A 115,343-nucleotide genomic window follows, 5' to 3' on the forward strand; every position below is an offset into this window, starting at 1 on the left:
ACCATGAATCAAGTTAAACACGCCTTTCGGGATGCCCACTTGGTCCATCACTTCGGCCAATAAAGTGGCCGATGATGGCGTTTCTTCTGACGGTTTACACACCACGGTATTGCCCATGGACAAGGCTGGGCCCAGTTTCCATGTCATCAACAACAAAGGCAGGTTCCACGGCGCAATCACCGCAATCACACCCAAAGGTTTGCGCACGGTGTAGTTAATCAATTGGCTGCCATCGGCGTTGTAAGTGATGCAGCTGGTGCTGACATTGGTTTTGGACATGTCGGCAAAGGTACGGAAGTTGGCAATGGCGCGAGGAATGTCCAAGCTGCGTGCCACCGACAAAGGGCGACCTGTGTCTTGCACTTCGGCAGCCACAAAGTCTTCAAAACGCGCTTCAATCGCATCGGCCAATTTGTTTAACAAAGCCGAACGCTGTTCTGGCGTCATCTCACCCCAAGGACCGTCCAAAGCGGCACGGGCAGCGGCCACAGCATTGTCGACATCGGCACGGTCGGCATAAGTGACTTTGCTCACCAATTGGCCATTCACAGGGCTGATGTTGTCGAATTGAGGGGATTTACGAATGAACTCGCCGTTGATGTATAACGGTAATACTGTGGTTTCCATACCTTTATCCTTTGTTATCAAGCGATTTTTATGTGGTAAGGACTAATCTAATGGCAGACAAACATAACATCAACTGAATTGTAATTATTTTTAAATTACCAAAAGTAATAGATAAGCACCTATTTACACCACACGCACAAAAACCATGAATACAAAGGCTGTTAGCGCAAAAATTGGCGGCAAATGAAGCGATTACGCTCAATATCAAGCGGACTGTTTAGAGTGTTTTTTTGATGAATGTACAAGCATGCGGCCTGTAAACCTTTTAAGGCTTACAGGCCGCATCTTTATGGCTACAAAATGCTTGTTTGTCTTTAATCTGCGCTGATAGACAAAGGCTCAACCAGCTCTATCAAATTGTCATCAGGGTCTAGCACAAACGCGATGGTGCGTGTGCCATGTGCCATTTGCTTGGGTGGGGTTTTGATGCGCACACCTGCTTGCTCCAAAGCCGCAACCGCCGCGTGCACATCGTCTACCATCAAGGCCAAATGCCCAAACACCCGCCCTGCCTCATACGCCTCGGTTTGTTGCCAATTGTAAGTCAGCTCCAAACTGGATTCGCTCTCAGGATTAAAACTTAAAAACACATTGGTAAATTGTCCGGTTTCATATTCGGTATAACGGGTCACTTGCATGCCCAAGGTATCGCGGTAAAACGCCAGCGAGCGCTGTAAATCCAACACCCGCAACATCACATGGTCGAAACGGTAATGGATGGCGGATGTCACAGTATCGGTTTTCATATCAATGCGGCCTGTAAATGCAAAACAAGGCTTAATGTAGCAAATCTGCCGCCAGCCGCAGTTGATGCTTGTTTCACGATGTGTGAAAAATCCTCACACCACCGCCTCAGGATGGGGCAAATTGTTGATGAACAAAGGCACGCACGGATTGGAATTGCTCGGCTGCCACATGATGCTGATGTAAGACTGCGGATAATTGGCAGGCGTGTCCAAATCTATGGCGACCAAATCGGCATGCACGTATTTGCGCAGTGATTGCGACAAGATGGCGATGCCCATGTTCGCCGCCACCAAACTCATGATGCCGGTCATGGTACTGGCTTCTTGCACCGTGTTCGGATAAAAACCGGCTTGGCGACAGAGCAAATAAAAATAGCGCCGCCACACCTGCCAATGGTTTTTGGAACCGACCACAAAGCGTTCATTGGCCAAGTCAGGCAAAGCAATGCGCGTTTGCTGTGCCAACGGATGACCTTTTGGCAGCAACACCACCGGATCGTCTTGAAACACCGGTTGCCATGCCACGCCCAATTCTTCTGAGTCCTCAGAAAACGCAAAACCAAAGCCCAAATCCAAACTGCCATGTTGCAAGCCCAAAATCTGCTCTTGTGTCGGCATGTAAATCAAATCGGTGCTGATGTGTGGGTATTGCTGCTTGAAATGCTCCAGCGTCTTGGGCAACACGTCTTGGATGGCGTAATCGTTGTAAGCGATGACCAAATGGCCGATGTCGCCATTTTTGGCTTGCTGCGCCAAATCTATGCCACGGCTTAAGTGGGCAAACACTTGCCGACTTTCTTGCAAAAACAAAAACCCCGCCGCGGTTAATTTTACCTGTCGGGTGGAACGCTCAAACAATTCCACTTGCAGCGCTTCTTCCAAAGCTTTGATCAGGCGGGTGAGACCGGGTTGGGTCATGTGCAACAGCTCAGCCGATTTCTTAAAATGCAGCTGCTCCGCCACCATCACAAACGCCCGCAAATGCTGCAAATCAAAACGAAGTGGGTTCATAGTGCCAACTCTAAAGCCAAGATTAATAACAATTTTGGTAATAATGTGATGCGAATATTGATTAGACAAAGCCTGACGACAGGCTTAGTTTAACCACCATGGCACGGATAACTGCCAGCGACCAGCAATAAAACGGGTTAATTTAATCGAAAAGGAGCGATGCATGTCAATTCAAACAGTTAGACCTTTCTAACTAAACCCGCCACCAAGGTATAGTTGCAAATAAACACAATAATAACAAGCTAAGCGAATTTGAGAGGTTTATCTCAAACACAAAGGATACGTCCGTCGAAGAAACAGAGGAGTACATCAACATGAAACAAGCAGCATCTACAGCAGCAGAACAGCACGATACCAGTCACATCAAAAAAGTGATGCTCGGTTCGGCCGCGGGCACGGTGGTAGAGTGGTTCGACTTTGCCTTATTTGGCTATATGGCCATGTACATTGCGCAAAACTTTTTCCCTTCCGAAGACAAAATGGCCGGCTTATTGGCCACGTTTGCGGTGTTTTTGGTGTCGTTTATCTTGCGTCCCATCGGCGGCATATACTTCGGTAAGCTCGGCGACAAATTGGGCCGCAAAAAAATCTTGGCCTTAACCGTGTTGCTGATGTCAGGCTCAACCGCCGCCATCGGCTTGATTCCCACGTATGAGCACATCGGCATTTGGGCACCGATATTGTTGATTTTAATCCGCTGCGTGCAAGGCATTTCTGCTGGCGGTGAGTACACCGGTGCGACCATTTACACCGTGGAACACAGCCCGCAAAACAAACGCAATTCCTATTCTTGGGCCATGTCTGCCGCCACCTATTTTGCCTTTGCCTTGGCCGCCGGCGTGAGCGCAGGTTTGATTGCCTTAATCGGCCCTGAAGCAATGGGCGACTGGGGCTGGCGCTTGATTTTCTTGTTGGCTGTACCGATGGGCATTGTGGCCTTCTTTATTCGTGACCATTTGTCTGAATCACCTGAGTTCCAACAAATGCGCGCCGAGAAAAAAGGCCAAACCAGCTATTCCGCCAAACAAGTGTTCCAAGCTGAAAAAAGCAACATCATCAAATTGGGTGGTTTTGTGGTGTTGTATGCCTTGTCGTTCTACATTTTCTCGACTTACATGCACTCGTTCTTGAGCACGGTCATCGGTTTGTCGTCTGAACAATCGTTGCTCGCCAGCGTAGTGGCCTTGTTGTTCGTAACCGTATTAACCCCGTTTGCCGGCCGTTTGTCTGACAAAATTGGCCGCCGCAAAATGATGCAATTCGCAGCGATTTGGCATGCGTTGTTGACCATCCCTGCTTACATGATTGTCAGCCACGGTGCGTCTTTACAGGCCGCTATTGCCGGCATGATGATCATCGGTATCGGCCAAGTGGCTGCGAGCGTGGTGGCATCGACTTTGTTGTCAGAAATGTTCCCAACCGACATGCGCTATACCGCTTCTGGCATGTGTTACAACATCACTTTCGCGATTTTCGGTGGTACGGCGCCTTATGTGGCGATTTGGTTGACCGCGCAAACTGGCAGCTATTTGGCTCCGGCCGTGTATGTGACCATCATCGCCGCGCTGTGCTTCTTCTGGGTGACTTTCTTGATGCCAGAAACCGCCAACAAGCCGCTGCGTCGCTACCATACCGAGCCGCAATACGATAATAAATTCGCACCAGAAAACAAAGTCAACGCAGGTTAATACCCCAGTTTCACCTTGTTATCAGCCCCTCGGGGCTGATTTTTTGCGCCATCGCAAACTGAATGCACAAACATTGTTTATCGCCAGAGTCATGGGCACAGACTTGCGCCAACACATTGCCAGGACAAGACAGATGCACTAAATTAACCAACAGCTTGAGATGGACACTCTTTCTACACCTTAGGACAGCCAAATGACCACCCTGTACGTCACCGATGTTGCCGTCAGCAGCCATTACGCCTTGCGCGGCGATGGTTGGATGAATGTCTACCTCAACGACGGCCACATCCTCACCGTGCATTGCCCACAAATCAACGACAACTGGGCGCAAGACACCAAGCGTGTGTGCAACCATGCCTTGGGCAAAGACGAGCAGGTGTTTCAAATGAAATCGCTGTTATTGCAACCGAGCAGCGATGGCGGCTATGTGATGTTGCAAGGGGAAATACAGGCCGCATCCGGCCAAGGGACTTACATCTTTGACATACCCGCCGCCGAAATCCAACACATGTTGGCGCAAGCGCAGCCGCAGCGCATCTTAGGCAGCGAATTTGTGATGGTGGTGTTTGTCATCGGCGCGGCGCTGTTTGGCCTGAAATGGCTGTTGGAAAAATACCTGTTGCCGCGCTTTTCAGATTGAATGGCTGGCAACTTATCTGTGCACAATATTGATAATGCGGCCTGTAAATATTGATGTGATGCCGACACAGCATCACTTGTCCATTATTCAAACTGACAGTTTCAATCCCCAAACTTTGATGCAAAATATACCTACACACTGATGCGGCCTGTAAACCAGTTTTGACCTGTTTTATGCCTATCAAAGCCAATCCTCAATATTACCAATACAGTCTGAAAAACGTCTGCGTATGAATGATTTGTGTGCAAACACGAAGCACCATGCGGCCTGTAAGGCAGTTTCAGCATTGTCCGCACTTATCTATTCCATGAATCAATGCCATAAATTAAGCCTGTGCTTCATCCAAGTTTGAAATGTTGTGTGTCTGCTCATGCGCTCAGCCTAAAATGCGGCCTGTAAGCATTGATGACATTACACCTGCCTCGCAACAGCCATCGTAGTGTACAGACACCAACCTTGCGCCAACAAGATGCACCTATCTTCTTCAGTCTCTCCACCCTAAACCAACTCATACCACATGCGGCCTGTAAACCTACCCATGCATCACAGCGGCGCATAAAAAAACATCCTGACGAACAGGATGTTATCAAAACAACCACGCAAGATTCAGGATGCGTTTGCCACCGCGGCGGTCGCAAACAGCTGTTGTAAGTAAGCGGCTTGCTGCAATAAGGTATCATCGCGGTGCGGCGCGGCGATGAATTGCAAGCCCAGTGGCATTTTGTGATGGTAGGCCAAGGGCAAGCTCACTGTTGGCAAGCCCAACACCTGCCACGCACGGCTCATAAACGGTGCGCCGGTGCCGGTGTCTTTAAGTGGCGCGATGCCAGAAGCAGCTGGCGCCAAGATGGCATCAACGTGCTGCTCCTCCAGCCAATTTAAGAGTTTCTGTTTCAGCACATCGACGCGCGTCAAAGCGGCGATGTAATCGACGTAAGGCAAGTCCAAACCCGTGCGCATCAAGGCTTGCATGTGCGCACTCAAGTCGGCACTGTGTTGTTCAAACACCAGATTGCGCGCCACTTCAAACGCCATGATTTGGCTGTGCAATGCGGTCAATTCCGCCACTTCGGCGGCAAATGGCAAGGGCACAATATGATGGCCGTGTTGTTGCAATTCTTGCTGACATTGCGCCAGTGCCGACAACATGGCAGCGTCCATCTCGCCCAAGTTCTGCCCATCAAACAGCGCCAGTTTCAAACCTTGCTTCGGCGCCACAGAGGCGGCCTGTAAAGACTTGTGCAACAACACATCGCGGATTAATTGCGTGTCTAGCGCATGGTTGCTGAGGATGCCGAGTGAGTCTAGCGACTGCGCCAAAGGCTGAATGTTGCGCAGCGAAAATTCACCACGGCTGCCAACATAGCCAACACAACCGCAATACGACGCCGGCCGTATCACCGAGGCAGCGGTTTGGGTGCCAAACGCAATCGGTACCATATAATCGGCCACCGCCGCGGCCGAGCCGCTGGATGAGCCGCCAGGCGTGCGCTCGGCGTCATGCGGGTTGTTGGTTTTGCCGGCCTGAAAATAGGCAAACTCGGTGGTGACGGTTTTGCCGATTAAGATGCCACCGGCGGCTTTCATCGCCGTCACACACGAAGCGTCCATGCTCGGTACGCGCTCGCTGTGGATGACCGAACCCATGCTGGTGGGGATGTCGGCGGTGTCGATGACGTCTTTCACCGCAAACGGCAAACCACGCAACGGCGAAGCATCGTAAAATTCGCGCTTACCTTCGTATTCGGCCAAATAATCGTCTTGTTCGATTAAGTATTGCCACGCCTGCACTTGCGGCTCGCGCACGGCAATGCGCTGATAAAACGAGGCCACGATGTCGGGCAATGTCGCTTCACCCGCGTGCAAGGCGTGCAGCAAGCGGTGTAACGGTTGTTTAAACCACTGTGGTTTCATCTTGCCATGCCTCCAATTGTTGCAATAAGTGCGCATCTACCGTTGCCACACCACCGCCGATGCGACCACGTGCGCCGGCCGCGTCTATCATGCCCAATAACACCAAGGGGCCAGTACCATTTTGCAAGATGGCATCGTAAGCACTGATGCCCAAGCGCCCTGCCAAAAATGGCAAACGCTGGCTTAAAAATTGGCTGTGACGGCTCAGATAATCAACAGGCAAAAACGCCTGTAGGTTTTTGGCACTCAGACTGGCCAAATCCAAACACTGCCCACCCAAGCCGACAAAATCCACCACCGCGCTGTCACCAATTGTGCCCAAGGCTTGCGCGGCCTCATTGCCGGCGTCTTTGTTGCCCACTATCGCCGGCGCATCCACCACCAACCAGGTGCCGGCTTGTTCGGCCAGTTGCAACCCAAAGCGCAAACCGTTGCCACCGACTTTGACAATGCCATGCGCCTCGGTTTGTGCGGCCAAAATCAGCGCACTGGCGGCCATCCAATAATTCAGCGCCCATGCCATCGCGCTGTATAAGAATGTCGTGCTGGTCTCATCGTCTATGCCCCACGACACAATGATGTCGGCCAACAAACGTGAGCCATACATGGTGCGGGCATGGCCGTCGTCGCCATTCAATAAGGCGGCCTGTAAGATGGGTGCCAAATCCACATTGCCACCAAATTGCGCCGCCATGCGCGCACCCAAGTCTTGGTGCAACCAGCTCAGGTGCGGCACAATTTCATCCGCATCAATACCCAAACGCGTGCACCATTGCATGCCCTCGTTCAACACCGAGTATTTACGGTTTACAGGCCGCTTGTTATCGCTTACTTCCAACACATACATTGATGGTGTCGCCACGCCAGCCAAAGGCACGACCACATCATGGTCTTGCGCTGGCGCGAGCTTCACATCACCTGCGTCTAACAAGGCCTCTGCTGCAGATTTGTCCGCCGCCCAACCTTCATACACAATGCCAATTAACACCGAATTGCGCACCGCTGGCGGCAATTCGCTGGCCGAGCGAAACGGTGGCCCCGCATGCAAAACCCAGCGCTCGCCCGTTGGCAATACCGCCGCCAACGGTTTCACACCCGTCCAAACCGGCACCACTTGTTGTGCAGGCGTCCATGCGCTTGCTTGTCCATGCTGAACCATCTCCACCATTTCCTCGTCCCCTTCCTTACGCCACGCGCACCCAAGTTTCACTGTTGGCCAAGCTCGCCGATTGCGCGCGCGTGCCATTGAAATCGCGTTCTATGGTGCTGCCTTGCAAGGCCACGCCGTTGACCAATACTTGCGCGCTTTGCGCTGGATGGAACACGCACATCATCTCGTGTTTTTGGGTTTGGGTTTGGCTTTGTGGCAAGTCCACGCAAATTGCTTGCTGTTGCATGTCGTGCCATTGCATGTCGATTTTCAGGCCGGCCTGTACAGAACTGACCGACTCAATCACCACATCAGGAAAACGATTGGTGGTAGTGAACACGCCATCAGCGACGATTTGTAAGTGATCCAAAGCCACGGCCTTGCGGAACAAACCGAAATGGCGCACAAATTCCGCAACCAAATACTCGGCCAACGGTTGATTGTCGGTAATCATCACCCGCGTTTCTGCGCCTGTGCCTTGTTCATACGGATTGTCCAATACCAAGATGGCTTGGCCGCTGCCAAAATCGGAGCTGGCGATGCGAAAATACAAAGACAAAGACGACCAATCTTGCTCGGCATCGGTTTTCAAATAAATAAACGGATTGTCGCCTGTCCAGTCCAAAGTGCCGGTTTTAATGCCTGTCATGATGTGTTCCTTATGAGTAATGGTTTATTCGCTGATGGCTGCGGATGCGTATTGCGCCCGCAATTGCTCAAAATCGGTGCTCGGCTGCCAACCCAAAATGTCTTTGGCGGCGGCGCTGCTGAAGATGGACGCGCGCGGATTGTGTTGATACCAAAGCGGACGCTTGATTTCTGGCACACTGCCGATGATGCGCTGATACCATTCTTGCGTTGGCTGTGGGTGCGAACTGTCATCGGCGCTGATGTAAAACACACCATAGCGCAAACCTTGGATGTTCACTGCCGCTTCAAACGCCTTGGCCAAGTCGGCCGCCCAAATGTAATAGAACAGCCACTGGCGGTTTTCGGCATCCACAAAGTCGATGTATTCGTTTATGGTTTCTGGCAACACCACCGCCAATGGGCGCAAGCAAATGATTTCCATATCGGTGGCGTCACTGAAGCTTTTCGCCATTTGTTCCATCATGATTTTGCTGACGCTGTAAGCCTGATACGGCTTGTTGTCGTGCGCTTCGTCGACAGGCAGGTATTGCGGCGTCCATTCAGGCCGCATTTCTGACAAACCGCTGGCAGAAATGCTCGAGCACAACACCACTTTTTTCACGCCATTGTCACGACAGGCTTGCAACACATGCCAAGTGCCACGCACATTGACATTGATGTATTGTTCTTCCGCCGCTTTCCAGTCGAAATCGATGGCTGCCAAATGAATCACCGCATCCGCGCCTTGAGTAGCCGCACGCACTGCATCCAAATCCATCACATCGGTGGCGACAAATTCCACTTGGTGTTGACTGGGTTTCAAATCGGCCACCACCACCTGCATACTTTGCATCAATTGCTGCACCACATACGAACCGACGCGGCCTGAACCGCCGGTAACAACCACTTTCTTCATGATGTTTATCCTTTGTCTGTTTGTTGTTATAAGTCCAAAACCAATTCGTCCGACAAGGCGCGCGACACGCACACCATCATCGTTTCATTCAATTCGCGCTCTTCTGGCGACAGCACAAAATCACGGTGTTCAGGCCGGCCTGAAATCACCACGGTCTCACAAGTGCCGCAAGTGCCGTTTTGACACGAGCATTTGACGCGAACACCCTCGCGTTTGAGCGCTGCCAAGATGGTTTCATCGCTGCCCACTTGGATGTGTTTGCCCGATTTGTGCAAGGTCACGGTAAAGGTATTGCCGGTGAGCGTTTGCTCGTCCACCGCCACGGCAAAACGCTCCACTACCAATTGCCAACCAATGTGGCTTTGCTGACTTTGGTATTGCTCCAATGCATCGAGCAAGCCTTGTGGGCCACAGGAATACACCGTGGTGTGCGCATCCAAAGCAGCTAGAGCGGCCTGTAAATCGTATGGCCCATCGTCATCGGAAGCATGCACATGAATGCGCTCGGCATCGCGTGCTTGCAAATCGGCCAAAAAGATAAAATCAGCCGGCGAACGCGCCAAATACAATAACTGCCAATCCAAACCCGCCGCTGCCGCTGCTTCTACCATGGGCACGATGGGCGTGATGCCTATGCCACCGGCGATGAAATAACATTTGTTTTGCGCCGCAAACGGAAAGTGATTTTTGGGCACACTGACGGGCAGCACATCACCCTCTTGCAACACCTCATGGATGTAAGCCGAACCGCCACGACTGGCCTCGTCTTTCAATACCGCAATCTGCCAGTGTTGCGTGTCGGCTTGGGTGCCACACAGCGAGTATTGGCGGTACAAAGGTTCGCTTGCACCCAATTCCAATTCGATGTGTGCCCCCGGTTCCCAAGCGGGCAAGACACCACCGCCATCCAGTCCCAAGGTCAAACCCACCACCCGCTCTGACAATTGGGTTTTCTTCAAAACGCGGGCATTCAGTGTTTGTGTTGGCATGTCGCTCTCCTGCGCTGGCTATCAAGCGATGGCTTCAATGGGCAATACCGCTTGCTGTTTGGCAGCACGGGCATCTTCGGCGCGATATTGTTCAATCAACCAGTTTTGCAAACGCTTGATCACCAGCTCTTGGTTGGTCAAACGACCGCGCGATGAAAACTGCGATTTCATGCCCATGTGCGAACGGCGCCATGCAAACAAGTCCTCTATCATCACCGGATACAAATCGTCGTGCTCGGTGTGGAATTTTTCCAAATGGTCATCGCGTTCCAAGGTCGATTGTGGGTATAACCACGACACGCCATACGTCGATTGGTTGGCGCTCTTAGGCAGCCACATGAAGTATTTGACCTTGTCTGGCATCGCCACCAACAGCAGATTCGGTGCGATGGTCACATACGACAATTGCGTGCGCTCTTGCTCGGTCAAGCCGTCCATAGGCGGTTGCAAAATTGAACCGGTATTGGTGGGCGCCGCGTCCATGTGCGGTGAAATCAAATTGTAAGAAACGATGCCATTGGGCAAATCATTGAAGGCGACGTGTTCATCGACGGTATCAGGACGGGTGTCGTACATCGCCCCCCAAGACGAGGCGTGCAAGAAGCTGCAGTGGTAACACTCGTCATTGAAAATCTTCCAGTTCCAATCGAAGCTTTCCATTTTTAATGGTTCAGACGCGTACAAATCTCTCATGCGGTAATTGGACAATTGCGTGGCCAAATGCCCCAAACGGCTGCTCAAGCTCGGCGCCAAAGCGTCGTAAGTGATGAACACAAAACCTTCCCACACCTCGGTGCGGATTTTCGGCAAACACACGCTTTTCGGGTCGAAATCGGCACCTGAGTCGGTCAATCCGGGGGCAGACACCAATTCGCCTTCCATGTTGTACACCCATGCATGCAAAGGGCAGCTGATGCGGCGCACATTGCCCGCGCCTTCGAGCAACAGCATATTGCGGTGGCGGCACACATTCGATAACACATTGACGTGACCTTCACGGGTGCGTATTGCCAACAAGGCATCGTCGCCCACTTCAAACGTGAAGTAATCGCCGGCTTTGGGAATGTCGTTGGCACGGCCAACACAAAACCACTGTTTCTTCCACACCGCATTCAATTCAAATTGGAAAAAGGCCTCATCGGTAAAACATGCTGGCGGCAAGGCATACACTTCGTCGGTTTCTTGGGCAAAGAAACTGCTGTCAAATTCTTCAATCGCTATCGGTGAGCGCAATACGGTATTCATGTCGGTTTCTCCTCTGAGGCAGTATTCGGGTGCCGCTTGGGGCTGTTGTTTTCTGTGTAGCCATCATGCGACAGAAGCCCCGTCTTGAAAATTGAGGAAATTTGATGGATGGATGAGTTTTTTTGAAGGCAAAAAAACCGCTTGCATGTCTGCAAGCGGCCTGTAACTGTCTGAATGCGTCGCTAAAGCCTTAAGTCAAGGCAATGGAAGCCACCCAAGCTATGAAATCCTGCTCTTGGCGGCTGAGATTGGCCTCTTTTGGATAAGCCAGAAAATACGCGTATTCGTCCAAGCACACGTCAAACAAACGCACCATCTCGCCTTGCTCGAGCAAAGGCTGTAACAAAGCCGGACAACCAAGCATCACCCCTTGCCCATTCAACACCGCATTCATGCGCACATTGGTGTCGTCGATGTGAAAGCCTTTGCTCGCCTGCATGTCTTGACCTGTGGCCAGATACAGCCATTGTTGCCAGCCCAAATGGTTTTCTTCATGTATCAAAATGTGTTGGTTCAAATCGCTGGGCTGGGCAATCGGGCCGTATTGCTGCAAATACGCCGGCGAACACACGGGCGTGAGGTTGCCGGGGATGATGGGCAAGGTGTGTAAGTGCGGCCAATCACCTTGCTTGCCCCAGACGATGGCGAAATTGATGTTGTCGCGAAAAAAATCCGGTGCTTGCAAGCTGTGGATCAAATTGATTTCTATGCCCGGATGCTGGCGCCACAAATCGCCCAATTGCTTGGTAAACCACATGCTCGATACAAACGGCCGCAGCGACAGATTGATGCGGCTTTTGCCATGCGGCATGCGCAATTCGCTCAGCGCTTGGTTGATTTCGTAAAACGGCCGCTGCAAACGGTTGAACAAAAACAAACCTTGCTCAGTGAGCTCGAGCGAACGGTTTTTGCGCAAAAACAATTTGCAGCCCAAATACTCTTCCAAAATCTTGATTTGGTGGCTGATGGCCGACGGCGACACCAACAAGTCTTCCGAAGCCTTGGTGAAATTCAAGCGCTGCGCCGACACGGTAAAGGTTTTTAAGGCATTTAAAAGAGGGACTTGCATAAGCATCCTGATTCAAAACACAACACGCAATAGGCATCGCGCCGACACAGCGCTGCCAGATGTGGGCCAGTCTAAGCCGTAAGCCGCCATCAAGACAAGGGATAAGCGGCCTGTAAATGCATTGCTGCTGTTTACAGGCCGCTTATCATGCTGTCTCCACCTCAAAGTGCTGTTTATTCCCTGCCAAGAACGTGTTTTTCCACACTTTAAGCCCTTGTTTTCACTTTTACACCACACCTATTGCACCCATCAAGCCGCATGCAGCTTGGCTTACACGCTCAATATATTTTTTAGATATATAAAAATTAATTAATATTCTTTTTTAAGCAAAATCATCACTGCTAGCATGGTTTCATCTTCTGAACCAAGCCAAACGGGGTGCGACATGTCGCCAGTATTGCAGTTAAAAAACAAAGATTTCTTGGAGCACCACAGCAACGCTTTGCCAGCAAACGGCGGCGAAATCCATCCACTCACCGCATGGCAGTGGTTGAGCGACAAACAAGCAATATTGGTCGATGTGCGCAGCGCCGAAGAGCGGGTGTTTGTCGGCCATGTGCCAGGCAGTTTGCATGTGGCTTGGGCCAATGGCACCAAACTCAATCGCAATCCGCGCTTTGTGCGCGAATTGGCCGCCAAAGCCGATGTGAACAGCGTGGTGTTTTTGTTGTGCCGCAGTGGCAAACGCTCGGCTTTGGCGGCAGAAGAAGCCGTGAAGGCCGGTTTTACACAGGTATACAGCATCGCCGAAGGTTTTGAAGGCGATTTGGATGCCAGCGAACAGCGCGGCCGTTTCAATGGTTGGCGTTTTCACAAACTGCCTTGGGTACAAGCCTAAACCCCCTATTGCGAGGAAATCCCATGTCTCAAACCAAAACCACCACCGCCGCACACGCGGCTACCCCACACCTGAATCTGGATTTGGACTTGGCTGTAGCCGATTTGAAAGCCATACGCCAACAATGGAGCAGCATCCAAGGCCGCGGCGAATTCAATCACGTTGCCTTGCCCGTGCCTGAAACGATTATTGCCGCCATAGACAATTTGAAACTGGCGCTGTTTCCACAGCGTTTGGGGCGCATCAACCCCAGTACCGTCAATGAAGACCATTTTGTGCGCAAACATTTGCTCACAGCCAGCTTGGATTTGCAACAGCAAATCGGTTTGGAATTGCACCACCGCGCCACACTTAATGGCGGCTTAATCGACTTTACCGAAACCCAGCAACACATCGCCCACATCTTGTCGCAATTGCTGCAAGCCTTGCCGCAGATACGCAGCACGTTGGAAGAGGATTTACTGGCCGCTTTACGCGGCGACCCTGCCGCCAAAAGCACCGATGAAATCATCTTAAGCTACCCCGGTTGGAATGCCATCGTGCACTACCGTTTGGCGCATTTCTTTTATCAGCAAAACCTGCCCATCGTCTCACGCATCATCGCTGAACATGCCCACAGCAAAACCGGCATAGACATACACCCCGGTGCGCAAATTGGCTCTGGTTTGTTCATCGACCATGGCACCGGCGTGGTCATCGGTGAAACCGCCATCATTGGCAACAATGTGCGCATTTATCAAGCAGTGACTTTGGGTGCAAAACGCTTTACCGAGGGCGAAAACGGCTATTTGCACAAAGGCCAAGCGCGCCATCCGATCATCGAAGACGAGGTGGTGATTTATGCCGGTGCCACCATACTCGGTCGCATCACCATAGGCAAAGCCTCGGTCATCGGTGGCAATGTGTGGCTCACCCACAGCACCCCACCGGGCAGCCAAATTTCCCAAGCCATTACCCGCAACGCTAGCCCAGATGAAGTGTTCATCAACGGCGCCGGCATTTAAACCTACTGTACAGGAGCACTACCCATGTCTGAAACGTCTGATCCACAATTGGCGCTGGGCGACAGCGCAGCAAGACAGCTTGCCAACGCCACCAAAACCGCGCCCATACTGGAAACCATCTCACCACGTTGGCTGACCTTATTGCTGCAATGGATACCTGTTGAAGCCGGCATTTACCGCTTAAACAAGGTCAGCAATGCTGAAGAATTGGATGTGAAATGCTCCAAACGCGATCAGTCAGAATTGCCAACGATTTATGCCGATTACGATGCGGCGCCGCGCGAGTATTTTTTGAACTCGGTCAGCACCATCGTCGACATCCATACCCGCATCAGCGATTTGTACAGCAGCCCATTTGACCAAATCAAAGAGCAATTGCGGGTCAGCATCGAAACGGTCAAAGAAACCCAAGAAGCTCAGCTGATCAACAATGCCGATTATGGTTTGCTCGCCAATGTCCATCCCGATCAAGTGGTGTATCCGCTCACTGGCGCACCGACGCCTGATGATTTGGATGAATTGTTGACCAAGGTATGGAAAGAGCCGGCTTTTTTCTTGACCCATCCGTTGGCGATTGCCGCGTTTGGTCGCGAGTGCACGCGTCGCGGCGTACCGCCTCCTACCGTGAGCTTGTTTGGTTCGCAATTTCTCACTTGGCGCGGCATTCCGCTGATACCAAGCGACAAAGTGCCGCTGGCCGATGGCAAAACCAAAATTCTGCTGTTGCGTGTGGGAGAGAAACGCCAAGGCGTGGTCGGCTTGTTCCAACCGAATTTGCCCGGTGAGCAATCGCCCGGTTTGTCGGTGCGCTTTATGGGCATAGACCGCAATGCGATTTCGTCTTACCTGATTTCGCTGTATTGCTCATTGGCGGTGCAATCCAAAGATGCGTTGGCGGTATTGGAAGACGTCGAAATCGACAAATACTACGAATACAAGCACGAATACAAATAAACAAGGGGCTTAGGTCATGACGACTTTGACACACTTGACGTCAGGCAAGCCCTTGCCTGACGCCAGTTCACCACCATTGGCTTTAATCGAACAACTGGCCAACAGCTTGTTCAAAGCCGCGCCCAACCAAGATGCAGCGGACACGGCGAACACCAACACCGCAACACAATATGCCAATGCGCCGCAACATGTATGGCACAATCATGCCGCCAACGCTGGACACAACACGCCTGAACACTGGCCACTGCACAGCAATGCGGCCCAACAATACACCGCTCCTGCTGCTTTACAGGCCGCATCGGTAAGCGGCTACACACCGCAATTGAGTCCACAAGCTGCCAACACCGATTTGCAGCCATTCAGCACACCACACACGTCCCAAAACACCGATTTCACCCACAGCATTCCGCTCATCCCCAGCCGCAACTTGCTGAGCGACAATACCCAACAATTCGGCTTTTTGGCCGATACGCCGCTGGGTCAAGGTCGCCCCGCGCCGGAGGTGTCTGTCCCCAATCAACACGCTTCTGATGTGCTTACAGGCCGCATCTTAAGCCCTGCACACACCACCCATAGTGACAACTCATCCGGCTTTTACTTTGCCCCCAACGAGCTGGTCTTGGCCACGTCCAAAACCTATGGCGGCAGTGCGTTTCCGATTGAACGCATCCGCAATGACTTTCCCATCCTCAAAGAACGGGTCAATGGTCATCCATTGGTGTGGTTAGACAATGCTGCCACCACCCACAAGCCCCAAGTGGTCATAGACCGCTTGGCCTATTTTTATGCACATGAAAATTCCAACATCCACCGCGCCGCCCATGAATTGGCCGCCCGCGCCACCGATGCTTACGAACATGCCCGCGAAACCGTGCGCCGTTTCATCGGCGCGGCCTCGACCGAAGAAATCATCTTTGTGCGCGGCACCACCGAAGCAATCAATTTGGTTGCCAACACTTGGGGCAGTGAAAACATCCATGCCGGCGATGAGATTGTGATTTCGCATCTGGAACACCATGCCAACATCGTGCCATGGCAAATGCTGGCACAGCGCAGCGGCGCCAAAATCAAAGTCATCCCCGTTGATGACGATGGTCAAATCCTGCTGGCTGAATACCAAAAATTGCTCAGTCCTAAAACCAAATTGGTGGCGATTACCCAAGTATCGAATGCCTTAGGCACGGTTACCCCGACCCAAGCCATCATTGATTTGGCTCACCAAGTCGGCGCCAAAGTATTGGTCGATGCGGCGCAATCCATCGCCCACATCAAAACCCAAGTGCAAGTCCTCGATGCGGATTTTCTGGTGTTTTCCGGCCACAAAGTGTTCGGCCCCACCGGCATAGGCGTGGTGTATGGTAAGAAACAGATATTGGAAGCCACTGGCCCGTGGCAAGGCGGCAATATGATTGCCGATGTCACGTTTGAGCACACGCAATACCACTTGCCACCGACACGTTTTGAAGCCGGTACCGGCAACATCGCCGATGCCGTCGGTTTGGCCAGTGCTTTGGAATACATCGAAAACATCGGCTTGGACGCCATCAACCAATACGAGCATGATTTGCTTGGGTATGCGACCAATCATTTGCGCAGCATCCATGGCTTGCGTTTAATTGGCACCGCCGCCGACAAAGCCAGCGTCTTGTCTTTCACCTTACAAGGCTTTAGCACCGATGAAGTGGGGCTATACCTGAATCGCCGCGGTATTGCCGTGCGCACTGGCCACCACTGCGCGCAGCCGATATTGCGCCGTTTTGGCGTCGAACAAACCGTGCGCCCATCGCTGGCGTTTTACAACACCCATGCAGAAATTGATTTATTGCTGGACAGCATACGCAGCCTGCAGCGCCAACGCCATTGATGTTGCCATGAACTCTGCTCTTCAGTTTTCTTCTCTGTTCGCTGCCCAGAAGTTTGGGCAGTTTTTTTATGCGTCTGATGCTGTGATGCATGCGGCACTGCAGCCGTCAGCAAAGAAGCACGGAAAACGGGGATATGAAAACAGACAGAACTTGTAAGAAACCGTACAAACCCGCACGGTAAGCCATCACAGACACCCATTGGGACAAATAAGCGTCAACAACACGCATGAAAAAAGCCTGACTGTAAAGTCAGGCTTTTTAGAATCTTGGTGGAGGTAAGCGGGATCGAACCGCTGACCTCTTGCATGCCATGCAAGCGCTCTACCAACTGAGCTATACCCCCGTAAGAGATGTGCATATTATCAGCATTTTTTAAAATTGCAAACACTTGCAACCGCAAAATCACCCGATTTTTTGCAGCACAACAATAAAGCCATGATGTGACTGCATATTTTCTTTGCCTTGATTTCATCTTTTTTCTTACCAAGCTTCGCCAAGCCGCTCTCAACCGTGATTTACAGATTAGCGTTTTCCCAGTTCATGGCTGCAAAAGCTTATTAGGCGTTCAATCAACACACTCTCAGTGTACTGTCCAATGGTCTAAGTTGGCTGTAGTTAGTTTACAGGCCGCCTTGCGCTTAACTCGCGGCAAAGTCCAGCCTCTTATTTCAGTGCAGTCCAAGAAAGAATACGGGTGAATACCGAGTCAGATAGCGCTTGCTTTGAAGCTCGGTATCCAAATCAAGCGGCCTGTAAACATCTGTTAGCTGTTTACAGGCCGCTTTCATTGGCTGTTTGGGGTGTTATGCGTCTTTGCCCACAAACGTCATAGCCAAAGAATTGATGCAATAACGCTCACCTGTGGGCGGTGGGCCATCGGGGAACACATGGCCTAAATGCGCATCGCAACGGCTGCAGCGCACTTCTTCGCGCACCATGCCGTGGCTGCGGTCGACGATGCGGTAAGTGGCATCAGGCTCGGCTTCGGCAAAAAACGCCGGCCAGCCGCAATGGCTGTCGAATTTGCTTTGGTCGGTAAACAATAAGGCATCGCAACAAGCGCAGCGATAGTCGCCACTTTCGTAAAATTCATTGTAGCGGCCTGTATATGGGCGTTCAGTCCCAGCCTCTCGCGTTATATAATACACGTCGTCTGGTAGCAGCTCGCGCCATTCGGCATTGGTTTTGTGGATTTTTTCCATGGTGATAATCCTTTCTATCGCCCGTCTGCCAATCGTTACACTCGTATTGCAAGCAACTCGATAAGAGGTTGGCAATGGTTTTAGATACTTAGTTTTAGATTACAGAATGAGTCATTATGGCTAAAAAATGGATGGTGGTGGTAGCAGCAACGGTTGCCACCATGGTAGCAATTTTCGCATTATTGTTGTTTTTGCCCAAAAGCAACAGTGGTACTGAACGCATCTTGGTGAAAAAAGGCGATTCAATTTCCAGCTTAAGCCGCCAATTGGATGAAAAAGGCTTGATTTACAGCCGCCCATTCTTGGTGTTAAGCAGCACTTTATTGGGTCGCAGTCAGGTGCGTCCGGGGCAATACCGTTTGCCGGAAAGCATTTCCACTTGGAGCATTTTGCAAAAATTGGCGGGCAATCCCGACAGCTTGTTTGTGCGCATTCCTGAGGGCAGCACGTTTGGCGACATGCGCGCCATCATCAGCCAATTACCGCATTTGGAACACGATGCCAAAGGCCTGTCTGCGCAAGCCATCATCAAGCGCTTAGACCCTAAGCAAACAGCCGAACATCCTGAAGGCTTGTTCTTCCCAGACACCTATGAATACACACCCGGCATGAGCGATATGGATTTGTACAAAACCGCTTATGACAAAATGCAAGGCCAATTGCAAGACGCATGGGACGACAGACAAGGCGATTTGCCATACAAAACGCCGTATGAATTGTTAATCATGGCCAGCATCATTGAAAAAGAAACCGCCCATCCTGACGACAGGGCCAATGTGTCGGCGGTGTTTGTCAACCGTTTGCGCACTGGTATGCGCTTGCAAACCGACCCTACCGTGATTTATGGCATGGGCGACGCTTACAATGGCCGCATCCGCCGTTCGGATTTGCGCCGCCCTACCCCTTACAATACCTATGTGATTGATGGTTTGCCACCAACACCGATTTCCTTGCCCAGCACCGCGGCCTTGGAAGCAGCAGCCCACCCATCCTCAGAAAAATACCTGTATTTTGTGTCGAAAATGGACAGCACAGGTGAGAGTTATTTCAGCCACGATTTAAAGGAACACAATGAAGCCGTCAACAAATACATCCGCAAACGCTAAGCGAGGCTTGTTCATCAGCTTGGATGGGATAGACGGCGCCGGCAAAACCACGCATTTGCAAGCCATACAAGCGTGGTTTGAACAGCAAGATTTGCCTTTTGTGATGACGCGTGAACCGGGTGGCACGCCCTTGGGTGAATCCTTGCGTGCCTTATTGCTCGACCCAGCCACCGACATCAGCAATGAAACCGAGTGTCTGCTGATGTTTGCCGCGCGTCAGCAACACCTGCAAGACGTGATTTTGCCTGCCTTGGCGCAAGGCACACACGTCATCAGCGACCGCTTTACCGATGCGACCTTTGCCTATCAAGGTGGTGGTCGTGGTCTGCCGTGGCACCAAATTGAAGCCTTGGAAACATGGGTACAGGCCGGCTTACAACCCGATTTGACCTTGTTATTGGATGTGCCGTTGGAAGTGTCTATGGGGCGCATCGAAAAATCGCGCGAAAAAGACCGCTTTGAGCAAGAACAAGCCGATTTTTTTACGCGTGTGCGCAGTGCTTACCAACAACGCGCTTTGGCCGCACCCGCGCGCTATGCCCTCATTGATGCCCACCGCGACAAAGCCGTGGTCAGCGCCGATGTGGTCGCAGCGGTGGCGCAATTATTCGACCACGCACGCACGGATGCACAAGCATGATTTACCCATGGCAACAAATGGTTTGGCAACAAGTGCAACAGCGTTGGCACGCTTTGCCGCATGCCATCTTGCTCAGCGGCCAACAAGGCACGGGCAAATGGGCGTTTGCCGAACACTTGGCACAAGCCTTGTTATGTGAGCACGTCGATGCGCACAAAAACGCTTGTGGCATGTGTTCTGCTTGTCATCTGTTCGGCCAACACAGCCACCCCGATTGCATGGTGATGCGTCCTGAAAGCGAAGACGGCAATGCGCGCAAGCTGTTGCAAATCAAAGTGGATGCGGTGCGTGAGGTGTTGGCGTTTGCACAATTGAGCAGCCACCAAGGCGGTCGCCGGGTCATCATCATTGAGCCAGCCGAAGCCTTGAATTTACAGGCCGCCAATGCCTTGTTGAAAATACTGGAAGAGCCGCCTGCCAATGTGGTGTTCATCTTGGTTTCGCACCACAGCGAGCGCTTGCTGCCGACCATTTTAAGCCGTTTGCAAGTGTGGCATCTGCCCACGCCGCCCGCATCTGTGGCGCTGGCATATGTGCAAGAGCAAGGCTTAAGCCTCAGCACCGCACAATTGGCGTTTCAAGCCGGTGCGCCTTTATTGCAAGAAGACGCCAGTTTGCAAGACTTGCGCGCGCAGTGGTTGGCGGTCTTGGCCAAGCCGCGCTTATTGGCCTTATTGGATTTTGCCGCCGAATTTGATAAACACAAACGCCCACTGGGCGAGGCTTTGGATTGGTTGTACAAATGGTTGGTCGACTTGGGGCTTAGCCGCCAAGGTTTGCCGGCATTGTATTATCCTGAGCAACAAAGTGGCCTGTCGGCCTTGGCGACACATTCGCCGTATTTGTGGCAACAATTGGTCGACAAATTGCACAAATTGATGCCATTTGGCCAACACACTTTGAATGTTAAGCTACAATTGGAAGACATCAGCATCGATTACCTAAACCTGATTACGCATAAAGAGGCGAATTAACATGTCACAACCGCAAGTTCCCGGCAAGATGGTGCAAGTCGCTTTATCAGACCGTACCAGCATTTACAATTCTTACATGAGCTTCCTCAACCATGGAGGCATCTTTATTCCCTCTGATGATGATTTCAAGATGGGCGATGAAGTGTTATTGGTATTGGAAGTGGGCGAAGCAGCCGACCGCTTCCCGCTCAAAACCACGGTGTGCTGGATCAATCCCGTGCGCGGCAGCACCACCCGTCCTCGCGGTGTGGGATTGGCCTTTGACAACAGCGATACCGCCAAACAAGCACGCCATTACATTGAAAACAGCCTCGCCGGCTTATTGGATTTACCCCGCCCCACTTACACGATTTAGACACCATGTTAATAGATTCACATTGCCACCTCAATTTCCCCGATTTGGTGGCGCGTTTGCCTGAAGTATTGGCAAACATGCACGACAACAACATCCGCCAAGCCTTGGCCATCAGCGTCAGCCGCGACACTTATGCGCAAGTCCAAGCCTTGGCCGACGCCCATGCCAACATTTATTGCACCATAGGCGTGCATCCCGATGAAGAAAGCGCGGCCGAATTCAGCTTGGAAGAAATGATACAGGCCGCCTCCCTCCCCAAAGTGGTGGGCATAGGCGAAACCGGTTTGGATTACCATTGGTGCCAAGGCGATTTGACTTGGCAACACCAACGCTTTCGCACCCACATTCAAGCGAGCAATGCCACCAAACTGCCATTGGTGGTGCACACGCGCGATGCCGGCGCAGACACCTTGCGCTTGTTGCGCGAAGAACGGGCCGAGGCCGGCGTGATTCACTGCTTCACCGAAGACGTGGACTTTGCGCGAGAGGCTCTGGATTTGGGCTTTTACATCTCTTTCTCCGGCATTTTGACCTTTAAAAATGCCCAGCAAATCCAAGCAGCCGCCCAATTCGTGCCGCAAGACCGCATCTTAGTGGAAACCGATGCGCCGTATTTGGCGCCGGTGCCCAAACGTGGCAAACCCAACGAACCTGCTTATGTGCGCTATACCGCCGATTTTTTGGCGCAGTTGCGCGGCGACAGCGTGGCCGAAGTGGAACGCTATACTTGCGACAATTTCTACCGCTTGTTCAATAAAGTACCGCGCATCGATGAGGCAGCAGCATGAGCACACTCACGCTGACCGTGCTCGGCTGTGGCAGCTCTTCCGGCTGCCCAGTCATCAATTGCGATTGCGACACTTGCTTAAGCACTGCACCTGAAAACAAGCGCAGCCGCTGTTCGGCTTGGCTGAGCAGCGATGATGGCGCTTCCATCGTCATCGACACCGGCACCGATTTTCGTGCCCAAGCCTTGCGCGCACGCATCCCCCACATCGATGCGGTGTTGTACACCCATCCGCATGCCGACCACTTAAACGGCGTCGATGATTTGCGCGCGTTTTGCTACAAGCAAAAAGCCGCCATCCCAGTGTATGGAAATGGTTTCACGCTGGCGAACATGCAAAGCCGCTTCGATTATGCGTTTTTAGAGCCGCGTGAATTTTGGGACAAGCCGGTACTGAAAGCGCAAGGCTTACAGGCCGCTCAAACCATTGCGGGATTGCCGGTGCAAGCGTTTAATGTGCCGCATGGGCGCTGGACGATTTCAGCGTTTCGCATCGGCAACATCGCCTGGCTCACCGATTTGAACGACATCAGCGACGAAGTAATAGACCAATTACAAGGTTTGGATTATTTGTTTTTGGATTGTTTGATGGACCATGCCTACCCCAGCCATTTGAGCGTGGAGCAAGCATTTGCGTTTGCCCAGCGCATCAATGCCCAACAAACCTACCTCATCCACATGACCCACCGCTTGGAATACCACGAATTGATGGCACGCTGCCCTGAGCGCGTCGCCGTCGCTTACGACGGTCTTACCGTCACAAGCGGCCTGTAAACATGAACAGCCGGCGTTTACTGAGTTTTATGCGCAAATGCTGGCTGTTTTTGGCTTACGCCAGTTTGGCTGCGCTGTTACTCGGTGAATTGGGCCGCCATTATTGGCTATTGGAATTGTTCAGCCATTTTGTGCCTGTCTACGCAGTGCTGCTGGTATTCGGTGCCCTATCGAGTCGCCAACATGTGCAACGGCTGTTGTTTGGTTTGACAGCAGCGGCGTTGGCTGTCTGGATGTTCACACCGACCGCGGCCAACAAGCCCTCCTCACCCGCCGCACAACGCTTTATCAGCTACAACCTCTATATCAATAATCCGCAGACCGAAGCCGATTTCAACTGGCTGTTGCAGCAACAAGCCGATGTGGTGTTTCTCACCGAAGCCACGCCGTTGATGGGCATCACCCAACATTTACAGGCCGCTTATCCCTATGGTTGTGAGCGTTTGGATGACAGCCCTTTTGGCTTAATCCTATTGTCCAAACAGCCATTAAGCTCTTGCGAGGTCTTGCAATACGGCAGCCTGTACCGCTTCCCCGCCATACGCGCGCAATTGGGCAATGGCCGCGTGGTGTATGCCATGCACCCACCGCCACCGATTTCTGCCTTTTTGGCCAAGGAGCGCGACCGTGTGTTGCAAGACATAGCCGCGCAAGTGGCACAAGAATCAGGCGAGGTTTTGGTGATGGGCGACATGAACAACAGCGCGTTTGCACCCTCGTTCCGCCAATTCATCCAAGACAGCGGCCTGAATTTACAAGCCCCACGCGCCATGCCCACTTGGCGCCCCGGCTTAATCGGCATAGACCACATCTTGCGGCGCTCCAAACACACCGCTACAGTAACGTATGGTCCGTGGCTGGGCTCAGACCACCGACCTGTCATCGCACGCTGGTAAACTCAATCCACCACCGGATAATACGGTTTGCCCCACAAGCCCTCATTGGGCTTGCTCAACATCACCTGCAAAAACAATGGCAACATGTCGCTTAAGATGCGATTGGCATCTTTCAATTGCGCCCGATTGACCTTGCTCGCATGGGTGGCACCACCATGAAAAATCTGATTGCGCAAGGTATACAAACGCTCAAACACCACCAGCAACACGCTTGAAGTGTCTTGCTCTTGCAAGGCTTTATGGCTTTTGCGCCGCGCCGCCGCAAATTGCTCTTGCCACGCCTCCTCGCTCAGCAAACCATTGTGATGGTTCCAAAATGGCTGAAACACGTATTTGGAATCCAATAAAGTGCGGATGCTGGCCGAATAGGTTTGCCACACCAATTGGTAAATGTGCTGATTGTTCACGCTGCAAATGCGCTGTAAGAAATCGCGAAAACCGATTTTATCCGCGGCAGGCAAATGATTTTGGGCATCAATGGCGTAAGCGGCATTGAAAGCCACCCACAAACACATGAATTTCATGTCCAAATCGTCGCTGTGCTCAGCCTGTTTTAACCAACTCAAACTGCGGTGTAAACGCAGCCGTACCGGCTCACTTAACGCCGTTTTAACTTGATGGTATTGTTCTTCTACCGTGTTTAATGAATGATTTGCATGCTGTTGCACCAACATAGAGACTCTCCAAAGCGTGATCAAAGCGAGGGGATGAATATTCAATACTCATAACATACGCAAGATTGTTGGCGGCTTCAAGCGCGGCGCCAGACCCGCATCATTTAAACAACACGAGCACCCAGCCAATCACAATAAACACAGCTCATCTCTTACTTGTTGTAGACATAAAAAAGCGGCCTGTAAAACACTTACAGGCCGCTTATCACATGTTCAAGCTATTATGCGTGTGCCGCAATCAACAATTGGTTCATGCGTTTCACAAAGCTGGCTGGGTCTTCCAGTTTGCCGCCTTCAGCGAGCAAAGCTTGGTCGTACAGCAATTGTGACAATTCTGCTTGCACCACGCCATTGGCTTCACTGGCCAAGCGTTGCACCAACACGTGCTCAGGATTGATTTCCAACACCGGTTTCGCGCCTGGCAATTGGTCGGCCGCACCGGCCGCTGCCAACATGCGTTGCAGGTTTTGGCTCATGTCGTGTTCACCCACCACCAAACACGCAGGGCTTTCGGTCAAACGGGTGGTGGCGCGCACATCGGCCACTTTGTCGCCCAAATCGGCCTTGATTTTGGCCACCACATCTTTGGCTGCTTCTTGGGCTTTTTCTTGTTCGGCCTTGTCGACTTCGTTTTCCAAGCTGCCCAAGTCCAATTCGCCTTTGGACACGCTGGCGAGTTTTTTGCCCTCAAATTCAAACAAGCTGCCCACCACCCACTCGTCAATGCGGTCGGTCAACAGCAACACTTCTATGCCTTTTTTGCGGTAGATTTCCAAGTGTGGGCTGTTTTTCGCCGCCGCATACGTCTCAGCAGTGATGTAGTAAATCTTGTCTTGGCCTTCTTTCATGCGCGCAATGTAATCTGCCAACGACACGGTTTGGGCGGCATCATCGTTGTGCGTGGAGGCAAAACGGCTCAAAGCGGCAATCTTGTCTTTATTGGCCGCATCTTCGCCTATGCCTTCTTTCAACACGCTACCGAAGGTATTCCAGAATTGGCTGTAGTCTTCAGCACGGTTTTTGGCGATGTCTTCCAACATGGACAGGATTTTTTTCACAGCGCCGGCGCGAATTTGATCCAAATCGCGGCTTTGTTGCAAGATTTCACGCGACACATTCAAAGGCAAATCATTGGTATCAATAATGCCTTTGATGAAACGCAAATACATCGGCATCAATTTTTGCACATCGTCCATGATGAACACGCGCTTCACATACAGCTTCACGCCGCCTTTTGGCTCGCGATCGTACATGTCAAACGGCGCATTTTTCGGTACATACATCAAACCGGTGTATTCGTGTTTGCCTTCGACACGGAAATGCGTCCATGCCAAAGCATCGTTGAAATCGTGTGAAATGTGTTTGTAAAACTCTTGGTATTGCTCGTCGCTGATGTCATTTTTGCTGCGTGTCCACAAGGCTTGCGCTTGGTTCACGGCTTCCAATTCATCCGAATGGGTGATGTTGCCTTCGTCGTCGTAAGACGGGGCTTTTTTCATCAAAATCGGCACAGAAATGTGGTCGCTGTAAGTGGTAACGATGCGGCGCAGCGTCCAATCGCTGAGCAAATCGGCATCTTCTTCTTTGATGTGCAAGGTAATCACCGTACCGCGCTGTGCCAGCTCGATGTTTTCGATAGAAAATTCGCCATCGCCTTTGCTGATCCAACGCACGGCTGTATCGGCGGTTGTACCGGCGCGACGCGTTTCAACTGTCACCTCATCGGCCACGATAAATGCTGAATAAAAGCCCACACCAAACTGACCAATCAAATTGGCGTCTTTTTTGGCATCGCCAGACAGTTGTTCAAAAAAGGCTTTGGTGCCTGATTTGGCGATGGTACCCAAGTTTTCAATCACCTCATCACGGCTCATGCCTATGCCATTGTCGGTGATGGTGATGGTTTTTGCCGCGGTATCGCAAGTAACGGTAATGTGCAAATCACCATCATCTTCCAATAAAGCCGCATTGTTCAATGCTTCAAAGCGCAATTTGTCGGTCGCATCAGCGGCATTGGAAATCAATTCGCGCAAGAATATCTCTTTGTTAGAATACAAAGAGTGAATCATCAACTGCAATAATTGTTTGACTTCGGTTTGAAAACTTAAGGTTTCTTTCATCGTGTTCCTCGTATGCTGACAACAAGTATTATTCAAGATGAAAGTTAGATAAGGTGGATTTGGGGAATTTCAAGATGGGCAGCAAAAGTCAGTCATGGGCGGCCTGTAAATACCCAACGCAACACAGCCATACGAGATGGCTGTGCTTGGAAACTGAATCTACACATAACAAAACAGCCTTTTACAGGACGCTTTGCTATGACGTATGGCTCAATGGATGCTGTAAACCGGCATATTGGTAAACGCAGCCAAGTGAGCCACAGTAAACGAATAACTTTCTTCGTAATACTTCACCTCACCACTTTCGGTAAACACCAAAAAACCCGCACCGATTTCACGCTGACGCAGCGCAATTTTAGCAGCAAACAATTGCACCAAATGCGCTTGGCGGTTGCCCATGCTGCGCAAATTAGGCATGGGTTTGAGCAGCGGTGTGCTGATGGCGGTAGGGTGAAACGGTTGAACCAGAGTCATTCTGGCAATTTTCATGGCAGCATTCATGGGCGTGCTCTTTAAATGTTAAAATTTAATGACAATCTGTGTGTAAGGCACAGATTATAGTCTTTCCGGCGCAACTAGGTAATATGTTTGTGTGAATGATATCTTGATTTCATTCACAATATTATTAATACTCAAACTTAGTTTATATCTATTTAAAAAAATAAACCTCACCAACAAACGCCACCCTCGTGCGACCTTAAGCTCAGCCCTTCAAGATGGCACCACTTTACATGTTCAAATGGGTTTCCACTTTAATATAAGCTGTGTGTTGTTCCGTGGCTTGGGCGCCAGCGGCACAACGTTCTAAGGTCAACACATCCTCAACTTCCACCGCCGTTTCATGCTCAAACACCTGTTCAGCTGGGCAATCGCCAGTTCCAATTGATGCTTGCGTTGGCGCAGTTCTTCGACACTCAACATCACATCCTCCTGCCGCGGCTTAAAATGAAAGATTGCTGATAGGAGCGATTTGTGTACAAAGAAGTTCGGCAATCATAGCATTTTTACGAAAAAATTATAGTGTTTAGGCACTTACATCAACACAAAATGGCAGACTGTGTTGCAGCTTGCACAAACCCGCTCAAATGCGGCCTGAAATCGTTGTTTTAAAACAACAAGTTCAGGCCGCATATTAAAAAATCAATAGGTCTTTACGCGCGCACCTCACCACTTGCATACACCTCCAATTGATGTGCCTCCAATGCACTGGGCACTTCCCAGTGCTTGAGCATTTGCAGCAATTTGCCATTGCTCAAACTGCTGTCGCGGGCGTGATTGCGTTGCAGCAAAGTTGCCTTATCCGCCTCCACATACACCACGCGCACATGCGCATCGTAGGCCAAACACACATCGAGGTTTTTCTGGCGCATTTGCGTCGACAAATGGGTGGCATTCCAAACAAAATCCTGCCGCTTGCGCAAATAAGCTTTGGCTTGATTGAGCACGGTTTGCGCCACCAAACCTTCATTCGCGCCGTATTTCAATCCCAAGTGCTGGCGGGTGTCATCGTAAGACAATACCGGTAAACCCGCAGCATGCGCGGCCACCCACGTGTTTTTGCCACTGGCAGGCAAGCCGCACATCAGCATCACCCGACTGCCTTGCGGCAGTTGTAAGGCAAACTCGGGATAGACTTCATGGCCTTGGAAATAGCGCAAACGCGTGTGGACATTGGCAAAGACTTTGGGCGTGCGGTAACAGCCCTCTTCTTGCGCCAACTCCTTTAATAAAGCGATGTTGTCCAAGGCACGACTTTTGTCCGCACACACACGCCCACGCATGTCGGCCGTGGCCAACATATTGAGCAAATGCATGTCGGTCAGCCACGACAATTGATGGCACAACCACAGCGGGGTGCGGCCATGGCGGTTGACTTCAAATGCAAAAAACGGCACTTGGTGCACGGCAATCATGCGGCAAATGGCTTCGCGCTCAAGCATGGGCAAACCCAATTCCCACAATAAAATGCGCGCATCCAAAGCGCCTTTTTTCGAGTGACCCGGCTGGCTGATGCGTCCGTGCTCATCCACCACAGTGGTGCGGTATTTGGCCACATCGTGCAGCAAAGCCGCCAAAAATACCTGTCGCTGCTGCGCTGCCGTCAATGCGGCAAAATCCACATCTGCTAACAAGGCGTTGACCACCATTTGCGTGTGCGTCCACACATCGCCTTCACCATGGTACAGCGGCTCTTGCGGCGTGGTTTTGGCTTGCTCCAATACAGGGAAGAGATTTAAACAGGCGGCAAAATCGACCGTGTCGCCTTGAAACAAGGCATGAATGCGTGCAGTCATATCATTTTTCATGCGCTCTCTCCACCGGTCTCTCCACTGGCGGCCTGTAACCAATCTTTCGGCAATTCTGGCGCGTAAATATCCACGCCAGCGCGCAAACCATTGACCACAATGGGCCGTTCGCTGTGGTGCGAGCCAGAATCCAACAGCGTTTGCACGAAATCGGCGCGCACCAATTTATAGCGCTCCAGCACTTGGCCGTGCTCCTCCACTTTGATGTACAAACCTTCTGCGGCATCGGCATGGTCAGTTTGTTGCCAGCACAAGGCCTCATCCAAATCTGCGCGCGCACAAGCGGCCGCAAACTGGTGTTTCCATGTAGCGGTTTTCGCCAGCGAAGGCTGTATCAACGCTTGCAAGGACACCAAGGATTTGGGCGCGATGCCTTGGTATAACACCGGCACCGATAGTACTGGCAACGGTTGTAGCAATTGTTGCCGCATTGGCGTGTCCAAAAACACATGTCGCTCGCGGTCGTAGACATCAAATTCGCACAGCCAATGCGGCAAGGCATCGTAAAACACCGAGTGTTTGGCGTACAGCCATTCGGCGTAGACGATGTAGCGATGACCCAATGCGGCCTGTAAGGCTGTTTCATGGGTTTTTGCCCACAATTTAAAATAATTGAACTGGCGCTCGCGCCCGCCCACTTGGTGCAGATTCAAATAATGGCCACGCGATTGCAAATGCAACACCTCTTGCTCAAAACTGATGCCGACATTGGCGCCATCGAGTTTTTCTTCCACCACAATGTGCCGGCCTGTAAGGTGTTTATAAGGAATGGTTTCTTTGTCGCCGGCAGCGAGACCTGAGCCTTGCAAATGCGGCGTGCGCGGGTATTTCAATAAAGTCATGATTTGGTTCTTTCGTAAGACCGAACCAAGAGCGATAAAGTGGCTGCTGCGGGGAGAGGATGGTGCAGAACACACACGCATCCTAAAAGAATGCGTCGTTTAATTCGGTTGAATGTGTAAACGTGGCATAGAGAAATCTATCCAAATAAAAGGGTTGGAGTAATGGGAGCGCAGTATAGAGGCTCTAGAGGCGGCCTGTAAAATCCACAGGCATATCACAGGCCGTAGGTGTGGGCGATGTGCAACAGCGAGGGTGCTGATGTATGCCTGAAAACAACCATTTCAGCACTATCTCTTAAGCAGGGTTTTACAGACTGCATGATGCGGCCTGTAAACATTGATAGACCGCTTATCCGTGCCTGTATCTTGTATGCATCAAGAGTATGTCTGTTCGGATAAAACCAGATGGCTACGTCTTAAAATAATTGTTATCAGCTCTGAATGCGGCCTGTAAGTGCTTACAGGTCGCTTATCCTACCTATGGCTTGAATGTAAAACGAGAATGTCTGCCCTGATAAAACCAGACCGTAATACTCAAAATAATGGTTACAAAACACTTGAGGCGGCCTGTAAACCCTTACAGGCCGCTGTTGCATTATGCCGACGCAGACGGATGATTACCGCCATCATGATGGTTAAAGCGGCGTATGGTTTTGTGTATCCAGCTGCGGGTATTGTCCAAATACACATACACAATCGGCACCACAATCAGCGTCAACACCGTCGACGTAATCAGGCCGCCGATGATGGCATAAGCCATCGCTTGGCGCGTTTCCGAACCTTCGCCGTTACCCAAAGCCAACGGCAACATGCCGAATATCATCGCCAAACTGGTCATCACAATCGGGCGCAAACGCACTTTGCCCGCTTCAACAATCGCTTCCAATCTGTCCATGCCCACATTCAAACGCGCATGGTTGATGAAATCGACCAGCAAAATGCCGTTTTTGGCCGACAAACCCATCAACATCACGATGCCAATGATGGAGAACATATTGAGCGTGTTGCTCGTGAGCCACAGCGCCACAAACACACCAATGAAAATCAGTGGCAAGGACATCATGATGGTAATCGGCAAGGTGAAGCTGCGGAACTGCGCCACCAAAATCAGATAGATGAAAATAATGCCCAAGGCCAAGGCTTGCAGCGCATACATGCCCGATTCTTGCATGTCGCGGCTCGCGCCTTCTTGCACCAAGGTCACGCTGCTGGGCAATTGCAATTCGGATTTGAAGGCGTCGATTTGGCTGAATACCTCGCTGTTGTTATAACCCGCGCCAATATTGGCAGTGAGGCTGATTTCGCGCTGCAAATTGATGCGGTTAATCTGGCGCGGACTCACACCCGGCTTGATGGTGGCGATGGTGTCCAAACTGACCATGTGCACTTGGCCATCGCTGCCGGTGGTGGGGATGGTGGTTTGTTTGAGCAAATCGGCGCTGCGCGTGCCTTGTGGGATGCGCAATTGCACATCGTAGCTGTTGCCATCGGGCGCTTCCCAGCTCGAGGCTTTGCTGCCGGCGTACAGGGTTTTCAAGGTGTCGCCCAAAGTCGCCAAATTAATGCCCAAGGCCGCCGCCGCATCGCGATCGATCAACACGTCTAACGATGGGTCAGCATCGGATTCGCTGTTTTCAATGTCGGTAACGCCGGGGATTTTCGCCAGCGCCGCTTCCACTTGTTTGGCCGCTGCGGTCAAATCCTCGCTGTTGCTGCCGCGCAAACCGACATTGACCACTTTACCGCCTGGGCCAGCCTGCCCCATCGCTTCAATTGAGGTGATTTCTATGCCAGCGATTTTGTCCAATTCCACGCGCATGTCGCGCATCAATTGGTGCACATCGCGCTCACGCTGGTTTTTATCGCCGACATCTATGCTGAGCGAACTGTTGGTCTTGCCATTGCCAAAACCTGCCGCACCAATGTCGGCGGCCACGCTTTTGACCTCGGGGAAATGGCCAATGGCATTGCGCACTTCGGTGGTTTTTTGGGTGGTGTATTCCAAGGTCGAGCCGGTGGCGGTTTTGAACGCCACCTTAATTTTGCCTCGGTCTTGTTGCGGCATGAACTCACCACCAACCATGCCCGAGCCGACCAAGGCAAAACTCGCCAACATCATCACCGTTACCACCGCCAATACCTTAATCGGATGGTGCAAACACCAGCGCACCCAACCGGTATAGCGCTCGGCCACATCGTCTATCCAGCGGTCAAAACGGTCAACCGCACGGCCGATGAAGCCGCGCTTGCCATGTTTCGGGTCGTGCCATATGCTCGACAGCATCGGGTCCAGACTCAAAGACACCACCGTCGAAATCACCACCGCCGCTGCCACCGTCAAACCAAATTGGTGGAAGAATTTGCCGATGATGCCATCCATATAACCGATGGGCAAAAACACCGCCACGATACAAAACGTGGTCGCCAATACCGCCAAACCGATTTCTTGGGTACCGTCCAAAGCGGCCTGATAATGGCTTTTGCCCAATTGCACATGGCGCACGATGTTTTCCCGCACCACAATCGCATCGTCAATGAGCAAACCAATGGCCAGCGACAGCGCCATCAGCGTCATCAAATTGATGGTGAAACCCATTAAAGAAATTGCCCACATCGCGCCGATGAGCGACACCGGCAAGGTCAAGCCGGTAATCACAGTCGAGCGCCATGTGCCCAAGAACAAAAACACGATTAACACCGTCAGCAACACGCCTTCGATTAAGGTATCGCGCACCTCATTGACCGAGTTGCGGATGTCGTCAGATTGGTCGTAGGTATACACCACTTTCAAATCCGGCGGCCCGCGCTTGATTTCCTCATCTAGCATCGCTTTCACGCCATCGGCCACCTCGACCACATTGGCGCCACGGGTGGCACGGATGTTCAGCGACACCGCCGGTTTGCCATTCAAAGTGGCGATACTGGTGGCTTCGGCGATGCCATCGCTGACCTCGGCCACATCGCGCACCCGGATTAAGCTGCCATCGCGGTTGGCCACCACAATATTGGCAAAGCTTTCCGGTTTTTTAATCTTGCCGGTCACGCGGATGGCGATTTCATTGCCTTGCTGGCGCACCGTGCCCGATGGGTAATCGCGATTGGCAGCGGCGATGGCCGCATTCACATCGGCGATGTTCACATTCAGGCTGCGCAATTGTTCAGGTTTTACCGCCACGGTGATTTGCCGCTCGGTGCCACCGACGATTTCCACCTCGCCCACACCCATTACGGTTTGTAAGCGTTTTTTCAAGGTATTGTCGGTCCAGTCGGTCAATTCGCGCAGGCTGACTTGGTCTGTGCCCAAGGCCACGCTGAGCATGGATTCGTCCATGGGATTGAATTCCGACACCACCGGCGTGTCGATATCTCGGTCAAACGAGCCACCGACCGCGCCGACTTTGTCGCGCACGTCTTGCACCGATTTGGCCGTGTCCACATCCAATTCAAATTCGGCAATGACCACCGATGAGCCTTCAAACGAGTAAGAGCGGATGTTTTTGATGCCGTTAATCGTGTTCAAAGCCTCTTCTATCGGCTTGGACACATCGCTTTCCACCACCTCAGGCGACGCGCCTTCGTAAGTGGTCGACACCATCGCCACCGGAAAACGCACATCGGGAAAGGCTTCTACCGGCAATTTGAAGATGGAAAAAATGCCCAAGACCACGGTTGCCAACACCAATACCGCAGCAAAATACGGATTGTTCACACTGAGGCGGGTTAGCCACATATCATTTCTCCGCCACAGGCAGTTTCACGGTATCGCCCACTTTGATGCCCAACAACTCCGTTCGCAATACCGCGTCGCCGGCCTGTAAACCCTCTACTGCCACGCGCGCAGTGGTGGCATCTTTCAATACCGATGTTACAGGCCGCTTATTTAACTTGCCTTGGCTCACCACATACACAAATTCTTTGCCATCGGCTTGATGTATCGCCGTTTCAGGCACCACCAAGGCTTGCGCCACGCGGTTTAACACAATATTGCCTTGAGCGAATTGGCCGGCTTTTAAATCGCCATTGGCGTTGGGCACATGGATAAACACTGTGAATTGGCGTGTGCTGGCATCGGCCACCGGATTGATGCGCACGATGTGACCAGTTTGCACAGGTGCACCCGTGGCAACGGTAAAACTCACTTCTTGACCAACTTTGACGAACGTCACTTGCTCAGCCGACACCGTGGCGGCAATTTCCAATACCTTGGTTTGGGCGATTTTCAAGATTTGCCCGCCCGCATTCACCAGCTCGCCGTTATTGACCAATTTGTCGTAAACCACGCCACTGATGGGCGCACGCACTTGGGCATCGGCCTGATTCTTGTTCAATTTGGCCAATTCCGCTTGCTGCGCTTTGTGGCTACCCAAAGCCACTTTGTATTCGTTTTGCGCCTGCTCCAGTGCCAATTTCGACACAAAGCCTTTGCCAAACAACACTTGCTGTTGCTTGAGTTTGGTGGCGGCCAAATCCAAATTGGCTTGGCTGTTTTGCACTTGCGCGCGCTGCGCTTGCAGGCTTTCGCGCACCGATTGGTTGTCCAATACCGCCACCACTTGCCCAGCTTCAACCGCGTTGCCCTCGTCCACCAACACATTGCTCACCGTCCCGCCCGATTCGGCGCTGACTGTGGCTTCTTTGATGGGCTTTAAAGAGCCGGTAAAGGCCACCACTTGGGCAAAGTCTTGCGCTTGCACCGTCAACACATCGGCGGCCGACAATTGTTTGCTCACCACTTGTGGTGATTTCGCCGCATTGTCATTTTTGCCACACGCCGCCAATACCAGCAACAATGCGCACATCCAGATTCGTCTTTTACTTTGCATCACATCCATCACTCTGAAGAGGTAAGCGGCCTGTAAGTACAAGTGATATCGGTTTACAGGCCGCATCAATCACATTTTGAAAGCAGATTCTACCTTGAAATGAATCCACCGCAGCGGACTATTGCACATTCCAAGCACCAGTGCGCTGCTTGGTCTGCACCATCATCCACTGCAGATGCAGCAGTCGGCTGTGATAAAATGGAGACTCTAGCCAAGGAAACCGTATGAATGCCTCTGTGACTTTTTCTTTAGACACGCAAGACCAATTGACCCTGCAACGCTTATCAGGGCCGTTGGGTGCCAATTTCGATGCCTTAAGCAAAAGTTTGAATCTGGAAATCCGCCGCGCCGCTGATGCCTTGCTCATCCGCGGTGAAGATGCGTCGGTGGGGCTGGCGTGTTTACAACAATTATTGAGTTTGGCCGAACAGCGCGACTTGACCGACACCGACATACAGTTGGCGGTGGTGGCGGCCAAGGCCCAGCAAGTGAATGAACAAGTGCAGCACGAGTTTCGCGAGCGCGAACGCGAGCAGCCTTATGATGAGAAACAGCAATACAGCTTCCGCACCCGTCGTGGCAATCTTACAGGCCGCACCCCGCGTCAAAATGGCTACATCAAAGCCTTGCACAACCACGATGTGGTGTTTGGCTTGGGCCCTGCCGGTACCGGCAAAACCTATTTGGCTGTGGCCGCCGCTGTCGATGCGATGGAGCGCCATTTGGTTGACCGTATCGTATTGGTGCGACCAGCGGTAGAAGCCGGCGAAAAACTCGGTTTCTTGCCCGGCGATTTGGCACAAAAAGTCGACCCGTATTTGCGCCCACTGTACGATGCTTTGTACGATTTAATGGGTTTCGACCGCGTCAGCAAACTATTGGAAAAAGGCTTGATTGAAATTGCGCCACTGGCCTATATGCGCGGTCGCACCTTGAATTCGGCGTATGTGATTTTGGACGAGGCGCAAAACACCACCCCCGAACAAATGAAAATGTTCTTAACCCGCATCGGCTTTGGTGCCAAAGCGGTGATTACTGGTGACTTAAGCCAAGTGGATTTGCCGCGCCACATCAAATCGGGCTTGCGCGATGCGCGTGAAAAATTATCCGAAGTTAAAGGCCTGTATTTCCATGTGTTCACCAGTGAAGACGTGGTACGCCACCCGTTGGTGCAAAAAATCGTTGAGGCTTACGACGCGGCCGATGGCAATGATTCATCCAACTAATTAAAGAATTAAAGCGAACGCAAAGGAAGACAGCATGGAAAGCTTGATCAGCATTGCTTTGGGCATAGGCTTGGCCGCGGCGGCCGGCTTTCGGGTGTTTGTGCCTTTGTTTGCCCTCAGTCTGGCCTCGTATTTCCAAGTCTGGCCTTTGAACGAGCAATGGCAATGGCTGGCCTCACCGTTTGCCTTGATGATTTTGGCAGCGGCCTGTATCGCTGAAGCCTTGGCCTATTTGATCCCTTGGTTCGACAATTTGCTCGATCCCCTCGCCGTGCCGTTGGCGGGCGTGGCCGGCACCGCCGTCATGGCTTCCACCATGGCTGATTTGAATCCTGCGGTGACATGGGCTCTGGCCATCATCGGTGGTGGCGGTGCGGCGGCCGTGATTAAAGGCGTTAACGCTGGCGGCCGCGCGGTCTCGACTGCCACCACCGGCGGCGTGGCCAATCCGATTTTCTCGATTTGGGAAACCGTCAGCGCGGCGTTTATGTCGTTTTTGGCGATATTTTTCCCCGTATTGGCGGTCATCGCCGTCATCATCCTTGCATTTATTATGTACAAAATATGGCGTTCGGTGCAGCACTTCCGTGCCGTAGGGCGCCCTGAAACCACGACTTTATGAAACAAGCAAAATCATTCCCATTCTTAAAAATACAACACCAACGTCTGCAATTTAACGTGGACAACGCCTCCAGCGCCGAAGTACCCAGCGATGCCGATTTTTTTCGCTGGGCATGGCAGGCGATGAAGCCGTTTTACCGCAAAGCCGAAATCAGCTTGGTCTTGCTCGATGCCGATGAAGCGCAAGCGTATAACCGCGATTACCGCGGCCGCGACTATGCCACCAATGTGTTGAGCTTTGCCCAAGACGAGTTAGATGAATTTGCCTTACAGGCCGCTGATACCTTGTACGGCGACTTAATCATCTGCCCACAAGTGGTGGAAAAAGAAGCCGCAGAACAAGGCAAAACCGTGCAAGAACATTATGCACACTTAACCGTACATGGTATGTTGCACTTAATTGGCTTCGATCACATCGAAGACGATGAAGCTGAAGAGATGGAAGCGCTTGAAATTCGCATCTTGCATCAGTTAGGATATGACAACCCTTATTCACAGGATGAACAATAATGGACGATGGTTCGGCGAAGAAACCGAATTTTTTTGAACGGGTGTTGAGCCGCTTGAGCAATGACACACCGGAAAATGCAGATGAAATTTTAGAAGTGTTGCGCGCTGCTGCCGAAAATGAGGCCGTAGACAGCGATACTTTGCAATTGTTGGAAAATGTGCTCGATTTTGGTGACATGGAGGTGCGCGATGTGATGGTGACACGCAGCCAAATGGACGTCATCAAAGCCAGCGACAGCATAGAGCGCATCATCGCTTACATCCAAGAAACCGCGCACTCGCGCTTTCCTGTGATCGGTGAGGACAAAGACGAAATCTTGGGCATCTTGCATGCCAAAGACTTGTTGCGTTATTTTGGCCAACCCGAACAATTCCAACTCAAACAAGTGCTGCGTCCTGCCTTGTTTGTGCCCGAGAGCAAAGCCTTAAACAATGTGATCAAAGACTTCCGTACCGAGCGCAATCACATGGCCATCGTCATCGACGAATACGGTGGTGTATCGGGCTTGATCACCTTAGAAGACGTGTCTGAACAAATCATGGGCGACATTGAAGACGAATTCGACTTGGACGACAGCGAAGACCAAATCTTTGCCATCAATCCTGAGCGTTTCCGCGTCAATGCCACCACTGAGATTGAAGACTTCAACGACTATTTCAAAACCGATTACTCCGATGAAGAAGCCGACACCATAGGCGGCTTGGTCATCCAAGAATTTGGGCGCTTGCCACAGCGCGGTGAAAAAATCGCCATCGGCAAATGGTTGTTCACCATCGCCCGTGCAGATGCACGCCGCTTGCATGTGCTATTGGTTACCCCTAACCCAGTTTAAATTGTAGACAGAGAGAGTGTATGGCAGGATCTTTATTGCTGTTATTGGACGACATAGCCACTGTTTTAGACGATGTATCGGTCATGACCAAAGTGGCGGCCAAAAAAACCGCTGGGGTATTGGGCGATGATTTGGCTTTGAATGCCGAGCAAGTAGCTGGCTCGGCCGCCCACCGTGAATTGCCCATTGTGTGGGCGGTGGCCAAAGGGTCTTTTTGGAACAAAGTCATTTTGGTGCCTTTGTTCTTGGCCTTGTCTTACTTTCTGCCTTTTTTGATTGGCCCTGTGTTAATCGTCGGCGGTGCTTTTTTGGCTTTTGAGGGAGTGGAAAAAGTCTTGCACAGCATCCACAAGATGCGCCACAAGCACGATGCCACCCACAGTGCCGATACGGTGGCCGATGTTGCTTTTGACGAAAAAGGCAAAATCAAAGGTGCCATTCGCACCGACTTTATTTTGTCGGCTGAGATCATTGCCATCAGCTTGGGTTCCATGGCCGATAAGCCGATTTTGCAACAGGCGGTGGCCTTGGCAGTCATCAGCATTGTGTTCACGATTGGTGTGTATGGCTTGGTGGCGGGCATCGTCAAAATGGACGATGTCGGTTTTTGGTTGAAACACAAACCTTCTGCTGTGGCCAAAAAATTCGGAGCCTTCCTCATCAATGCCACCCCGTATTTGATGCGTTTCTTGACCATCGCCGGCACCGCAGCGATGTTCTTGGTCGGTGGCTCCATCATCGTGCACAACCTCCCTTTCTTGGCACACATTTCCCATGATTTGGATGCACAATTTTCAGGCGTGGTGAAATTTTTGGTGGTACACGGCTTGGATGTGTTGGTCGGTGCCATTGTTGGCGGCATCATCGTGTGGGTGGTGAATTTGATTAACAGTTTACGTGGTGCAAAGGCAGCTCATTAATGGTGTCTACCCAAGGTTTATTTGCTCGCACCAGCCCCGTTTGGGGCTGGTTTGTTATGGTGGTAACGGCATTGTTGACGCCGTTTGCCTATGCGCCGTATCGCTTGTATTGGCTGATGCCCATCTTGATGGCGGCCATGCTGGTGGTGGCGGTGAAATACCAGCCATACCGTTTGCGCATGGTGTATGTGTGGGCCTTGCTGGCGTATTTTGTGCAGTGTTATTGGATCAATACCGCCTTGCACGACATCGCCGGCTTGCCCTTATACATCTCAATTCCGCTCACGGCTTTGCTGCCCGCTTATTTGGCGCTCTACCCGACTTTGACGATTTGGTTGTGTGAAAAAATCCGCTTACCGGTGGTGTGGCGCTTGCTGTTGGTGTTTCCCTTGGCATGGACGCTGACCGAATTCATCCGTGAGCGTGCCTTAACCGGCTTTGGCTGGGGCGCCATCGGTTACAGCCAAATTGCCGCTTCACCGCTGGCCGCTTACGCTCCCATCAGTGGCATCGCTCTGGTCACTTGGGCCACTGCCTTGGTCAGCGCCGCCGTAGCAGCGTTGATTCTGTGCAAACCGTGGTGGCAAAAAGCCGTGCACATTGCTGTCGCAGTATTGGTCATCGCCGTCGGTTGGGGTTTGGGACAACAACAATGGACACACGCCGACGGCAGCACTGCTAAAGTGGCTTTGTTACAAGGCAATATCGAACAAAGCATGAAGTGGGACCCAGAAGCGTTTCAACACACCATCCAAACCTATTACGACATGGTGGCGAAAACCCAAGCCGACATCGTGATTTTGCCGGAAACCGCCATACCAGTGATGCGCCAAGACTTGCCCGATGGCTTGTTAGAACAGTTTGCCAGCACCGCCAAACGCAATAATGCCGCTTTGGCGATGGGCATCCCGCAATACACGCCTACAGGCCGCCAATACTTGAATTCGGTCATCAATCTGAGTGACTTCGATCCAGAGCAAGCCGATAAACCTTTGCCTTCATACAGCAAAGACCATTTGGTGCCATTTGGCGAATTCAAACCGGTGTTCACAGATTGGCTGTATGGCTTGATGCACATGCCTTTGGCCGACTTTAGCGAAGGCGGCAATGGCCAAGCGCCGCTACAATTGGCCAACCAACGCATTGCATTTAATATTTGCTACGAAGACAGTTTTGGTGATGATTTGGTCGCCTCGGCCAAAGACTCAACCTTGCTGTCCAACATCAGCAATATGGCGTGGTATGGCAGCTCGCATGCCATGGATTTGCAATTGCAGCAATCGCAAGCACGGGCGCTGGAATTGGGTCGCTACATGGTGCGCTCTACCAATACTGGCTTAACCGCCGTGGTAGACCCACAAGGCCACATCACCGCTTTGGCGCCGCGCGATACTGAGCAAGTGTTGATGGTTGAGGTCCAAGGGTATCAAGGCTTAACACCGTATATGCACTTAGGCAGTACTTGGCCATTGGCCATCGTCTTTAGCGTCTTATTGCTGTTATTGTATGCATGGGCACGCCGCTTGCAATACCGCCATTGACTGCAAGCGGCCTGTAAACCCAATACGGTGTTTACAGGCCGCTTTAAAACCCACCTTCTACTACACAGGATGCACATCATGGGCTCATCACGTTTAAACACCTTTGTCACGCCCCAACCCAACGCGGGTTTGATACGCGCCCTGATACCGTTTAACCGCTTGGTCAATCTCAAAGGCATCCCGCTGCTGCGCGATATTCCGTATCTGAGCCGTTTGCCCATTGTGCGCGGGTTGTGCGACATCCGCCAAATCGACTTAGACGATGCCTCCAAAGCCTTATTGGCGTTTGCCATGAATGGCGACAATGCCAGCTTCATCACCCCCAACCATCCCGAATTCTTTACCGATTGGATGTTGGACAAAGAAATTGCCAGCCGCTATGCCCCACTGACCGCCAATTGGGCCACCCACAGCATCGTCAACGGCATGGGCAAATGGGGGCAGAAATTCTGGCTGGCCAACCATTTGATTGCCCAAGTTCCGGGCGACACTGAAGCCGCGCTGAGCTATTCCAAACACGCCGCCGCCACTGGCACGCCAGTATTGCTGCATCCAGAGGGACAAGTATTGTGGCAAAGCGATTACATCAATCCCTTGTTTCATGGCGCCGCGCAAATGGCACTGGAATTGGCACAAGAGCGGCCTGAAAAAACCGTGCTCATCCAACCCATCGTATGGAAGCTGCGCTTTACTCGCAATGTCAGCCGCGAACTGATGCAAGAGCTCGCTTATGTAGAACAGCAATTGGGTTTGCCCGCACAGCCACATCTGGCCTTGCCGCTGCGTTTGGCCAAGCTGCACCGCGATGTGCTCAAACAAACCCACACCTATTTGGGCTACATCGCCCCCACTGGGCTGAATTATTTTGATTTACGCGATGCCTTATTAAGCCGCATCAACCAAGATTTGCAACACCGTTTTGGCACGTTCGCTGGTGACACCGAAGAGCAAAGCCGCCAATTATTGCGCGCCATCCGCCGCGATGAAAAACAAGGCAAACCGCTGGACACGATGACGGTGCGCAAACGCCGTGAATTGCAACGCTTGCTGCGCACGCCCAAAGCCGCTTATTCTGCCGAACGTTGGAGCCAAGAAAACATCGCCGAGTGCATCAAGCGTTTGCGCAATGATTATTTGAAAAAAGGCTGGCGCAACACCTTACACCATTTTGTGCCGCGCCCTGTCGCCGGCCGCATCGCCCACATCCGCGCCTGCGAGCCAATCGATGTGCAAGCTATGCTCAAGCAGCATCCTGATATCAGTGCCGATACCATCATGGACGAAATGCGCCAGCGCATGCAAGCCGCGCTGGATAGCTTAAGATTACAGTTTCCTGCCACACAAACTTACGCCAACCCATTTAAACTCTAAACCATTGAATTTTATTGAAATAAAATATACTTAAGATTTTACTTAATTTAATGAAACTATTAAACTTGCTAAGTGTCTTAATAAAAGTTAAATTTATGTGACAGCGCCGAGAGTTGGCGTGTTTTATGCTAAACTTTGAAAGTTGTGTTTGTCACACTATTAAGATAAGGACAAAAATTGATGAATCAAGCTTTTGCTTTGCCTGTACCAAGCGGTCATGCCACTTTGGAGCAGTACATTCACACTGTGAACAGCATCCCTTTGCTGAGTGCTGAGGAAGAGCATGATTTGGCTCAACGCCACGCCTTAGAAGACGACTTGGAAGCTGCCAAAAAATTGATTTTGGCGCACTTGCGCGTGGTGGTATCGATTGCCCGTGGTTATGATGGCTATGGTTTGAACCAAGCCGATTTAATTCAAGAAGGCAATATCGGCCTGATGAAAGCCGTAAAACGCTTTGAGCCAAACCGTGGCGTGCGTTTGTTTTCTTTTGCAGTACACTGGATTAAAGCTGAAATCCACGAATTCATTTTGCGCAACTGGCGTTTGGTGCGTGTTGCCACCACCAAACCACAACGCAAATTGTTCTTCAACTTGCGCAGCATGCGTAAAAACATGAATGCTTTGAGCGATGTTGAAGCACAGCAAATTGCCGACGATTTGGGCGTGAAACTCTCGGAAGTATTCGAGATGGAACAACGCATGACCGGTAAAGACGTGGCTTTGTTGGCGGAAAACGATGACGATGAAAACAGCTTCGCGCCCATTGATTGGTTGACCGACAACGACAGCGAACCAACCCAAATGTTGGCGCAACAAGCGCATCACCAGTTGCAAACCGAAGGCTTGCAAGGCGCGTTGTCACAATTGGATGACCGTTCACGCCACATCGTCGAATCACGTTGGTTGCAAGACGATGGTGGTTTGACTTTGCACGATTTGGCCGCCACTTATGGCGTGTCTGCTGAGCGCATTCGTCAAATTGAAGCCAAAGCCTTGCAAAAATTGCGCGGTTTCTTAGGCGATGCGGTTGCAGCTTAAACCATGATTTTTAATGAGGCGTCCTGTTTTCAGGACGCCTTTTTCTGTTAGGAACACACACATGCAATGGATGTTTTTGGGCATGGCGTTTATCGCTGGCTCTTTGTTATCTACCCAAGCGGCGGTCAACAGCCAGCTGGGCAAATCGCTGAACGGCCAGCCTTTGATGGCGGCTTTCGTGTCTTTCTTGGTCGGGACGGTATTGCTGTTTGCCATTACCGTGGCCAAAGGCCAATTCGGCAGCATCAGCATCATGCCACAGCAAGTGTGGTGGAAGTGGACCGGCGGCATCATGGGCGCGTTTTTGGTCTGCTCCAGCATCATTGTGGCGCCGAAAGTGGGCGTGGCCAATATGCTGTTGTTCATCATCATCGGCCAATTGTTGGCAGGTTTGCTCATCGACAACTACGGCTTCTTGGGCATGCCCATCAAGCCGATAGACTTGAGCAAAGTCTTGGGTTTGGTCATCGTCATGCTCGGCATGGTGGTGTTCTTCTTTGGCCACAAAGTCTTGAAGTCTTAATCCATTCACTTTAAACACCGTATAAAAGCGGCCTGTAAATGTTCCAAACACATTTACAGGCCGCTTGTTTTTTATCCTAATCTATTTCAGTCTTACTTCAGCTTCACCAACATACCAGTTAAACGTTTCACCAACGGCAAGGCCAACAGCAATACTGGAAACGCCACAACCCACGAAGTCAGCCACGCGCTGAGCCACAGCATCATCGAGAAACCATCAAAGCCAACGCCGCGCAAAGTGCTCACCAACGACACCACGCACGTCATGATGATGGACAATAAAAACGGCATCACCAAGGCGCCATATTTCGCTGGCACCACGCGCAAACTGAATTTCGACTCACCCATATTACTTTCCTCTCGGCATTTCTGTGCCATATTCAATATGAAGCGGCCTGTAAAAAGGCTTACAGGCCGCTTGTTTCTCATTATTAGAGACTTTATACCATAATCTACCTAAGGCGTCATGTGCTCAGCCTCGAAAACCGCATTAGCTCAATAGCAACGCATCATCCGACAGTTTTTCGCCGCTGGTTTGGTGGAACAAACTGATTAAACCGGCTTCGTCCATGCTGGCGCGTTTTTCACCAGCCACATCGAAAATCACCCGCCCTTGGTGCAACATCACGGTGCGATGACCATGGTCCAAGGCTTGGCGCATCGAATGCGTCACCATCATCGCCGTCAATTTGTTTTCGGTGATGATTTTATCGGTCAATTCCAACACAAACGCGGCAGTCTTCGGGTCGAGTGCGGCGGTGTGTTCGTCCAATAACAGGATTTTCGACGGCTGCATCGCCGCCATCAACAGGCTCACCGCTTGGCGTTGACCGCCAGAGAGCAAACCCATGCGGTCAGGCAAGCGGTTTTCCAAGCCCAATTGCAAGATGGACAGTTTTTCACGGAATAACTCGCGCTTGTCTTTGTCCAAAGCCAGTTTCAGGCCGCGTTTGCTGCCACGGTTTAAGGCCAAAGCCATGTTTTCTTCGATGGTGAGCGCTTCGCAAGTGCCCGCCATCGGGTCTTGGAACACACGCGCCACCAAATGCGCACGCTTGTAAGCTGGCAAACGGGTCACGTCTTGGCCATCAATGGTGATGCTGCCGGTATCGACCAACAAGTCGCCAGAGATGGAATTCAAAAACGTCGATTTGCCTGCGCCATTCGAGCCGATAACGGTAACGAATTCGCCCTCGTTAATGCTCAAACTCATGCCGCGCAAAGCGGGATTTTCAACCGGTGTACCGGGATTAAAAGTCAGACGTAAGTCTTTGGCCTGCATCATGATGCTTTCCCCATTTTCTTAAAGAAGGATTTGATTTGCGGAAAGCGCAAGGCCAATACCACCAATAAGGCAGTCACCAAGTTCAAGTCTTGCGGACCAAAACCGATGTTGCGCAAGGTTTCGCTGCCCAAAGCCAAGGCGATGAACAAACGGTATAACACCGCACCGACCACCACCGACAAGGTGATGATGAGGAATTTTTTCGATGGGATTAAGGTTTCGCCGATGATCACCGCCGCCAAACCGATGACGATGGTACCGATACCGATGGAAATGTCAGCACCGCCTTGGGTTTGTACAAACAAAGCGCCGCCCAAAGCAATCAAGCCATTGGACAAAGCCATGCCCAAAATCACCATTTTATTGGTGGCCACACCTTGAGCTCGCGCCATGCGCGCATTCGCGCCAGTGGCACGCATCGCCAAACCAATTTGGGTAGAGAAGAACCAGTCCATGAAGAATTTGGCCACGATGACAAAACCGAAGATGACCAAAGGCTGTATCCAAAATTGGCTGTCAAATTTGTCACCGATAAAGCCGCTGTAAACGCTGGGCTCACCAATCAACGGCACGTTAGGCGAACCCATGATGCGCAAATTCACCGAATACAAAGCCACCATCACCAAAATACCGGCCAGCAATTGTAGGATTTTCAGCGACACATGCATCCACGCCGTGAGCATGCCGGCCAAGCCGCCAGCGATGATGGCCAAGCCACAAGCCAACCACGGATTAACACCGTTGACGATGCACACCGCGCACACAGCACCACCCAAAGGGAAAGAGCCATCGGCAGTCAAATCGGGGAAATCAAGGATGCGGAAGGAGATGTACACCCCCAACGCAACCAAGGCGTAAATGAGGCCGGTTTCTAAGGCCCCAAACAAAGCTATCATGGACATAAGGATCTTCTTTTGTCGGTTAAATACAGATGCAAGTCGCTGGGTAAGCGGCCTGAATCAAAAATGCCAACCAAAGGGAATGCTGCTGTCTTCAGTTGGCAGTTCTTTTTACGAGGCGACAGTGATTTATTGAATCACTTCTTTGGCAGATTTCACCAATTCTTCAGGGATGGTGAAGCCTTGGGTTTGCGCCGCTTTAGGATTCACGAACAAGTCCAATTTTTCCATTTTTTGAGTGGCAATCGTACCTGGTTTTTCACCTTTCAAAATGCGGGTGACGATTTTACCGGCTTGCATGCCCATGTCGTGGTAGTTCACGCCCAAAGCCGCAGAAGCGCCGCGTTTCACGGTATCGGTGTCAGAAGCCAACAAAGGAATCTTGTTTGCTACCGCCACTTTGTACAAAGATTCATAACCAGACACGACGTTGTTGTCGGTGGTGGTGTAAATCATTTGTACTTTGCCAGCCAGGCTATTGGCCGCAGTAGAAATATCGGTAGTGCGTTGTGCAGGCGCGCCGATAACTTCGATGCCTTGGGTTTTCAACTGGGTTTTCAATTTTTCCAAAATCACGGTTGAATTCACTTCGCCTGGGCTATAGACATAGCCGACAGCTTTCACATTTGGTACCAATTTTTTCATCAAATCGATTTGTGGTTCCAATGGCAATTCGTCAGACACACCGGTCACATTGGTGCCAGAAGGCTCCCAAGACGTCACCAATTTAGCGGCCACAGGATCGGTTACTGCGGCAAACACCACTGGCACCTCACGGGTAGCGGCAACGACAGATTGCGCGCTAGGGGTGGCAATGGCCACAATCACGTCAGGTTTGTCGCCGGCGAATTTTTTGGCAATTTGACCGGCAGTAGCGGTATTGCCTTGCGCGCTTTGGAAATCGATGGTCAAGTTGGTGCCGACTTTGTAGCCATCGGCCGCCAATTGTTCTTCCACACCTTTGCGAACCGCATCCAAAGCAGGATGTTCTACAATCGCTGTAATGGCCACGCGTTTAGGTGTGCCATCGGCGGCAGGCGCTGCACCGCTGGCGCTGGCGGCAGGTTTGCTTGCTGCAGCAGGTTCGGCTGGTTTGGTTTCAGCACCACCACAAGCAGCCAAAGTCACACTGGCAATGGCAGATAAAATGAATGTTTGCGCAAATTTGGCCACGTTAAAGTCCTTCTATTTCTCGTTGATGATTGGTCAGCACAGACTGTGCGAGTGCTACTCGTTTTTGTCGTTCGTGTTTTCACCACATTGTCATGCTGCTGCTAAAAAGCTGGCTTATTCTAAAGTAATTTAAGCCAAGCCGACACAGGCCAACTCAGTGTGTTTATCACGTAAATTATTATTAATGTTTATTAAATATCAAGATAAAAATAAAATCAACCAATGATTTTAAGATAAATAATATAATATGCTAATAAGCTTTATCGTTTCGCAAGAATCATACTTATCGCTTATTTGCTGTTTTATTGAGCTTAATTTAATGTCGTCTAAATCTTAGCGGCATCGCAGCCCGAACTGAGTGCTGACAGATGCGGCCTGTAACCTCACTTAACATGAAAACAATGATGAACAACATACGACCTTTTTTAGACAGCCATCCGCAAACCGATGCGGCGGTATTCATCGATCCTAGCTGTGTCATCATTGGTGACGTGGTGTTGGGGCCCGACAGTTCGGTGTGGCCTATGGCCGTGGTCCGTGGCGATGTGAATTACATCCGCATTGGTGCACGCAGCAATGTGCAAGATTTGGCCATGCTGCATGTGTCGCACAAAAATGCCGCCAAACCCGAAGGCTCTCCCCTCATCATCGGCGACGATGTCACCGTCGGCCACCAAGCGATGCTGCATGGCTGTCGCATCGGCAATCGCGTGCTGGTGGGCATGAAAACCACCATCTTGGACGACGCCATCATTGAAGACGATGTGATGATAGGCGCTGGCAGTTTGGTGCCGGCGCGCAAGCGCTTGGAAAGCGGCTATTTGTATGTCGGCTCGCCGGTCAAACAAGTGCGCCCACTCACCGACGATGAAATAGCGTTCTTAGCCTATTCTGCAAAACATTATGTTAAAGTAGCCACACAACACCAACAAACGCTGCGGCCACAAGCCTAAGCACACAACACCGCAATAGGATGAAACATGACAAAATTACAACAAGTGGCGGCACTGGGTCAGCAAATTTGGCTGGACAGTTTGTCACGTTCTTTGATTCAGTCTGGGGAATTGGCTAGCAAACTGGCCGATGGCGTGATGGGCATTACTTCTAATCCAGCCATCTTCCAACAAGCATTTCAAAACGATGCCTTGTATACCGAAGAATTAGCGGCCTTAAAGCAGCAAGACTTGGATGCCAAAAGCCGCTATGAAACCTTGGCCATCGCCGATGTGAAAAATGCCTGTTTGGTGTGTTTGCCTGTCTATCAAGCGGGCAATGGTCAGGCCGGCATGGTGAGCTTGGAAGTGTCGCCCGCCTTGGCGCACGATGCTGCTGGCACCGTGGCCGAAGGCCGCCGCTTATGGCATGCGATTAACCAACCGAACGCGATGATTAAAGTGCCTGCGACCGAAGCTGGTATTACCGCGTTGACCGAATTGGTGGCAGCTGGCATCAATGTCAACATGACCTTAATCTTCTCGCGCCAAGTATTGGCTGCGATTTTAAACGCCCATGCAGCAGGCTTGAAACAGCGCTTAGAACAAGGCTTGCCGGTGGATAAAATCGCCGTGGTCGCAAGCTTCTTCTTGTCACGCGTTGATACCGCTTTGGACATCAGCCTGCCTGCACACTTACAAGGCAAAGTGGCCTTGGCTTTGGCACGCTCTGCTTATGCCGACTGGCAAGCATTTGTAGCCACCGCCACTTGGCAAGACTTGGCGGCAACAGGCGCACATGCGGTGCAATTGTTGTGGGCGTCTACCGGCACCAAAAACCCAGCGTATCCTGATACCTTGTATGTGGACGAACTCATCGGTGCCCACACCGTCAACACCGTGCCCGATAAAACCTTGAACGCCTTCATCGACCACGGCACGGCCAGCGCCAGCTTGGATGGCCATCAAGCAAGCTCGCAACAGGTATTGAGCGAAGTGGCGGCTTTGGGCATAGACATCGAAGCCTTGGCCTTGCGTTTGCGCGACGATGGCTTAAAGCAATTTGAAGACGCGTTTGCCAAGATTTTGGACATCACCGCTTAAGGTTCGCACCATGCAAGCACAGGAATGCCAAACACTGGCGCAAGTGCGCGATGAAATCGACCAATTGAACAGCGGTATTTTGCAATTGTTGGCACAAAGGCAACACTATGTTGCACGCGCGGCCGAGCTCAAAACCGATGTCAGCGCCGTGCTCGCACCTGAACGCCGCGCCGCCATCTTGCAACAAGTGGCGCAAGAAGCGGCCGCTTTGGGCATGAGCAGCGAGGTAGCGGTGGCGGTATTCACTGCCATGATAGATGCCTTTATTGCTTGGGAAACGAAGCAATTCAAAGACTTAAATTAAATTCCTGCGTCACAGGCACTCAAAAGCGGCCTGTAAATCGTTTACAGGCCGCTTTTATACAATACAAATGGCATTTATTTTCATTTAAGCAATTGAAAACAAATGAGAACTGTTCCAATTAGCAAATTAAATTAATGATTCCAATCCGATAGGTTTTCTTGTTAAAATAGCCCCCATATTGATGAATCGGCTCACACAGAGCCCAGCCATGAAAGGACTCTATCATGCAAGGCGCTACAGCAGTTTTGGACTATTTAAACGAACTCTTGGCAGGTGAATTGGGCGCTCGCGACCAATACTTCATCCATGCGCGCATGTACGAAGATTGGGGCTATAACAAATTGTTTGAGCGCATCAATCACGAAATGGAAGAAGAAACCGATCACGCCAGCGACATGATCAAACGCATCTTGATGCTCGGCGGCACACCGAAAATGGTACCCAGCACCTTGAACATCGGCACCGATGTGCCTTCCATGCTCAAATCTGATTTGGCCTTGGAATTGCACGTGCGCGACGCCTTGAAAAAAGGCATACGCATCTGCGAACAAGAGTTTGATTACGTGACCCGTGATTTGTTATTGCAACAATTGCGCGACACCGAAGAAGACCATGCGCATTGGTTGGAACAACAATTGGGTTTAATCGAATTGATGGGTTTGCAAAACTATTTACAAAGCCAACTTTAATTCAGAGAGGACACACATCATGCAAGGCAGCAAAATTGTCAAACGCGAACTGAACAAAGTCTTGGCCGTGTCCCTGATTGCCATTAACCAGTATTTCTTGCATGCGCGCATGCTGAAAAACTGGGGCGTAGAGGCTTTGGGCAAGTCTATTTACAAACAATCGATAGAAGAAATGAAGATGTCAGACGACATCATCGAGCGCGTGTTATTGTTGGAAGGTTTGCCGAACTTGCAAGATTTGGGCAAATTGTTGCTCGGTGAAAACGTCAAAGAAATTTTGGAATGCGATTTACAGCTGGAACAAAACAAACATGCGATTTTGATTGAAGCGATCAAAGCCTGTGAAGCCGAAAGCGATTTTGTCAGCCGTGAATTGTTGCGCAAATTGAAAGACGAAAACGAAGAACACACTGATTGGTTGGAAACACAATTGAAATTGATTGAAGAAATCGGTTTGGAAAACTTTGTACAACAAGCAATAGGCGAAAGCGACTGAGCGGTTTTGTCAGCGAATTAAGCCACTTGTATGGCAATATCAATTGAGCGGGTGTGCACATGGTGCGACTCGCTCAATAATTTTTCGCACATGTCGCCACAGCGTCCACAACAAGTGGCCACTTCTAACTCGGCCTGTAAACTTGCCATATCGCGACAACCCGCGGCGATGCTTTGTTTGATTTCAGTATCGGTCACACCTGTGCAAATGCAAACAAACACGTCAGTCTCCAAAAATCTTCGTCATATTGAATCGCTATAGTAATGATAGTTCTTATCATTTGCAAGCGCATTCGACAATCTTTACAAATTTACTCGGGTTAGACCGAATCGCCAGCACAATCAAGCAGATAATTACAGCGCTAAAAAGGCTATAATAAGCGCCTTTTTACCGCCTCCCAACGCTGCACATGAATTCTGATCCTTACGCCCAGTTTGAAAACCTCGACGACCCATATGTCGCCAATTATGCCCACATCGCCCATCAGCACACGCAAGAGGCGTTTGTGGATGCCGATACTGAAGCCATGGCGGCAGACATGTTGGCGCAAATTCAAAACGACAAGCAAATTCCGTTTTGCCAAGAACACCGCGCGCGCATGTACCACCATTACCAAAGCGCCGATTACAGCAAAGGCGTGTACCGCGTATGCACTGCCGCCAGCTTCCGCTCAGGTCTGCCCGATTGGGACATCTTGTTTGCGGTGGGGGCTTTTGATGAGGTCTTGGGCGACGATGTGTATTTGAACCACGTCACCCACTGCACCCTCGCGCCTACTCGCGCCTTATTGGAATTGAGCAGTGGCGGCGGCGATGCGGCCTATACCTTGGAATTTGATTTGGCGGCAAAAACCATCGTCGCCGGCGGTTTTCATTTCCCACAAGGCAAAAACCACATCGCTTGGCGCGATGAAAACAGCGTGTGGGTGTGTCCAGCTTGGCACGAAGGTCAGTTAACCCGCAGTGGCTACCCACGTGAAGTGTGGATGTTGGAACGCGGCCATGGCATGGACGAAGCCACGCCAGTGTTACAGGCCGATGCAGACGATATGTTGGTGGCCGCTTGCCGCTATCTCGACCCACAAGGTCGCGATTTGGACGTCATCGAAGTTGCGCACGATTTTTACCGCAAAACGTATTATTGGGTCGATACCGATTTGCAAGCACAGGCTTTGAAACTGCCCGATACTTGCGATTTGATTGGCTATTTGGGTGGGCAATTGTTGGTGTGGCTCAAAAGCGATTGGCAACGCGCCAACCAGCGCTATGCCAGCGGCAGCTTGCTGGCGGTGAAGTTGCACAAAGGCGAATTGGGACAGGCAACGGTTTTGTTCGCTCCCGATGCCCACAGCGTGCTCGAATCGGTGGAAACCACGCGCCAATTTGTGGTGATGCATGTGCTGCGCAATGTGCAAAGCGAATTGCGCGCGCAACAATTCAAACAAGGCGCATGGCATGAGGCCAATGTGCCGGCATTGCCACAAGGCACCATCGAATTGGTCGACCAGCCGTATGGCGGCGATGTGGTGTATGTCGCCATCAGCGATTTCACCACGCCGCTGAGCTTATTGTGCGTGGATTTTGCCTTGCAAGACGTAGCGGTATTGCGCAAACAACCGAAGCAATTCGATGCCAAAAACATGCGCACGCAGCAATTGTGGGCGCACAGCGCCGATGGCACGGCCATTCCATATTTCCATGTCGGCACACCGAATGAGCGGCCTGTAGCAACCATCGTGTATGTGTATGGCGGCTTTGCCGTGGCTGAATTGCCGCATTATTTGGGCTTGCTCGGTCGCCATTGGCTGAGTTTGGGGTATGCGTTTGTGGTGGCAAATGTGCGTGGCGGCGGCGAATTTGGTCCGGCTTGGCATCAAGCCGCGATTTTGAAAAACAAACACAAATCGGTCGAAGACTTGTTGGCAGTGGTACACGACATTCAAGAACGCGGTTTGAGTACGGCGGCACAAATCGGTTTGCAAGGCGGCAGCAACGGCGGCTTAATGGTGTTGGCAGCGATGGTGGATGAACCTGCCAGTGTCGGCGCGGTGGTGGCCGAAGTGCCATTGGCTGACATGTTGCGCTATCCGCATCTGTCCAGCGGTGCTTCGTGGTTGGCCGAGTTTGGTGACCCGCACAGCGACGATGAAGACATGCAGCGTGCGCTGTATGATTTGTCGCCTTACCACCGCATAGCCCACCAACGCACTTACCCTGCAACCTTATTGACCACCAGCTTGAGCGACGACCGTGTTCATCCTGCGCATGCGTTCAAGACTTACGCACGCTTGCAGCAACTGGAACAAGCGTCGTGGCTGTATTGTCCAGAAGACGGCGGTCACAGTGGCAATTCTACCCAAGAAGAATTGGCCGCTGAAACCGCCCTCATCATGACTTTCTTTGCCAAGCAATTGGCTGGGGATTAAAACCCAATAGCAAAAGCGGCCTGTAAACATTTACAGGCCGCTTTTTCATGCTTTAAATGAATCAATCATTATTTGGTCACGGTATAACCGACACCACCAGACACTTCACCATACATTTGGCTAGAAGAACTGCCTCCACCGGTGCTGCTGCATGCAGACACAGCCAACAATACTGCTACTGCCATCAATGCCAATTTCATGTTATTTCCTTTTCAAACATCAAAAGCGGCGACCGCGACGGAATTTGAACCAACCGCCCCAAGCTGCCAACAAAGCAAACACAAAAAACAAAGCGCTCCAAATCGGTAAAGGTACGCCCAATACGTATTCCACCGTTGCGCATTCACCCGAACCCGATAACACGGTTTGAATCACGCTTTGCAAAGGCAAGGTGTCCATCATGAAATCCAAACCAGGGCCACACGCCGGTACTTCAGACGGCGGCAAGCCTTGGATGTAGCGCTGACGAATGGCGATGCCCAAGCCGATTAACGCAGGAATGCTGATTAAGATGGCGGAGAACAAGCCCATGCCGCTTTTGCGCTGTGGCAACAAAGCCATCAATAAGGCAAATGCGCCCACGAACAATACCGCCACGCGTTGGAATATACACAAAGGACATGGGTCCATTTTCAATACGTATTGTGAGTAAAGCGCGGCGGCAATGACCGCGGCCGATACCAACACAATGAGCCACAAATGCTTTTTGCTGTACATCAATCTTCCTTTTTCAGCAGTGAATTCAATTTTCAGGCCGCATCATCGCCAGCGATGGTCATTTCACTGATCATGATGGAGCCGATGCGGTGCGCACTGCGTTTTAACCCATCATTACCGATGGCGACAATGTTCTTAAACATATTTTGCAATTGGCCGGCGATGGTGATTTCGGCCACAGGATAGGCGATAACACCGTTCTCCACCCAGAAACCAGCCGCTCCTCGCGAATAATCACCGGTCAACATGTTCACGCCCTGCCCCATCAACTCAGTCACCAGCAAACCGGTGCCCATTTTCGCCAACAAGGCATCGAGACCAGTGTCGGTTGCTTGCAACACCAAATTGTGAGCGCCACCGGCATTGCCCGTGGTTTGCATGCCCAATTTGCGCGCGCTGTAGCTGGACAGGAAATAGCCTTCCACCGTGCCATTGTTGATGATGTTGCGCGGCTGTGTGGCCACACCTTCGCTGTCAAAATAGGTACTGGCAAGACCGCGCAACACATGCGGCTCCTCACGCAAATGCACAATATCTGACAAGACTTGCGTGCCCAAGCTGTCGCGCAAGAAACTGGCCTTGCGGTACAACACCCCACCGCTGATGGCACCGATCAAATGACCTATCAAACCACCGGCAACGGTATTGTCAAACACCACTGGGTATTTGCCTGTTGGCACAGTACGCGCACCCAAGCGGCGCACGGTGCGTTCGGCGGCAATCTTGCCCAATTGCTCATTGCCGAGCAAATCCGCGGCCACGCGACTTTGGTCGTACCAATAATCACGCTCCATGCCATCGCCATCTTGGGCGATGACTGAGCAAGACTTGCTGTGACGGCTAGAACGCATATAGGCCAAGAAGTCATTGCTGTTGGCCAATACATATTGGCTAGAGCCGGTATTGATGCTGGCGCCTTCACTGGTATGAATGCGGCTGTCTGCGCCCATGGCCGCGGCTTCACATGCCTTGGCTTCTTCGATGGCCGCATCCACATCCAATTGCCACGGATGGAACAAGTCCAAATCGCGCCATTCGCGTGCCAACAGCTTGGCATCGGCCAAGCCCGCACAATCGTCCTCGGCGGTGAATTTGGCAATATTGACTGCGGCTTCTACCGTCGCCTGTAACGAAGGCGTTGAAAAATCGCTGCTAGAGGCATTGCCTTTGCGACCGCCGACATACACGGTGATGTCGAAAGATTTCTCTTGCTGGTATTCCAGTTGCTCGATTTCTTGCAAACGCACGCTGACCGATTGGCCTATGGATTCACTGACGCCGACATCGGCCGCCGTTGCCCCACATTGTTTGGCATAGTCCAAAGCCTGACTGGCCAAATCGCTTAATTGTTTTTCACTGTGATTGAACATATCTTCCTAACCCGTAATCGAGCACTATGCTGTTATTGTACCAGCATAAACCCCTCAGTGATTAACCGATATTTAACGCCAGCTTAGCTGCAGCTGGGCAATAAATTCTGTATCATTCAGGCTTAATTACGACAGTTGGAAGACACATGAGCGAAGAAGAGTTGGTCAGCAAGACCCAAATCAAGAATGAAATGAATGACAGACAGGCATTGGGTATGCAATTGACCAAACTGGCGCCCGATACCTTGAAGAAAATCGGTTTGTCTGAAGAATTGTTGGAAGCGGTGTTGTTTTACAAAAAAATCACTGCCAATGGCGCTTTAAAACGCCAAGCCCAATTCATTGGCCGCTTGATGCGCGATACCGACCCCGAGCCAATTCAAGCATATTTGAACAAGCTCAAAGGCGACAATGCCGAACACAATGCCGCCATGCAACGCTTGGAATTGTTGCGCGAGCGCCTGATAGAATCTGACGAAGCTTTGACCGAATTGATCAGCGACAAACCCGATTTGCCGATCAGCGAATTGCGCACCTTAATTCGCAATGCCCGCCGCGAAAAAGAGCAAAACAAAGCCCCCAAAGCCTTCCGTGAGATTTTTCAATTACTGAAGCAACACCACCAATAATCCAGTGTACTCATATGATTTACAGGCCGCATGTGTGGTAACAGCGATAACAACACCGCCAATGCGGCCTGTCATGTTTTATTGAGACTGGGCAGTAGCCATACCACTGATGATTACCATCACTGGCTGCACTGCAACAAAACCCAAGTTTACTGGTCTGAATACCCGTAATTTGCCTGCCCAGCGCTTTAGTTTTCAGCGCCATACCACTATACTTTAGCCCATGATTCTATTAAACATCGTCCAACCCATGAAGCATTGTTTACAGGCCGCATTTTGATGCAAGCCTATCTCGCGCCAGCTTGGTTAAAAGGTGGCGGCCACATGGAAACCATCTTCCCCAAATTCATCAAGTCTCCTGCTGTGGCGTTTCGTCGCGAATTGCTGCCAGACTCCACTGGGCTTGCCCAAGTGGCTTATGATTTTGTCGACAGTCCGCGCAGTGACACGCCATTGGTGGTGCTGTTTCATGGCTTAGAAGGCAACAGCAACAGCCATTACGCTCAGGCCTTGATGGCTCTTGTTAGGCAAAAGCAATGGCAAGGTGTGGTGGTACACTATCGCGGCTGTGGTGGTGTGGTGAACCTAAGTGATAAAGCGTATCATTCAGGGGACAGCTTGGAATGTGCTTGGGTGTTGAAAACCTTGGCAAATCGCTATCCAGAACGCCAGCGCTTTGCCATGGGCGTGTCTTTGGGTGGCAATGTGTTGGCCAAGTATTTGGGCGAAAGCCAAGAAGCGGCTTTAATTGATGCCGCCGCGGTGGTGTCAGCACCGCTTGACTTGGTCAGCGCCAGCGGCGCACTCGAACACGGCTTGTCGCGTACTTTGTACGCACCGTATTTTTTGCGCACTTTATTGCCCAAGGTCAAACAAGAGCAAGGCTTGAAACCGAATCCAGCGCTCGATTGGCCCAAATTGTACGCCAGTCGCAGCTTGAAAGATTTTGATAACTATTACACCGCGCCGGTACATGGCTTTGCCGATGCCGATGAATATTACCAGCGCAGCAGTGCCAAGCCCTTATTGAAGCAAATCCAGCGCCCTACCTTGATCATCAATGCGCAAAACGACCCCTTCATGCCGGCGGCGGCTTTGCCGACGGCCGCGGATGTGTCTGAACAGGTGCGTTTGTACCAGCCCAAGCAAGGTGGGCATGTGGGTTTTGTCAGCGGCAAGTTTCCCGGCCATTTGCACTGGCTGCCGCACACCGTGTTAACTTTTTTCAGCGAGCAAGCATGAACGACATCTTAAAACAAATTTTGGTCACCAAAGAAACCGAAGTGGCGCAGTTTCGCGCGCAAACCAGCTTAGCAGACATGCAAGCGCAAGCGCGTGCACAACAACCCGCACGTGATTTTGTCGCCGCCATCCGCGCCAAACTTGCCGCCAACTTGCCCGCTGTGATTGCCGAAATCAAAAAAGCCAGCCCATCCAAAGGCCTGATACGCCCACACGATTTCGATCCTGCCAACATCGCGCGCATTTATGAGCAAGCAGGCGCGGCGTGTTTGTCGGTATTGACCGATGAGCAATACTTTCAAGGCTCACCGGCGTATTTGCAACAAGCGAAAGCGGCCTGTAACTTGCCAGCGCTGCGCAAAGACTTCATCGTCGATGCTTACCAAATCTACCAAGCGCGTACTTGGGGTGCCGATGCGATATTGCTGATAGCAGCAGCCTTGGAACAAGCACAGTTAGAAGAATTTGAAGCCATCGCCCACGACTTGGGCATGGCGGTATTGCTGGAAGTGCACCACACCGATGAATGGGAAAAATGCCGTAACTTGGTGACCCCATTGGTCGGCATCAACAACCGCAATTTGCGCACGTTTGCCGTGGACTTACAGCAAACCTTGGACTACCTGCCCATATTGGACCCAAGCCGCATCATCGTGACAGAAAGTGGCATAGCCAAGCGCGAAGAAGTGGCATTGATGCGCAAAAACGGCATTAACACCTTCTTAATTGGCGAAACCTTTATGCGCGCCGATGACATTGCTGCTGCGGTCAACGATTTATTATTTTAATGATAAGCGGCCTGTAAACACCCTTACAGGCCGCTGACATAAGGAAACATCATGAGTGTATACATCAATAATGAGGAAGACATCGCCAAAATGCGCGTGTCAGGCAGATTGGCTGCCGAATTACTGGATTACATTGGCGACTTCGTTAAACCTGGCGTGACCACCAATGAATTGAACCAATTGTGCCACGACTACCAATTGAACGTGCAAGGCTCCATCCCTGCCCCACTGGGTTATGGTGAACCACCGTTCCCAAAATCCATCTGCACCTCTGTCAACCATGTGATTTGCCACGGCATCCCCGATGACAAACCCTTGAAAAAAGGCGATGTGCTCAACATAGACGTGACCATCATCAAAGATGGCTACCACGGCGACTCCAGCCGCATGTTCATGGTGGGCGAAGTCAGCCCACATGCCAAACGTCTGTCCCAAGTCACCCATGAATGCATGATGCTGGGCATAGAACAAGTGAAGCCTGGCGCCACTTTGGGCGATGTTGGCCATGCCATCCAAGTGCATGCCGAAAACAATGGCTATTCCATCGTACAAGAGTTTTGTGGCCACGGTGTGGGCAAGAAATTCCATTGCGAACCGCAAGTTTTACACTACGGCAAGCGCGGAACCGGACTTAAATTGGAACCTGGGATGATTTTTACCATCGAACCCATGCTTAACCAAGGTAAACGACATTTGCGTATTTTGGCAGATGGTTGGACTGTCGTGACCAAGGATCGCTCTTTATCAGCTCAATGGGAACACGAGGTATTGGTCACTGAAACTGGCTATGAAATTTTAACCGTCAGCCCCAGAACCCAACAACCATAGTATTAACTTATTAACTAACCGGATGTGTCATAGTTTTTTTAAATAATTCATTGCGTTAAATAATCAAATTTAGCACTTTTAGTGACAAAACTTTACTTTCGTTTCCCAAACTGTATGGCATAATTTATGCTCATAAAGAAGCGGATGGCATACATCTTGTTACAGATGCCATTAGCAATAATAGGTGTTAATAAAAACACCATTGATAAAACTTAAGGACTCTAAGGTATAGCAATGAAAACATTTCAAAACATCGACAACATCCGGGACATCCGTAAAAAGCTCGGCCTGAATCAGCAAGAATTTTGGAGCCAAATTGGCGTGACCCAATCGGGTGGTTCACGTTATGAATCAGGTCGCAACATGCCCAAACCCGTGCGCGAATTGCTGCGCTTGGTACATGTGGAACAAGTGGATTTGGCCAAGGTGAATCACGATGACATGGTGATTGCGGCTTTGTTAAAAGTACGCCACCCTGACATCTACAAAACCTTGAAGAAAGAAGCAAAGGCCAAATAATGGTGACCACACAAAAAAAGCTGCCCTAAGGCAGCTTTTTCGTTTGAGCGTTCGCTTATTGCAACTTGGCCAATTGTTCGCTGACTTTGGCCATCTTGTCATTTAACTGCGCCAATTCAGCACGGTCTTTTTCCACCAAATGCGCAGGCGCTTTGTCGGTATAGCCCGGTTTTTCCAATTTGGCAGTGAGTTTGTCCAAAGCTTTTTGCAATTTTTCTTGCTCTTTGTTCAAACGTGCGGTTTCGGCAGCTTTGTCGATTTCCACTTTCAGCATCATGCGCGCGCCATAAGCCATCGCCACAGGCGCATCGTCTTCTGGCAATACCTCAACACGCTTCACTTCGCTCAAACGCGCCATCATCGGCAAATACGGCAAATACACATCCAACTCCGCACCGCCTTCAATGAACAACGGCGCTTTAACCGCAGGACCCAAGTTCATTTCACCGCGCAAATTGCGCACCGCGCCCATCAAGTCTTGCAACACCGCCATTTTATCCAAGCTGTCTTGCTTGATTTTGCCCTCATCGGCAAGCGGCCACGATGCCACCATGATGCTGTCTGTATGTTTCGCGTTCGCCAATGGCGCCACGGTTTGCCACAACTCCTCGGTAATGAACGGCATAATCGGATGCATCAAGCGCAAGATGACTTCCAATACCCGCACCAACACACGACGGGTCGCACGTTGTGACACCTCGTCGCCGCTGTTTAGCTGCACTTTGGCCAATTCCACATACCAGTCGCAATACTCATTCCACACAAACTCATAAATGGTTTGTGCGGCCAAGTCAAAACGGTAAGTGTTAAACGCATCGGCCATCGCCGCTTCGGTTTGTTGCAAGCGCGACAACATCCATTCGTCGACGAAAGAATAAGCCAATGGCAAGCTTTCGTCTTGACCACAGTCTTTGCCTTCAACATTCATCAACACAAAACGGGTGGCATTCCACAATTTATTGCAGAAATTGCGGTAGCCTTCGGCGCGTTTGAAATCGAAATTAATCGAGCGGCCCAAACTGGCGTAACTGGCCATAGTGAAGCGCAAGGCATCGGCACCAAACACAGGAATGCCTTCTGGGAACAACTTCTCAGTCGCTTTGATGACTTTCGGTGCGGTTTCCGGACGGCGCAAACCGACGGTGCGTTTTTCCAGCAAGTGCGGCAAATCTATGCCATCAATCAAATCCACAGGGTCGATGACATTGCCCTCAGATTTGGACATTTTCTTGCCTTCGTTGTCGCGCACCATGCCGTGGATGTACACATCTTTAAACGGCACTTTGCCGGTAAAGTGTGTGGTCATCATGATCATGCGTGCCACCCAGAAGAAGATGATTTCATAACCAGTTACCAATACTGAGCTAGGCAAGAAGGCTTTCAGTTCAGGCGTTTGTTCTGGCCAGCCCAAGGTTGAGAACGGTACTAAGGCAGAGCTGAACCATGTGTCCAACACGTCTTCATCGCGGGTCAATACGACATCGTTGCCGGCCTGTAAACGCGCTTCGGCTTCGGTTTTGGCCACATAGCAACGACCGTTTTCATCGTACCAAGCAGGAATTTGATGGCCCCACCACAATTGGCGTGAAATACACCAATCTTGGATGTTGTTCATCCATTGGTTGTAAGTGTTAACCCAGTTTTCAGGCACGAATTTCACTTCGCCGCTGTCCACCGCTTGACGGGCTTTGCCAGCCAAACTCAAACCTGTTTCATCGCCTTCGGCGACTTTTTCCATCGCCACAAACCATTGGCTGGTCAACATCGGTTCAATCACCGAACCCGTACGGTCGCCACGCGGCGTTTTCAATTGGTGCGGATCGATTTTGACCAAATACGCTTGTGCTTCCAAATCGGCCACGATGGCTTTGCGTGCATCGAAGCGGTCTAAGCCAGCATAAACCGCAGGCAAGGCAATTTCGCCTTGGGCTTGGCCTTGGAAATTGTATACTTCGGCATTGGCCAATACTTTGGCGCCCAAATCCAACACACTGATGAGTTGGGTTTGATGGCGTTTGCCGACTTCGTAGTCGTTAAAGTCATGAGCAGGGGTGATTTTCACACAGCCCGTACCAAAGTCTTTTTCCACATACTCATCGGCAATGACAGGGATGGTGCGGCCTGTAAGCGGCAATACCACTTGTTTGCCGATGAATGCGGCATAGCGCTCGTCTTCTGGATGCACGGCCACAGCCACGTCGCCCAATAAGGTTTCAGGACGGGTGGTGGCCACGATTAAGGCTTGTGAGGCATCGTCTGCCAATGGGTAACGGATGTGCCACATGGAGCCGGTTTCATCCACGCTCTCCACTTCCAAATCGGACACCGCAGTGCCCAAGACTGGGTCCCAGTTCACCAAGCGTTTGCCACGGTAAATCAAGCCTTGTTCAAACAAGCGCACAAACACATCGGTGACGATTTCGGCACGGGTATCGTCCATGGTGAAGTATTCGCGTGACCAATCAACTGAACAGCCGACACGGCGCATTTGCTCGGTAATGGTGCCACCAGAAACTTTTTTCCAATCCCAGATTTTGCCCAAGAAAGCCTCACGACCCAAATCATGGCGACTCACACCTTGTGCCGACAATTGGCGCTCCACTACAATTTGCGTGGCAATGCCAGCATGGTCGGTACCGGGTACCCAAGCAGTGTTGTAGCCACGCATGCGGTAGTAACGGGTTAAGCCATCCATAATGGTTTGGTTAAACGCATGGCCCATGTGCAAAGTGCCGGTCACATTCGGTGGGGGCAATTGAATCGCAAAAGAAGGTTTGCTTTCATCAATTTGAGGCTCGAACAAACCGTTGCTTTCCCAATATTGGTACCACTTGCCTTCAATTTGCGCTGGATCGTATTTTGCTGCTTCCATGTCACATCTTCATATAAAATTCGAAGCCATGATTATAGCGCGAAGGCGTGTTTCAAGCATGTAAAAAGCGGCCTGTAAGTTTACAGGCCGCTTTTATAGTCGTTTCAATTCATTCGTGCTTTTGCACCGCTTCACTCATTATGTCTTCATTGTCAGCAGCGATGCTGTATTCGCTTTCTGCCCACGCTCCCAAATCAATCATTTTGCAGCGTTCAGAACAAAATGGGCGATAACGGTTTTCAGGCAGCCATGCGACAGCGACACCACACTGTGGGCATTTAACGGTTTTTACTTGTTCCATGCGGGGACACTCAATGATTCAAAGCCACACATACTCAGCTTAAAAGGGATGCGTTGGTGCACAGTCGCACCACGTGTGTGGGCAAAATCCGGATGCAAGAAGCGGATATTGGTCATGTATTTGTTGGCAGACACTTCGGGGATGACTTCATCGTCCATGTCCACATCGATTTGCAACAGCAAGACTTTTTGACCCAAGCTGTTTTGTTGGAATTGGCCATTCACTGCTTCACATTCAATCACCACTTGGTTACCGCGCAAAATTTTCAACAAAATTTCGATGGCATCGTAAGTAGGACGCAAAGAGCTGACCCACAGATTCAAACGCTCACGGCGTTTTTCTGCTGGCAATTGCAACCAAAAGTGATACGCAGGCAAATCAAATGGATTGACATTGCCCGGAATCGGCACACGCTGCTTGATGGCCATTAACCATTCGTTTTCGCGCAGGTGTTGGGCAAATTTGTGTTGCACTTGCTGCAAGCCCGCCGCAGCTACCACGATTTCTTGGTGCAGTGCATATTGTTCAGAATCAGGCTGTATGCTGCTGCCTTGCGGATACAGCATCAGTTTTTGGCGTTCTAACTCTTGCAAAATGTCCAATTTGAATTCGGCACGCGCCGCACATTCCATGATTTCAAAAATGGTCAAAAGAGCCAGATGGTGTGACCACATATCGTCTTGAGCCAATACCGCGTTAAACCGCTGGAATAAATGCTCAACACGCAACAAATTTCTCACCCGTTCTAAGATTGGATGTTCAAAACGTATGGTCAAACTACCTCCTACACCGTACCAAATGATTGTAGATAATGCTTATGGCATTCTAACACTTGCTGTTGCAATTGTTGCATGTCACCGTGATTTAAAATGACCTCATCCGCAATGGCCAAGCGCTGCGCGCGCGTGGCTTGCTGCGCCATGATAGACGCGATTTGCTCGCGCGACAATCCACTGCGCGCCATCACCCGCTCCACTTGTAAAGCTTCAGGGCTGTCTATGAGCAACACACGGTCAACCAAAGCACGAAACTGCGGCAATTCTGTCAATAAGGGTATGTCTACGATAGCATAGGGCGCGCTGATTGTATTTTGCTGTTGCTTAATAGTTTGTAAAATCAGCGGATGCAAAATGGCTTCCAATTCAGCTTTCGCCTCAGGCCGCTTAAACACCAACTCACGCACATAGTCGCGATTCAAACGCCCATCAACCACCGCCTCATCTCCAAATGCGGCCTGTATGGCAGGTAAGGCACTGCCTTGGTATGAAGTTAAGCTGCGAGAAATGGCATCTGCATCGATGACAGTAACACCTTGCTGCATAAACAAATCGGTAGCCGCAGATTTGCCGCTACCGATACCACCGGTTAAACCTACCCAAACCGTCATGCACCGAATCCTGACTTACTCAGCCACCATTGGATGAATTGGCCTATCGGTTGATTCAAAATCATCACCAACCAACCGGAAATGGCCAAATAAGGACCAAATGGCATAGGCTGATTTTTGGCGACTTTCATGATGAGCGCAAATACCAAACCCACCAATGCCGACATCAAGATGATAATCGGCAACACACTGATGCCCAACCATGCACCTAAAGCCGCCAACAGTTTGAAGTCACCATAACCCATGCCTTCTTTACCAGTGACCAATTTGAACAATTGAAAAATGCTCCACAAACTCAGATAACCGACAATCGCACCCAGCAAAGAATCGACCAAAGTAGTCATACCCCAATCGGCCTGTAATAAATACGCAGCCAAGTGAAACACAATACCTGCCCACATCAACGGCAAGGTCAGTTGATCGGGCAATAATTGCGTATCGGCATCAATGAATACCATCGCAATCAAATACGCACTGAACACCATCGCCGCGACCGTTGTCCAAGTTGCACCAAACTTCCATGCACACACGGCAAACACAATACCCGTCAACAACTCCACCAACGGATAGCGCAGCGAAATTGGATGCTTACAATGCTGGCATTGCCCTTTAAGAAACACATAGCTTAGCAAGGGAATATTCTGCCAAGGCTTGATGGCCGTTTTACAACTGGGGCAATGCGAAGGCGGCATCAAAATATTAAAACGCGCGCCCTCACCAGCTTCCAATGGCAAATCCAATACCTGCTTGGCCTGCAGCCGCCAACTGCGGTTTAAACCCTCAGGCACACGGTAAATCACCACATTTAAAAAGCTACCAACCAACAAGCCCAATATCATGGAGCCAAACAACAAAACCACTGTTTCCAATCCCATCATGGCTACCATTACATCACGTTACCAATATTGAACAATGGCAAGTACATGGCAATCAATAAGAAGCCCACAATACTACCCAACACCACCATAATGATGGGCTCCATCAAACTGGACAATGTTGCTACGGCTTGATCAACTTCATCCTCGTAGAATTCAGCAGCTTTATTCAACATGTCGTCTACTGAACCCGATTCTTCACCAATGGCCGTCATTTGTAATACCATATTCGGGAATAAATTGGTTTCTTGCATAGCTGAAGTCAAAGATGTACCTTGCTGAACTTGTGAGCGAATATGGAATGTGCCTTCTTCATACCAAATATTACCAGCCGCACCCGCAACCGATTCCAATGCTTCTACCAAAGGCACGCCCGCAGTAAACAAGGTAGCAGTGGTTCGCGCCCAACGAGCAATGGCGGCCTTTTTAACAATTTGACCAAAAATAGGCATATTCAGTAAGAATTTATCCCAAGCCTTTTGCATTGCAAATGAACGTGAATAAGAAACTTTAAGCACCACAACAAGAACGACACTTAAAATCAACATCCACCACCAATTATCAACAAAAAAATCAGAGATGTTCATCACGATTTGAGTTAAATAGGGTAACTCTGCACCTAATCCATCATAAATTTTACCGAATGAAGGCAATACGAATAGCATCATCAACACAATTAACCCTACTGCCACCACCACCACTGCAGTGGGATACATCAAAGCACCTTTCACCTTACGCTTAATAGCAGCAGTTTTCTCCATATAGGTCGCCAATTTATCCAATAATGAATCCAATACACCACCTGCTTCGCCAGCCTCTACCAAACTACAGAATAATTTATCGAAGTATTTTGGATGTTTACCAAAAGCGGCAGATAAAGATGTACCTTGTTCAATGTCGGAACGCACATCCATTAACAAGTCAGTCATGGATGCATTTGAGTGACCTTTTGCCACGATTTCAAAAGCTTGTAACAATGGTAAACCTGCTTTCATCATCGTCGCCAATTGGCGTGCAAACAAAGTTACATCAGAGTGTTTGATTTTTTTACGACGCGCGGTTTTTAATTTTTGTATGTGTAAGACTTGTACACCGCGTCTGGCCAGTTTTTCACGCGCCTCGTTTTCATTCTTAGCGATGACCTCGCCACGCACAACTTGCTGATTGGCACGGCTTTTGCCTTCAAATGAAAAACGGCTCCCTTTTTCTTTTTTTACAGTCGATTTTGTTGCTATTTTAGTGGTTGCCATAATGCTTTCCCTTATTTTTTATGTATCAGTCGTTGGTGGTGGCTGAAACTTCCTCTAATGAAGTCAATCCCTTCATAGCTTTTAGCAAACCCGCCGTACGCAAATCCACCATTCCCTCTTTATACGCAATGTCCGCAATGTCTACTGCCGTGCCATTTTTCATAATAACACGTTGAATTTCATCTGTAATTGGCATGATTTCATACACACCCAAACGCCCTTTATAACCACTGCCACGGCAACGATCACACCCCACTGGGCCGCAAAACTCGAAATCTTGTGCCAACATGTCTTCAGTAAAGCCTAGTTTTACCAAAGCTTCTACCGGTGGGCGCTCTATCGGTGTTTTACATTCTACACACAAGCGCCGTAACAGTCGCTGTGCCATAATCAAGTTTACTGAACTAGCAATGTTGAATGGCGCCACGCCCATGTTTAACATACGCGACAAAGTCGCCGGAGCATTATTGGTATGCAGAGTTGAAAACACCATATGACCTGTTTGAGCGGCTTTAATCGCAATATCAGCGGTCTCCAAGTCACGTATCTCACCCACCATGATGATGTCTGGGTCTTGACGTAAGAATGATTTTAAAGCGGCCGAAAATGTCAAACCTTGCTTATCATTCACGTTCACTTGATTGATGCCAGGTAAGTTAATCTCGGCAGGGTCTTCGGCTGTAGAAATATTCACATCAGGTTGATTCAAAATATTCAAACATGTATACAAAGACACCGTCTTACCTGAACCCGTAGGACCCGTTACCAACACCATGCCATAAGGCCTATGGATGGCATCCAATAACATTTCTTTTTGGAAATCTTCGAACCCCAGCTGATCAATATTTAGAGATGCCGCCGTAGAATCCAAAATACGCATTACAATTTTTTCACCAAAGAGTGTCGGCAATGTACTCACACGCAAGTCAATGGCACGTGTATCACTGACTTTTAATTTAATCCTACCATCTTGAGGAATTCGTTTTTCTGAGATATCCAATGCCGACATCACTTTAATCCGTGATGCAATTTGCTCACGAATTTGCGTTGGGGGATTAACCACCTCGCGCAATTGACCATCCACACGAAAACGTACCCGTGCTGTTTTCTCATAAAATTCAAAATGGATGTCCGAAGCACCTGCCTTCAAGGCATCCAACAAAATTTTATGCACAAACTTGGCGATAGGGCCATCTTCAACCTGCTCTTCCTCTGCAACCGCCATGGTTTGACTGCCACCAATTAAATCGGCATCAAAATCATCCAACATATTGGTAGAAGAAGCCCCAATACGTTCCAATAAACCCAATAATTGGTCGGCCTGCACCACCACCAAATCAATGGAAACACCGGAAGAAAAAGTCGCTTTCTGTAATAACGGCAAAACCGATGGGTCAATCACACCAACAGTTAACCTTCTTCCCCGCTTCAATAAAGGCACTGCATGGTATTTGGTACTCAAATCTTCGGTTAAGGCTGAAAAATCTAATTTATCTTGATTGTAAAAATTCAAATCAAACAAGGGACAACTGAATAATTTCGCCAATAACTGCGCCAATTGGGGAGCTGATATAATTTTTTCTTGCAATAAAAACACCACAGCCGATTTGTTTTCAGCTACCGCTTTTTCAATAAAACCTTTGGCCTTTTCCTCGCTGATGATTTGCTGTTGAACCAATATTCGTAACAAGCCACTGTCCATGATTTCAACCCCTATAAATATCTTGTTATCATACGTAATTCGTTATTTTTTGTCATTTTAAAATAAAAAAAGTCGGCATTAAGCCGACTTTTTTACCAATCTAGAGTTTAGATTAGAATTTGTGACGCAAACCTACACCAACTGAGTACAAATCACCATCATCCAATTTGCCTTCGTCGTTGAAACCGTTTGCAGCATTCATCCAACCAGCAGATACCAAAGCGGTAGTGCGTTTAGACAAAGCATAATCAGCACCAATAATCACTTGATCGTAGCCAGAGTTATCTAAATCGCTACCATTGATTTTTTGATCCCAACCATGAGCGTAAGTGATTTTAGGAGTTACTGCACCGATAGTGTAAGCAACAGAAATTGCAGCTTCGTGAGCTTTATCAGCAGTACCACCAATTAAACCGCTACCGTAAGCATCGTAAGCTGGCATATCTTTAGCGTATTGGTAAGCCAAACCAACGAACAAGTTGTTCGCATCGTAACCACCTTCAACACGTACTAATTGACCATCGTCATCACCAGCAGTGGCTTTGTACAAACCATAACCGACTTTACCGAAGAAACCAGAGTTTTCGTAGTTCAAACCAACGATAGTACTTTGACCAAAGTCATCTTTACCTGGTTTGTCAAAACGACCTTCAGTAGCACTGTCAGACAATTGATGAGTGATGTTGAAATCAAAACCACCGAAGTTAGGAGAATCGTAACGGATACCTTGGCTACGACCGTCAAAACGAGTCATGGTAGCCAAACCACGGGCAGCTGCACCAGCACCTGTACGGTATTCCCAAATATCCATGGTTTCCATGTTTTCGTTGAATTGGTCAGATACGTAACCAGCACGTACTTTACCGAAACCACCTTCTAAACCAATAAATGTATCACGAGTGTTCCAGCCTTCTGACACTTGAGCACCAGCCAAAGACACACGTTGTTCAACTTGCCAAATGGCTTTCAAGCCATTACCCAAGTCTTCTTCACCTTTGAAGCCGATACGTGAACCGTAGTCTTCCATTTGAGTAATAGTGCCGTCTTGTGAGTTATTACCGTCTTGGAAGGTAACGCCCAAGCCACCTTTGATTTGACCGTACAAAACCACGTCAGCCATAGCTGCAACAGGCAAAGCAGTTAAAGCCAAAGCAATCAGAGTTTTTTTCATTGCTGCATTCCTTTTCTAGTCTAAAACGAACTTAAACGTTGTTCCCAACATATTCAAGCTTAGGGGTTAACCGCTGCTCTGACAAACAGATTCAGGCGATTGATGGTTGTTAATATAAATCGTTCGTTGTAAAAATACAAACCGTAATGCCGTTTTAAGCCATACCTGTGATCAAAAAAGTTACACCTCACTCCAATAAAATAAAAAAACTCATTAAATTCAATCAAATAACAACCATTTCCACTCCAATCCAAACCTCACACACCTGTTGCAAAAATACCAATACTTTATTTACTTGAAAACAGACAAGTCAGTTAGTCTAAAAAATCTACCGTTTAAAGCAATCAACCCATTTTATTTTTTTATTTTTAATATCATTAACTTACAAGGAAAGCACGTGCATCACTTCCACTAAGTAATTGAACATAAAGGAGCTAAAAAATGAAACACTTATTCATTGCCTTGCTGGCTTTGTTGCTCACCTCTCCTGTATGGGCTGCCATCAACATCAACACTGCAACCGAAGCCGAGTTACAAACCCTATCGGGCATAGGTCCAAGCAAGGCCAAAGCCATCGTTGAATACCGCAAACAAAACGGCAACTTCAAAACCACTGCCGACATTAAAAACGTGAAAGGCATTGGTGATGGCATTTTCAACAAAATCTCTGCCGAAATCAGTGTGACTGGAACTGCAGCAAAAGCCGCTCCCAAACCAGCTACGGCACCAGCGGCCAAACCTGCAGCTAAAAAATCTGTTCCAGTCAAACCAGCCGCCTAAACCGCATTACAAAAAAAGAGCACCGATTTGGTGCTCTTTTTGATTTTGCCATCCTACTTATAATAATGACAATAATGATTTACAGACCGCTTATATCAAACGTCCATGACATTGTTTGTACTTCAAACCACTGCCGCAAGGACAAGGGTCATTGCGCAAGATGTAAATTCCACGCGCATTCAATGCCGCTTCACTGTAATCTTCATCATCGGCACCAGCAGCAATTTGCTCATACTCCTGCACTTGTTCTTGCTCTTGTGCTTCTTCAATGCGCACACCAATTAACAAGCGCGCCACATCGGCATGAATGTTGTTCAACAAGCCTTCAAACATTTCAAATGCTTCACGTTTGTATTCTTGCTTAGGATTTTTCTGGGCATAACCACGCAAATGGATGCCTTGGCGCAAATAATCCATGGCCGCCAAATGTTCACGCCAACGATGATCTAACACTTGCAACATCACACTGCGCTCAAAGCCTTGCATAGGCTCAAGACCCACTTTGGCCACTTTTTCAGCGTATTCAGCCTCCACTTGTTCAAGCAGACGCTCTTTAATGCTGTCGTTTTCCAAAGTGTTATCGGCTTTAATCCAACCCGCGATATCGGCCTGTACATGGAATTCACTTGCCAATACACGTTCCAAACCCGCCACATCCCATTCTTCTTCCATACTTTGGGCCGGGATGTGTTCATCCACCAAATGGTCTATCACTTCGGCACGCATTTCTTTGGCCACATCAGACACATCTTCGTGCTCAAGCAAATCATTGCGGCGTGAGTAAATCACTTGGCGTTGGTCATTGGCCACATCATCGTATTCCAACAATTGTTTGCGGATATCGAAGTTACGGCTTTCCACTTTGCGCTGTGCACCCTCAATTTGGCGCGTCAACATCGATGCCTCAATCGGCATACCGCGTTCTGGTGCCAATTTATCCAATAAGAATTTGGCTTTGTCTAAGGCAAACAAACGCAACAATTGGTCTTCAAACGACAAATAGAAACGGCTAGAGCCTGCATCACCTTGACGACCAGCACGACCACGCAGTTGGTTGTCAATGCGGCGGCTTTCGTGGCGTTCAGTACCAATGATGTGCAAACCACCTGCGGCCAACACCTCATCGTGCACGATTTGCCAATCGGCTTTCAAATCGGCAATTTTTTGCGCTTTTTGCACGTCACTCAGGCTTTCATCATTGCGTATGGCTTTGACCAAACCTTCGATATTGCCACCCAACACAATGTCGGTACCACGACCGGCCATATTGGTGGCCACGGTAATCATGCTCGGTTTGCCCGCTTGCGCCACGATATCGGCTTCGCGCTCATGCTCTTTGGCATTCAACACATTGTGTTTCAAACCTTGTTGGCTCAACAATTGCGACACCAATTCAGACGTTTCAATACTGGTGGTGCCCACCAACACTGGCTGACCCTCTTCATAACACTGTTTGATGTCTTTGATGACCGCTTCGTATTTTTCTTCAGCGGTACGGAAAATTTGGTCGTTGAAGTCTTTGCGCTGTGCAGGACGGTTGGTTGGAATAATCACCGTTTCCAAACCATAAATGCTTTGGAACTCGAAGGCTTCCGTGTCGGCCGTACCCGTCATACCGGCCAATTTATCGTACAAACGGAAGTAATTTTGGAAGGTAATCGAAGCCAAGGTTTGGTTTTCTTTTTTAACTTCCACACCTTCTTTGGCTTCTATTGCTTGGTGCAAACCATCAGACCAACGACGACCAGTTGATAAGCGGCCTGTAAACTCATCCACGATGACGATTTCGCCATCTTGCACCACATAATGGGTATCTTTATGAAATAAGGTATGCGCACGCAAAGCAGCCATCAAATGGTGCATCAACATGATATTGCTGCTGGAATACAAAGAATCGCCTTCAGGCAACAAGCCCAATTGGCTTAACACATCCTCAGCATGTTCATGACCTTGCTCGCTCAAGCTGACAGTGTGATTTTTTTCATCCACCCAGTAATCACCGTCGCCGTCTTCTTTGTCTTGGCGCACCAAATGCGCAGGCACTTGGTTCATGGTTTGGTAGACTTGAATATTGTCGTCGGCTTGGCCGGAAATAATCAAAGGTGTGCGCGCTTCGTCAATCAAAATCGAGTCAACTTCATCGACCACAGCAAAATACAATGGCGTTTGTACGCGCTCTTCAGCAGAACCGACCATATTGTCGCGCAAATAATCGAAGCCAAACTCATTATTGGTACCGTAGCAAATATCAGAACGGTAAGCGGCTTGTTTGTCCCAAGTTTGCATGTCACTGACCACTGTGCCCACAGTCAAACCCAAGAAGTTGTACAACTTGCCCATTTGCGCCGCATCGCGAGTGGCCAAATAGTCATTGACTGTCACCACGTGCACGCCTTTGCCAGTCAAACCATTCAGGTACACCGGCAAAGTCGCTACCAAGGTTTTACCTTCACCGGTACGCATCTCGGCGATTTTACCTTGATGCAAGACCATGCCACCAATCAATTGCACATCAAAATGGCGCATGCCCAGCACGCGCAAACCAGCTTCACGGCATACCGCAAAAGCCTCTACCAACAAATCGTCTAAAGAGCTGCCTTCCGCCAAGCGCTGTTTGAACTCCGCCGTTTTGGCTTGTAATTCTTCATCACTCAAAGCCTGCATTTGTGGCTCTAATGCATTGATTTTTGCCACTTCTTTACGATACTGTTTCAATAAACGGTCGTTGCGGCTACCAAACACTTTCTTGGCAAGACTGGTCAACATATAATCGGCATCCTTCGCTCTCACGCGAGTGAAAATTAAAATCTCATGAATCGCTCATTCTAGCACACGCGGCTTCTCAGCGTCACCGCACGCACTTGTATCAGCTGCTTATATTAGATGATAGTATGGTGTTAAAGTAATCATATTCAAGTCGGATATTCATAAAAATGAACATACAGCATTGGAGTCGGCAAAATCGCCCATTGCAGCGCTTGTTGCAACAACAACAACAATGGCAACGGCTGCAAGGCTATATCAGCCAAAAACTACCGCGCAACCTCAGTGCGCATTGTTCGGTAGTCTGCATCAATGACCAAGGTTTGCTGGTGGTCTTTGCCCACAATCATCTGGTTGCGGGCAGATTGAAAATGTTATTGCCAGTGCACTTGACTGCTCTACAACAACTCGACTCTAATATCCGCGGCATAGAAATCAAATTGCGGCCTGTAAACCAGCCTAAGCCTAAGCAGATTCAACGCCAATTCAGCACCGAAGCCTTAAACAGCTTTGATGATGCCGCCGAGAAAGTGGCGCATCACACTGAATTGGCGGCGACGTTGCAACGCTTTGCCAGCCGCCGCCGCAAACCGTGAAACATTGATAATAATAGACGAGTAGAAGGAAACACCGATGCAAGCTTCTTTATTGGACACGCCATTGCAAGTGAGCGGCCATGTATTGCGCAACCGTGTCATCATGGGCTCCATGCACACTGGCTTTGAGGAACATCCTGAGGGCAATGAACATTTGGCCGCTTTTTACCAAGCGCGTGCCAAAGGCGGTGTGGCCTTAATCATCACCGGCGGGATTTCGCCCAATGCCGATGGCGTGGTCACCGATGATGGGGCCAAACTCACCACCAATGAAGAAGCCACATGGCATAAAGTCGTAACCGATGCCGTGCACCAAGACGGCGCCAAAATCTGCATGCAAATCCTGCATACAGGCCGCTATGCCATGATGCGCCAACCGGTTGCCCCTTCTGCCATTCAAGCGCCCATCAATCCTGCGCGTCCGCGTGCATTAAGTTTGAGCGAAGTCAAACAAACCGTACAAGATTACATTCGCTGTGCCCAATTGGCGCAACAAGCCGGTTATGACGGCGTTGAAGTCATGGGCAGCGAAGGCTATTTGATCAACCAATTCATCGCCAAACGCACCAACCAACGCGACGATGAATATGGCGGTAGCTTGGAAAACCGCCATCGCTTTGCCCAAGAAATTGTGGCCGGCATACGTGCCGCGTGTGGCGACGATTTCATCATCATCTTTCGCATTTCGGTATTGGATCTGGTTGAAGATGGTTCCACTTGGGAAGACAATCTGGCACTGATTGCGCGCATGGAAGCGGCAGGTGCTTCGATGTTCAATACCGGCATCGGTTGGCACGAGGCGCGCATTCCGACCATCGCCACCATGGTGCCGCGCGCGGCGTTTAAAGAATTCACCGGCAAACTCAAGCAAGCCAGCCGCTTACCTGTCATCGCCACCAACCGCATCAACATGCCCGAAGTGGCCGAGTCGATTTTACAGGCCGGTTTGGCCGATGCCGTGTGTTTGGCCAGACCCATGCTCGCCGATGCCGAATGGACTAACAAGGCTTTGCAACAACAATCGGCCGCCATCAATACCTGCATCGCCTGCAACCAAGCCTGTTTAGACCATATTTTTGTCGGCAAACTGACCTCATGCTTGGTCAATCCATTTGCCTGCCATGAATTGCAGTTAATCCAAACACCCGCAAGCAAGCGCAAAAAAGTTGCCGTCATCGGCGCTGGCCCTGCCGGCATGGCGTGTGCCAAAACCGCGGCTGAGCGTGGCCACCAAGTGACTTTGTTTGATGCCTTAAGCGAATTGGGTGGGCAATTGAACATCGCCAAAACCATCCCTGGCAAACAAGAGTTTTATGAAGCCATCCGCTATTTCAAACACGAATTGGAAAAACTCGGCGTCAACATCCAATTGAATCGCCGCGTACAGGCCGATGATGTGCGTGATTTCGATGAAATTGTTTTGGCCACAGGCATACACCCGCGCAAAATTGACTTGGACGGCATAGACCACCCCAAAGTCATGACGTATTTGGATGTCTTGCGCGAACGCAAAGCCGTCGGCGACAAAGTCGCCATCATCGGCTCTGGCGGCATAGGCTTTGATGTCGGCGAATTTTTAAGCCAAGATGGCCCGGATTCGGCTTTGGACAGCCACTTGTTCCAACAAGAATGGCAGATAGACGCCAGCTTAGAACATGCCGGCGGCCTGAACAGCGCCGAACCGCAATTGCACCCATCCAAACGCGACATCACCATTTGCCAACGCAAACCCGGCGTGGTCGGCCGCACTTTGGGCAAAACCACCGGCTGGATACACCGCTTAACCTTGAAAGAGCGCGGCGTGAACATGTTGGGCGGTTTGGAATATGTGAAAGTTGACGATGCTGGTTTGCACATCAAACAAGCGGGTGAAGACAAAGTATTGGCCGTCGACCATGTCATTATCTGTGCTGGCCAAGAACCAAATCGCGATTTACAGGCCGCATTGGAAGCGTTGGGTAAACCAGTACATTTAATTGGTGGCGCCGAAATTGCCGCCGAACTGGATGCCAAACGCGCCATTTTATCGGGCACGCAAGTGGCGTTAGCGCTGTAAGCTGCATGCGGTATAGAAAAACAAAAAAGCCTGCTTTAGCGCAGGCTTTTTTCTATGGATATTATTGACGGTATTCATTCGCTGCGTATGCTTAGAATATTATTGAGGCTTTCATACTGGATTTGAATTTACAGGCCGCATTGCATTTAAAACCATCATCTATGCAGTAATATTTATCTCTTCATTAACAAGAAGTGGACTCAAGTGCTGGCAAACCCGTGTGCTGCTATCGCTGCGCCTCTAACAGCGATGCTCTGAAATCTATTCTATTAATCACCAACTTATTGGTACTTTACGATGCACTGTATTCACGATATGGGTTTTACAATACTGCTTATTGTTTAAAACTCCTATTTGGTTTTACAGGCCGCTTATCTAGCCTTGACCCAGATGTCTGCATAAACAATATTCCTATTGATACCGATACCATCCATGCCCAACTGCGCAATGTCATTGACGATATAAATAACGACTTTGCTCGGTAAGTATCAAAATAAAAAGCCTGCGATTAAGCAGGCTTTTTGATGTTACCGTACAGAATTAATCTGCTTGACGACGGATCATCGCAGGGATTTCAAAGTCATCCAATACCGATTGATCGGCAAAATCGGCGGCACCCAAATTCAAAGCGCGGGCGCTGCGGCCGGAACGAATCACATTGGGCACTTCGGCACCGTGAGTACCGGTAGCTTGTTGTGAACGCACCATTTTCAACGAAGAAGGCGCTACTTTCGCTTGTTCTTTCAAACCGGTTGCAATGATGGTGACACGCAATTGGTCTTCAGGCATGTTTTCATCTTCCGCCGTACCGTATTTGCGCTCAGCATCTGGATGAGCGTATTCGCTCACCACCGACATGATTTCTTTGTACTCAGACATGCGTAAGCAACCTGGAGCGGTGGTGATGTTCACCAACACGCCTTGAGCGCCGTCCAAAGACACGTCATCCAATAATGGACTGGCAATCGCTTCTTCAGTCGCCAAACGTGCACGGTCGGTGCCACCAGCTTGGGCCGAACCCATCATCGCCATGCCCATGATGCTCATCACGTTTTTCACGTCAGCGAAGTCCAAGTTAATGATGCCTGGGCAAGTCACCACTTCAGAAATACCGGCAACCGCATTGCGAAGCACATCGTCAGCAGCGCGGAAAGCTTCTTTTACCGTCACGTCTTCACCCAAAGCCGACATCAATTTGTCGTTAGGAATCACGATTAATGAATCCACTTGGCTTTTCAAACGCTCCAAACCGTCTTTGGCAACCACCAAACGTTTGCCTTCATACTCGAACGGGCGGGTTACCACGGCCACGGTCAAAATACCCATCTCTTTGGCAATGTCAGCCACCACCGGTGCTGCACCCGTACCAGTACCACCACCCATGCCTGCGGTAATGAACACCATATTGGCGCCATTCAAGGCCTCAGCAATCGCTTCTCGGTCCTCCAACGCGGCATTTTTGCCGACTTCTGGATTGGCACCTGCACCCAAACCACGGGTTAAATTGGTACCGAGTTGTATGCGTTTAGGAGCTTGGTTTAATTGCAATGATTGTGCATCCGTATTGGCACTGATGAATTCAACGCCGTGCACAGAGCTGTTAATCATATTATTGATGGCATTACAACCGCCGCCACCAATACCGATGACCTTAATCACGGCCGGACTTGCTGCTGATTCAACAACATCATATACCAATTGCATTTTGACTCCTACGCTGTAGCTGAGCATTTTCGAGACGATTAATCAGATTATAGCGGATTAAAGTAATAAATCTCAATTGAGAATACTCAATTTAATTAAAATTGTCAGAAATTGTTTCGTAACCAGGTTTTAAAGCGACTGACCACAGATTCGCCCTGCTCTTCTTTTGCATGCACTTCTAATTTACGGGTCTCACCAGTATTGGCCAATTGCAGTAAGCCAATCGCAGTAGAAAAACGTGGATTGCGCACGCGTTCAGACACGCCGCCCACATCTTTAGGCACACCAATACGAGCTGGCAAATTGAACATGTCTTCTGCCAAGTCCACTATGCCGGTTAACATCGACGCCCCACCAGTCAAGACCACACCCGAAGTCAACACTTCTTCAGGGAAGCCTGAGCGGCGCAATTCGTTCAATACCAATTCCAAGATTTCTTCCACACGCGGGCCAATGACGCTGGCCAAAGTACGGCGTGAAATTTGACGTGGTTGACGGTCGCCCACGCTCGGAACTTCGATCATTTCATCCAAATCATCCATGGTGGCGATGGCCACGCCGTGGTTGATTTTGATGTATTCCGCCGCATTGTGTGGCGTGCGCAAGGCTTGCGCCAAATCTTTGGTAATCAAATCACCGGCCACGGGAATCACTGCAGTGTGGCGTATCGCGCCATTGGTATACACGGCGATGTCGGTAGTACCGCCACCGATGTCGACAACGCACACGCCCAAGTCTTTTTCGTCTTCGGTCAATACCGCATGACCGCTGGCCAAAGGTTGCAAAATCAAATTATCAATGTGCAAACCACAGCGGTTCACGCATTTTTGAATGTTTTGCATCGCCGTCACCGCACCGGTAATGATGTGCACACGCGTATCCAAACGCACACCACTCATACCAATCGGCTCTTTCACACCCGGCTGATTGTCGATGATGTATTCCTGTACCACGGTGTGCAACACATTGTGGTCAGGTGGAATGTTGACCGCTTTGGCTGTTTCAATGGCACGGTCAATGTCGGCCTGCGTCACTTCCCCGTCTTTGATTTTCACCACACCTTGCGAATTCAAGCTGCGAATGTGGTTGCCTGCAATGCCGGTGGTCACGCTGTTGACGCGGCAGTCTGCCATCAATTGCGCTTCATCCATCGCTTGTTTGATGGCTTGAGCTGTGGCATCAATATTGGTAACCATCCCTGCTTTCAGGCCGCGTGAAGGAGCTTGTCCCAAACCCACGACTTGAATTTCGCCATCCTCTAATACTTCACCAATCAAAGCGATGACTTTTGAAGTCCCGATATCTAATGCGCTGATGTATTGTTTATCTCTCACCGTCAACACCTGTTTTCGTTAATATTCAATTCATTCCGTTTCTGGCAAGGCGGTAGGCACTTGCGCAGAAGATTGCTGTTCTTTGCTTTGGGCTGCGGCCACTGCGTTTTGTCTGATGGCAAAACCATCGTGATAACGCAAGTCCACGTATACCAAATTGTTACCCAACGGGGCCAAATCACGGCGCCAATAGGTTAAAAACCGCTGCAGACGCTCTTGTAAATCGCGTCGACCCAATTTCAACACCACGCCATTGCTCAACACCAAAGTCCAAGCACCGCGCTCACTGACATCAATTTGCTTGATGCCCATTTGCTGTTGTTTCAACATCGGCGTGACCGCATGATGAAACGCCACTGCCTTAGGCATCATGTATTTGGGGCCACTGAATTCAGGCAAGGGCTTTTGCGTTTGCGCGACAAACACCAAACCTTTGGCATCGACCAAACCGCCGTCTTTCCAACGTGCTTGCGCTTGTCGCTCAACCACAAACACATTCACCGTGTCTGGCCACATGCGTTGCACTTTGACCGACTCCACCCATGGATCTTTCGCTAAAGCCTGTTTCAACACATTCATGTCGGCTTTGAAGAAATTGCCACTGATGTTGCGCTGGGCCATTTCCGCCAATTTGGTTTGATCGCTCTCTTCCAACTTGCCATAAAAATGCACTTTTTTTATGGGGAAGTACGGCGAATCCCACAGCCATTTGAATCCAGCCACGCACAAACACACCACCACCAAAGTATACAGCCATAAAGTCACTCGGCGTAATGCTTTGGCATCATCCCAAAGTCGCATGCTCTAAGATTTCCAAACACAATTGTGAAAAAGTACGACCCGTTTGCGCAGCGGCTTTTGGTACCAAACTGTGGGTCGTCATGCCCGGCACAGTATTGATTTCCAATAAATACAGCTTGCCATCCACGCCACGTAAAAAGTCTACACGCCCCCAACCACGACCACCGATGACTTCAAACGCTTGCATGGCCAATTGGCGCATCAAGGCTTCATCGGCATCGCTCAAATCGGCGGGACACAAATACTCGGTATCATCGCGAAAATACTTGGCTTCATAATCGTAAAACTCGGTTTTGGGGACGATTTTGATGCTGGGCAAAGCCTCAGAACCCAAAATACCACAAGTATACTCACCACCACCAATAAAGGTTTCGGCTATGATAGCACCTCGGTATTGTTTCAAGTCTTGATACACTGCAGCCAATTGGCCTTTTTCAGTAACTTTCACCACCCCAACGCTGCTGCCTTCGGCGGCGGGCTTCACAAACAGAGGCAAACCCAGCTTGGCTTCTACCGCGTCAAAGTCGGTATCGTCTTGCAAAACGGCAAAATCGGGCACGGGCAAACCTGCTGCCTGCCAAATCATTTTCGAGCGCAATTTGTCCATGCCCAAGCCTGAGGCCAACATGCCACAGCCGGTATACGGCAAACCCATGGTTTCCAATACTGCTTGCACCCGGCCGTCTTCGCCAGCGCCACCATGCAGCACAATAAACACCCGTTCAAAACCGTGTTTTTTCAAATCAAACAAAGATTGCTCTTGGGTATCGTATAAGTGAGCATCAACACCGGCCTGTAACAAGCCTTGGTAGACTTCATTGCCACTGAGCAATGACACTTCACGTTCACTGGAGTCGCCACCCAACAACACAGCAACCTTACCTAAATGCTTCATCATCCTACCTTTATGCTAAATGGTTTTTCAACAATTTTGGTAACGTACTGATGTTACCTGCACCCATATTTAGCAATATGTCGCCATCATGCAAAACATGTACCAAACTGTGCGGCAATTCCGCGACAGTTTCCACATAAATCGGTTCAATCTTACCATGCACGCGTATCGCTCGTGCCAAAGCTTTGCTGTCAGCTGCCACGATAGGCGCTTCACCGGCAGGATAGACCTCAGTTAACAACAAGGCATCTGCTTGATTTAACACCGCAACAAAGTCTTCAAACAAGTCACGGGTACGGGTATAGCGGTGTGGCTGGAAGGCCAAGACCAAACGTCGGTCTGGATAAGCGCCGCGCACGGCTGCCAAGGTTGCGGCAATTTCAACTGGGTGATGACCATAATCATCAATCAGGTTAACACTGCCACCTTGCGGCAGTTGTAACCCTTCATAGCGCTGAAAGCGACGACCCACGCCACCAAACGCCAATAAGCCGGCCTGTATCGCGTCTACCGACACACCGCAAGCCAAGGCGATACCGATGCTGGCCAAGGCATTCAACACATTGTGTTGTCCTGGGGTATTGAGCACCACTTCAAATGGGCGCACCGACATGTCTTTCAAATGCACGGTAAAACGCATTTGCATGCCTTCAGCAGCGATGTCGGAAGCGTAAATATCGGCTTCGGCAGTAAAGCCATAAGTCGAAAACGGTTTGTTGATTTTTGGCAAAATCGCACGCACATGTTCGCTTTCGCGGCACAAGAAGGCACGACCATAAAACGGCAAACGGTGCACAAAATCAATAAATGCTTGGTGCAATTTGTCGACACTGTGATCGTAAGTGTCCATGTGATCGGTGTCGATGTTGGTAATCACCGCCATAATTGGCGATAAATACAAGAACGATGCATCCGACTCGTCCGCCTCAGCAACGATGTAATCGCCTTTGCCCAATTGGGCATTCGCACCCGCAGCATTCAATTTGCCACCGATGACAAACGTCGGGTCCAAACCCGCCGCACCCAAAATAGATGCGGTCAAACTGGTGGTGGTGGTTTTGCCATGCGTACCGGCAATGGCGATGCCTTGGCGGAAGCGCATCAACTCAGCCAACATCATCGCGCGTGGTATCACCGGAATGTGCTCGGTCAAAGCGGCCTGTACTTCAGGATTGTCGCGGTTAATCGCGGTGGAAGTCACCACCACATCGACGTTTTCCACATTTTCAGCATGGTGACCATGAAACACCGCAATGCCCATGTCTTTCAATTGCTGGGTGGTCGCGTTTTGCGATTGATCCGAACCCGACACTTGATAACCCAAATTGTGCAACACCTCAGCAATGCCGCACATCCCTGTGCCACCTATGCCGACAAAATGAACACGTTTGACCAAATTTTTCATTATTATTAATCCTTCTGAGCCGCAGCAAACGTTGAAATAACGGCTTGCGCGGTAAGTTTCGCAGCATCGGGCAAGGCTTGTTTGCGCGCCTGTTCCGCCCATTGTAAACAACTTGGTCTATCCAATTTTTGCAATAAATCCGCCAAATGTTGGGCACTGAATTCGCCTTGCGGCACACTGATGGCCGCATCGGCCTGTACCAACACTTTGGCATTGTATGTTTGATGATCATCCACCGCATGTGGGTAAGGCACGAATATCGCCCCCAAGCCCGCCGCCGCCAATTCGGCCACGGTCAAAGCACCAGCGCGGCACACTATCACATCGGCTGCAGAATACGCCGCCACCATGTCGTCAATGAATTCCACACATTGTGCTTCTAAGCCTAAGCTGGCATAGCTTTGTTGCAAGTCTGACAATTTATTCCGACCCGATTGGTGCGTCACCAATGGCCGCGCTTCTGCTGGCAACAAGGCCAAGGCTTGTGGCACCACATTGTTAAACACTTTTGCACCCAAGCTGCCACCAACCACCAATAAGCGCAAGCGGCCTGTACGACCGGCAAAGCGTTGTGCTGGCTCCGGCATGGCGACAATATCGGCTCGCACTGGATTGCCAACCAAACCATCTTGGTTGGGGAATACATTTGGAAATGCGTACAACACCCGCTTGGCGTAACGGGACAAGACTTTATTCGACAAGCCGGCGATGGCGTTTTGCTCGTGTATGGTCAAAGGCAAACCTGATAATTTGCCACCCATGCCGCCAGGGAAGGTCACAAAACCGCCAAAGCCGATTAAGGCTTGTACATTATTTTCTTTAATGATGCGGCGCACCGCACGGATGTTGCTGGCCAAGGTCAAAGGCAACATCAATTTGCGCTTGATGCCATTGCCACGCACGCCTTTGATGGCGATGGTGGCCAATTTAATCCCGGTCGGTGGCACGATGCGGGTTTCCATGCCGCCATCGGCACCCAACCACACCACATCGTAACCAGCGGCCTGTAATTCTCGTGCGACAGCCAAGGCCGGGAAGATGTGTCCACCCGTGCCGCCAGCCATCACCATAACAGTTGCCTTACTCATACTTTATATCCTCGCATGATGCGACGATTCTCCCAATCGATGCGCAGCAAGATGCCCATGCACATCAACATCACAATCACAGCCGAACCACCATAAGACATCAATGGCAGGGTCAAACCCTTGGTAGGCAGCAAACCCAGATTCACACCCAAGTTAAAAAAGCTTTGTATGCCTATCCAAATGCCTATGCCTTTGGCAGTGTAAGCCGAAAAATACTGTTCCAAATCGCGCGCTTGTTTGCCTATCGAAAATGCGCGCCACACCAACCACATGTAACACACAATCAGCAAAATCAAGCCCGCAAAACCCAATTCCTCACCAATCACCGCGGCGATAAAGTCGGTGTGTGCCTCAGGCAGGTAAAAGCGTTTTTCAACACTGCCGCCCAAACCCACACCCAGCCATTCGCCACGGGCAAAAGCCATCAGCGCATGCGTCAATTGGTAGCCCTTACCAAATGGATCTTCCCACGGATTCAAGAAACCCGTCACCCGGTGCATCCGATACGGCGAAGTAATGATCAAGCCCACCATGGCACTGGCGCCCAAGGCCACAATTGCCAAGAACCAACCCATGGGCAAACCGCCGATGAACAACAAGCCCACCGCAATCACGCTGACCACCACAAACGAGCCAAAATCGGGCTCCAAAATAATCAAACCCAGACCCAAACCAATCGGAATACCGACAAACCACACTTTACTGAATTTGGTCAGAATGTCCACCCGACGGGTTAAGAAACTGCCCAAATACAAAATAATCGCAATTTTAAAAATCTCAGTCGGCTGAATGTTAAACGGGCCGATGTTAATCCAACGTTTGGCACCATTGATCTCGCGCCCAAACAACACCCCTACCAACAGCAAAAAACTGAAGCCCAAAATCAGCCACATGAATTTGTGCAAAGTGCGCGTCGGCGTTTTCAACATCGCCAACAACACCGCATAACCAATCGACAAGAAGATTAATTGGCGCTCGACAAAATAATAGCGGTCTTGGTAATTGAATTCGGCATGTTCAATCGACGCTGAAAAAATCATCGTCACACTGAAGGCCGTCATCAACACAATCATCCACAGCAGCGACCAATCAAAGGTCACACCGTTTTTCAACAGCGTGCGGTCTAGCAGCTTGGAGCTGGCGCGGGTACTCATGCTTGCGCCAACGCTTGGTAAGCCGCGATAAACACTTCCGAACGGTGCGCATAATCACGGAACATGTCCATGCTCGCACAGGCAGGGCTGAGCAATACCGCATCGCCCGCTTGCGCCAAGGCAAAGCCTTGCTGCGTCGCTTCGGTCAAGCTCTCGCAACGAATGACGGGTGCGTCCAAACCTTGCAAAGCCGCTTCAATTTGGTCGGCATCACGGCCGATTAACATCACCGCGCGTGCTTTATCGTTTAATGCGGCCTGTAACGGCGCAAAGTCTTGGCCTTTGCCCAAACCACCGGCAATCAACACAATCGGCTGTTGCAAGCCATACAAAGCCGCGCAAGTGGCGCCGACATTGGTGCCTTTGCTGTCGTCAATAAAGTCCACGCCTTGATGGGCGCCGATTTTTTCAACGCGGTGCGGCAAACCTTTAAATGCTTTTAAATGCGGCAATAAATCAGCACGTTTTAAGCCTATGGCCTCACACAAAGCCACGGCCACCAAGGCATTGGCGGCATTGTGCAAGCCTTGTAAACTCAAATCGTTCAGGTTCAACAAGACCTCCTCCCCTGCCATCAATGGCAAAGAAGCGGCCTGTGTGTCTACCCAAAAGTCTTGCTGCTCTTTAAGTGAAAACCATTTTACTGGCCGACCATGGCGGTGCATGGCCACACACAAAGCATCATCGGCATTCAACACTTGCACACCGCTACCACTGAAGATGTGGGATTTGCTGTGCGCATAATCCAATAAATCGTTGTAACGGTCCAAATGGTCTTCGGAAATGTTCAATACCGTGGCAGCAGCGGCCTGTAAACTGTAAGTGGTGTCGAGTTGGAAACTGGACAATTCCAATACCCACACATCGGCCTCACCTTGGTTTTGCATCCATGCATCCAATACGGGTAAACCAATATTGCCCGCCACCACGGTTTTCAGGCCGCTTTGTTCGCACAAATAGCCGGTCAAACTGGTGACGGTGGTTTTGCCATTCGAGCCGGTAATCGCCAACACTTTGGCATTGGCAGCAGCGGCCAATTGGGCAAACACTTCCACATCGCCCAATACCACCCCGCCTTGCGCGGCAAATATCTCTATCGCCTCTTGACGCGATGGCACCCCTGGGCTTAACGCCAAGACTTCGGCACCAACCAAAGCCTGCGCCAACTCGCCTTCAGCAAATGTGATTTGCGGCAATTCTGCCTCAATGTGTGCACGGCGTTCGGCCGAGATGCGGGCATCGTAAGCGACCACCGCACAGCCTTGCGACACGAAAAAGCGCAACATGGACAAGCCTGAGCTGCCCAAGCCTGCCACCACAATTTTTTTACCTTGCCAAGCATGTAAGTTCATTGTTCACACCCTTAGCGAATTTTCAGACTGGCCAAGCCAACCAAAACCAACACAATGGTGATGATCCAGAAGCGCACCACCACTTGGGTTTCTTTCCAACCCTTTTGCTCGTAATGGTGATGTATCGGCGCCATCAAGAAAATGCGTTTCTTACGGGTTTTGTACGAACCCACTTGCAACATCACCGACAAGGCTTCGACCACGAACAAACCGCCCATGATGAACAAAATGATTTCTTGGCGCACAATGACCGCAACCGTGCCCAAGGCGGCACCCATGGCCAAAGCACCGACGTCGCCCATGAACACTTGCGCTGGGTAAGCGTTAAACCACAAGAAGGCCAAACACGCACCACAAATGGCGGCACAGAATATCATCACTTCATTGGCGCCGGGGATGTGTGGCAATTGCAAGTAACGTGCAAATTCAACGTGACCACTGGCATAGGCAAAAATCGCCAAACCCGCCGACACCAACACAATTGGAAACGCGGCCAAGCCATCCAAACCATCGGTCAAATTGACCGCATTAGATGTGCCGACGATGACCAAGTAAGTCAAAATCAAAAAGCCCACTGCACCCAGGGGGTAGGCAATGGAAACGTTTTTCAAATACGGGATGATGATTTGTTCGGTACCGGTCAAATTGGTGTTGTAGAGCAAGAACAAACCTGCTGCCAACGCCACCACCGATTGCCACACGATTTTAAAGCGGCCTGAAACCCCATTCGGGTCTTTGTACACCACTTTGCGCCAGTCATCGTAAAAGCCCAAAGCACCTGTACCAACGGTCACGCCCAACAGAATCCAAATGTATTTGTTGGCCAAATTGCCCCACAACAACACACTGACGATGATGGCAGTAATGATTAAGGTACCGCCCATGGTAGGGGTACCGGTTTTGACCAAATGCGTTTGCGGGCCATCGCGACGCACGGCTTGGCCGACTTTCAATTCAGTCAATTTACGGATGGTCCATGGGCCAAACAACAAACCGAACAGCAAAGCGGTTAAAGCCGCCATCACTGCTCGGAACGTGGTGTATTGAAATAAATTAAAGCCCGTGAACCAATTGCCTAATAATTCGGCTAACCACAACAACATAACATTGTCCTATTTGCCTGTGGTGTGAAGTAAGGCTTCCACCACACGCTCCATTTGCATAAAACGCGAGCCTTTGACCAAAATGGTCGAGCCCGCCACATCGTATTGACGCACTGCCGCAATCAACGCATCCACATCGTCAAAAAATTCGCCCACAGTGCTGGCCTCGCTGGCGGCTTTGGCATCTGCGCCCAAGGCCAACAAAGCCGTCAAGTCTTTTTCATTGGCATAAGTGCCGACTTCTGCATGCAATTGCAGCGAAGTTGCACCTAATTCACCAATTGCCCCCATTACAAACACTTTTGTGCCATCAAAGCGGCTTAAAACATCCAAAGCTGCCTTCATAGAGTCGGGGTTGGCATTGTAAGTGTCATCCACAATCAATGCGCCATTTTTTGATGTAAAGCCTTGTAAACGGCCTTTGACATTGTGGAACTTGGCCAAACCCGCAGCTATGTGTTGCCATGAAATGCCGATGGCGCGCACTGCTGCGGCCGCAGCAGCAGCATTGTACACATTGTGTTCACCGGCTACGGGTAAATGCACTTGCACCTCATCTTGACCATCGGTCAACACAAAATCGCTGCACAATGGTGCCAAGACGATTTGGTCCGCATGCACATCACCGGTGTGCAAACCAAACGTGGTTTGTTGGAACTGCGCAGCGGCGGCTGCAAAAATGGCCAGATTTTGGTCTTCACATGGCAAAATCGCGATGCCAGCGTCTGGACTCAAACCAGCGTAAATTTCGCTTTTCGCGCGCGCAATGTCGGCCACACCATTAAAGTCATTGCCGATGTGGGCACGCAAAGCATTGTTGACCAAGGCCACATCAGGGCGGGCAATTTGGGTCAAACGTGACAATTCACCGAAGTGGTTCATGCCCATTTCCAATACCGCCACTTGATGAGCGGCCTGTAAACGCAATAAGGTCAAGGGCATGCCGATTTCATTGTTGAAATTGCCGGCTGTTGCCAATACCGCATCTTCGCCCAAAGCCTCGCGCAAAATCGCTGCGCACATTTCTTTGACGGTGGTTTTGCCGTTGGAGCCAGTCAAAGCCACAATTTTAGGATTCAGTTTAAAACGCCATGCTTGCGCCACTTGGCCCAAGGCGGCCAAAGTATCGGCCACCACGATTTGACGTGCATCGCTGGCCACCACTTCGCGGCTGACAATCACGGCAGCCACGCCTTTGGTCAACACATCGGCCACATAATCGTGACCATCAAATTGTTCACCCACCAAAGCCACAAACACATCACCAGCCTCAACCTTACGGCTGTCGGTGATGATGCGGGTAGCGTGTTCAGCCTCTTCGCTGATTGGGGCTTGTAATGCGGCCTGTACAAATGCCAGAGTCAATTCACTCATGAGGGTTGTGTCTTCTTATTGACGCTCTGCTAATGCAGCGCGAGCACATTCAAAATCGGAAAAATGGTTTTTATGACCGCCTATGTCTTGGTAAGTCTCATGGCCTTTGCCTGCAATCAAGATGATGTCATTGGCAGCCGCATGGCTCACCGCATAAGCAATGGCCGTAGCACGGTCGGTATCGACATACGCAGCTTGAGGCACGGCGGGCAAAATATCATCAATGATGCTTTGTGGCTCTTCCAAACGCGGATTGTCGCTGGTCACCACCACCACATCGGCATGCTCTGCCGCAGCCGCGCCCATCAATGGGCGTTTGCCTTTGTCGCGATTGCCACCGCAACCAAACACACACCACACTTTGGAATCGGCTTGTTTCAAATCGTGCAAAGTCGATACGGCTTTCTCCAAGGCATCTGGCGTGTGAGCGTAATCAACCACCACCAAAGGCTTGCCGGCTTCGCGTATGCCATCCATGCGGCCTGTAGCCGGTTTAATGTGTGCCAAAGCTTGGCAAATTGCGTCCAGACCATGACCTTGTGCAGCCAATAACGCCACACAAGCGGCCAAGTTTTGCGCATTGAAGCGGCCGATTAACTGAGTGTGTATCTGTGCTTCGCCCCAAGGCGTGTGCATGGCGATGTGCGTACCATCCAAGCTGGGTTGGTATGTGTGTATGCGGATGTCCGCAGCTTCATTAAAGCCGTAGCTGTACACTTGTGCATGACCAGCACCGCGTACTTCTGCAACGAGTTGCGCGCCAAAATCATCGTCTATATTGATGATGGCGTGTTGCAAACCTTGCCAGAAGAACAAACGGCTTTTACATGCGCCATAAGCTTCCATGCTGCCATGGTAGTCCAAATGGTCACGGGTCAAATTGGTGAAGATGGCGCTGCTAAATGGCACACCGTTGACACGGTATTGGTCTAAACCATGGCTAGACACTTCCATCGCCACGGCTTTAGCGCCTTGCTGCACAAATTGCTGCAACCATTGCTCTACCGACCACGCATCTAATGTGGTATGAGAACTTTCTTGCAACTTGCCCCAAAAACCATTGCCCACCGTACCCATGATGCCGCAAGGCTGACCCAATTGGTCTAAAGCCTGCGCCAACCACTGTGTGATTGAGGTTTTGCCATTGGTACCAGTCACACCGATGATGTCCAATTGTTGTCCCGGATGGTTTAAGGCATCGGCGGCGATGATGCCCATGTATTGGCGCAACATGGCGATACCAATATTGGGCGTGGCACCAAAAGTCCACTCGAAGCCACCGTCGGTATCCCAAATCACCGCAGCCGCCCCTGCATCGATGGCGGCCTGAATAAAATCGCGCCCATCAGTGTATTCACCGGGGCACGCTAAGAAAACATCGCCAGCATGAAGCTGGCGGCTGTCTATCACCACTCGGATGGGAGCGGTTAGTCCTAAATCTGACCATGCGACAGTCAGTGGAGTTAAGGGTGTTTTTTCACTAAACATAATTTACGGTTGCTGTGTTGGTTTGGCCGCAGCCACATGCATGGGTCGGGTCGGAGCCACCCCCAAAACATTCAAACTGCCTGCCATGATTTCCTGAAAAGCTGGTCCTGCAACCAGGCCGCCATAATAGCCATTTGCGCTCGGTTCATCAATGCTTACCACCACAACCACACGTGGATTTTGCGCCGGCGCAAATCCAGCAAACAGCGCAATGTGTTTATTGCTGGTGTATCCCACCCCTGGTGTGTATTTTTGTGCCGTACCCGATTTGGCCGCCACATCATAACCATCGACCGCGCCGCGCACACCCGTACCACCTTGCTCGGTCACCGATACCATCATTTCACGCATGGCTTTGGCGGTTTCCGGCTTAATCAATTGCTCGCCTTGTGGTGCATGGTCTAACTTACGGAACGTTACTGGCAAAATCGCGCCATTATTGGTGAACATGGTGTAAGCACGCGCCAATTGCAACACACTCACCTGTATGCCATAGCCATAAGACATCGTGGCTTGGTCAACAGGATACCATTTGTCCCACGGACGCAATTTACCGACAGACTCACCTGGGAAACCCGTTTCCAATTTACGACCATAACCGACTTTGGAATAGAAATCGTACATTTCTTTGGGTTTGAACATCGCCGACATTTTGCTCGAGCCCACATTAGACGATTTTTGAATCACGCCTTGTACGCTCAAACTTGGGTAATCGTGCGTGTCTTTAATGGTTTTCGGGCCGATTTTATATGGCATGGTATTGAACACAGTATTGCGTGTGACCTTGCCTTGGTCCAAAGCCAATGAAATCGGGAACGGTTTCATGGTTGAGCCCGGCTCTACCATGTCAATGACGGCACGGTTACGGCGCTGTTCTGGTTTGGCATCGGCAGGATTGTTAGGATCAAACGTGGGCGCATTCACCAAGGCCAAAATTTCGCCGGTCTTGGCATCCAACACCACCGCACTACCGGCTTTGGCTTTGTGAAAATCCAAAGCTTTGAGCAAACTGTCGTGCGCCATTGCCTGAATGCGTTGATCCAAAGATAGGTGCAAATCTTGACCATTTTGAGCCGGACGGTTTTCTTCGCTGTCGACACCGCTGAAGATGGTGCCGTATTTGTCCACCATCACGGTTTCAATGCCATTCACACCCGACAAAGACTTGTTCAACGTCATTTCCAAGCCTTCTTGGCCTTTGTCGTCGATGTTCACAAAACCCAAAACATGCGCAAACGAGGCGCCCATAGGGTAATAGCGCTTTGAATCTTCAACCAAATGCAGGCCTTTGATTTTCAAGGCAGTGACTTTTTCTGCCTGATCCAACGGCAATTGGCGTTTCAAATACACAAATTGGCGTTTTTTGTCGCTGAGTTTGCTGACCAACTCCGCCACAGGCACATCCAACAAGGTCGACAATTGCTGCAATTGTTCTGGGCTAGGCAAATGATCGAGTTTAGACGGATCGGCAGACACATAACGGGTGGGCACGCTCAATGCCAAGACCGAACCATTGCGATCGGTAATGGTGCCACGGCTTGCGGGCAAAGGCAGATTGCGCACCACGCGCTGATTGCTTTGATTTTGTAAAAACGATTGCTGTTGCGTTTGCATGTAAATGCCTTTGGCGCAAGCGGCGACAAAAGCCAAACCCAACACGCCAAGCACCACGAACAATCGACCATTGGTGGATTGCACTTTCTTGGCTTTTTTGGCTTTCACGCCCACCATCTCTGGCTTGTATTCGTTTTTAATCAGCATGATTATTCTTTTTCTATCATTTTGGTTTCAGCAAGGCTTGGAACATGGAGGGTCTGCTTGGCAGCCGCCTCTTGTATCACGTGGTGATTGGTAAACTTCGCCTGTTCCAATATCAATACCGCATGCTCTTCATTCAATTGATAGGCAGTTTGCTGCTCCTTAGCCAACTGCGTATACAACACTCGATTTTCGTAATGCAGTGTCACCAACACAAATGCTGAAGCCACCACCGCGATAAGCAACAACACGTTTATTTTATTCATAGCTTTACTGACTGTTCGTTCTTGTCACCACCCGCATAATCGCAGAACGGGCACGCGGATTAGCGGAGACTTCTTCGGCCGATGGTTTAATGGCTTTGCCCATGATTTCTATTGGTGCGGCCGGTAAATCCTCGTCTTTCACCATCACCCATCTTGGCAACTTGGGTTTTTCCACCAAACTCTTGAAATACTGTTTGACGATGCGGTCTTCCAAAGAATGAAACGCAATCACCGCAAAGCGCCCACCAACATTCAAGCTGGCGATGGCTTGTGGCAACACATTTTTTACTTCTTCAAGCTCACGGTTGATGAAAATCCGAATGGCTTGAAACGTCCGCGTCGCGGGATCTTGACCACGTTCACGAGTACGGACGACTTCTGCCGTGAGGGCAGCAAGCTCACCGGTCGTTGTAATCGGGTTGTCTGCTCGCCTCGCCACAATGGCACGCGCAATTTGGCGATTAAACCGCTCTTCACCATAAGTCTTAATTACCTCTGCAATATCTTGTTCTTCGGCTTCGGCCAACCACTGTGCGGCAGTCAAACCGCGACTGGTGTCCATGCGCATGTCCAAAGGCGCATCGAAACGAAAGCTGAAACCGCGACTGCCATCGTCTATCTGTGGTGACGAAATGCCCAAATCAAGCAAGATGCCGTCCACTTTTGCAATGCCAAGTTCATTTAATGCCGTGCTTAAACTCGAAAAGCCATTGTGAACCACCGACACGCGACTGTCTTCACTGGCCAATTTCATTGCCACTTCAATGGCTTGTGGATCTTTATCAAATACGATTAAGCGGCCTGTAGGCCCTAAATTCGTTAATATTTTTTTACTGTGGCCGCCTCGGCCAAAAGTGCCATCAACATAAATGCCATCACTGTGTATGTTCAAGGCATCCACAGCTTCATTTAACAATACCGTCTGGTGGGTAAATTTTGTCGTACTCATAAACGCAATGTGGTTTTACCCAATTCTTCTGCTAATTCATCTTCATCAATGTCAAGAGCTGCATTGGTTTGTTCATCCCATGCCGTTCTTGACCACAATTCCATGCGGTTGCCCCGCCCTACCATGGTGACTTCGGTATCGAAACGCACCAATTTGCGCAAACTCGGGGGCAATAAAATCCGGCCCGCAGTGTCCGGTTGTAAAGCCTCGGCATGACCCAATACCAATTGTTGGAACTTCTTCAATACCGAATTTCCTGCCACCGGCATCGCCAACAATTGCGCCTCTACATCACGCCAAGCGGGTTCGGGATACAAAATCAAGTAGTCACGACTCTCTAAGGTCACATACAAATGTGAGCCACTGATGTCTTGCAAAGGCGTCCTAAACTTGGTCGGAATCGCCAATCGGCCTTTTGCATCAACTGTCAATTCCTGAACGCCGTTAAACATGATTTTGCTCGCTGCTTGTGCCTCAAAACGACCGATTTGCCACTTTGAAAGCCTAACACTTACACTTTATCCCACTTTGCTCCACTTTGTACCACACTATATGAAAAAAAGACGGGGTGGTCAACGCGAATTCCCCGCCTTTGCATCGCAAAAATCTGAATTGTATAAATGGCTTAAGCTAACGCAAATTTTCAAATGGTAGTAATTAGTTTAAATTTCAGCACTGAATGCGATGGTTTAAATCCGCACACTTACTTTAACTATAGGTATTTACTCAAATTTGGCAACAAAATGCTCACCAAACCATTTTTGTGAACTAAAATACAAGTGTTGTGACTTATAGACACTTGATTAGCGTAACATGAACAAAAATTTACCTTTGCCCGATGCCGCAGCTGAACAATCCAGCTTGGCTTTACAACAGCTTATTGCGAATGAAATTCAATGTCACCGTAATTGGATTTCCTTTCACGACTACATGCAATTAGCATTATTTGCACCCAATTTGGGTTATTACACCGGCGGCAGCCACAAAATCGGCAGCGCTGGTGACTTTGTGACCGCACCCAGCTTGACCCCATTGTTTGGTTTGACCTTGGCGCGTCAAATCGAACCACTGTTAAAACAAACCGCAGGCAATGTGTACGAATTTGGCGCCGGCACGGGCGAATTGGCCGTGAGTTTATTGGCCGGTCTGAATCCCGATGTTTTACAACATTACTACATCATGGATGTGTCGCCAGAGCTGAAGCAGCGCCAATTGGCCTTAATCCAAGCCAAACAGCCACAATTTGCAGACAAAGTGGTGTTTTTGGACAGCTTGCCGAGCGAATTTGATGGCGTCATCATTGGCAATGAGGTCTTGGATGCGATGGCCAGCGAAGTGGTACGCTGGACAGAACAAGGCGTGATGCAAATGGGCGTGAGCATTGTCGATGATGTGTTTGCATGGCAAGAGCGGCCTGTAAACGATGAACGCATACTTGCCGAAGCCCTGCGCATCAATCCTGACAAACGCCCGTTCACCAGCGAATTGCATTTGAACCAAGCGGCTTTCATCGCCACCTTGGCACAAAAACTGACGCGCGGTGCCATCATCATGATTGATTATGGTTTTGACGAAGGCCAGTATTACCACCCGCAGCGCAGCATGGGCACTTTAATCGGCCATTACCGCCACCATGTCGTTGATGACCCTTTCTTCTGGCCAGGCCTGATGGACTTGACCTGCCACGTCAATTTCACCGCCATGGCGCAAGCGGCGGTAGACAGTGATTTGGACTTAATCGGTTACACCAGCCAAGCCCATTTCTTATTCAATTTGGGCATTACCGAGGTTTTGCTGGCCGAGCATCCCGACATCAACAGCAAAGAATACTTACAGGCCGCCTCTGCCATGCAAAAATTGGTGGCACCACATGAGATGGGTGAGCTGTTTAAAGTCATCGCCATGGGCCGCAATGTCGATGTGGACTGGCAAGGCTTTGTGAGCGGCGATTGGTGCCACAAACTTTAATCCACCTTAAAACAACACATTAGCATTTTCTTGCCATTTTTTTGCAGAAAGTGTTTGACGCAACTGGGCGATATCAGTATTATACGAATCCTCAGGAAACGGCGAATTAGCTCAGTCGGTTAGAGCAGAGGAATCATAATCCTTGTGTCCGGGGTTCGAATCCCTGATTCGCCACCAAATTTAAAAAGACCACATCTTCGGATGTGGCCTTTTTTCATGGCTCGCTGTTTTCCACTTTACCCCACTTGCTCTGCTCATTGGCGCCAAATCGGCCTTTTTGCAGCGCAATGACATTCAACAATCCAGCCATTTCCAATATTACAAGTCTTTTTTGCCCAGCTTGCGCACGAACTTCCCACCCACTCGGCCACTCTGTTGAAGCAACCCTCTCCTCACCACCTCAGAGTGCCTACCATGAATCGCATCTGTTATTTTGAAATCCAATCCTCGCTGCCCGAGCGCGAAGTGGCGTTTTACCAAGCCGTGTTTGGCTGGACTTTTGAGCCTGTCGCCGATTTGCCCATCGCCTATTACCGCATCAGCACTCCCGGCATACACGGCGGCTTATTGGAACGGCCTGCAGCCACACCGCCCACCCATTGCGGCACCAATGCGTTTACCTGCTCGGTAGAAGTGGCCGACTTTGATGCCACCGCAGCCTTAATCCTCGCCCACGGCGGCCAAGTAGCCATGCCCAAATTCGCCATCCCGCAGCAATGTTGGCAAGGCTATTTTATTCATGCCGACAACAATACGTTTGGCATTGTAGAGCCAAATCCCAATGCTGGATAAAACTTGATATTCATACAAAAGCGGCCTGTAAATCATTTACAGGCCGCTTGCTCCTCTCCCACTCCTTATTATTCTGTCTTCACTGCTTTATGCCAACAACACCTCTTTGGCACGTTTGCGCAACATGAATTTTTGTATTTTGCCGGTTGAAGTCTTGGGCAACTCCTCAAACACATAATGCTTGGGCACTTTGAATTTGGCGATTTTGCTCAGACAATATGCATTCAATTCATCCGCGGATACGTGTTGCCCTTCGCGCAATTCGACAAAAGCCATGGGCACTTCGCCCCATTTGGCATCGGCCGCCGCCACCACCGCACAAGTCAACACCGCTGGGTGTTTGTACAATACGTCTTCCACTTCGATGCTGGAAATGTTCTCCCCACCTGAAATGATGATGTCTTTGCTGCGGTCTTTAATTTGAATGTAACCATCGGGATATTTCACGCCCAAGTCACCAGTGTGAAACCAACCATCAGCAAAGGCTTCGGCCGTCGCTTGTGGGTTTTTCAAATAGCCTTTCATGGTGTGGTTGCCACGTATCATCAATTCACCCATGGTTTCGCCGTCCGCTGGCACTTCGCTCATGGTTTGTGCATCCATCACCGTAAAACCATTGACCAAATTCGAGCGCACCCCTTGGCGTGCATTCAAAGCCGCTCGCTCTTCTATGCTCAAATCGTTCCAAGCCTGATGGCGCTCACAAATGGTGGCTGGGCCATATACCTCGGTCAAACCATAGACATGGGTGATTTCAAAACCCATTTCTTCCATTGCTTCCAACAAGGCCGCCGGTGGCGCCGCGCCCGCTATCGTGCCATGCACCACATGCTCTATGCCGGCTTTGGCTGCCGCGGGTGCATTGGCCAAACCCGCATGCACTATCGGTGCGGCCGCATAATGAGTAACCTTGTGTTCACGAATCAAATCCAAACACAGCGTCGGCTCAAAGCGGCGCAAGCACACAAACGTGCCCACTTTGGCAGTAATACTCCACGGATAACACCACGCATTGCAATGAAACATTGGCAGCGTCGCCAAATACACCGGATGCAGCGGCACATTCCAATCCAGCAACATCGACAACGCACTGATGACGGCATTGCGGTGCGAATACACCACCCCTTTCGGTTTGCCGGTGGTACCAGAGGTGTAGTTCAGCGCAATTGCATCCCATTCATCTGCCGGTAAGATCCAGTTATTCGCATCAGATGCGGCCTGTAAAAACACTTCGTATTCCACTTCACCAAATGCAGCTGTGACAGGGCCTAAGACATCGTTCACTTGCACCACATACAAGTCTGGCAGCGCTTGCTTGATTTGCGCCACTTCCGCCTCAAACTCGCTGTCGGCCAATAAGACCTCGGCTTCGCCATGTTGCAAAATATAAATCAGCGTTTCCACATCCAAACGAATGTTTAAAGCATTGAGCACCGCGCCCGCCATGGGCACGCCAAAATGCGCTTCCACCATCGCCGGCGTGTTGGGCAACAAAGCGGCAACCGTGCTGCTGCGACCTAGGCCGCGTTCACGCAGCGCTGCGGCCAATTGCCGACAACGCTGGGCGGTTTGCGCCCAAGTTTGGCGCAAATCACCATGAATGACCGCGGTGTGCTCAGGGTAGACTTCCTCAGCCCGCAGTAAAAAATCGATAGGGGTTAAAGCGGCAAAATTCGCCGCTTGTCGCCCCAAATCGGTATCAAAATCAGCCATTATTTCTCCTTTGTGTCGACTTGACGCGACATCTTTGTCTTTATGGTGATGCTTAAGTGATACCGGAGGCAGCGACTCGCTTACAAGACAAATGCCTCCACAAAACGGTTCACCGCCGTGGCATTCAGTTTGTCCGCATCGGCGCACAAATCAAAAATGGCAGCACTGCGTTGCGGCACATAGCGGGTGGCCAAATTGGCTTTGAACTTGGCTTCCAGCAAAGGAATGCCTTCAGCGCGGCGGCGGCGGTGGCCAACCGGATACTCGATTTCGATCAATTCGGTTGAGCTGCCATCTTTGAAGAACACTTGCAAGGCATTGGCTATCGAGCGTTTGTCGCTTTCCAAATACTCACGGCTGTAGCGCGGTTCTTCAACGATTTCCATTTTCTCGCGCAACACATCAATTTGCGGATGCTCGGCGTGGAAGCCATCTTCGTAATGTTCAGCCACCAAATCGCCAAACAGCAACGGCACGGCCGTCATGTATTGAATGCAATGGTCGCGGTCGGCCGGGTTGGCCAATTCGCCCACTTTGGAAATGATGCGGATGGCCGATTCGTGCGTGGTGATGACGATTTTTTCGATTTCGTCTATGCGGTCTTTCACTTGTGGATGCAAGCGCACCGCTGCCTCACACGCGGTTTGCGAGTGGAATTCGGCGGGGAAAGAAATCTTGAACAACACGTTTTCCATCACATAATCACCAAACGGCTGTGGCAATTTGAATTCGCGTTCGCCTTCAGGTTTCAAAGCCAAATCTTTGTTGGTGTGACTGAACAAGATGTCGTAGAAACCCCATTGCGGTGCGGTCAACACGCCCGGTATGCCCATTTCGCCGCGCAAAGCGACAAACGCCAAGAACACGCCACGGCTGGTGGCATCGCCAGCAGCCCACGATTTGCGTGAACCGGCATTCGGTGCATGGCGGTAAGTGCGCAAGGCTTGACCATCAACAAACGCATGCGACACGGCCGACAACAATTGCTCGCGCGTCGCGCCCAACATTTTCGCCGCCACCGCGGTAGAAGCGACTTTCACCAACAACACATGGTCCAAACCGACGCGATTGAATGAGTTTTCCAAAGCCAACACGCCTTGAATCTCATGCGCTTGCACCATTCCAATAAGCACGTCTTGCATGGTCAACGGCGCTTCGCCTTGGGCAATGCGCTGTTGCGACAAATAATCGGCCACCGCCAAAATCGCACCCAAATTATCAGATGGATGGCCCCATTCGGCCGCTAACCAGGTGTCGTTGTAATCCAGCCAACGCACGATACAACCGATGTTCCAAGCGGCCTGTACCGGGTCTAAACAATACGGCGTGCCCGGCACACGCGCCCCACCAGGCACGACCGTACCCGGAATCAATGGGCCCAAATGCTTGGTACACTCCGGAAAGCGCAAGGCCAGCAAGCCGCAGCCCAAGGTGTCCATCAAACACAAGCGGGCGGTGTTCATCGCTTCGGCGGAAAAATTTGGCTCGGCGAGCACATAATCAACGATTTTTTGAATGACGGTATCGTAATCAGGACGGTTGTTTAAATCGACATTGTTTGACACTGCTCGCTCCTTAGCGTTGGGCAATAGGGGTGACTGCACGTTGTTCTGGACCGGTGTATTCGGCACTTGGGCGGATGATGCGGTTGTCGGCACGCTGCTCAAACACATGCGCCATCCAACCGGTCACGCGTGAACACACAAAAATCGGTGTGAACAACGGCGTGGGGATGTTCATAAAATGGTAGGCACTGGCGTGGAAGAAATCGGCGTTCGGGAACAGTTTTTTCTCGTCCCACATCACCTTGGCCACCGCTTCGGAAATCGGGAACAAACTGTCGTCACCGGTATCTTCGGCCAGTTTCTTCGACCATGCTTTGATGACTTCATTGCGCGGGTCAAATTCTTTGTAAATGGCGTGACCAAAACCCATGATCAATTCTTTGTTCACCAGCATTTTCAAAGTGCCATTGATCGCGTCTTCAGGGTCTTTGAACTTGCTGATCATCGCCATCGCCGCCTCATTGGCACCGCCGTGCAAAGGCCCACGCAAAGTGCCGATGGCACCGGTCACACAAGAATACAAATCCGACAAGGTCGATGCGCACACACGCGCAGTAAATGTGGAAGCGTTGAATTCATGCTCAGCGTACAAAATCAGCGACACATTCATCACTTTGGTATGCAATTCGGATGGCTTTTTGTCCAGCATCAAGCGCAAGAAATGCCCGGCCAAAGTTGGCTCATCGCTTTGGGTGGCAATGCGTTTGCCAAAATGGCTGTATTGGTACCAATAACACAGTATCGCCGGCAATATCGCCACCAAACGAATGCCGATGTCTTGCTGTTGCGTAAACGAATGTTCGGGTTCGAGTGTGCCCAATACCGAAGTGCCAGTGCGCAACACGTCCATCGGATGGGCGCTGGCAGGTATCTGTTCCAAGGCCGCTTTCAAAGCCTTGGGCAATTCGCGCTGCAAACGCAGTTGTTCCAAATAGTGATTCAATTGCGATTGGGTTGGCAATTCGCCTTTGAGCAGCAAATACGCCACCTCTTCAAACAAACAGTTCTCGGCCAAATCGCGCACATCGTAACCACGGTAAGTCAAACCCGCGCCTTCTTTGCCGACGGTACACAAAGCGGTTTTGCCCGCCACTTGCCCACGTAAACCTGCACCTGATAACGCTTTTGCTTCTGCCATCTGTTTCTCCTTTGTAGACTGGTTCTGATGCCAAAGTAGGGATGATTCAAGCTTGCTGTATGTTGTGTCGTGTTGATGATTTATTGTTATGGTGTTGCTGCAAGCGGCCTGTAAGCCTTTACAGGCCGCATATGCAGAGATTTATTTGGCTTTGGCTGCTTGATACAGCTCATCCAATTTTTGTTCGTAAGAATGGTAATTGAGGTAATGATACAAATCGGCGCGCGACTGCATGATGTCGATGACGCCTTGCTGCGTGCCTTGCTCGCGGATTTCTTGGTAGACTTTTAAAGCTGCCGCATTCATGGCGCGGTAAGCACCGCAACAATACAAAATGATGTCAACATCGGCCGAGGCCAATTCATCGCGGGTAAACAACGGTGTTTGTCCAAACTCAGTAATATTGGCCAGAATCGGTACGCCTACCGCCTCGCGCACTTTTTTGTACATATTGAGCGAGGTAATCGCCTCAGGAAACACCATGTCCGCCCCCGCTTCCACATACGCTTGGCAACGCTCTATCATGCGCTCCAAACCTTCAGACGCTAACGCATCCGAACGCGCCATGATGACAAAGCTGTCATCGGTACGGGCATCGACGGCGGCTTTGATACGGTCGACCATTTCTTCTTTTGACACCACCGCTTTATTGGGGCGATGACCACAGCGCTTGGTGCCGGTTTGGTCTTCCATGTGCACCGCCGCCACGCCGGCTTTGATAAACGATTTAATCGTGCGTGCAATGTTAAATGCCCCGCCCCAACCGGTGTCTATGTCCACCAATACCGGCAACTCGGTGGCATTGGTGATACGATTGGCATCAATAAGCACATCTTCCATGGTGGATATGCCCAAATCTGGCAAACCCAAAGAATTGGCCGCCACCGCACCGCCAGAGATGTACAAAGCCTTGTAACCAACGGCTTCGGCCATGCGCGCAGTATAGGCGGTTAAGGTGCCAACCACTTGCAACGGTTGCTCTTCTTGCACAGCGTTGCGAAAGCGTTGACCTGGTGTGATGTAAGTCATGGGGTATCCTCGGTATGGGCATCGTCAAAATGACTGGCCATATTGCGTTTCGATGCTTGGATGTGACGGCGCATCAGCAATTCGGCCAACTCGCCGTCGCCAGCAGCCAGCGCATCGACGATGCGGTAATGTTCGCTCAAAGCGGTTTGGGGGCGCTTGGGCACACTGGAAAAACGAATGCGGTACATGCGCACCAATTGGTACAAATCATCGCACAGCAACTTCTTTAAAGTTTCATTGCCGCTGGCACTGATGATGCGGTAGTGAAAATCGTAGTCACCATCTTGCTCGAAATACGCTGTGCCGGCCTGAAACTGTGGGTCTTGTTCATGGGTTTGCAATACCGCGTACAGAGCATCCAACTCATCACGACTCATGCGTGCAGCTGCCAAACGGCAAGCCATACCCTCCAACTCAGCGCGCACATCGTACAATTCTTCCAATTCGCGCTTGCCCAAAGACACCACGCGTGCGCCCACATGCGGCATGCGCACCAACAGCTTTTGCCCTTCCAATCGGTTCAAGGCCTCGCGCAATGGACCGCGGCTGATGCCATAGGTATCGGCCAAGTCTTGCTCGGAAATTTTGCTGCCCGGCGCCAATTCACCACGGATGATGGCGGCCTGTAACTGCGCAAACACTTGCTCAGCTCGGGTAGCGGTGATTTCGGTGGCCTTAGGCATATTGTCTACAATTTCTTTTAACATGGTCTGAATTTAATCCAAAAATCGCTTATTAGCAAGTGTATAAATGTAAATTGTCGACAATTTAACGGATTTCGCTTGATGCACATCAGCCGTTTGGGCTTTTAAGCATAAAAAAAGACACCTTTTACAAGGTGTCTTTTGTGATTGTCGACAATTTAAAACTTAGTCTTTTTTGTCTTTTACTTCTTCAAAGTCAGCATCTACCACGTCATCGGCAGCGGCTTTTTTAGGTTCTGCATCGGCAGCTTGACCGGCTTCAGCTTGTGCTTGAGCGTACATCATTTCGCCCAATTTTTGGCTGACTGTGCCCAAAGTTTCGGCTTTGGCATCGATGGCAGCTTTGTCTTCGCCTTTGACCGCTTCTTCGGCTTCTTTCACCGCAGCTTCGATTTTTTCTTTCTCAGCAGCATCCAATTTGTCACCGTAATCGGCCAATGATTTTTTCACTGAGTGAATCAAGGCTTCAGCTTGGTTGCGGCTGGCCACCAATTCGGTCAATTTTTTGTCCTCTTCGGCATTCGCTTCCGCGTCTTTGACCATGCGTTCGATTTCTTCTTCACTCAAACCACTAGATGCTTGGATGGTGATGTTGGCTTGTTTGCCAGTGCCTTTGTCCAAAGCAGACACGTGCAAGATACCGTTGGCATCGATGTCAAAAGTCACTTCAATTTGTGGCATACCGCGTGGTGCTGGAGCGATGTCGCCTAAGTTAAACTGACCCAAAGACTTGTTGGCAGACGCACGATCACGTTCACCTTGCAACACGTGGATGGTTACTGCGTTTTGGTTGTCTTCTGCAGTAGAGAAGGTTTGGTTCGCTTTGGTCGGAATGGTGGTATTTTTTTGGATCAATTTGGTCATCACACCGCCCATGGTTTCAATACCCAAAGACAATGGTGTCACATCCAATAACAATACGTCACTGCGACCACCAGACAATACTTCACCTTGAATTGCTGCACCAACGGCAACCGCTTCGTCAGGGTTCACGTCTTTGCGTGGTTCTTTGCCAAAGAAGTCTTTCACCGCGTCTTGCACTTTAGGCATACGGGTTTGACCACCAACCAAAATCACGTCATCAATTTCGTTCACGCTCAAGCCCGCGTCTTTAATTGCAGTGCGGCAAGGCTCAATCGAACGGTTAATCAAATCTTCTACCAAGCTTTCAAACTTAGCGCGAGTCACTTTCAATGCCAAGTGTTTCGGGCCAGTGGCATCCATGGTGATGTAAGGCAAGTTGATGTCGGTTTGTTGACCGCTAGACAACTCGATTTTCGCTTTTTCAGCCGCTTCTTTTAAGCGTTGCAAAGCCATCACGTCTTGGGTCAAGTCTATGCCTTGCTCTTTTTTGAACTCATCAATGATGTAGTTAATCAAGCGTTGGTCAAAGTCTTCACCGCCCAAGAAAGTGTCACCATTGGTGGCCAACACTTCAAATTGTTTGTCGCCATCGACATCGGCAATTTCAATGATCGAAATATCGAAGGTACCACCACCCAAGTCGTATACCGCGATTTTGCGGTCGCCTTTGGCAGCTTTGTCCATACCAAACGCCAAAGCAGCAGCAGTTGGCTCATTGATGATGCGTTTTACTTCCAAACCAGCGATGCGGCCTGCATCTTTGGTGGCTTGACGTTGGCTGTCGTTAAAGTAAGCAGGAACGGTAATCACCGCTTCAGTCACGGTTTCGCCCAAATGCGCTTCCGCTGCTTGTTTCATTTTGCGCAAGATTTCAGCAGACACTTGTGGAGGCGACAATTCTTTGTCTTGTACTTTCACCCAAGCATCGCCATTGGCGGCTTTAACGATTTCAAATGGCAATTTGTCGATGTCTTTTTGCACTTCGGCATCTTCAAAACGGCGACCAATCAAACGTTTTACCGCATAAATGGTGTTTTTAGGGTTGGTCACTGCTTGGCGTTTGGCCGGAGCACCTACCAAAATTTCGCCGCCATCCACGTATGCCACAATAGAAGGTGTGGTGCGAGCACCTTCTGCATTTTCGATTACTTTGGTTTGGCCATTTTCTGAAATCGCCAAACAAGAGTTGGTTGTACCTAAGTCAATACCAATTACTTTAGCCATATTCTGTGTCTCCAAATAACTTGAGTGCAAAACTCAATATCGTATTAGTTAATTCATCAATGATTGCTATATGGTGGGGCTTGGCGATATTTCAAGTGTTGTTTTGCATAAAATGCGCTGCCTCGAAACTGCCGCCGTATCTTGCTATCGCAGCTAAAATGGGCGGTGTTGGCCAAAATTCAAGAGCACACCTCTAAAATTTCTGCCCCAACATGACTATGCTCAACACAGGTTACGCTCACACTTGTTTTCAAATGATTGAATAGCAAAAAGCGGCCTGTAAATGGTTTACAGGCCGCTTTTCAAGATATTTCAAACTCGCTTCAGCACATTCATACCAGTAAGAGGTGTTTACACCGACAACACCGAAGCGTAATTCGCCACTGCCGCGCCGCCCATATTGAATACCAAACCCAGTTTAGGCGCGGTCAATTGCATTTCGCCTGCTTGTCCAGTCAATTGGCGGTAAGCCAGCACGTGCATGGACACGCCCGTGGCGCCGACGGGATGGCCTTTGGCTTTCAAACCACCGGACACATTCACTGGCACCGCACCATCGCGGTAGACCGTGCCGCTTGCCAAGGCCTCAAATCCTTTGCCCTTCTCGGCCAAACCCATGGCTTCGTACAGCAGCAATTCGGCGATGGTGAAGCAATCGTGCACTTCGGCAAAGTTCAAATCCTGCACCTGAATGCCCGCTTGCCCATAAGCGGCCTGTATCGCTTTTTCTGGTCCCACAAAACTGGCCCAATCGCGGCTGTGCAACGGCAATAAATCGCTGACATGCACGGCGGCGGCAAAATGCGCACGCTGTGCAAATTCTGCGGCTCGGTGTTCTGCCACCAACACCACCGCCGCCGCACCATCGCTGATGAGCGAACAATCGCTCATGCGCAAACTCGGTTCAATTAAGGGATTTTTCTCAGATACAGTGTTGCAAAACTCAAAACCCAAGTCTTTGCGCAATTGCGCATACGGGTTCAGCAGCGCATTACTGTGGTTTTTGGCGGCAATTTTCGCCATTGTTGGCAATGGGTCACCATAACGCTGACCATAAATCTGCGCCGCGCGGGCAAATACCGCGGGAAACGATACACCTGCTTCATCGGCATGGTTTTGATAGCCGGCGCCGGCCAAAGCACGGGTCACGCCGGCGGTGTCGTTGTGGGTCATTTTCTCCACGCCCACCACCAAAGCCACTTCTATGCGTCCCGACTTGATGGCATCTATCGCCGCATACATCGCCGCTGCACCTGAGGCACAGGCATTTTCAAACCGTGTTGCCGGCTTAAAACGCAAGCCAGCATCGGCCTGTAAAATCAGCGATGAGGCAAACGCATCCGCAGCCATACCGGCATTGAAATGCCCCAAAAACACCGCATCCACATCATCGCCACTCACACCCGCTTCTTGCAGCGCTTCTTGTGAGGCAGAAACAATCAATTGTTCCAAATTCTCTTGCAAACGCCCAAACTTGGTATGGCCTGAGCCTACGATAGACACTCCGATTCCCATCTGCTTCTCCTCTGTACTATTTGCCACCATGGTGGTCTGGCTGTTTTTCTTGTGTCACACACTAGCACAGAGTGCCCAAACTGCCTATCGTCTGTCCATGACTCTGCTAAGTAAATGCTCACGATTAAGAATCAGAAACCGATGCGCTTAACAGCGTATTCTTGTGTCTGGCTGAGCAAGCCAGCACGTCAACGCCTAGCTCAATACGCCAAGCAACATCCAAGACACCACGGATTGCGTCCACATACTGTATTCATTGCACTCTTTTGCTTGGTTTAAACACAATAAAGCGGCCTGTAAACTGACTTACAGGCCGCTTTAATGTTTATTACTGCGATAAAGCTTATTCAGCCGCTTTGGCCACCACCACCATGGCAGGACGCAATACGCGGTCGTTGAGGCTATAGCCTTTTTTCATCACCGAAACCACGGTGTTCGGCTCTTGCTCGCTCGCTATCGCTTGCATCGCTTGGTGCAAATGTGGGTCGAGTTTGTCGCCCACCGCAGGGTTGATTTCGCTCACATGCGCTTTTTCAAACGCCTTATTCAGCTCCGTCAACGTCATGCTCACGCCCATTTTCAAAGCATCGAAGTTTTGGCTTTGGTCGAGCAAAGCCATTTCCAAATAGTCTTTGACGGTCAACAATTCGGTCGCAAATTTTTGGCTGGCAAATTTGTGCGTGTGTTGTATCTCTTCTTCATGACGGCGGCGCAAGTTTTGTTCATTCGCAGCAGAGCGCAAACGCTCGTCTTGCAGTTGGCCTTGCAACTCTGCCACTTCCGCAGCCCAGTCTTCAGCCGTTTTTTCAACTGCTTCTTCTGGCTGGTGCAAATCTGCGACATTTTCGGCTTGTTCTGCATCCAATACCACGTTTTCTTCTGCTGTTGTCTTGTGTTCGCTATCAGTCATTTCGCATCCTTTCTCAGGTAATTCGGCTAGGATTGGTAATCCATGTTCACATTTGAAATCAATTCCGGTGCACATTTGGGCGAATGCGCATAATTCAAGCCATCGCCATAGGCTTAGCGCAGTTTTACAGGCCGCTTGCTGCATTGCATCAATATGCGTTTGTGGATTAATCTTAAGACTACAAAAATGATAACTATAAGATAGTTATACCAAAGGAGTCTGTCGTGAAGTCCAAACTGGCCCACTTACAAGCCAAAGCCGTGGCAACCATCATTTTGGAGGGTTTTAACAAGCATTATACCTTGTTCCATGCCGCCAGCGCCCGCGCCAAGCCCATGTTTGAAGCCGCCAATTGGCTGGGCATACAGCAATTGGTGGCCGACCGCATCCAAATGTATGACGACCGTGTGCACGAGGCGGTAGAACGCCTGCGCTACGAATCCGGTGCCAATGCTTTTTCCGACGACATTTGGCAACAGGCCAAAACCGAATACATCGCTTTATTGGTTAACCACAAACAGCCCGAACTGGCCGAGACGTTTTTCAATTCGGTGACCACCAAAATCTTGGACAGCATGTATTTCAGCAACCATTTTATTTTTGTAAAGCCGGCGATTTCGACTGAGTACATAGATTCGTTTCCCCACACCTTCCGCTCGTTTTACCCAAATAAGCAAGGCTTGAAAGGCTGTTTGAACGAGGTATTGAGCCATTTTGATTGGCAAATTGCCTTTGCCGATAAAAAACGCGACATCGCCAACATCATGCGTGCGGCCAAAAAACACTTCAAACAAGAATGGCCGCTGGAAGAAATCAACCTGCATTTGCAAGTGTTGCATTCGGCGTTTTACCGCAATAAATGCGCTTATATTTTTGGGCAAATCATCAGTGGCAACCAGCGTTACCCGTTTGCCTTGGCCATCGCCCACAATGAAGACAATTTGCTGCGCGTGGACGCGGCCTTGTTTGAGGCCGAGCAAATTGCGGTATTGTTCTCGTTTGCACGCGCGTACTTCTTGGTAGAAATGGAAGTGCCATCGGCGTATGTGGAATTTTTGCACACCATGTTGCCGATGCGTTCCAAAGGCGATTTGTACACCTTATTGGGCTTGCAAAAACAAGGCAAAAACATTTTTTACCGCGAATTTTCGCGCCATTTGGATTACTCGCACGATTCCTTCATATTGGCGCCCGGTGTCAAAGGCTTAGTAATGTTGGTATTCACGCTGCCATCGTTCCCGTATGTGTTCAAAATCATCAAAGACAAATTCGGCCCCAATAAAGACTTCAATCAAGAATACGTGCGCCAAAAATACCTGTTGGTGAAAAAGCACGACCGCGTCGGGCGCATGGCCGATACCTTGGAATATTCCAATGTCGCCATTCCATTGGCGCGCGTCGATGCCGAATTATTGGCCGAATTGCGCACCTTAGCGCCCAGCCAAATCAAAGAACAAGGCGAGTGGCTGATCATCAAACACATGTACATCGAATTGCGTTTGAAGCCGCTGAACATGTTCATGCAAAAAGCAACGGTGGAACAAAAAGCCCAAGCCGTTATCGACTATGGCAATTGTTTAAAAGAACTGGCCACCGCCAATATTTTCCCTGGTGACATGTTGTACAAAAACTTTGGCATGACCCGTTTTAACCGCGTCATTTTTTACGATTACGATGAAATCGAATACATGACCGATTGCAACTTCCGCGACATCCCCGAAGCCCCCAATCCCGAATACGAATTGTCGGACGAGGTTTGGTATCCGGTGAACAAAGGCGATGTGTTTCCGGAAGAATTTGGCCCATTTTTATTGGGCGAACCGGATGTGCGCAAAATCTTCTTGGAACACCACCGCGATTTGCTCACGCGTCAATTTTGGCAATCGCGCAAAGACCGCATCCAAAGCGGCATCATCGAAGACTTTTTCCCCTACCCGCAATCGACACGTTTTTACAACGATGGCGATATTTACGACAGCCATACCGAAAGCGATGCTTAAGCCAAGATAAGTATGGCGAAGATGCACGCTTCAAGCACTTCTGCCTCGATATCACACTGGTGCAGCAGTGCAAGCACTTATCCACAGTCTGAATATTCACCGCCATGTTTACAGGCCGCATCAAGCGGCCTGTAAGCGTATTCAAGCAAGGTTTAACTTTGCTGATGGATACACTGGCAATAGACTGGCAATCAAGCATCCCCAAACCGCACAACTGTTTGTCCAAACGGTTTACCGATATGAATCCAATATCCATTCCAATAATTCTATTTTCCAATCTTCGACCATTTCCGTTTTTAAAGTTAATGCAATTTTTCGTTTCACTCTGCGTGAAATGACGGAATCTATTTCTTCTGTGTTCTCAACAATGGTGAAAGCCTCGTTAGCGACCTCAAAACCGCCTAGCAATACCCACCCTACTGCTTTTTCAAACAAAGGCGCACTGGGATAATTTTGTAAGGCATAGATTAATGTGGCCTTCCTGTCTTGAAACAACGGTTGCTCTAACAAATACAGCAACACCTCATAAATGTCCTCATCTTTGGCCTCAGCCAAATCCAAGATGTAGTTATTAAACGGTCGGATATCATCTTCATCCAACCTGCTCATGACATCTGCTAATAATTGCTGATTCAACATAAATCTTCTCTAAATGATTGTAAATATCAACAGCTTACCTATCATCTTATTCAATGTCTTAGCGATGCTCAGATTCATTTTTCTGCCTGTACATCAAAACCATGTACTTGTTCTTCATCAACACCATTACCCACATACACCGTTGTGTCTGGGAAATGACAGCAACTACCTATCCACTCTCCTCAGAATAAGCGCTAGAGGTCACCATCAAACAATGTTGCAATGGCTGCCATCAAGACAGTGCCATGAAGCGGGCTGGTGTGGCGCAGGGATGCACCTCAGTTACGCATGCCGCAACTTGGCTTGAATACTCGTCCCTCATCAAACCCAACATGGTTTTTCGCAGCAGACACTCCTGTAATGTCGGCCTCGCAGTTGTTACCGCCATTCTTATAATATAGAAACAATGCCCCGTTCCTGCATCAACCCAATTCTCTACCCAAAATCTGGGGAATACTTAAGGCGTAAGCCACCAAAACCGGCCTGTAAACCTTGCACCGCAATTTTTTGTGCACTGCTACGCTGTTTTATATAAATCTGACAGCAGACAACCATAATATTGCCAACAAGGATGATTTTTGACTTATTTTCCCATCCAAAAATCACAATTTCCATTTTGTGCGCACATTTATTGTCGTCATTAACACTGCAATGCAACATTTTTTAAAATATTTTTTACCCACTTGTAATGAAATACACAGGATTTGCAAGTTTCGATTTGAATCATGTAGCGCAGATTACGAACAAATGTGAACCATCATTTGCACTGGTTTGCGCTTGAAATTGTTCACTTGCAACAATTTATGCATATAGAATTATAAAATGTTGGAAAATGTTGCAAATTAACATGTTCATGTTTTCGCTTTTTCGTTTCACAAGATACTGAAAACAGGCACTTTTTTTAAAAAAATCCTTTGCTTTTTTTCTGAGACAGTGGTTAAATTTGCTGCATCGCACCACCTGGTGCAGATTTCCAAACTCCGATTAGAACAAAGGAAGATTTACCATGACAACACGTGCAGAACGCATTGCAGCTATTGAAAAAGACTGGGCAGAAAATCCTCGCTGGAAAGGCATCAAACGCGACTATACCGCTGAAGACGTTGAGCGTTTGCGTGGTTCCGTACAAGTTGAGCACACCATCGCTCGTCAAGGTGCGGAAAAATTGTGGACTTTGGTGAACAATGAAGACTTCATCAACTGTTTGGGCGCTTTGACTGGCGGCCAAGCGATGCAACAAGTGAAAGCCGGCATCAAAGCGATTTACTTATCAGGCTGGCAAGTGGCCGCCGATAACAACGGCTACATGAGCATGTACCCTGACCAATCTTTGTACCCTGTGAACTCTGTTCCTGCCGTGGTTGAACGCATCAACAATGCTTTTGCCCGTGCCGATGAAATCCAACATGCCAAAGGCATCGAACAAGGTGATGCTGGTTATATTGATTACTACGCTCCTGTTGTGGCTGACGCTGAAGCCGGTTTTGGCGGCGTGTTGAACGCGTTTGAATTGATGAAATCCATGATCAAGGCAGGCGCGGCTGGTGTGCACTTTGAAGACCAATTGGCTTCAGTGAAAAAATGTGGCCACATGGGCGGTAAAGTATTGGTGCCTACCCAAGAAGCGATTCAAAAATTGACCGCTGCCCGTTTTGCGGCTGACGTTGCCGGTGTTCCGACTGTGTTGTTGGCGCGTACCGATGCCAATGCCGCTGACTTGTTGACCAGCGACTACGATGAAAACGACCGTCCATTCGTGACTGGCGAGCGCACTGCTGAAGGTTTCTACCGTGTGAACGCAGGCATCGAACAAGCGATTTCTCGTGGTTTGGCTTACGCCCCTTATGCAGACTTGTTGTGGTGTGAAACTGCCACGCCTGATTTGGAAGAAGCGCGTCGCTTTGCCGAAGCGATTCATGCCAAATTCCCAGGTAAATTGTTGGCTTACAACTGCTCTCCTTCTTTCAACTGGAAGAAAAACTTGGACGACGCGACCATCGCCAAATTCCAACGCGAATTGGGTGCCATGGGTTACAAATACCAATTCATCACTTTGGCCGGTATTCACAACATGTGGTACAACATGTTCGACTTGGCACAAGACTACGCAGAACGCGGCATGTCAGCTTATGTTGAAAAAGTACAAGAGCCAGAATTCGCAGCACGTGACCGCGGTTACACCTTCGTATCACACCAACAAGAAGTAGGCACTGGCTATTTCGACGATGTGACGACTGTGATCCAAGGTGGTGCTTCTAGTGTGACTGCTTTAACCGGTTCTACCGAAGAAGAGCAATTCCACTGATATCCAAATAATGTGTGTCGTTTTGGGCAACCTTCGGGTTGCCTTTTTTGTGTTCTGGCGTCGCATTTTTCGCTACCTGTGGTGCCAAAGCGGGAAAGGCATTGACAAGTTCCGTCTAAAATCATGATGATGTCTTCAAGAGCGCAACGCCTATTCTGAGAAACCACCATGAGTGTGTATGCCTTAAAACCGAAGTTTCAAGCCTTATTGCGCCCCATCGTGCAGCGCTTGGCAACGCGTGGTATCAGCGCCAATCAAGTGACGGTAGCGGCCTGTATTCTGTCGGCCATCACTGGTTTGCTCATCGCCATCGGCCTGTATTATGGTGCGCTGTGGGTATTGGTTTTGTTGCCGATTTTTTTGTTTGTGCGCATGGCCATGAATGCCATTGATGGCATGTTGGCGCGCGAACACGCGCAGCAATCACCGCTGGGCGGCTATTTGAATGAGCTTACCGATGTGTTGTCCGATGCCGCGCTGTATCTGCCTTTAATGCTGTTACCCAACAGCAGCATCTTTTGGGTGTGGCTATTGGTGTTACAGGCCGCATTAACCGAGTTTGCCGGCGTGTTGGGGCAAGTGCATGGCAACGGTCGCCGCTACGATGGCCCCATGGGCAAAAGCGACCGCGCACTGTGCATAGGCACATTGGCCGTAGTGTGGCTGTGTTGGCCCGAGACTTTGGCCTATACCAACGCCGTATTTATTGTGCTTAACCTCGTTTTGACCTATACCATTTACCGGCGCGTGCGCAATGGCTTGCGCCCACAGGAGTGATTATGGCCACCACCACGCAACACCATTTCAGCAGCCACGATGGCGTGTCTTTGTTTTACCAACACCGTCCTGCCGTAGCGGCCACCGCCACCAAAAAAGCCATCGTGTTGTTTCACCGTGGCCATGAGCATTCAGGCCGCATTTTGCATGTGGCCGAAGAATTGGTGTTGGACGATTGTGATTTCTTCGCTTGGGATGCGCGCGGTCATGGCATGAGTCCGGGTGAGCGCGGCGACGCACCGAGTTTTGGCGCCATGGTCGCCGACGTTGACGCTTTTATCCGCCACATCCAAGCCACTTACAACATCGCCGCCGAAAACATCATCGTGGTGGCGCAAAGCGTTGGTGCGGTAGTGGTGGCAACATGGTTACACGACTACGCACCCAATATCCGCGGCGCGGTGCTGACCTCGCCTGCGTTCAAAGTGAAGCTGTATGTGCCGTTTGCGCAAGCAGGCTTGAGCCTGATGCAAAAACTGCGCGGCAATTTCTTTGTGCAAAGCTATGTCAAAGCACATTATTTGAGCCACGACCCCGAACGCATCCAAAGTTATCAAGAGGATGACAAAATCACCCGCGCCATTTCCGTGCGCATTTTACTCGGCCTGTACCAAGCGGCAGAACGGGTGGTCAAAGATGCTGCAGCGATTACCACACCGATACAATTGCTGATTTCCGGCCGCGATTGGGTGGTACACCATGGCCCACAACACGATTTTTACAATAATTTGGGCTCACACATCAAAGAGCGCATCGTTTTCGATGGCTTTTACCACGATACCTTGGGCGAAAAAGACCGCGAGCTGGCCATAGACGCGATGCGCCGCTTCATCCGCAAACTGTACGAAACCCCGCTGCAAAGCATCGATTTGACCCAAGCGCATGTGTATGGTGACAGCAAACGCGAAGCCGACGAATTGGCCACGCCGCTGTCACCGTTGTCAGTGCGCGGCGCCTATTGGAACACGCAACGCGCTTCCATCGCCTTGGGCGCCAAATGGTCACAAGGCTTGAAATTGGGACAAGACACCGGTTTTGATTCTGGCTCGACCTTGGATTACGTCTACCGCAACACCCCTACTGGCAGCAATGGTTTCGGGCGCTTGGTCGATAAGAATTACCTCAACGCCATCGGTTGGCGCGGCATACGCCAGCGCAAACAAAATCTGCAAACCCTCATTCAAGATGCGATGCAGCGCTTGCGTGCGCAAGGCCAAGCCGTACATGTGCTGGACATTGCCGCCGGCCACGGTCGCTATGTGCTCGATGCCTTAACCGCCGCCGAAAAACCCGATTCCATCCGCTTACGCGATTACAGCCCCATCAATGTTGAAGCCGGTCGCAACTTGATACAAGAGCGGCAATTGCAAGACATCGCCAGCTTCGACGAGGTCAACGCTTACGACCGCGCCAATTACCAAAATCTGGACCCACAACCGACCTTGGGCATCGTCTCTGGCTTGCATGAGCTTTTCCCCGACAACAACTTAATTAATCAATCATTGCTCGGTTTTGCCGATGCCATAACCAGCGGCAATTATCTGATTTACACCAATCAGCCGTGGCATCCGCAATTGGAAATGATCGCGCGCTGCCTCACCAGCCACCGACAAGGCAAGGCATGGGTGATGCGCCGCCGCAGCCAACGCGAAATGGACCAATTGGTCGCCGCCGCTGGCTTTGATAAGGTACGCCAACTGATAGACGAAGACGGCATCTTCACCGTCACCTTGGCACAAAAACGCTGATGCGGCCTGTAAGCTGTTTTGAACTTGCCCCCAAACTCAGCTGGCGCTACCGCCTGCTGTGTTTGCTTGGCATGGGCGTGGTGTTTTATTCAACGTATGGTGGTGCCAATTATTTGGCGGGAATGCGCAGCGATGTGCCCGAGATTTTTTGGGCATGGGAGCGGCACATTCCGTTTTGGGCATGGAGCATCGTGCCATATTGGACGCTGAATCTGTTTTACGCGGCGGCGTTTTTTTGTTGCAACACGCGGGCGCAAATTCACCGTTTGCTACAGCAATTGCTGTTGGCACAAGCCATCGCCGTGGTGTGTTTTATTGCCTACCCTTTAACTTTTACTTGGGCCAAACCGTTAACAGATGGCCTTACAGGCCGCTTATTCAGTGCCTTGGCTGGTTTTGACCAGCCCTACAATCAAGCGCCGTCTTTGCACATCATCCTCACCATGGTCATCGGCCGTTTTTATTGGTATCGCTTTCGCCCATGGCTGCGCCCATTGTGGTTGGCGTGGCTCGTGCTCATCGCTGTGTCCGTGCTCACCACTTACCAACACCATTTCATCGACATACCCACCGGCATGTTGGTCGGCTGTTTGATTTTGTGGCTGCTGCCTTGGCAAAGCTCACAAGTGGCAGAGCGCGCAAGCTTTCGCTGGCCGACAGCCACCAGTTCCATGTCCACTCTGCCCAAACCGCAGCGCCACCACACCCATCTGCGTTGGAGCATGTTGTATGCGCTGGCGGCGCTGTTATGTGCGGTGCTGGCCTTGTCGTTACAGGCCGCTTGCTATGTGCTATTGTGGCCAGCGCTGGCTTTGGCATGGTTATCACTGTTGTATTACCACGCTGACCCAGCGTGGTGGCAGAAACAGGCCACAGGCAAACACACGATGGCGGTAAGCCTGTTCGCCTTGCCACTGCGCCTGATTTGCCGCCTCAATATGGCGTATTGGCTGCGTGGGCAAGCCTTGTCTGCACCGGTGACCGCGCGCATTCATGTGGGCAGTGTGTTGGCGAGTGAGAATTTTCAAGCCGTGGTCGATGTCTGTGCCGAATACCCTGTTGCCCGCACGCCACCGCACTATGCCGCCATACCCATGCTCGACATGGTGATGCTGGATGTGACCGCGGTACGTACTGCCGCCATCGCCTTAGAACAGTTGTTGCAACAACAAGAGCAGCCGGTATTGGTGTGTTGTGCTTTGGGCTACAGCCGCAGCGTGGCTGTGGTGTTAACGTATTTGCTGCGTTCGGGTCAGGCAAACGATTTACAGGCCGCACTCAACATGGTGCAGCAAGCACGCCCACAAATGGTGGTCTCAACACTGAACCAACAAATGATATTGAAAGCCGCGCATGAGTGAGCACGCCTTGTACCACACCACCGCCGCCACCCTCGCCAGCGCCACCATCAGCATGGTGGCAGCGTGGCTGTTGGCCGCGCTCGCTTTTATGGCCGTTCTCATCGTTCCTGCTTATTTATCGGTGTATGCGGCGGTGTTTTTGGCGGTGTTGCTGCTGGCTTCAGCATATTTGCACCTGCGTTTGCATTTGGACACGCTGTTATTGCGGGCTTTGGCGGCGCAACAATTAAACGCTGCTGATTTAGAAAAAGCCTTATTGCAATTGCGTTTGCGCAAAAAATCACTGCAACACACGCCCCACAGCCGCTGCGCCGCTTGTTTGGCGGTGTGGTACAAATCTCTTGTCATAGATTGTGTGTTATCCTTGCTGAGTGTCATCACTCTAGTCAGCACCACACTCTAAAGCAGGAGCCTGCATGAAACCCGAGCTTTCCAGTCCATTGGCGCGCGTCATGGATACTTTTCTGTGTTTGATTACTTCCTTCATCACTGGCGTGAGCTCGAAACAAGCCAGCGATTTGGCGTTCAGCCCCAGCAATAAGGTCTATTACGCCAACCATTCCAGCCACGGCGATTTTGTGTTGGTGTGGATTTCCCTGCCCAAGACTTGGCGCATGCTCACCCAACCGGTGGCTGGTGTCGATTATTGGCTCAGCAGCAAGCTCAAGGCTTTCATTGCCGAACAGGTGTTTCGGGTCTTGCTCATCGACCGCCAACACAATCCGCAACAGGCAATTGCCGCCATGGACGCGGCGCTCAAAGACGGCAAATCATTGATTTTGTTTCCTGAAGGCACACGCAATACCACCGACGACCAAATGCTGTTGCCATTCAAAAGCGGCCTGTACCATTTGGCGCGCGAAAACGAACATGTGGAATTTGTGCCAGTGTGGATTAACAACATTAACAAAGTCTTGCCCAAAGGCAAAATTCTGCCCATCCCCTTGCTGTGCGATGTGCGCATTGGCGAAGTGATTAAAAAACTGCCGGATGAAGACAAAAACGCATTCTTAAGCCGCACCCGCCAAGCCTTATTGGATTTGGCGCCACAGGAGGCAAAATGACTTTACCCTTCTCTTTGTGGTGGCTGTTCCTCGCCATCTTGGCCATTTTGATTACCGCCAGCTCCGTCGGCTCCATCTTGGCGCTGAAATACGGCTCGCAAAACCCGACCATCAGCAATTTGAATGCTCGCATCAATGCATGGTGGGTAATGACGCTGGTGTTGGTCTTGGCCTTTATCACCGGCCATATTGGTTCAACCTTTTTGTTTTTCTTGGTATCGTTTGCGGCGCTGCGCGAGTGTTTGAGCCTGATTTACAGCCGCCGCGGTGATTACGCGGTATTGGTGGCCTGTTTTTACGTGGTGCTGCCGGTGCAATACTATTTTGTCCTCACCGATTGGTATGGCATGTTTGCCATCTTCATCCCGGTGTACGCATTCTTATTGCTGCCCATCTTGGCCGGCTTATCGGGCGACCCAACGCGTTTCCTCGACCGCACTGCCAAAATTCAGTGGTCGCTGATGGTGAGCGTGTTCTGTATCTCACATGTGCCATTTTTACTGAACCTGAAAATCGAAAACTTCGACCAAAACATCTTATTGGTGATTTTCTTGATTGCCGTGGTGCAAGCGAGCGATGTGTTGCAATACATTTGGGGCAAATTATTGGGCAAACGCAAAATCGCACCAGTGTTGTCGCCATCGAAAACCGTCGAAGGCTTTGTTGGCGGTGTGGCCTCGGCCACGGCTCTGGCCACTGCTTTGTGGTGGATTACGCCATTCACACCGTTTCAGGCCGGCTTAATCGGCCTCATCATTTGTTTGATGGGTTTTGCCGGTGGTTTGGTGATGTCGGCGGTGAAACGCGACTTTGGTGTCAAAGACTGGGGCCAC

The 115,343-nt window shown here is 50.2% G+C and carries 107 protein-coding genes and 2 tRNA genes (2 of these 109 cut by a window edge); 47 read left to right on the forward strand and 62 right to left on the reverse strand.

The window, feature by feature from the left end; all coding sequences use genetic code 11:
- The 3 genes from BN3003_RS09320 to BN3003_RS09330 all read right to left on the reverse strand — a co-directional run.
- On the reverse strand, positions 1-627 hold the beginning of the coding sequence (locus tag BN3003_RS09320) for a 2-hydroxymuconic semialdehyde dehydrogenase (protein ID WP_058356388.1). 828 nt of this gene lie to the left of the window's left edge; the window shows 627 of its 1,455 coding nt (coding positions 1-627); it begins with the start codon at positions 625-627; the stop codon falls past the left edge of the window.
- A 314-nt stretch (positions 628-941) separates the two neighbouring features.
- Positions 942-1,373 carry a VOC family protein gene (locus tag BN3003_RS09325; protein ID WP_082625625.1) on the reverse strand — a complete coding sequence of 144 codons (432 nt, stop codon included), beginning with the start codon at positions 1,371-1,373 and terminating at the stop codon, positions 942-944.
- 93 nt (positions 1,374-1,466) lie between these two features.
- Complete coding sequence (locus tag BN3003_RS09330) at positions 1,467-2,384, reverse strand: LysR family transcriptional regulator (protein ID WP_058356389.1); 918 nt, start codon at positions 2,382-2,384, stop codon at positions 1,467-1,469.
- Between the two features lie 314 nt (positions 2,385-2,698).
- Between BN3003_RS09330 and BN3003_RS09335 the strand changes: the two genes are divergently transcribed.
- Entirely contained in the window at positions 2,699-4,072 is a 1,374-nt protein-coding gene (locus tag BN3003_RS09335; RefSeq protein WP_058356390.1) for an MFS transporter, read from the forward strand.
- Between the two features lie 193 nt (positions 4,073-4,265).
- Positions 4,266-4,712: a hypothetical protein gene (locus BN3003_RS09340; RefSeq protein ID WP_058356391.1), complete on the forward strand. Its 447-nt coding sequence runs from the start codon at positions 4,266-4,268 to the stop codon at positions 4,710-4,712.
- Between the two features lie 606 nt (positions 4,713-5,318).
- On the opposite strand, the gene BN3003_RS09345 is transcribed toward BN3003_RS09340, so the two are convergent.
- The 7 genes from BN3003_RS09345 to BN3003_RS09375 form a co-directional block, all read right to left on the reverse strand.
- Positions 5,319-6,626, reverse strand: coding sequence for an amidase (locus BN3003_RS09345; RefSeq protein ID WP_058356392.1), 1,308 nt, complete (start codon positions 6,624-6,626; stop codon positions 5,319-5,321).
- On the reverse strand, positions 6,607-7,794 hold the full coding sequence (locus BN3003_RS09350; RefSeq protein ID WP_199822577.1) for an oxamate carbamoyltransferase subunit AllG family protein: 1,188 nt from the start codon (positions 7,792-7,794) through the stop codon (positions 6,607-6,609). The genes BN3003_RS09345 and BN3003_RS09350 overlap by 20 nt, the downstream gene beginning before the upstream one ends.
- A 16-nt stretch (positions 7,795-7,810) precedes the next feature.
- On the reverse strand, positions 7,811-8,425 hold the full coding sequence (locus BN3003_RS09355; RefSeq protein ID WP_058356393.1) for a hypothetical protein: 615 nt from the start codon (positions 8,423-8,425) through the stop codon (positions 7,811-7,813).
- 24 nt (positions 8,426-8,449) lie between these two features.
- Positions 8,450-9,322 carry an NAD-dependent epimerase/dehydratase family protein gene (locus BN3003_RS09360; protein ID WP_058356394.1) on the reverse strand — a complete coding sequence of 291 codons (873 nt, stop codon included), beginning with the start codon at positions 9,320-9,322 and terminating at the stop codon, positions 8,450-8,452.
- 26 nt (positions 9,323-9,348) lie between these two features.
- The gene (locus BN3003_RS09365; protein ID WP_058356395.1) at positions 9,349-10,311 is read right to left on the reverse strand and encodes a PDR/VanB family oxidoreductase; all 963 of its coding nucleotides are present in this window, start codon (positions 10,309-10,311) and stop codon (positions 9,349-9,351) included.
- A 21-nt stretch (positions 10,312-10,332) separates the two neighbouring features.
- Positions 10,333-11,556 carry an aromatic ring-hydroxylating oxygenase subunit alpha gene (locus BN3003_RS09370; RefSeq protein ID WP_058356396.1) on the reverse strand — a complete coding sequence of 408 codons (1,224 nt, stop codon included), beginning with the start codon at positions 11,554-11,556 and terminating at the stop codon, positions 10,333-10,335.
- A gap of 190 nt (positions 11,557-11,746) precedes the next feature.
- The gene (locus BN3003_RS09375; RefSeq protein ID WP_058356397.1) at positions 11,747-12,625 is read right to left on the reverse strand and encodes a LysR substrate-binding domain-containing protein; all 879 of its coding nucleotides are present in this window, start codon (positions 12,623-12,625) and stop codon (positions 11,747-11,749) included.
- A gap of 385 nt (positions 12,626-13,010) precedes the next feature.
- Between BN3003_RS09375 and BN3003_RS09380 the strand changes: the two genes are divergently transcribed.
- From BN3003_RS09380 to BN3003_RS09395, 4 genes are read left to right on the forward strand one after another with little or no spacing between them, the layout of a single operon-like run.
- Positions 13,011-13,463 carry a rhodanese-like domain-containing protein gene (locus tag BN3003_RS09380; protein ID WP_058356398.1) on the forward strand — a complete coding sequence of 151 codons (453 nt, stop codon included), beginning with the start codon at positions 13,011-13,013 and terminating at the stop codon, positions 13,461-13,463.
- A gap of 23 nt (positions 13,464-13,486) precedes the next feature.
- Positions 13,487-14,467 carry a serine O-acetyltransferase EpsC gene (gene epsC, locus BN3003_RS09385; protein ID WP_082625626.1) on the forward strand — a complete coding sequence of 327 codons (981 nt, stop codon included), beginning with the start codon at positions 13,487-13,489 and terminating at the stop codon, positions 14,465-14,467.
- 24 nt (positions 14,468-14,491) lie between these two features.
- Positions 14,492-15,421, forward strand: coding sequence for a family 2A encapsulin nanocompartment shell protein (locus BN3003_RS09390; protein ID WP_058356399.1), 930 nt, complete (start codon positions 14,492-14,494; stop codon positions 15,419-15,421).
- A 16-nt stretch (positions 15,422-15,437) separates the two neighbouring features.
- Complete coding sequence (locus tag BN3003_RS09395) at positions 15,438-17,285, forward strand: family 2A encapsulin nanocompartment cargo protein cysteine desulfurase (protein ID WP_082625627.1); 1,848 nt, start codon at positions 15,438-15,440, stop codon at positions 17,283-17,285.
- Between the two features lie 268 nt (positions 17,286-17,553).
- Here the strand turns inward: BN3003_RS09395 and BN3003_RS09400 are convergent.
- A tRNA-Ala gene (locus BN3003_RS09400) sits at positions 17,554-17,629 on the reverse strand.
- 460 nt (positions 17,630-18,089) lie between these two features.
- Positions 18,090-18,488 (reverse strand): peptide-methionine (R)-S-oxide reductase MsrB, encoded by a 399-nt coding sequence (gene msrB, locus BN3003_RS09405; protein WP_058356400.1) that lies wholly within the window; start codon positions 18,486-18,488, stop codon positions 18,090-18,092.
- 116 nt (positions 18,489-18,604) lie between these two features.
- Between msrB and mltG the strand changes: the two genes are divergently transcribed.
- The 7 genes from mltG to BN3003_RS09440 are packed head-to-tail and all read left to right on the forward strand — an operon-like array spanning position 18,605 to position 24,020.
- A complete protein-coding gene (gene mltG / locus BN3003_RS09410; RefSeq protein WP_058356401.1) occupies positions 18,605-19,594 on the forward strand; it encodes an endolytic transglycosylase MltG in 990 nt (329 codons plus the stop codon).
- Positions 19,560-20,234 carry a dTMP kinase gene (tmk, locus tag BN3003_RS09415; RefSeq protein WP_058356402.1) on the forward strand — a complete coding sequence of 225 codons (675 nt, stop codon included), beginning with the start codon at positions 19,560-19,562 and terminating at the stop codon, positions 20,232-20,234. Before mltG ends, tmk begins: the two co-directional genes overlap by 35 nt.
- Positions 20,231-21,208 (forward strand): DNA polymerase III subunit delta', encoded by a 978-nt coding sequence (holB, locus tag BN3003_RS09420; protein WP_058356403.1) that lies wholly within the window; start codon positions 20,231-20,233, stop codon positions 21,206-21,208. The genes tmk and holB overlap by 4 nt, the downstream gene beginning before the upstream one ends.
- 1 nt (position 21,209) lies before the next feature.
- Positions 21,210-21,563 carry a PilZ domain-containing protein gene (locus tag BN3003_RS09425; protein ID WP_058356404.1) on the forward strand — a complete coding sequence of 118 codons (354 nt, stop codon included), beginning with the start codon at positions 21,210-21,212 and terminating at the stop codon, positions 21,561-21,563.
- A gap of 5 nt (positions 21,564-21,568) precedes the next feature.
- The gene (locus tag BN3003_RS09430) at positions 21,569-22,351 is read left to right on the forward strand and encodes a TatD family hydrolase (RefSeq protein ID WP_058356405.1); all 783 of its coding nucleotides are present in this window, start codon (positions 21,569-21,571) and stop codon (positions 22,349-22,351) included.
- Positions 22,348-23,124 carry an MBL fold metallo-hydrolase gene (locus BN3003_RS09435; RefSeq protein WP_058356406.1) on the forward strand — a complete coding sequence of 259 codons (777 nt, stop codon included), beginning with the start codon at positions 22,348-22,350 and terminating at the stop codon, positions 23,122-23,124. Before BN3003_RS09430 ends, BN3003_RS09435 begins: the two co-directional genes overlap by 4 nt.
- A gap of 2 nt (positions 23,125-23,126) precedes the next feature.
- On the forward strand, positions 23,127-24,020 hold the full coding sequence (locus tag BN3003_RS09440; protein WP_058356407.1) for an endonuclease/exonuclease/phosphatase family protein: 894 nt from the start codon (positions 23,127-23,129) through the stop codon (positions 24,018-24,020).
- A 2-nt stretch (positions 24,021-24,022) separates the two neighbouring features.
- Here BN3003_RS09440 and BN3003_RS09445 read toward each other — a convergent pair whose 3' ends face one another.
- The 8 genes from BN3003_RS09445 to BN3003_RS09475 all read right to left on the reverse strand — a co-directional run bounded on the left by BN3003_RS09445 (position 24,023) and on the right by BN3003_RS09475 (position 34,761).
- Positions 24,023-24,694, reverse strand: coding sequence for a HEPN domain-containing protein (locus tag BN3003_RS09445; protein WP_058356408.1), 672 nt, complete (start codon positions 24,692-24,694; stop codon positions 24,023-24,025).
- A gap of 221 nt (positions 24,695-24,915) precedes the next feature.
- Positions 24,916-26,814: a molecular chaperone HtpG gene (gene htpG / locus BN3003_RS09450; protein ID WP_058356409.1), complete on the reverse strand. Its 1,899-nt coding sequence runs from the start codon at positions 26,812-26,814 to the stop codon at positions 24,916-24,918.
- 210 nt (positions 26,815-27,024) lie between these two features.
- Positions 27,025-27,315 carry a hypothetical protein gene (locus BN3003_RS09455; protein ID WP_058356410.1) on the reverse strand — a complete coding sequence of 97 codons (291 nt, stop codon included), beginning with the start codon at positions 27,313-27,315 and terminating at the stop codon, positions 27,025-27,027.
- Positions 27,316-27,541: 226 nt separating this feature from the next.
- Positions 27,542-27,667, reverse strand: a complete 126-nt coding sequence (locus tag BN3003_RS19210) for a hypothetical protein (RefSeq protein ID WP_267886108.1) — start codon at positions 27,665-27,667, stop codon at positions 27,542-27,544.
- Positions 27,668-27,965: 298 nt separating this feature from the next.
- Positions 27,966-29,120, reverse strand: coding sequence for an AAA family ATPase (locus tag BN3003_RS09460; RefSeq protein WP_108721522.1), 1,155 nt, complete (start codon positions 29,118-29,120; stop codon positions 27,966-27,968).
- Positions 29,117-29,962 (reverse strand): RNA ligase family protein, encoded by an 846-nt coding sequence (locus tag BN3003_RS09465; RefSeq protein WP_058356411.1) that lies wholly within the window; start codon positions 29,960-29,962, stop codon positions 29,117-29,119. Before BN3003_RS09465 ends, BN3003_RS09460 begins: the two co-directional genes overlap by 4 nt.
- Positions 29,963-30,557: 595 nt before the next feature.
- Complete coding sequence (locus BN3003_RS09470) at positions 30,558-33,692, reverse strand: efflux RND transporter permease subunit (protein WP_058356412.1); 3,135 nt, start codon at positions 33,690-33,692, stop codon at positions 30,558-30,560.
- A gap of 1 nt (position 33,693) precedes the next feature.
- Complete coding sequence (locus tag BN3003_RS09475) at positions 33,694-34,761, reverse strand: efflux RND transporter periplasmic adaptor subunit (protein WP_058356413.1); 1,068 nt, start codon at positions 34,759-34,761, stop codon at positions 33,694-33,696.
- 248 nt (positions 34,762-35,009) lie between these two features.
- On the opposite strand from BN3003_RS09475, the gene BN3003_RS09480 reads away from it, so the two are divergent.
- The 9 genes from BN3003_RS09480 (at position 35,010) to BN3003_RS09520 (ending at position 43,371) form a co-directional block, all read left to right on the forward strand.
- Positions 35,010-36,011: a PhoH family protein gene (locus tag BN3003_RS09480; RefSeq protein ID WP_058356414.1), complete on the forward strand. Its 1,002-nt coding sequence runs from the start codon at positions 35,010-35,012 to the stop codon at positions 36,009-36,011.
- A gap of 34 nt (positions 36,012-36,045) precedes the next feature.
- The gene (locus BN3003_RS09485) at positions 36,046-36,633 is read left to right on the forward strand and encodes a DUF4126 domain-containing protein (RefSeq protein ID WP_058356415.1); all 588 of its coding nucleotides are present in this window, start codon (positions 36,046-36,048) and stop codon (positions 36,631-36,633) included.
- Positions 36,630-37,142, forward strand: coding sequence for an rRNA maturation RNase YbeY (gene ybeY / locus BN3003_RS09490; protein WP_058356416.1), 513 nt, complete (start codon positions 36,630-36,632; stop codon positions 37,140-37,142). Before BN3003_RS09485 ends, ybeY begins: the two co-directional genes overlap by 4 nt.
- Complete coding sequence (locus BN3003_RS09495; RefSeq protein WP_058356417.1) at positions 37,142-37,975, forward strand: HlyC/CorC family transporter; 834 nt, start codon at positions 37,142-37,144, stop codon at positions 37,973-37,975. The genes ybeY and BN3003_RS09495 overlap by 1 nt, the downstream gene beginning before the upstream one ends.
- Before the next feature lie 20 nt (positions 37,976-37,995).
- Positions 37,996-38,895 carry a DUF808 domain-containing protein gene (locus tag BN3003_RS09500; protein WP_058356418.1) on the forward strand — a complete coding sequence of 300 codons (900 nt, stop codon included), beginning with the start codon at positions 37,996-37,998 and terminating at the stop codon, positions 38,893-38,895.
- Positions 38,895-40,436, forward strand: a complete 1,542-nt coding sequence (gene lnt, locus BN3003_RS09505; RefSeq protein ID WP_058356419.1) for an apolipoprotein N-acyltransferase — start codon at positions 38,895-38,897, stop codon at positions 40,434-40,436. Before BN3003_RS09500 ends, lnt begins: the two co-directional genes overlap by 1 nt.
- Positions 40,437-40,514: 78 nt before the next feature.
- On the forward strand, positions 40,515-41,807 hold the full coding sequence (locus BN3003_RS09510) for a hypothetical protein (protein ID WP_058356420.1): 1,293 nt from the start codon (positions 40,515-40,517) through the stop codon (positions 41,805-41,807).
- Between the two features lie 180 nt (positions 41,808-41,987).
- A complete protein-coding gene (gene rpoH / locus BN3003_RS09515) occupies positions 41,988-42,848 on the forward strand; it encodes an RNA polymerase sigma factor RpoH (protein WP_058356421.1) in 861 nt (286 codons plus the stop codon).
- Between the two features lie 61 nt (positions 42,849-42,909).
- On the forward strand, positions 42,910-43,371 hold the full coding sequence (locus tag BN3003_RS09520; protein ID WP_058356422.1) for a DMT family transporter: 462 nt from the start codon (positions 42,910-42,912) through the stop codon (positions 43,369-43,371).
- 92 nt (positions 43,372-43,463) lie between these two features.
- Here the strand turns inward: BN3003_RS09520 and BN3003_RS09525 are convergent, their stop codons facing one another.
- From BN3003_RS09525 to BN3003_RS09540, 4 genes are all read right to left on the reverse strand, one after another.
- Positions 43,464-43,718: a DUF2798 domain-containing protein gene (locus BN3003_RS09525; RefSeq protein ID WP_058356423.1), complete on the reverse strand. Its 255-nt coding sequence runs from the start codon at positions 43,716-43,718 to the stop codon at positions 43,464-43,466.
- A 142-nt stretch (positions 43,719-43,860) separates the two neighbouring features.
- Positions 43,861-44,655: an ABC transporter ATP-binding protein gene (locus BN3003_RS09530; RefSeq protein ID WP_058356424.1), complete on the reverse strand. Its 795-nt coding sequence runs from the start codon at positions 44,653-44,655 to the stop codon at positions 43,861-43,863.
- The gene (locus BN3003_RS09535; RefSeq protein ID WP_058356425.1) at positions 44,652-45,557 is read right to left on the reverse strand and encodes an ABC transporter permease; all 906 of its coding nucleotides are present in this window, start codon (positions 45,555-45,557) and stop codon (positions 44,652-44,654) included. The genes BN3003_RS09530 and BN3003_RS09535 overlap by 4 nt, the downstream gene beginning before the upstream one ends.
- A gap of 126 nt (positions 45,558-45,683) precedes the next feature.
- Positions 45,684-46,727, reverse strand: coding sequence for an ABC transporter substrate-binding protein (locus BN3003_RS09540; RefSeq protein WP_082625629.1), 1,044 nt, complete (start codon positions 46,725-46,727; stop codon positions 45,684-45,686).
- A 404-nt stretch (positions 46,728-47,131) separates the two neighbouring features.
- On the opposite strand from BN3003_RS09540, the gene BN3003_RS09545 reads away from it, so the two are divergent.
- The 5 genes from BN3003_RS09545 to bfr (BN3003_RS09565) all read left to right on the forward strand — a co-directional run bounded on the left by BN3003_RS09545 (position 47,132) and on the right by bfr (BN3003_RS09565) (position 50,252).
- Complete coding sequence (locus BN3003_RS09545) at positions 47,132-47,680, forward strand: gamma carbonic anhydrase family protein (protein ID WP_199822583.1); 549 nt, start codon at positions 47,132-47,134, stop codon at positions 47,678-47,680.
- A 27-nt stretch (positions 47,681-47,707) separates the two neighbouring features.
- Positions 47,708-48,763, forward strand: coding sequence for a transaldolase (gene tal, locus BN3003_RS09550; protein ID WP_058356427.1), 1,056 nt, complete (start codon positions 47,708-47,710; stop codon positions 48,761-48,763).
- A 10-nt stretch (positions 48,764-48,773) separates the two neighbouring features.
- Positions 48,774-49,067 (forward strand): chorismate mutase, encoded by a 294-nt coding sequence (locus BN3003_RS09555; protein WP_058356428.1) that lies wholly within the window; start codon positions 48,774-48,776, stop codon positions 49,065-49,067.
- A gap of 224 nt (positions 49,068-49,291) precedes the next feature.
- A complete protein-coding gene (gene bfr, locus BN3003_RS09560; RefSeq protein WP_058356429.1) occupies positions 49,292-49,756 on the forward strand; it encodes a bacterioferritin in 465 nt (154 codons plus the stop codon).
- A gap of 19 nt (positions 49,757-49,775) precedes the next feature.
- The gene (gene bfr / locus BN3003_RS09565) at positions 49,776-50,252 is read left to right on the forward strand and encodes a bacterioferritin (RefSeq protein ID WP_058356430.1); all 477 of its coding nucleotides are present in this window, start codon (positions 49,776-49,778) and stop codon (positions 50,250-50,252) included.
- A gap of 17 nt (positions 50,253-50,269) precedes the next feature.
- Here the strand turns inward: bfr (BN3003_RS09565) and BN3003_RS09570 are convergent, their stop codons facing one another.
- The gene (locus BN3003_RS09570) at positions 50,270-50,473 is read right to left on the reverse strand and encodes a (2Fe-2S)-binding protein (protein ID WP_058356431.1); all 204 of its coding nucleotides are present in this window, start codon (positions 50,471-50,473) and stop codon (positions 50,270-50,272) included.
- A gap of 182 nt (positions 50,474-50,655) precedes the next feature.
- Here BN3003_RS09570 and BN3003_RS09575 point away from each other — a divergent pair, with 182 nt between their 5' ends.
- Positions 50,656-52,677, forward strand: a complete 2,022-nt coding sequence (locus BN3003_RS09575) for a prolyl oligopeptidase family serine peptidase (RefSeq protein WP_407701101.1) — start codon at positions 50,656-50,658, stop codon at positions 52,675-52,677.
- Between the two features lie 68 nt (positions 52,678-52,745).
- On the opposite strand, the gene BN3003_RS19215 is transcribed toward BN3003_RS09575, so the two are convergent.
- Genes BN3003_RS19215 through pmbA form a run of 3 tightly spaced genes read right to left on the reverse strand, consistent with a single transcriptional unit; the run spans position 52,746 to position 54,764 of the window.
- Positions 52,746-52,877 carry a hypothetical protein gene (locus BN3003_RS19215; protein WP_267886109.1) on the reverse strand — a complete coding sequence of 44 codons (132 nt, stop codon included), beginning with the start codon at positions 52,875-52,877 and terminating at the stop codon, positions 52,746-52,748.
- Positions 52,878-52,896: 19 nt separating this feature from the next.
- Entirely contained in the window at positions 52,897-53,394 is a 498-nt protein-coding gene (locus BN3003_RS09580) for a disulfide bond formation protein B (RefSeq protein ID WP_058356433.1), read from the reverse strand.
- 32 nt (positions 53,395-53,426) lie between these two features.
- Entirely contained in the window at positions 53,427-54,764 is a 1,338-nt protein-coding gene (pmbA, locus tag BN3003_RS09585; protein ID WP_058356434.1) for a metalloprotease PmbA, read from the reverse strand.
- A 146-nt stretch (positions 54,765-54,910) separates the two neighbouring features.
- Between pmbA and yjgA the strand changes: the two genes are divergently transcribed.
- From yjgA to BN3003_RS09610, 5 genes are all read left to right on the forward strand, one after another.
- Complete coding sequence (gene yjgA / locus BN3003_RS09590) at positions 54,911-55,393, forward strand: ribosome biogenesis factor YjgA (RefSeq protein ID WP_058356435.1); 483 nt, start codon at positions 54,911-54,913, stop codon at positions 55,391-55,393.
- A 279-nt stretch (positions 55,394-55,672) separates the two neighbouring features.
- Positions 55,673-56,635 (forward strand): YheT family hydrolase, encoded by a 963-nt coding sequence (locus BN3003_RS09595; protein WP_058356436.1) that lies wholly within the window; start codon positions 55,673-55,675, stop codon positions 56,633-56,635.
- Entirely contained in the window at positions 56,632-57,423 is a 792-nt protein-coding gene (gene trpC / locus BN3003_RS09600; protein ID WP_058356437.1) for an indole-3-glycerol phosphate synthase TrpC, read from the forward strand. The genes BN3003_RS09595 and trpC overlap by 4 nt, the downstream gene beginning before the upstream one ends.
- 51 nt (positions 57,424-57,474) lie before the next feature.
- Positions 57,475-58,251 carry a type I methionyl aminopeptidase gene (gene map, locus BN3003_RS09605; RefSeq protein WP_058356438.1) on the forward strand — a complete coding sequence of 259 codons (777 nt, stop codon included), beginning with the start codon at positions 57,475-57,477 and terminating at the stop codon, positions 58,249-58,251.
- 234 nt (positions 58,252-58,485) lie between these two features.
- Entirely contained in the window at positions 58,486-58,770 is a 285-nt protein-coding gene (locus tag BN3003_RS09610) for a helix-turn-helix domain-containing protein (protein ID WP_058356439.1), read from the forward strand.
- 55 nt (positions 58,771-58,825) lie between these two features.
- On the opposite strand, the gene BN3003_RS09615 is transcribed toward BN3003_RS09610, so the two are convergent.
- The 8 genes from BN3003_RS09615 to BN3003_RS09650 all read right to left on the reverse strand — a co-directional run bounded on the left by BN3003_RS09615 (position 58,826) and on the right by BN3003_RS09650 (position 68,328).
- The gene (locus BN3003_RS09615) at positions 58,826-61,642 is read right to left on the reverse strand and encodes a valine--tRNA ligase (protein ID WP_058356440.1); all 2,817 of its coding nucleotides are present in this window, start codon (positions 61,640-61,642) and stop codon (positions 58,826-58,828) included.
- Positions 61,643-61,751: 109 nt separating this feature from the next.
- The gene (yacG, locus tag BN3003_RS09620; RefSeq protein ID WP_058356441.1) at positions 61,752-61,943 is read right to left on the reverse strand and encodes a DNA gyrase inhibitor YacG; all 192 of its coding nucleotides are present in this window, start codon (positions 61,941-61,943) and stop codon (positions 61,752-61,754) included.
- Entirely contained in the window at positions 61,931-62,719 is a 789-nt protein-coding gene (gene zapD, locus BN3003_RS09625; protein WP_058356442.1) for a cell division protein ZapD, read from the reverse strand. Before zapD ends, yacG begins: the two co-directional genes overlap by 13 nt.
- An 8-nt stretch (positions 62,720-62,727) precedes the next feature.
- On the reverse strand, positions 62,728-63,330 hold the full coding sequence (gene coaE / locus BN3003_RS09630) for a dephospho-CoA kinase (RefSeq protein ID WP_058356443.1): 603 nt from the start codon (positions 63,328-63,330) through the stop codon (positions 62,728-62,730).
- Positions 63,327-64,208, reverse strand: coding sequence for a prepilin peptidase (locus tag BN3003_RS09635; RefSeq protein WP_108721531.1), 882 nt, complete (start codon positions 64,206-64,208; stop codon positions 63,327-63,329). The genes coaE and BN3003_RS09635 overlap by 4 nt, the downstream gene beginning before the upstream one ends.
- Positions 64,209-64,216: 8 nt before the next feature.
- Complete coding sequence (locus tag BN3003_RS09640) at positions 64,217-65,455, reverse strand: type II secretion system F family protein (protein ID WP_058356445.1); 1,239 nt, start codon at positions 65,453-65,455, stop codon at positions 64,217-64,219.
- A 25-nt stretch (positions 65,456-65,480) separates the two neighbouring features.
- Positions 65,481-67,157 (reverse strand): type IV-A pilus assembly ATPase PilB, encoded by a 1,677-nt coding sequence (gene pilB, locus BN3003_RS09645; protein ID WP_058356446.1) that lies wholly within the window; start codon positions 67,155-67,157, stop codon positions 65,481-65,483.
- Between the two features lie 112 nt (positions 67,158-67,269).
- Entirely contained in the window at positions 67,270-68,328 is a 1,059-nt protein-coding gene (locus tag BN3003_RS09650) for a porin (protein WP_058356447.1), read from the reverse strand.
- A 441-nt stretch (positions 68,329-68,769) separates the two neighbouring features.
- Between BN3003_RS09650 and BN3003_RS09655 the strand changes: the two genes are divergently transcribed.
- A complete protein-coding gene (locus BN3003_RS09655) occupies positions 68,770-69,108 on the forward strand; it encodes a ComEA family DNA-binding protein (protein ID WP_058356448.1) in 339 nt (112 codons plus the stop codon).
- 90 nt (positions 69,109-69,198) lie between these two features.
- Here BN3003_RS09655 and secA read toward each other — a convergent pair whose 3' ends face one another.
- Positions 69,199-71,874 carry a preprotein translocase subunit SecA gene (secA, locus tag BN3003_RS09660; RefSeq protein WP_058356449.1) on the reverse strand — a complete coding sequence of 892 codons (2,676 nt, stop codon included), beginning with the start codon at positions 71,872-71,874 and terminating at the stop codon, positions 69,199-69,201.
- A 167-nt stretch (positions 71,875-72,041) separates the two neighbouring features.
- Here secA and BN3003_RS09665 point away from each other — a divergent pair, with 167 nt between their 5' ends.
- The gene (locus BN3003_RS09665) at positions 72,042-72,467 is read left to right on the forward strand and encodes a DciA family protein (RefSeq protein WP_058356450.1); all 426 of its coding nucleotides are present in this window, start codon (positions 72,042-72,044) and stop codon (positions 72,465-72,467) included.
- A gap of 37 nt (positions 72,468-72,504) precedes the next feature.
- A complete protein-coding gene (locus BN3003_RS09670) occupies positions 72,505-74,523 on the forward strand; it encodes an NADPH-dependent 2,4-dienoyl-CoA reductase (protein WP_058356451.1) in 2,019 nt (672 codons plus the stop codon).
- Between the two features lie 540 nt (positions 74,524-75,063).
- On the opposite strand, the gene ftsZ is transcribed toward BN3003_RS09670, so the two are convergent.
- From ftsZ to mraZ, 15 genes are all read right to left on the reverse strand, one after another.
- Positions 75,064-76,227 carry a cell division protein FtsZ gene (gene ftsZ, locus BN3003_RS09675; RefSeq protein WP_058356452.1) on the reverse strand — a complete coding sequence of 388 codons (1,164 nt, stop codon included), beginning with the start codon at positions 76,225-76,227 and terminating at the stop codon, positions 75,064-75,066.
- Positions 76,228-76,331: 104 nt separating this feature from the next.
- Positions 76,332-77,561 (reverse strand): cell division protein FtsA, encoded by a 1,230-nt coding sequence (gene ftsA / locus BN3003_RS09680; protein ID WP_058356792.1) that lies wholly within the window; start codon positions 77,559-77,561, stop codon positions 76,332-76,334.
- Between the two features lie 30 nt (positions 77,562-77,591).
- A complete protein-coding gene (locus BN3003_RS09685; protein WP_058356453.1) occupies positions 77,592-78,362 on the reverse strand; it encodes a cell division protein FtsQ/DivIB in 771 nt (256 codons plus the stop codon).
- The gene (locus BN3003_RS09690; protein ID WP_058356454.1) at positions 78,346-79,257 is read right to left on the reverse strand and encodes a D-alanine--D-alanine ligase; all 912 of its coding nucleotides are present in this window, start codon (positions 79,255-79,257) and stop codon (positions 78,346-78,348) included. The genes BN3003_RS09685 and BN3003_RS09690 overlap by 17 nt, the downstream gene beginning before the upstream one ends.
- Before the next feature lie 10 nt (positions 79,258-79,267).
- Entirely contained in the window at positions 79,268-80,665 is a 1,398-nt protein-coding gene (murC, locus tag BN3003_RS09695) for a UDP-N-acetylmuramate--L-alanine ligase (protein ID WP_058356793.1), read from the reverse strand.
- A gap of 2 nt (positions 80,666-80,667) precedes the next feature.
- Positions 80,668-81,750 (reverse strand): undecaprenyldiphospho-muramoylpentapeptide beta-N-acetylglucosaminyltransferase, encoded by a 1,083-nt coding sequence (gene murG, locus BN3003_RS09700; RefSeq protein WP_058356455.1) that lies wholly within the window; start codon positions 81,748-81,750, stop codon positions 80,668-80,670.
- Positions 81,747-82,904 (reverse strand): putative lipid II flippase FtsW, encoded by a 1,158-nt coding sequence (gene ftsW, locus BN3003_RS09705; protein ID WP_058356456.1) that lies wholly within the window; start codon positions 82,902-82,904, stop codon positions 81,747-81,749. The genes murG and ftsW overlap by 4 nt, the downstream gene beginning before the upstream one ends.
- A complete protein-coding gene (murD, locus tag BN3003_RS09710; protein WP_058356457.1) occupies positions 82,901-84,256 on the reverse strand; it encodes a UDP-N-acetylmuramoyl-L-alanine--D-glutamate ligase in 1,356 nt (451 codons plus the stop codon). The genes ftsW and murD overlap by 4 nt, the downstream gene beginning before the upstream one ends.
- Before the next feature lie 11 nt (positions 84,257-84,267).
- Positions 84,268-85,359, reverse strand: coding sequence for a phospho-N-acetylmuramoyl-pentapeptide-transferase (mraY, locus tag BN3003_RS09715; RefSeq protein WP_058356458.1), 1,092 nt, complete (start codon positions 85,357-85,359; stop codon positions 84,268-84,270).
- Between the two features lie 9 nt (positions 85,360-85,368).
- Positions 85,369-86,733: a UDP-N-acetylmuramoyl-tripeptide--D-alanyl-D-alanine ligase gene (locus tag BN3003_RS09720; protein ID WP_058356459.1), complete on the reverse strand. Its 1,365-nt coding sequence runs from the start codon at positions 86,731-86,733 to the stop codon at positions 85,369-85,371.
- 15 nt (positions 86,734-86,748) lie between these two features.
- On the reverse strand, positions 86,749-88,221 hold the full coding sequence (locus BN3003_RS09725; RefSeq protein ID WP_058356460.1) for a UDP-N-acetylmuramoyl-L-alanyl-D-glutamate--2,6-diaminopimelate ligase: 1,473 nt from the start codon (positions 88,219-88,221) through the stop codon (positions 86,749-86,751).
- Positions 88,222-88,224: 3 nt separating this feature from the next.
- A complete protein-coding gene (locus BN3003_RS09730; RefSeq protein ID WP_058356461.1) occupies positions 88,225-89,982 on the reverse strand; it encodes a peptidoglycan D,D-transpeptidase FtsI family protein in 1,758 nt (585 codons plus the stop codon).
- Between the two features lie 2 nt (positions 89,983-89,984).
- Positions 89,985-90,245 (reverse strand): cell division protein FtsL, encoded by a 261-nt coding sequence (gene ftsL / locus BN3003_RS09735; protein ID WP_058356462.1) that lies wholly within the window; start codon positions 90,243-90,245, stop codon positions 89,985-89,987.
- 4 nt (positions 90,246-90,249) lie between these two features.
- Entirely contained in the window at positions 90,250-91,194 is a 945-nt protein-coding gene (gene rsmH, locus BN3003_RS09740) for a 16S rRNA (cytosine(1402)-N(4))-methyltransferase RsmH (RefSeq protein WP_058356463.1), read from the reverse strand.
- The gene (mraZ, locus tag BN3003_RS09745; protein ID WP_058356464.1) at positions 91,191-91,646 is read right to left on the reverse strand and encodes a division/cell wall cluster transcriptional repressor MraZ; all 456 of its coding nucleotides are present in this window, start codon (positions 91,644-91,646) and stop codon (positions 91,191-91,193) included. Before mraZ ends, rsmH begins: the two co-directional genes overlap by 4 nt.
- 361 nt (positions 91,647-92,007) lie before the next feature.
- On the opposite strand from mraZ, the gene BN3003_RS09750 reads away from it, so the two are divergent.
- The 3 genes from BN3003_RS09750 to BN3003_RS09760 all read left to right on the forward strand — a co-directional run bounded on the left by BN3003_RS09750 (position 92,008) and on the right by BN3003_RS09760 (position 93,954).
- On the forward strand, positions 92,008-93,162 hold the full coding sequence (locus tag BN3003_RS09750) for a class I SAM-dependent methyltransferase (protein ID WP_058356465.1): 1,155 nt from the start codon (positions 92,008-92,010) through the stop codon (positions 93,160-93,162).
- A 100-nt stretch (positions 93,163-93,262) separates the two neighbouring features.
- Positions 93,263-93,339 (forward strand) — tRNA-Met (locus BN3003_RS09755).
- Between the two features lie 237 nt (positions 93,340-93,576).
- On the forward strand, positions 93,577-93,954 hold the full coding sequence (locus BN3003_RS09760; RefSeq protein WP_058356466.1) for a VOC family protein: 378 nt from the start codon (positions 93,577-93,579) through the stop codon (positions 93,952-93,954).
- An 87-nt stretch (positions 93,955-94,041) separates the two neighbouring features.
- Here the strand turns inward: BN3003_RS09760 and BN3003_RS09765 are convergent, their stop codons facing one another.
- From BN3003_RS09765 to grpE, 8 genes are all read right to left on the reverse strand, one after another.
- The gene (locus tag BN3003_RS09765) at positions 94,042-95,667 is read right to left on the reverse strand and encodes an AMP-binding protein (RefSeq protein WP_058356467.1); all 1,626 of its coding nucleotides are present in this window, start codon (positions 95,665-95,667) and stop codon (positions 94,042-94,044) included.
- Between the two features lie 80 nt (positions 95,668-95,747).
- Positions 95,748-97,232: a 2-methylcitrate dehydratase gene (gene prpD, locus BN3003_RS09770; RefSeq protein WP_058356468.1), complete on the reverse strand. Its 1,485-nt coding sequence runs from the start codon at positions 97,230-97,232 to the stop codon at positions 95,748-95,750.
- Between the two features lie 10 nt (positions 97,233-97,242).
- Complete coding sequence (gene prpC / locus BN3003_RS09775; protein ID WP_058356469.1) at positions 97,243-98,370, reverse strand: bifunctional 2-methylcitrate synthase/citrate synthase; 1,128 nt, start codon at positions 98,368-98,370, stop codon at positions 97,243-97,245.
- 141 nt (positions 98,371-98,511) lie between these two features.
- Entirely contained in the window at positions 98,512-99,399 is an 888-nt protein-coding gene (gene prpB / locus BN3003_RS09780) for a methylisocitrate lyase (protein ID WP_058356470.1), read from the reverse strand.
- On the reverse strand, positions 99,396-100,106 hold the full coding sequence (locus BN3003_RS09785; RefSeq protein ID WP_058356471.1) for a GntR family transcriptional regulator: 711 nt from the start codon (positions 100,104-100,106) through the stop codon (positions 99,396-99,398). The genes prpB and BN3003_RS09785 overlap by 4 nt, the downstream gene beginning before the upstream one ends.
- A 162-nt stretch (positions 100,107-100,268) precedes the next feature.
- Positions 100,269-102,191 carry a molecular chaperone DnaK gene (dnaK, locus tag BN3003_RS09790; RefSeq protein ID WP_058356472.1) on the reverse strand — a complete coding sequence of 641 codons (1,923 nt, stop codon included), beginning with the start codon at positions 102,189-102,191 and terminating at the stop codon, positions 100,269-100,271.
- A 351-nt stretch (positions 102,192-102,542) separates the two neighbouring features.
- The gene (locus tag BN3003_RS09795) at positions 102,543-103,706 is read right to left on the reverse strand and encodes a thiolase domain-containing protein (protein ID WP_058356473.1); all 1,164 of its coding nucleotides are present in this window, start codon (positions 103,704-103,706) and stop codon (positions 102,543-102,545) included.
- Between the two features lie 343 nt (positions 103,707-104,049).
- Positions 104,050-104,616 (reverse strand): nucleotide exchange factor GrpE, encoded by a 567-nt coding sequence (gene grpE, locus BN3003_RS09800; protein ID WP_058356474.1) that lies wholly within the window; start codon positions 104,614-104,616, stop codon positions 104,050-104,052.
- Positions 104,617-104,840: 224 nt separating this feature from the next.
- Between grpE and aceK the strand changes: the two genes are divergently transcribed.
- Entirely contained in the window at positions 104,841-106,616 is a 1,776-nt protein-coding gene (gene aceK / locus BN3003_RS09805; RefSeq protein ID WP_058356475.1) for a bifunctional isocitrate dehydrogenase kinase/phosphatase, read from the forward strand.
- Between the two features lie 231 nt (positions 106,617-106,847).
- Here aceK and BN3003_RS09810 read toward each other — a convergent pair whose 3' ends face one another.
- Positions 106,848-107,255: a hypothetical protein gene (locus BN3003_RS09810; protein ID WP_058356476.1), complete on the reverse strand. Its 408-nt coding sequence runs from the start codon at positions 107,253-107,255 to the stop codon at positions 106,848-106,850.
- 435 nt (positions 107,256-107,690) lie between these two features.
- Positions 107,691-107,870, reverse strand: a complete 180-nt coding sequence (locus BN3003_RS09815; protein WP_058356477.1) for a hypothetical protein — start codon at positions 107,868-107,870, stop codon at positions 107,691-107,693.
- 391 nt (positions 107,871-108,261) lie between these two features.
- Between BN3003_RS09815 and aceA the strand changes: the two genes are divergently transcribed.
- From aceA to BN3003_RS09850, 7 genes are all read left to right on the forward strand, one after another.
- Positions 108,262-109,560 (forward strand): isocitrate lyase, encoded by a 1,299-nt coding sequence (gene aceA, locus BN3003_RS09820; RefSeq protein WP_058356478.1) that lies wholly within the window; start codon positions 108,262-108,264, stop codon positions 109,558-109,560.
- A gap of 168 nt (positions 109,561-109,728) precedes the next feature.
- Complete coding sequence (locus BN3003_RS09825) at positions 109,729-110,337, forward strand: CDP-alcohol phosphatidyltransferase family protein (RefSeq protein ID WP_058356479.1); 609 nt, start codon at positions 109,729-109,731, stop codon at positions 110,335-110,337.
- A 2-nt stretch (positions 110,338-110,339) separates the two neighbouring features.
- Positions 110,340-112,085 carry a bifunctional alpha/beta hydrolase/class I SAM-dependent methyltransferase gene (locus tag BN3003_RS09830; protein ID WP_058356480.1) on the forward strand — a complete coding sequence of 582 codons (1,746 nt, stop codon included), beginning with the start codon at positions 110,340-110,342 and terminating at the stop codon, positions 112,083-112,085.
- Positions 112,085-113,446, forward strand: coding sequence for a phosphatase PAP2/dual specificity phosphatase family protein (locus BN3003_RS09835; RefSeq protein ID WP_058356481.1), 1,362 nt, complete (start codon positions 112,085-112,087; stop codon positions 113,444-113,446). Before BN3003_RS09830 ends, BN3003_RS09835 begins: the two co-directional genes overlap by 1 nt.
- Positions 113,439-113,849 carry a hypothetical protein gene (locus BN3003_RS09840; RefSeq protein ID WP_058356482.1) on the forward strand — a complete coding sequence of 137 codons (411 nt, stop codon included), beginning with the start codon at positions 113,439-113,441 and terminating at the stop codon, positions 113,847-113,849. Before BN3003_RS09835 ends, BN3003_RS09840 begins: the two co-directional genes overlap by 8 nt.
- A 13-nt stretch (positions 113,850-113,862) precedes the next feature.
- The gene (locus tag BN3003_RS09845; protein WP_058356483.1) at positions 113,863-114,510 is read left to right on the forward strand and encodes a lysophospholipid acyltransferase family protein; all 648 of its coding nucleotides are present in this window, start codon (positions 113,863-113,865) and stop codon (positions 114,508-114,510) included.
- Positions 114,507-115,343 carry the 5' portion of a phosphatidate cytidylyltransferase gene (locus BN3003_RS09850; protein ID WP_058356484.1) on the forward strand. 96 nt of this gene lie beyond the right edge of the window, so 837 of the gene's 933 nt are visible here — the first part of the coding sequence; the start codon lies at positions 114,507-114,509; its stop codon lies off the right edge, out of view. The genes BN3003_RS09845 and BN3003_RS09850 overlap by 4 nt, the downstream gene beginning before the upstream one ends.

Source organism: Vitreoscilla massiliensis (assembly GCF_001457815.1).
Taxonomy (GTDB): Bacteria; Pseudomonadota; Gammaproteobacteria; order Burkholderiales; family Neisseriaceae; genus Vitreoscilla; species Vitreoscilla massiliensis.

Bases quoted from the DNA above. Each gene is read 5' to 3' on its own strand.
- BN3003_RS09325 (WP_082625625.1), bottom strand. From the start codon at position 1,373: ATGAAAACCGATACTGTGACATCCGCCATCCATTACCGTTTCGACCAT.
- BN3003_RS09330 (WP_058356389.1), bottom strand. From the start codon at position 2,384: ATGAACCCACTTCGTTTTGATTTGCAGCATTTGCGGGCGTTTGTGATG.
- BN3003_RS09335 (WP_058356390.1), top strand. From the start codon at position 2,699: ATGAAACAAGCAGCATCTACAGCAGCAGAACAGCACGATACCAGTCAC.
- BN3003_RS09340 (WP_058356391.1), top strand. From the start codon at position 4,266: ATGACCACCCTGTACGTCACCGATGTTGCCGTCAGCAGCCATTACGCC.
- BN3003_RS09345 (WP_058356392.1), bottom strand. From the start codon at position 6,626: ATGAAACCACAGTGGTTTAAACAACCGTTACACCGCTTGCTGCACGCC.
- BN3003_RS09350 (WP_199822577.1), bottom strand. From the start codon at position 7,794: ATGGTGGAGATGGTTCAGCATGGACAAGCAAGCGCATGGACGCCTGCA.
- BN3003_RS09355 (WP_058356393.1), bottom strand. From the start codon at position 8,425: ATGACAGGCATTAAAACCGGCACTTTGGACTGGACAGGCGACAATCCG.
- BN3003_RS09360 (WP_058356394.1), bottom strand. From the start codon at position 9,322: ATGAAGAAAGTGGTTGTTACCGGCGGTTCAGGCCGCGTCGGTTCGTAT.
- BN3003_RS09365 (WP_058356395.1), bottom strand. From the start codon at position 10,311: ATGCCAACACAAACACTGAATGCCCGCGTTTTGAAGAAAACCCAATTG.
- BN3003_RS09370 (WP_058356396.1), bottom strand. From the start codon at position 11,556: ATGAATACCGTATTGCGCTCACCGATAGCGATTGAAGAATTTGACAGC.
- BN3003_RS09375 (WP_058356397.1), bottom strand. From the start codon at position 12,625: ATGCAAGTCCCTCTTTTAAATGCCTTAAAAACCTTTACCGTGTCGGCG.
- BN3003_RS09380 (WP_058356398.1), top strand. From the start codon at position 13,011: ATGTCGCCAGTATTGCAGTTAAAAAACAAAGATTTCTTGGAGCACCAC.
- epsC (WP_082625626.1), top strand. From the start codon at position 13,487: ATGTCTCAAACCAAAACCACCACCGCCGCACACGCGGCTACCCCACAC.
- BN3003_RS09390 (WP_058356399.1), top strand. From the start codon at position 14,492: ATGTCTGAAACGTCTGATCCACAATTGGCGCTGGGCGACAGCGCAGCA.
- BN3003_RS09395 (WP_082625627.1), top strand. From the start codon at position 15,438: ATGACGACTTTGACACACTTGACGTCAGGCAAGCCCTTGCCTGACGCC.
- msrB (WP_058356400.1), bottom strand. From the start codon at position 18,488: ATGGAAAAAATCCACAAAACCAATGCCGAATGGCGCGAGCTGCTACCA.
- mltG (WP_058356401.1), top strand. From the start codon at position 18,605: ATGGCTAAAAAATGGATGGTGGTGGTAGCAGCAACGGTTGCCACCATG.
- tmk (WP_058356402.1), top strand. From the start codon at position 19,560: ATGAAGCCGTCAACAAATACATCCGCAAACGCTAAGCGAGGCTTGTTC.
- holB (WP_058356403.1), top strand. From the start codon at position 20,231: ATGATTTACCCATGGCAACAAATGGTTTGGCAACAAGTGCAACAGCGT.
- BN3003_RS09425 (WP_058356404.1), top strand. From the start codon at position 21,210: ATGTCACAACCGCAAGTTCCCGGCAAGATGGTGCAAGTCGCTTTATCA.
- BN3003_RS09430 (WP_058356405.1), top strand. From the start codon at position 21,569: ATGTTAATAGATTCACATTGCCACCTCAATTTCCCCGATTTGGTGGCG.
- BN3003_RS09435 (WP_058356406.1), top strand. From the start codon at position 22,348: ATGAGCACACTCACGCTGACCGTGCTCGGCTGTGGCAGCTCTTCCGGC.
- BN3003_RS09440 (WP_058356407.1), top strand. From the start codon at position 23,127: ATGAACAGCCGGCGTTTACTGAGTTTTATGCGCAAATGCTGGCTGTTT.
- BN3003_RS09445 (WP_058356408.1), bottom strand. From the start codon at position 24,694: ATGTTGGTGCAACAGCATGCAAATCATTCATTAAACACGGTAGAAGAA.
- htpG (WP_058356409.1), bottom strand. From the start codon at position 26,814: ATGAAAGAAACCTTAAGTTTTCAAACCGAAGTCAAACAATTATTGCAG.
- BN3003_RS09455 (WP_058356410.1), bottom strand. From the start codon at position 27,315: ATGAATGCTGCCATGAAAATTGCCAGAATGACTCTGGTTCAACCGTTT.
- BN3003_RS09460 (WP_108721522.1), bottom strand. From the start codon at position 29,120: ATGAAAAATGATATGACTGCACGCATTCATGCCTTGTTTCAAGGCGAC.
- BN3003_RS09465 (WP_058356411.1), bottom strand. From the start codon at position 29,962: ATGACTTTATTGAAATACCCGCGCACGCCGCATTTGCAAGGCTCAGGT.
- BN3003_RS09470 (WP_058356412.1), bottom strand. From the start codon at position 33,692: ATGTGGCTAACCCGCCTCAGTGTGAACAATCCGTATTTTGCTGCGGTA.
- BN3003_RS09475 (WP_058356413.1), bottom strand. From the start codon at position 34,761: ATGTGCGCATTGTTGCTGGTATTGGCGGCGTGTGGCAAAAATGACAAT.
- BN3003_RS09480 (WP_058356414.1), top strand. From the start codon at position 35,010: ATGAATGCCTCTGTGACTTTTTCTTTAGACACGCAAGACCAATTGACC.
- BN3003_RS09485 (WP_058356415.1), top strand. From the start codon at position 36,046: ATGGAAAGCTTGATCAGCATTGCTTTGGGCATAGGCTTGGCCGCGGCG.
- ybeY (WP_058356416.1), top strand. From the start codon at position 36,630: ATGAAACAAGCAAAATCATTCCCATTCTTAAAAATACAACACCAACGT.
- BN3003_RS09495 (WP_058356417.1), top strand. From the start codon at position 37,142: ATGGACGATGGTTCGGCGAAGAAACCGAATTTTTTTGAACGGGTGTTG.
- BN3003_RS09500 (WP_058356418.1), top strand. From the start codon at position 37,996: ATGGCAGGATCTTTATTGCTGTTATTGGACGACATAGCCACTGTTTTA.
- lnt (WP_058356419.1), top strand. From the start codon at position 38,895: ATGGTGTCTACCCAAGGTTTATTTGCTCGCACCAGCCCCGTTTGGGGC.
- BN3003_RS09510 (WP_058356420.1), top strand. From the start codon at position 40,515: ATGGGCTCATCACGTTTAAACACCTTTGTCACGCCCCAACCCAACGCG.
- rpoH (WP_058356421.1), top strand. From the start codon at position 41,988: ATGAATCAAGCTTTTGCTTTGCCTGTACCAAGCGGTCATGCCACTTTG.
- BN3003_RS09520 (WP_058356422.1), top strand. From the start codon at position 42,910: ATGCAATGGATGTTTTTGGGCATGGCGTTTATCGCTGGCTCTTTGTTA.
- BN3003_RS09525 (WP_058356423.1), bottom strand. From the start codon at position 43,718: ATGGGTGAGTCGAAATTCAGTTTGCGCGTGGTGCCAGCGAAATATGGC.
- BN3003_RS09530 (WP_058356424.1), bottom strand. From the start codon at position 44,655: ATGATGCAGGCCAAAGACTTACGTCTGACTTTTAATCCCGGTACACCG.
- BN3003_RS09535 (WP_058356425.1), bottom strand. From the start codon at position 45,557: ATGTCCATGATAGCTTTGTTTGGGGCCTTAGAAACCGGCCTCATTTAC.
- BN3003_RS09545 (WP_199822583.1), top strand. From the start codon at position 47,132: ATGAACAACATACGACCTTTTTTAGACAGCCATCCGCAAACCGATGCG.
- tal (WP_058356427.1), top strand. From the start codon at position 47,708: ATGACAAAATTACAACAAGTGGCGGCACTGGGTCAGCAAATTTGGCTG.
- BN3003_RS09555 (WP_058356428.1), top strand. From the start codon at position 48,774: ATGCAAGCACAGGAATGCCAAACACTGGCGCAAGTGCGCGATGAAATC.
- bfr (WP_058356429.1), top strand. From the start codon at position 49,292: ATGCAAGGCGCTACAGCAGTTTTGGACTATTTAAACGAACTCTTGGCA.
- bfr (WP_058356430.1), top strand. From the start codon at position 49,776: ATGCAAGGCAGCAAAATTGTCAAACGCGAACTGAACAAAGTCTTGGCC.
- BN3003_RS19215 (WP_267886109.1), bottom strand. From the start codon at position 52,877: ATGAAATTGGCATTGATGGCAGTAGCAGTATTGTTGGCTGTGTCTGCA.
- BN3003_RS09580 (WP_058356433.1), bottom strand. From the start codon at position 53,394: ATGTACAGCAAAAAGCATTTGTGGCTCATTGTGTTGGTATCGGCCGCG.
- pmbA (WP_058356434.1), bottom strand. From the start codon at position 54,764: ATGTTCAATCACAGTGAAAAACAATTAAGCGATTTGGCCAGTCAGGCT.
- yjgA (WP_058356435.1), top strand. From the start codon at position 54,911: ATGAGCGAAGAAGAGTTGGTCAGCAAGACCCAAATCAAGAATGAAATG.
- BN3003_RS09595 (WP_058356436.1), top strand. From the start codon at position 55,673: ATGCAAGCCTATCTCGCGCCAGCTTGGTTAAAAGGTGGCGGCCACATG.
- trpC (WP_058356437.1), top strand. From the start codon at position 56,632: ATGAACGACATCTTAAAACAAATTTTGGTCACCAAAGAAACCGAAGTG.
- map (WP_058356438.1), top strand. From the start codon at position 57,475: ATGAGTGTATACATCAATAATGAGGAAGACATCGCCAAAATGCGCGTG.
- BN3003_RS09610 (WP_058356439.1), top strand. From the start codon at position 58,486: ATGAAAACATTTCAAAACATCGACAACATCCGGGACATCCGTAAAAAG.
- BN3003_RS09615 (WP_058356440.1), bottom strand. From the start codon at position 61,642: ATGGAAGCAGCAAAATACGATCCAGCGCAAATTGAAGGCAAGTGGTAC.
- yacG (WP_058356441.1), bottom strand. From the start codon at position 61,943: ATGGAACAAGTAAAAACCGTTAAATGCCCACAGTGTGGTGTCGCTGTC.
- coaE (WP_058356443.1), bottom strand. From the start codon at position 63,330: ATGACGGTTTGGGTAGGTTTAACCGGTGGTATCGGTAGCGGCAAATCT.
- BN3003_RS09635 (WP_108721531.1), bottom strand. From the start codon at position 64,208: ATGATGGGATTGGAAACAGTGGTTTTGTTGTTTGGCTCCATGATATTG.
- BN3003_RS09640 (WP_058356445.1), bottom strand. From the start codon at position 65,455: ATGGCAACCACTAAAATAGCAACAAAATCGACTGTAAAAAAAGAAAAA.
- pilB (WP_058356446.1), bottom strand. From the start codon at position 67,157: ATGGACAGTGGCTTGTTACGAATATTGGTTCAACAGCAAATCATCAGC.
- BN3003_RS09650 (WP_058356447.1), bottom strand. From the start codon at position 68,328: ATGAAAAAAACTCTGATTGCTTTGGCTTTAACTGCTTTGCCTGTTGCA.
- BN3003_RS09655 (WP_058356448.1), top strand. From the start codon at position 68,770: ATGAAACACTTATTCATTGCCTTGCTGGCTTTGTTGCTCACCTCTCCT.
- secA (WP_058356449.1), bottom strand. From the start codon at position 71,874: ATGTTGACCAGTCTTGCCAAGAAAGTGTTTGGTAGCCGCAACGACCGT.
- BN3003_RS09665 (WP_058356450.1), top strand. From the start codon at position 72,042: ATGAACATACAGCATTGGAGTCGGCAAAATCGCCCATTGCAGCGCTTG.
- BN3003_RS09670 (WP_058356451.1), top strand. From the start codon at position 72,505: ATGCAAGCTTCTTTATTGGACACGCCATTGCAAGTGAGCGGCCATGTA.
- ftsZ (WP_058356452.1), bottom strand. From the start codon at position 76,227: ATGCAATTGGTATATGATGTTGTTGAATCAGCAGCAAGTCCGGCCGTG.
- BN3003_RS09685 (WP_058356453.1), bottom strand. From the start codon at position 78,362: ATGCGACTTTGGGATGATGCCAAAGCATTACGCCGAGTGACTTTATGG.
- BN3003_RS09690 (WP_058356454.1), bottom strand. From the start codon at position 79,257: ATGAAGCATTTAGGTAAGGTTGCTGTGTTGTTGGGTGGCGACTCCAGT.
- murG (WP_058356455.1), bottom strand. From the start codon at position 81,750: ATGAGTAAGGCAACTGTTATGGTGATGGCTGGCGGCACGGGTGGACAC.
- ftsW (WP_058356456.1), bottom strand. From the start codon at position 82,904: ATGAGTACCCGCGCCAGCTCCAAGCTGCTAGACCGCACGCTGTTGAAA.
- murD (WP_058356457.1), bottom strand. From the start codon at position 84,256: ATGAACTTACATGCTTGGCAAGGTAAAAAAATTGTGGTGGCAGGCTTG.
- mraY (WP_058356458.1), bottom strand. From the start codon at position 85,359: ATGTTGTTGTGGTTAGCCGAATTATTAGGCAATTGGTTCACGGGCTTT.
- BN3003_RS09720 (WP_058356459.1), bottom strand. From the start codon at position 86,733: ATGAGTGAATTGACTCTGGCATTTGTACAGGCCGCATTACAAGCCCCA.
- BN3003_RS09725 (WP_058356460.1), bottom strand. From the start codon at position 88,221: ATGTTTAGTGAAAAAACACCCTTAACTCCACTGACTGTCGCATGGTCA.
- BN3003_RS09730 (WP_058356461.1), bottom strand. From the start codon at position 89,982: ATGCTGATTAAAAACGAATACAAGCCAGAGATGGTGGGCGTGAAAGCC.
- ftsL (WP_058356462.1), bottom strand. From the start codon at position 90,245: ATGAATAAAATAAACGTGTTGTTGCTTATCGCGGTGGTGGCTTCAGCA.
- rsmH (WP_058356463.1), bottom strand. From the start codon at position 91,194: ATGAGTACGACAAAATTTACCCACCAGACGGTATTGTTAAATGAAGCT.
- mraZ (WP_058356464.1), bottom strand. From the start codon at position 91,646: ATGTTTAACGGCGTTCAGGAATTGACAGTTGATGCAAAAGGCCGATTG.
- BN3003_RS09750 (WP_058356465.1), top strand. From the start codon at position 92,008: ATGAACAAAAATTTACCTTTGCCCGATGCCGCAGCTGAACAATCCAGC.
- BN3003_RS09760 (WP_058356466.1), top strand. From the start codon at position 93,577: ATGAATCGCATCTGTTATTTTGAAATCCAATCCTCGCTGCCCGAGCGC.
- BN3003_RS09765 (WP_058356467.1), bottom strand. From the start codon at position 95,667: ATGGCTGATTTTGATACCGATTTGGGGCGACAAGCGGCGAATTTTGCC.
- prpC (WP_058356469.1), bottom strand. From the start codon at position 98,370: ATGGCAGAAGCAAAAGCGTTATCAGGTGCAGGTTTACGTGGGCAAGTG.
- prpB (WP_058356470.1), bottom strand. From the start codon at position 99,399: ATGACTTACATCACACCAGGTCAACGCTTTCGCAACGCTGTGCAAGAA.
- BN3003_RS09785 (WP_058356471.1), bottom strand. From the start codon at position 100,106: ATGTTAAAAGAAATTGTAGACAATATGCCTAAGGCCACCGAAATCACC.
- dnaK (WP_058356472.1), bottom strand. From the start codon at position 102,191: ATGGCTAAAGTAATTGGTATTGACTTAGGTACAACCAACTCTTGTTTG.
- BN3003_RS09795 (WP_058356473.1), bottom strand. From the start codon at position 103,706: ATGGGAATCGGAGTGTCTATCGTAGGCTCAGGCCATACCAAGTTTGGG.
- grpE (WP_058356474.1), bottom strand. From the start codon at position 104,616: ATGACTGATAGCGAACACAAGACAACAGCAGAAGAAAACGTGGTATTG.
- BN3003_RS09810 (WP_058356476.1), bottom strand. From the start codon at position 107,255: ATGTTGAATCAGCAATTATTAGCAGATGTCATGAGCAGGTTGGATGAA.
- BN3003_RS09815 (WP_058356477.1), bottom strand. From the start codon at position 107,870: ATGGAAATTGTGATTTTTGGATGGGAAAATAAGTCAAAAATCATCCTT.
- aceA (WP_058356478.1), top strand. From the start codon at position 108,262: ATGACAACACGTGCAGAACGCATTGCAGCTATTGAAAAAGACTGGGCA.
- BN3003_RS09825 (WP_058356479.1), top strand. From the start codon at position 109,729: ATGAGTGTGTATGCCTTAAAACCGAAGTTTCAAGCCTTATTGCGCCCC.
- BN3003_RS09830 (WP_058356480.1), top strand. From the start codon at position 110,340: ATGGCCACCACCACGCAACACCATTTCAGCAGCCACGATGGCGTGTCT.
- BN3003_RS09835 (WP_058356481.1), top strand. From the start codon at position 112,085: ATGCGGCCTGTAAGCTGTTTTGAACTTGCCCCCAAACTCAGCTGGCGC.
- BN3003_RS09840 (WP_058356482.1), top strand. From the start codon at position 113,439: ATGAGTGAGCACGCCTTGTACCACACCACCGCCGCCACCCTCGCCAGC.
- BN3003_RS09845 (WP_058356483.1), top strand. From the start codon at position 113,863: ATGAAACCCGAGCTTTCCAGTCCATTGGCGCGCGTCATGGATACTTTT.